This is a genomic window from Streptomyces sp. NPDC054770 (genome assembly GCF_053611985.1).
The window spans coordinates 148743-261474 of record NZ_JBSHBL010000003.1 but is presented as its reverse complement, the minus strand read 5'-3'; the positions used below and the strand labels follow the sequence as shown (position 1 = coordinate 261474).

Genomic DNA, 112732 nt, shown 5'->3' with positions numbered 1-112732 from the left:
CTCCTCACCACCCTCGGTCCGACCGTGCGAGCCATGCGCACCGAAACCGTCGCCGCGCTGGCCGACACGGCACGCCAACCCGATCAGCGAGCCCGTCTGACACGACTGTCCGCGATGCTGCCGGTCCCGGTGCTGCTCGGACTGCGCCTGATCGCCCGTCGGCCCGGCCGGGCGTTCCTGCAGGCATGCGGCATCGCAGCCACCGTCATCACCATCACGGCACTGCTCATCATCTTCGTCCAGCGCCAGGTGGGCTACGGGATCGACTCGCCCCACCTGGGCAATCTGAAGGACGCTCAGAGCCGGCACACGATAGTCGCCGTGACCGCGGCGCTGGTCGTGCTCGCCGCCGTGAACACCCTCACGGCCACCTGGACGACGGCGCTGGAGGCCCGGCACACCATGGCCGTCGCCCGCACTCTCGGCGCCACTCCCGGACAGGTGACGGCCGGGCTGTCGGCCGCACAACTCCTGCCCACCGTGCCCGGCGCCCTCGTCGGCGTCCCCCTGGGCATTGCCTTCTGCCTGCCCTTCAGCGGCGCGGGGACGGTCTACCCGCCGGCGTGGTGGCTGTTCGGCGCCGCGCTCGCGACGGTGGCGGTCACAGCCGCACTCACCGCCCTGCCCGCCCGCATCGCGGCCCGCCGATCCGTCGCCCGGACCCTGAGCGCCGAAACGACCTGAACCATGTCCACCGGGCGGGCCGGGCAGGTCACGAACCCGCGAGGAACGTCACACGTACCTTTCGCTACATATTATCCCTGTTCGTGCCTGCCGACCTCCGTTAAGAGGTCGCGCGGGTGGGCGCGGTTGGGGACACCGGCAACAGGCGGGCACAGGTCCCGGTGATCATGGAGTTGCGACGCTCTGTGATCACTGGGGAGACCTGCGCCCGCCCTTCCGTCATGGCTGACCGAACCGCTCTGGGACCAATTCGCAGCCCTGCTGCCCGAGCGGCCGGAGTACCACCCGGACCATCCACTCGGCTGCCACCGCCGACGCATCAGCGACCGGATCATCTTCGACGAGATGCTGCAACTGCTGTGCTTCGGCTGTTCTTACGAGGCGATCGCCGACACAACCTGCTCGGCCACCACGATCCGCAGCCGCCGCGACGAATGGATACGACTGGTGGTTTTCGCCCGGCTCATTCAGCTCGCACTGGAGTCCTACGACCGGATCGTCGGTCTCGTCCTCGACCGGATCGCGGTCGAGGGACCGATCACCAAGGCACCTGGAGGCGGGGAGGCCACCGGACGTTCACCGGTCGACCGCGGCAAACAGGGACTGAAGCGCTCGAGCATGGCGGATGGGTACGGCATTCCGCTGGGCCGTGTACTGGCCGGTGCCAACCGCCACGACTCTCCGCTGCTCGCCCCGGCTCTGGACCGTCTGGAGGGCCTCGGCCCGTTGCCCGACATCATCACCGTGCACCTGGACGCCGGCTACGACTCGGACACCACCCGCGCTCTGCTCAGCGAACGCGGCCTGCACGGATGCATCGCACACAAGGGGGAGAAGGCACCCATTCAGGGCAGTCGGCGTTGGCACGTGGAACGCACTCACGCGTGGCAGAACGCCTTTCCCCGTCTCGCCCGGAGCTACGAGCGTCGCGTCACTGTCATTGATGCCTTCTTCGACCTCGCCGACGCAATCATCACCGTGCGCAGCCTGATCCGGCGGTCCCGGACAACTCACCGGTGGGACGAACGCCCGAAGCGCCGACCGTGATCCTTCGGCCCCGCTTCAGTCACTTCGGCAGATCGGCGGAGAGGAAGGGAGCAAGGAGCGCGAACAACGCGTCGGGGCGGTCGAGGGGGATGAGGTGGCCGCAGTCCTGGAGATGGTGTCCGACCAGGTCATCCGCGATGGGACGGAGTTGGCGTTCGAGCCCGGCGCCGACGGGGTGAGAGCCGACGGCCATGGTGGGCATGGTCAGCCGAGCTGTCGCGACGGCGTCCTGGATCTGCTGCGCGCTGGTGGGCAGGGCCCGGTAATAGGAGAACGCGCAGCGCAGGGCTTCGCTCCCGGTGTACGCGTGGACGAAGGCCGCACGGATGTCGTCGGGTACTCCTCGCCCGAGCGTCCCCGAGTCGAGGAACCAGTCGATGTACGGGGCCTCGTTGCCGGCGAGGACGGTCTCGGCGAGGCCGGGGACGGCGTGGAAGCCGAACCACCATGGGGCGCCGCCCGCGACGACGTGCTCTGCTCCGGGCAGGCGGCCGAGCAGTGCCTCCATCACGACCAGGCGCCGGACGAGGCCGGGACGGCGCAGCGCGAGCAGGACGGCGGGGGCGGTGCCCGCGTCGATGCCGACCACCGCCGCCGAAGGCTCGCCGAGTGCGTCGAGCAGTCCTTCGGCGTCGGCGGCGAGGGTGCCTGCGTCGTAACCCTCGATGGCACGTGCACTGGCACCGAAGCCTCGAAGGTCCGGGGCGATGACCCGGTACTGCCCGGCGAGTCGGTCCATGATGCCGCTCCAGAGTTGCCAGGTGTGCGGGAAGCCGTGCAGCAGGAGAACCGCAGGTCCGTCCCCGGCGATTGCGACGTTGAGTTGGACGCCGTTCGTAGCGATACGGCGCAGGTGGTGTGCGGTGGTGACGGGCATGACGGCTTCTCCGGCTGGTTACCATTGGTGACCACAGAACGATAGGTAACTGTCCGACCGCTTCCTAGACGGCACTTTCAAGGAAGGTGGTGAGTCACAGGTGACCACCCGAGGAGCCCGGGCCGCCGGTCGCGGGGTACGCGGCGATCTGTTCGATCCCCATTGCCCGACGCGGCAGTTGCTGGACCGCATCGGTACGAAGTGGACGTCCATGGCCGTCAAGACACTCGCCGATGCCGCACCGGACGAGGTGCGCTTCGCGGAGCTGAGACGCCGGATGCCCGGCGTCTCACAGAAGATGCTGTCCGTGACGCTGCGAAGCCTGACCCGCGACGGGCTGGCGTCGCGCCGGGTCGAACCGACCGTGCCGCCGCGGGTCTTCTACCGACTCACCGGACTCGGGCTGTCCCTGGAAGTCGCACTTGCGGGGCTGCGGACCTGGGCGGAGGAGCACATGGCCGAGATCGACCGCGCCAACGAAGCCGCCGACCAGGAGGCCGATGAGGGGTAGGCAGGCCGGTTCAGCGCTCAGTACTGGTGGCTGGGGTACTCGATGTAGCCGGCGTCGCCGCCCTGACACCACGTCGCTTTGTCAGGTCGACGCCGGAGGAGGACTTCGACGCGATGGTGTTGGGCACGTCGTTCCACTTCGACGAGCAGGGCACGGCGACGGCCGCGGACGCGATGAAGCGGTACTGCGGGCTGCCGGGCGAGCAGGAGATGGAAGGGAAATCGCCGGCGCAGTGGCTGGCGACGAAGGAGCTGGTGAAGGACAGCGGGGAGATGGTGTTCGAGGGGGGCATCTCCCGGCTCTGCCCGAAGTGCACCAAGATCCCGAAGTCGGCCGTCGGGCACCTATCCGCGGTTGTTCTAAGACAACCCCGATCCCACTCCCGAGAGCCAGCGCTTCGGGGGAGCGAGGCCCGGCTTCGCTCACGGCCCTGTTCTGCCTCCTGTACGCTCGCGGCGTCCCCCGCCAGGCCGCCGTCCCCTCGTCGTCGACACCGAGTTTCTCGGACAGGTTCTGCCAGGCCATCAGGTTGATGTAGAGGTTGTCCCGGGCGATGGCGCAGCTGCCGGCGATGGGCTCTGGGTGTCGATCGGGTCATCGGCAAGGCCCCACTTACGCCGTCATGCACCGTCGTTGTCACCGCGCAGGGAACGGATCATGCTCTGCAGGATCCGGAACGCCTCCGACTGCTCGGTCTCGGCCAGGCCGGCCAGCATTCTGGCCTCGACGGACCGGACCGCTGCGCTCGCCTTCTCGAGGCTTCGTCGGCCGCGAGGCGTGAGCCGCGTGGGAAGCACCTTCCCGACCGGTGCCTCCGCGGGCCTGGTCACGTACCCGTCTCGTTCCAGGGCCTGGAGCAGCACGTTCATCGTCTGCCGGGTCACGAACGCGCCCCGCGCGAGCTCGGAGTTCGACAAGCCCGGCCGTTGCGCGAGCAGTTCGAGGCAGGAGTAGTGCGTCACGCTCATCCCGAGCGGCCGCAGCACTTCCTCCATGGCCGCGCGCAGGGCGCTCGACGCTTCTTTGAGCAGGTAGCCCAGTGACGTCTCCAGGTCGACGCCGACACCTTCTTGACTCATGTCAGCATTCTGACATAACTTTCCACATGTCAGAAAACTGACACGCACGGAAGGAGAGTCATCATGCCCGCCACCGGCCCCGACTTCATCTCGCTCCAAGTACGCGACCTCAACGCTTCACAGGCGTTCTACGAGCAGTACCTGGGCCTCGTCCGCTCGCCGGCCGGACCTGCCCACGCCGTCGTCTTCGAGACGAAGCCGATCGCGTTCGCCGTCCGCGACGTCCTTCCCGGCACCGACCTCACATCCGTCACCCAGCCCGGCATCGGTGCCGCGATCTGGCTCCACGCCACCGACGTCCAGGCCATCCACGACGCACTCGTCGCCGACGGTCACACCATCGCCTCCGCGCCGATCGACGGCCCCTTCGGCCGGACCTTCACCTTCGCCGACCCCGACGGCTACCAGATCACACTCCACGACCGCACCTGACCGGCCAAACACCACCGGACGATCACCAGCGGTTACACCCCAGGCTCGCGCGTGGCGCCACCTGCCACCCTGCCACCCTGACGACGTTCCACCGGCTGGATGACCTCGGCTTGGAATCGGTCGACCAACAGTCGCATCCCCACCACGCTGTGCGGGCTGGCGCACGTCCCGCTCGAACCGGCGGGCAACGATCCTGCACGTCCGCATCCGCCGCTACCGCTGTTCGGGCTGCGGGCAGGTCTGGCGCCAAGACACGACCGCGGCCGCCGCGCCGAGGGTGAAACTCTCGACGCAGGCGGAGATGCGGGCGTTAAAGAGTGCCGTCATCGACCGGATGTCGATCGCCCGGATCGCCGCCGGGCTCGGGGTGTCCCGGCACACCGTCAATGGCGCCGTCCTGACGACCGGCCACCAGTTACTGATCGCCGACCCGACCCGCTTCGACGGTGTCCAAGTCTCAGGCGTGGATGAGCATGCGTGGCGCCGCACCCGACGCGGGGACAAGTTCGTCACCGTCATCATTGTTGTCGCCCTGGCCGGCGATGCGCCCGACCGATACCGCCAACGCGTCCAGCAACACGCCTGCGGGCACCGCGGCCGGGTCGGTGATCCGATCAACGGCATCCGCACAGTGCTGCGCAACGGTGTCAACCTGCTCATCGACCGCCAACAGGCCCGGCTCACCAGCGTATTCACTACCGATGAGCACGCCGCGGTCGAGGCGGCCCGGGGGTGCCTACCAGCGCATCGTGTCCGCCTACCGGCAACCCGACCGCCTCACCGGCAAGACCGAACTCGCCGCCGTCATCAAGACGATCAGTCACGGCGCCCCAGCCGGACTGCCCGAACCGAGTCGACTCGACACCACACTGAAACAGCGCGCCGCTGACGTGCCGGCCTACTTCGACCGACCCGACACGTCCAACGGCCTGACCGAGGCCATCAACGGCCGACGAACACCTACACGCCATCGCCCTCGGCTTCCGCAACCTGACCGACTACACCACGCGCAGCCTGCTCGACACCGGCGGCTTCAGACCCCGACTACACCTTCTACTGCGATGAGCCGCCCACGGACGCCTCAAGAGCGCCGATTCCCGCGGCGGTGGCCACTCCGTGTGGCCCCTGGGCGTGACTACCGTCGGCCCGCGCCTTGCAGTCAAGACGCGGTGGAGCTCACGCCCCACCTCCTTGACGCGCCTTGAGCCAGGCCACGCTCTCCTCGACCAGGTCGAAGATGTCCGCCCCTTCGGCGATGCCATCCGCTTCGATGATGTGCACGCGGATCGAGTCCCGGCCTGCGTCGAGCGCGTCCGCCAGGGCCACCGAGCCCTGTCCGGCGGCGACTTGCGGTTCGCCGCGTACTGCCGGGCCGTCTTTCACGTGGACGAGTTCGACGCGTTCCCCGAGCCTGGCGACCACGTCGGCGGGGACCTGGCCCGCGGTCTGTGCCCAGTAGAGGTCGACCTCGGCGACGACCGTCGGATCCAGGGCGTCCCACAGCACGTCGTAGCCGTAGCGGCCGTCGTCGAGCGGGGTCCACTCCCAGTAGTGGTTGTGGTAGCCGACCCGTAGGCCATGGCCGGCCGCCGCCTTGGCCAGGGCGTTGAGGCGGTCGGCATACCGGCGCACTCCGTCGGCCGAGACCAGGGCGTCGCGGGTGAATCCAGGGAGTGCTTCGGGGGTCGAGGCGATGGCGACGGGCGCGCCAGCCTCGGTCATCTCCTCGAAGAACCAGCCGGGGTCCTCGGCGTCGGGGAGGCGGGCGTGGGTGGAGGAGACCGTGAGGCCGGCGGCGTCGATGTCGGCCTTCAGCGAGCGCGCCTCGGCCAGGCGCGCGGTACGGGTCAGCTCGCTGCGGCCCAGGCGGAAGGGCTCCACCGCGGTCACTCCGAGGTCGGCGATCCTGGCGAGCGTGGCGGGACGGTCCTCCAGGACGTTCATCAATGTGTAGAGCTGCAAGCCGATGTCCGGCATTGCGAGTTCCAATCTGTCGGGGTCACTGGGGCACTGGGTCACTTCACTGCGCCGGCGGTGAATCCGGTGATGAGGAAGCGCTGGAGCAGCAGGAATCCGGCCACCACCGGGACGGACACAACCAGCGAGGCGGCCATGACCTGGTTCCAGTAGACGTTCGCCTCGGTGGAGTAGGCCTGCAGACCAACGGCCAGGGTGCGGCTCTGCTCGTCGGTCAGGACCGAGGCGAAGAGCACTTCGCCCCAGGCCGTCATGAAGGCGTAGATGCACACGGCGACGATGCCCGGTGTCGCCGCGGGCACGATGATCTGCAGCAGGGTGCGCAGTGGCCCGGCGCCGTCCACCTTCGCCGCCTCGTCGAGATCGCGCGGCACCGTGTCGAAGTAGCCGACCAGCATCCACACCGCGAACGGCAGGGAGAAGGTCAGGTACGTGACGACGAGACCGGTGCGGGTGCCCACGAGGTCGGTGCCGAGATTCTGGTCGGCGTAGACGAACAGCAGGTACAGCGGCAGCAGGAACAGGATGCCGGGGAACATCTGGGTGGCGAGCACCGCCGACTTGAAGCTTCCGCTGCCGGGGAACTTCCAGCGGCTCAACGCGTAGGAGGCGAAGACCGCCACCAGCACCGACAGCACCGTGGCGGACACGGCCACGATCAGTGAGTTGACGAAATAGTGGGCCAGCGGCACGGTGTGCCAGATGTCGATGAAGGACTGGATCGTCGGCGACGACGGGATCCAGGTGAACTCGCCCTGCACATCGGGGAGCGTCTTCAGCGACGAGGCCAGCATGACGTACAGCGGAGCCAGGACGAACACCGAAAGCAGCGTCAGTGTGACGTACCGGAAGAGCCGGTAGCCCGGGGTGTCATGATTCATGGCCGGTCCTCCGGGTGAAGGCGAGATAGCAGGCGCTGACCAGCGCCAGGAACAGCAGGAGCAGCACGCTCATGGCCGAGCCGAGGCCGAAGTTCCAGGTGGCGAACGAGCTCTGGTAGATGTGCACGGAGATCAGGTCCCCGGCCGGCGGGGCCGAGCCGCCGAACAGGATGTACGGGGTGCTGAAGTCGTTGAAGGTGTGCAGGAACATCACGAGGACCAGCACCTTGTTGACCGAGGAGAGCAGCGGCAGGGTGATCATCTGCAACTGCCGCCAGGGACCCGCTCCGTCGATGCTCGACGCCTCGTAGACCTCGCCCGGGATCGCCTGCATGCCGGCCATGAGGATCAGGAAGGCGAAGGGCCACATCCGCCAGATCGCGACGACGCACTCGGCCCAGAAGGCGTTGTGGCCGATCAGCCAGAACGGGTTGGAGTCGATCAGCCCGAGCTGCCCGAGCAGGTGGTTGAGCATGCCGTTGTCGCGCTGGAAGATGAAACGCCAGGTGATGACCGCGGTGTACGCGGGCAGCGCGTACGGCACGAGGAACAGCGTCCGCAGCAGGCCCCGGCCGCGGAAGGCTCGTTGCAGCGCGAGCGCCGCCGCCATGCCGACGATCCAGGCCCCGGACAGGACGACGGCCGTGAAGCCTAGGGTGACCAGGAACGACTGGGCCAGGGCCTTGCCGGTGGGGCCGTCGAAGTCCAGGACGATCCTGAAGTTCCCGAGGCCGGTGAAGGGCGCCTCCCACCAGTGGCTGATCTGATACTGCGTCACCCGCAGCCCGCTCATGGCCACGCCGAGCACGATGGGCACGAAGTGGATGAGCAGTTCGAGGGCCAAGGCTGGGAACAGGAAGGCGTACGGGATCCAGCGGCGGCCGCGCCCCCGGAAGCGGCCGCCCAGCGCGGACCGCTTCGGCGTGTCCGGGGCCCCGGGGCTCTCACGTGTCCCGGAAGGACTGATGACTGCCATAGTCCTGCTCCTAGCTGCCCGCTTCGAGCTTCTGGTCAGCCGCGGCCATCTCGCTCTTGATCGTGGACTTGCCGGGCTGCTTCCCGGTCGCGGTCTGCGCGGCGAAGGAGCTCATCGCCTGGCCGACCAGGGTCTCGAACTGCGCTTCCTCGGCGATCTGCGGCAGCGGTACGGCCCGGGAGTCGAGAGTCTCGCGGGCCACGGCCAGCGTCGGGGTGTCGAACGCCGGGTCCTTGGCGTCGGTGACCGAGGGCAGCGTCCCGTAGGTCTTGTTGAGGTACACCTGCTCCTTGGCGCTGGTCAGGAACTTCACGAACTGGGTGGAGCCGTCGAGGTTCCCGGTGTTCTTGAAGACCGCCACGTTGATGCCGCCGACGAACGAGCCGATGTCCTTGCCACCCGCGACCGCCGGGTCCTGGGCCGGTACCGGGACGACGCCGTAGTCGGCCGTCGTCAGCTTGTACTGACCCAGGGTCTTGCCGGTCGACGACTGGGCGAGGATCATTCCGGCCTTGCCGGACGCGAAGTTCTGCAGGAGGGCGACCTTGTCGGTCATCTCGGCGTCGGACGGGTTGACGATGCCGTCCTTGCCGATCCAGGACAGCCACTGGTCGATCCCGTCGACCATCCCCGTGTCGTCGAACTTCGGGGTGTGGCCGTCGAAGACCTTGGCTCCGTGCTGGGTGCCGAGAATGAACGCGAAGTGCGCGGCGAACGAGGACGAGGCGCCCTGCAGGCCAAGACCCCACTGGTCGGTCTTGCCGTCGCCGTTGGTGTCCTTGGTGAGCTTGCGCCCGTCGGCGACGAACTCGCTCCAGGTCTTCGGCGGCGAGCTGATCTTCGCGGCCTTGAACAGCTTCTTGTTGTAGAAGAGTTCGTACGAACTGGTGTACAGCGGCAGGCTCACCGGGTCCTGGCCGACGGCGCCCGTGGACTTCAGCGCCGTGGGCAGGAAGCGGGACTCCCCGCCGACCTTGGCCATCATCGCCTTGTCCCACCCGACGAAGGCTCCGGTCGCCTGGAGTGACGCGGACCAGGTGTTGCCGATGTTCAGTACGTCCGGTCCCTTGCCGCTGGTCGTCGCGGCGAGGATGCGGTTGAGCAGGTCGGCCGAGGGGATGACTTCAAGTTTGACCTTGACGCCGGTCTGCTTGGTGAACTTGTCGATCTCCGGCTGGAGGATCTTCTTGTCCGCGTCGAGGCTGGTGCTCTGGTTGGTCGCCCAGTAGGTGATGGTCTTGTCACCGGAGGCGGAGCTGGAGCCGCCGCCGCACGCCGTGACACCGGCGCCGGCCAGCATGGCCGAAGCCGCGAGCGCGACTGCACGTGTTCTGCGCTGCATGGGGGATTCCTCTCAGGTCATGCACGATCGTTCGGAGGGTTTGCGTGATCGGTACCGGCGTGCGGGCCGGAGGGGACTCAGACGGAAACGGACTGAGGGAGGGCCGCGGCCTCGGGCCGCACGGTTTGACTGGTGATGGCCCGGGCTCCGCCGGCGAACGTCGACTGCTCGATCGCCTCCAGCACTTCGAGCACGTGCAGCGCGAACTCACCCGGGACGCGCAGCGGTGCGCCGCGCAGAGAGTCGACGAGATCGTTCACGCCGTGGCCGCGGAAAGGGCCGGCTTCCGGAGCGCGGGTGGGCGGGATGACCGAGGGGAGTTCGGACCAGTCCGCATCCGTACGGCGCTTGATGAGGACCGGGGCGTCATGGCGGTTCGGGTCGGGGATGTTCAGGGTGCCCTCGGTGCCGTACACCTCGATGTGGGGCAGAGTCATGTCCCAGATGTCGAAGCTGTACAGGGTGGAGACGATCGCCCCGGAGGCCGTGCGGAGGATGGACGCGGTGGTCGTCGGGACGGTGACCTCGACCTCGTCGACAACGCGGTCCGGGGCGGTCACGGTGATCCGGGGGCTCGGGATCGTGCTGGTGCCGACGACCTCGGCGATGGGTCCGAGCAGGTTGACCAGGGCGGCCACGTGGTAAGGGCCCCAGTCGAGCGTCGGTCCGCCACCGGGCTGGAAGAAGAACCCGGGGTTCGGATGCTTGGCCTCGACCTTGGACGAGCGGACGAAGGACGTGGCGGCGAAGGGCGTGCCGATCAGGCCGCCGTCGATGGCCGCGCGTGCCGTCTGGCCGGCCGTGCCGAGGAACGTGTCGGGGGCGCCGGCGAGGACGCGACCGGCGGCCCGTGCCTGCGCCAGATTCTCGCGGCCCAGGGCGACCGTCGCGGCGAGCGGCTTCTCGCTGTACACGTGCTTGCCGGCGGCGAGCGCGTCCCGCGTCACCTCCCAATGGGCCACGGGGGGCGTGATGTTGACGACGACGTCGACGTCCGGGTCCGCGTAGAGCTCGGCGGGCGTGCCGTACGCGGGGATGCCGTGGAGCTCGGCCTTGGCACGGGCTCTGCCGACGTCGATGTCGGCGATCCTGATGATGGGCAGGTCGCCGTACCACTTGAGGCCCCGGGCGTAGGCGTCGAAGACCATGCCTGCGCCGACGACGCCGATGTGTGCACGAGGGGTTGTTCGATTCACCGTGTCTCCCAGGTCGCGGTCGAGCGGAACGAGTCCGCCGGTGGATGAGACCGGACGTGCGAGACGCGATGGAAGTTAGTGGCGACGGTGGGAGGCGGTGAAGGCCGCCGGTCCGCTGAGCGGACCGCCCAGCTCAGGGGGTGTTGCGTGGCCCCAGGAAGCGCCCGATCCCGGTCGGCGAGAGCACATGCTCGATGCCGAGCACCATCGCCCCGATCATCGACGCGTCCCGCCCCAAGTGGCTGCGGGTGATGGACAGTTCGCGGGTGGCAAGCGGCAGGGCGTGCCGGTACACCACGCCCCGTACCGCGGAGAGCAGGTCGTCGCTGGCCTCGACGATCTCGCCGCCGATGACGACGTGACGTGGGTTCAGCATGTGGATGCACAGGGCGATGACCTCGCCCAGCGTGGCCCCGGCAGACCGCACCGCGTGCAGCGCGTCCGGCAGACCGTCGCGCAGCCGTGCCACGAAGTCCCGCATTGCGGCACCGTCTTCCGCCATGTCGAGGGAGGCTTCACCGGTCGAGGTGAGGCCCCGTGCGAGCGCCGCGGTGGACGCCACCGCCTCGACGCAGCCTGCCTTTCCGCACCGGCACACCACCTCATCGGCACCGGGGACGCGGATGTGTCCGATGTCTCCGGCCGCACCGTCGGCACCCCGGTGCAGTGTCCCGTCGGCGAGCACGAAGCCGGCGCCGATGCCGGCGCCGACGGTCACGAACAGCACGGGCAACTGCTCGGGCGGCACCGTCCGTGCCTCGCCGAGCGCCATGAGGTTGACGTCGTTGTCCACCAGGACGGGGCAGCCGAGCGCGTCCCCGAGCCACTCGGCCACCGGGAAGCCGTCCCAGCCCGGCATGATCGGCGGGCGGACGGCCATGCCGCGTGCCACGTCCACCGGGCCCGGCAGTCCGACGACCAGGACCCGGGGCCGGTCCGCCGGGACCCTCGCCTGTTCGAGCAGGTCGGCGAACCGCTCTACCAGAAGGGCCACGGTGGGCTCGGGGCCCTCGGCCAGTGGCCAGGGGAAAGCCGTGTCGGCGAGCACCCGCTGGGTCAGGTCGGTCACCACGCAGCGCGTCGAGAAAGGGGTGAGGTCGGCGATGAGCACGACGCCCGCGTCACCCGCGAGGCTGAGCCGCAACGCCGGCCGGCCTCTTCCCCCGCCGCCGGCGTCCTCCCCGTGCAACAGGCCCGCGTCCACCAGATCCTGTACGTGCGTGTGGATCGAGGACCGTGAGAGCCCGGTGAGCCGGGACAGGTCCAGGCGGTGTGACGCCTCGCCGGCCGCGATCAGCCGGGCGATCTGGCTGCGAACCGCGTCGGGGTGACGGCGCGATCCAGTGCCCGGGGCGCCCAGTCGTGCTGCCACGGTTGCTCCTTTGGTGAGGTCGACGACACCAACAGGCGATTAATATTCCAGAAACGACAATATTCAAAGGGCTTTCCTGACAGAAGTCTGGCTCTTACTGTTGCCCGTGGATGAGACCGGAACAGCGAGCTCCCGTACGGCACATGCCGAAAGGATCTTGCATGGCCGCCCCGACTGGGCACACGCACACCCCACGCGTCACCGACAATCACGTACGACGTCCACGTATCCCACGCCCACGGGTCGCCGTCCTCGGCGCCGGAATGATCGCGGGAGTCCATGTCCGCAGCGCACGAGCAGCGGGCGCCGACGTGGTCGGCATCCTGGCCTCCACACCCGAGCGAAGCCGGACGGCGGCACACGACTGGCAGATCGACGTCGCCTATCCGGACGTCGACGCCGCACTGAACGACGACCGCATCGACGTGGTCCACATCTGCACGCCCAACCACCTGCACGTCGCCCAGGCCCGCGACGCGCTGCTCGCGGGCAAGCACGTCGTCTGCGAGAAGCCGATCGCCACCTCGGCGGCCGAGGCCCAACTGCTCGCGGACACCGCCATGGCCTCGGGGCGGATCGCGACCGTGCCGTTCGTCTACCGCTATCACCCCATGGTCCGCGAACTGCGGGCCCGGGTCGCGGCCGGCGACTTCGGTCCCTGGCAGCTGCTGCACGGTTCGTATCTCCAGGACTGGCTCCTCTCCCCCGGGAGCACCAGCTGGCGCGTGGACCCCGTGACCGGCGGCCCGTCGAGGGCCTTCGCCGACATCGGCTCGCACTGGTTCGACCTGGTGGAGTGGGTGGCCGGAGTACGGATCGCCGAGGTGCTCGCCGAGACCGCCACGACGGTGGCCGAACGTCCCGACGCCGGAGGCCCGTCGTTCTCCGTGGGATCGCTCGCCGACGCCGTACGCGTCCCGGTCACCACGGAGGACGCGGTCGGGGTCCTCGGGCGGACGACGGACGGAGTCCTGGTGTCCGCGACCGTCTCGCAGGTCTCGGCCGGACGGAAGAACCGGCTGTGGCTCGAACTCGACGGCGCGGACGCCAGCGCCGTCTTCGACCAGGAGCTCCCGGAGTCCCTGTGGCTCGGCTACGGGAACCGTACCGAAACAGTGGTCCGCGATCCGACCTCCAACGCCCGTGAGGCAGCCCGGCTCTCGCTCGTACCCGCCGGGCACGCCCAGGGCTACCTGGAGTGCTTCGAGAACTTCGTCAAGGACACCTACGCCGCCCTGCGCGGCGAGGCACCGGACGGCCTGCCCACCGTGCTCGACGGCGCGCGGTCCGCCCGCCTCGTCGACGCGGTCCTGGCCTCGGCGGACCAACGTGTGTGGACCGCCGTCCCCGGCTGACACCCATCCCCTTCACCGAAGGACCCGCGCCATGAAGCTCGGATTCCTGACCGCCTGTCTCCCCTCCCTGTCGCTCGAGGAGATCGCCGACTGGGCCGCGGCCGAGGGCTACCAGAGCCTCGAAGTCGCGGTGTGGCCCAACACCGGCGGCCGCGACTTCGAGGCTTCCCATCTCCCGGTGTCGACCTTCTCGGCGGCCGACGAGGATGCCACCCGCGAACTCCTGCGCCGCACCGGACTGGAGATCAGCTCCCTGGCCTACTACGAGAACAACCTGCACCCCGACTCCGCGACCCGGGAGGCGATCCGAACCCATCTCCGGCACGTGATCGACGTGGCGGCACGGCTGGGGGTGGAGTCGGTCGGCACGTTCATCGGGCGCGACCCGACGCTCTCCGTCGTGGAGAACCTGCGCGAGGGCGAGAAGGTCCTGCCCGCGCTGGTGGACTACGCGACGGATCGCGGCATCAAGATCGTGATCGAGAACTGTGTGATGGAGGGCTGGCACCCCGACGGCTACCCGGGCAACCTCGCCTACTCCCCCGAGCTGTGGGAGTGGATGTTCGGGCTCGACTTCTACCTCAACTGGGATCCCTCGCACCTGACGTGGATCGGCATCGACCCCCTCACGACGATCGAGCCGTACATCGACCGGATCGTCCACACCCAGGCCAAGGACGTGGAACTCTTCCCCGGAAAGCGCGACCGTTCCGGCTTCTTCGGCACCGTGCACAAGGGCGACAACCCCTGGGAGATGGGGTGGTGGCGCTACCGGGTACCCGGACTGGGCGAGGTGGACTGGCGCCGCGTCATCGACCGCTTCCACGAACTCGGCTACGCCGGCACGGTCTCCGTGGAACACGAGGACCCCGTCTGGTCCGGAACCGAGGAGAGGGTGAAGCAGGGCCTGCGCATCGCCCACCAGACGCTGCGACCACTCATCGGCGAGTAGGCGCTCTGGGAACGGATCGGTCCACCGGGCCCGGCGCGCGCCAGGCGTCACATCTGTTGCAGGCGACGCGCGCTGAGTGCCAGGACCAGCAGGGCCGCGTCCCCGGGGCGTCTGGGGTCGCGGCCGGTGAGTTCGGCGAAGCGGTTGAGGCGCTGCTGGATCGTGTTGCGGTGGCAGTACAGGTCGGCAGCCGTATCGGCGACGGAGCCGCTGCCCGACAGATGCACCTGGACGGTCTCCAGCAGCCTGTCCGCCTCCGCTGCGGGAACTCCCGCGTGCAGCCCGCCGAGCACATCGGCCGCGAGATCCCGGCCGAGGTCCCCGGCCCGGTGGACCAGGACGTCGAGCCAGCTGTCCTCCAGCCGATGCGGTTCGGTGGCGTCGGGCGGCAGGACGCGGGCCGTGGCCGTGGCCAGCGCCACCGCGCGGGGCACCTCGGGCAGCCCGGTCACTTCGGAGGAGACACCGCACGGTGTCCCCTGAAGCTGTGCCAGCACCGCTTCCCGGGTGAGTCGGGGGCTCAACTGGACGACCAGGACCATGTCCGAGGCGACCGCCTGCTGTTGCAGCGGGGCACCGAGGCCGCGGAGTGCGTTCGCGACTCCGCGCAGCGACGCCTCGCCGCCTCCGGGCGTGACCGCGCACAGGAAGCGCCCGGACACCTGGAACCCGAGCGCCCGCGCGGCGTCCTGCACCACGGTGGGATTGCGGCCGTCGCTGTCCAGGAGCCGACTGAACCACAGCCGCCGCTCGTCCTCGGTCCGCCGCCCCATCTCCAGGACGGTGCGCTGATAGGCGGTCATGATGCCGGTGACATGGTGCTCGACCGCCTCCCACACGTAGTAGGCGGAGTTGACCAACTGCGCCCTGCCCTCGTCGCCCGCGCGGCGCACCAGGGCGGCCCACACGACCCGGAAGTCCACGCGGGCGGCCTGCAGCAGCGCGTCCAGCGGAACGCCCTGCCTGGCGCGCTGTTCGCCGACCCGCTCGGAGACACCGGCGATGTGTTCCGGCACGGGCAGTCGGGCGACGGTGCGCAGCAGGACCTCGAACGCCTGCCAGGCGCTGTCGCGGAAGTCCTGTGGGGAGACCAGGTCCGAGTAGGACGCACGCAGCGGGCCCACGTAGTCGGCCCACTCGTCGACCAGGGTGTCGATCTCCTCCAGGCACTGGCGTGCCAGAGCGACGACATGGGGGTCCGGCGGGGGCAGGGCCGAGGGGGAAGTCGGGGTGTGCATGTGCTCCATCCTGGCCCGTTCCTCCCCGCCCGGCAGCGACGGGCTCATCCGCGTACGCGGACGACCTTCCGGTTGACGAACTCGCTCATCCCGTAGGCGCCCAGTTCCCGGCCCACACCGGAGAGCTTGACCCCCCCGAAGGGAAGGTCCTCCTGGGTGCCGGAGGGGCCGTTGATCGAGACCATGCCGACGTCGAGGGCGTCGGCGACCGCCTTCGCCGTGTCGAGGTCGCGGCCGAACACGACGCTGCCCAGGCCGTACGGCGTGTCGTTGGCGAGGCGGATCGCCGTCGCGGTGTCGGGGACCCGGTGGACGACGGCGACCGGGCCGAAGATCTCCTCCTGGTACGCGCGCATGCCAGGGGTGACACCGGTCAGGACGGTCGGTTCGACGAAGGCGCCCTCGCGGGCGGGCCGCCTGCCTCCGGTCACCACGGTCGCGCCCTTCGCCACCGCGTCGTCCACCTGCGCGATCACCGTCCGGGCGGCCTCCTCGGAGGAGAGGGGGCCGAAGGAGACGCCGTCGTCGGTGGGGTCCCCGACGGTCAGGGCCCGCACCGCTTCGGTGAAGGCGGCCAGGAAACGGTCGTAGACGGAGTCGACCACGATGAACCGCTTCGAGGCGGTGCACGCCTGGCCCGCGTTGCCCATCCGGCCCTCGACGGCCGCGCCGACGGCAGCATCCAGGTCCGCGTCGGGCAGGACCACGAAGGGGTCGGAGCCGCCGAGTTCGAGGACGTACTTCTTGAGGTGGCGGCCCGCGACCTCGCCCACCGCCCGCCCGGCCCGCTCCGAGCCGGTGAGCGACACGCCCTGGACCCGAGGGTCCGCGACGATACGGGCGACCTGCTCGTTGGTGGCGTACACGTTGACGTACGCGCCGGCCGGCAGTCCGGCCGCCCGCATCATGTCCTCGATCGCCTGCGCCGACTCGGGGCAGTTCGGGGCGTGCTTGAGGACGACGGTGTTGCCGAGGACGAGATTCGGCGCCGCGAAACGGGCGACCTGGTAGTACGGGTAGTTCCACGGCATGACACCGAGGAGGATGCCGAGCGGATCGGACCGTACGACCACGTCGTCGCCGCCGCGGATGTCGAGCCGCTGGTCCGCGGCGAAATCGGGGCCGTGCTCCGCGTAGTACGCGAAGATCGCCGCCGACAGGTCCACCTCGCCCAGTGCCTCACGGGTGGTCTTGCCCATCTCTCGGGTGATGATCGCGGCCAGTTCCTCGCGCCGCTTCCCGAACTCCCCCGACACGGCGAGGACGAGATCGGCGCGCTCCTTGATCGGACGCCAGCGCCAGTCGGCGAACTCCTCCGCGGCGACCGCGACCGCGCGCTCGACAGTGGCGTCGTCCGACGTCGGATACCGCCGTACGAGGACGTTCGAGGCCGGGTCGACGATCTTGTAATCCGTCACGTGCTTCTTCCCTTGCTGAGGTCTGGGTCTCGGTCAGCCGAGGTGGAGGAGCGTCCGGAGGTCCTCGCCCGCCCGGATCCGCGCGAGGAGTTCCGGTTCGGCCGCGTCCGACAGTTCCGCCTGACGCACTACGGCGGTCAGCGCGGCCGGCGGCAGGGCGATCACCCCGTTGGCGTCGCCGAGGACGATGTCCCCGGGCGCGACACGGACACCTCCGATGTCCACGGGCACCTGGTGCCGCCCTCCCGCGCCGTCCAGCCGCTTGGTGGTCAGACAGCTGGTGCCCCGGGCGTGGACCGGCAGGCCGGAGTGCGGATCCGTGAGTGCGTCCACGTCGGTCACCGTTCCGTCGACGAGGATGCCCGCGGCCCCACGCGCTCGCGCCGCCGCGACCGTGACGGCGCCGATCGGCGCGTGGGTGTGGTCGCCGCGCATGTCGACGACCAGTACGTCACCGGGGCGCAGTGCGACGAGTGCGCGGTTCACCGCCGTCGCGTCCGGGGCGTCGAGGGCGAGCGTGGCGGCCGTACCGGCCATCCGGCGCGGCTGCCCCAGCCGTCGTACGGCCGGATCGATGAAGCCCTCTTCGAGCAGGTGGCCGAGGGTCGGGAGATCGACGGCCTTGAGGCGCTCCAGCAACTCTGCTTTCCCGAGGGCCACTTGATCAGGGGCTGCGGCGTTCACCGCTCCGTCTCCGTCCTGACCACCGCGACGCAGTCGATCTCCAGGGACACGCCCCACAGGCCCACGCACACCGTCGTCCGCGCCGGCCGGCGGTCGGCGAAGTACGTCTCGTAGACCTGGTTGTAGGGCGCGAGCTGGTCCGGTGAACTGAGATAGGTGTTGACCTTGACGACGTGGTCGAGGTCGGAGCCCGCCGCGTGGAGCACGGCTTCGAGGTTGCGCAGGGTCGCGTGCACGTCGTCCTCGAAGGTGCCGGTCGATCGGCCGGGGGCGGCGGGTATCTGGCCGGTGGTGAAGACGAAGCCTCCGGCGGACGTCGCCTGGACATAGGGGCCTACGGCGGCGGGGACGCCCGGCGGCGAGTCGATCCGCCTGATCCCGTTGACGCTCGTGTTCATGCGACGGCCCCGATCGGGCGCCCGGCCGACCGGGACGCCGCGCCCGGCTCGTCGATGTTCCCGAACCGGGTCTCGGCGAGCAGGAACAGTGCCAGCAGGGACAAGGCCGCCGCGCCGAGCACGTACCAGGCGATCGAGGAACTGTTTCCGGTGGCCGTCAGCAGCCACGCGGTGATCGCCGGAGTCGCCGCGGACCCCAGCAGGCCCGACAGCATGTAGGCGACCGAGAGGCCCGAGTACCGCACCCGGGTGCCGAAGAGCTCGGCGAGGAAGGTCGCGATCGGACCGTAGTTGGCGGAGAACGCGAGCATCATCAGCGCGTAGGCCACGAAGACCGACGGTGCCGATCCGGTGTCCAGCAGCCAGAAGAACGGGAAGGCGAGGACGGCCTCCGCCGCGATGCCCGCGTAGATGACGGGCTTGCGGCCGACCCGGTCGGACAGCCGGCCGAAGTACGGGATCGCCAGGAACGCGATGCCGCACGACACCATGACCGCCCACAGCATCAGGTTCTTCGAGTGCCCGAGGTCGTTGGTCCCGTAGCTCACGCCGGAGGCCACCATCAGGGTGAAGGTCGATCCCGTGGACAGCGTCGCGACACCGCCCAGCAGCACCTGGCGCCAGTACCGGCGCATCAGGGCGACGAACGGGATCTTCGCCTTGGCGCCCTCGTCCCGGACCGCCTGGAAGGACGGCGTCTCCTCGATGTGGAGCCGGATGTACAGGCCGATGCCGACCAGGAGGGCCGAGGCCAGGAAGGGGATCCGCCAGCCCCACGAGTACAGCGCGTCAGTGCTCGTGGTGGAGGCCACCAGCAGGAACGCCCCGTTGGCGAGCAGCGTCCCGATCGGCACGCCGATCTGGACCATGGAACCGAAGAACCCGCGCCGGTGGTCCGGTGCGTGTTCGACAGTCATCAGTACGGCGCCGCCCCACTCACCGCCGAGCGCGAGGCCCTGCACCACTCGGAGGCCGAGCAGGATGAGGGGAGCGGCCACGCCGACCGTGCCGTAGCCGGGGACGAGGCCGATGGCGAAGGTGGCCACGCCCATCGCCGTCAGGGAGATCAGCAGCATGGACTTGCGGCCGAGCCGGTCTCCGAAGTGGCCGAAGAGCACGGCGCCCACCATGCGCGCCAGATACGCGGAGGCGAACGTCAGGAACGACAGGATCGTGCCGACGGCCCCGTCGAACTCGGGGAAGAACACCTTGCCGAACACCAGCGCGGAGGCGGTGCCGAACAGGAACAGGTCGTACCACTCGACCGTGGTGCCGACCATGCTGGCGAGGGAGATCCTGCGCATCTTCGTCGCGTCGAGCCGGCTGTCGGGGGTCGGCGGGGAAGCGGGAGCGGTCATGGGGACTCCGGTCTGAGCAGAGGAAGCGTCTGGGTGCTGTGCGGGCGCCATCGGGTCGGCCCACCGTGCATCGCCCCCTTCACCGGCCACAAGAAGCAGAAGCACACCGCCACGGGCCGTCGACTGTGCAGATGACCAATGCGCCACGTCGCGCTTCGCACCCCGGATGAAAACTTCTTGTTACGGACGTGGGGTCGGACAGAAGAACAGTCAGGGGACGGACGTCGGCCTCCCGCCCGGCTCTGTTCATCTGCACATCGCCGCGCTCGCATCCGGGGGCCTTTGCCCCGTGTCTCCGGCCGCCCCGAAAGCAACACTGGCCGGGCAACCGCGGCCTCAAGAGAAGGAACAGAACCCGATGGCGAACGTCGCATCCGAGCCCCCCGAGCGCCCCCTGTCCGCCGGCCATCTGATCGTCGCGCAGCTGGAGCGCGAAGGCGTACGGCGGGTGTACGGCGTTCCCGGTGAGTCCTTCCTCGACGTTCTGGACGGCCTGCACGACTCGCCGATCTCGACGGTGGTTACCAGGCACGAGGGCGGTGCGGGGTTCATGGCGCTGGCGGAGGGCAGGCTGACGGGGCTGCCCGGAGTGGCGATGGTCACCCGGGGGCCGGGCGCCGCGAACGCCTTCATCGCCGTCCACACCGCGTACCAGGACGCGACGCCGATGCTCCTCTTCGTCGGACTCGTCCCGGTGCCCGACCGCGGCCGGGAGGCGTTCCAGGAGTTCGACCTCACCGGGTGGTTCGGCAGCACGGCGAAGAAGGTCGTCATGCTGGACGACCCCACCGCCGCCGCCCGCGTCGTGGCGGAGAGCATCCACGTGGCCCGCAGCGGCCGGCCCGGCCCGGTGGTGATCGGCCTCCCCGAGGACGTCCTCACCCTGCCCGCGGGCCCCTCTCGCGTGGTCCGGCCGCTCGCGGTGCCCCGGCCCCGCGCCGCCGAGGCCGAACTGAAGGAACTGGTACGCCGGTTCGAGCACGCGCGACGCCCGCTGCTCGTCGTGGGAGGCGAGGGCTGGACCGCGGACAGCGGCCAGGAACTCATGCGCTGGGCGACCCGGCACTCGATCCCCGTCCTCGCCGACTTCCGCGCCTACGACGCGGTCCCCCACGACCTCGAAGGCACCGGCGCCTACGCAGGCTCGCTCGGCTACGGCCGCGGCGACCACGCGGCCCGGCTGCTGGACGAGGCGGACCTCACGGTCTTCCTCGGCACCCCTCGCGGCGACGTGCTCAGCGACGGATACACCCTGGGCCTCGACTCGGAGACGGTGCTCGTCCTCCCCGGCGACGCACAGGGCCACAGCGGCCGCATCGACCAGTTCGTCTCGGCCCACGCGCCGGCCTTCGTCCTCGACCTCGTCACCACGCCCGCGTCACCGGACACCGACCTCGCGTGGTTCAGGGCCGCCGGGGAGGCCCACGCCCGGTTCTCGACTCCCGCCCCAGCACCGACCACGGAAGACGACACCCACGTCGACCTCACAGCGGTCATGAGCGTGCTGCGGGAGGAACTCGCCCCCGACGCGATCATCACCTACGGCGCCGGAAACCACGCCCTCTGGCCGGCCCGGCACCTTCCGCACCGGACACCCGCCTCACTCCTCGCACCCCGCAACGGCGCCATGGGCATGGGCATACCGGCCGCCGTCGCCGCCTCCCTGGTCTTCCCCGGGCGCGAGGTCGTGTCCGTCGCGGGCGACGGCTGCTTCCTGATGAACGGCCAGGAACTGGCCACCGCGGTGGGACACGGCGCCGTCTTCGTCGCCCTGGTCGTCGACAACGGCTGCTACGCGACGATCCGCGAGCACCAGGAGGGCGCCTACCCGGGCCGCCCGTCGGGCACCCGGCTGACCAACCCGGACTTCGCGGCATGGGCCCGCTCGTACGGCGCGTACGGAGAGACGGTGACCTCGCACCACGACTTCCGCGAGGCGTTCCGCCGCGCCCGCGCGAGCGGACTTCCGGCCGTACTGCACCTGATCCAGGACCCGGCGGTCCGCGCACCGGCGACGGCCGCCTGAGACGCGAGACCAGTGCCTCCCCCTTCTTGTATGCCACATTCCGACTCCGACAGGACGTGACCATGAGCACCCCGGACATCCCCTCCGCCAACACGCTGCTGGAGGACTTCGCCACCCTCTCCTCGTTCGGCGCCACCCCCGCCGGCGGAGTCGACCGCCAGGCCGCCACCCCCGCCGACGGAGAACAGCGCGCCTGGCTCCACCGGTGGCTCACCGCCCGTGGCGCCGAGGTGCGCTACGACGGCGTCGGCAACCAGTTCGGTCTCTTCACCGTCACACCCGGGGCCCCGTACGTCCTCACCGGCTCCCACCTGGACAGCCAGCCGCTCGGCGGCCGCTACGACGGGGCGTACGGCGTCCTGGCCTCGGCGCACGCAGCGCACCGGGCCGTGCGGCGGTACGGCGACTCGGACGCCGTACCGAAGTACAACGTGGCGGTGGTCAACTGGTTCAACGAGGAAGGCTGCCGCTTCAAGCCGAGCATGATGGGCAGCTCGGTGTTCACGGGGAAGCTGCCGGCCCGCACCGCCCTCACGACGACCGATCCGGCGGGCACCACGGTCGAAGCCGCCCTCCGTGAGATCGGCACGATCGGCGACTACCCCGGACCGGACGTGGCGGCGTACGCCGAGATCCACATCGAACAGGGCCGCGACCTGGAGAACAAGGGGATCACCATCGGCCTGGTGGACGCCACCTGGGCGGCACGCAAGTACCAGGTCGTGGTCCGCGGCGAGCAGTCGCACACCGGATCGACGATCATGGCGGACCGCCGCGACGCCCTGTTCGGCGCCTCGCTCCTCGTCGTGGCGGTGCGCGAACTGGCCGAGCAGAGCACGGACGTGCCGTTGCACACTTCGGTGAGCGAGATGACCATCGAGCCCAACTCTCCCGTGGTGGTCGCGCGCGAGGTGCGCATGCACGTAGATCTGCGTTCGCCCGACGAGGCACTTCTCGACGCGGCGGCCAAGAAACTGGCCGAGTCGATCCCCGGCATCGAGGAGCGCGCGTCGGTCACCATCGAGCAGGTACAGACGCACGGTTGGGGCGTGGCGCCGTTCCCGGCGGCCGGCGTCGAGCTCGCCACCCGCGCCGCCGACGAGCTGGGCCTCAGCCACCAGACCATGATGACCATCGCCGGCCACGACTCGGTCAACATGAAGGACGTCGCGCCCTCGATCATGCTGTTCGTGCCCAGCATCGAGGGAATCTCCCACAACGAGGGCGAGTTCACGAACGACCGCGACATCAGCGCGGGCACCGATCTGCTGACCGAGGTGGTCCGCCGGCTCATGTCGGGTGCCCTGGACGACACACGATGATCCTCGGGACAGAAGCAGATTGGTCCTCTCCCTGAGGCGGGGAGAGCGATCAAGCGGCTTGGCCGGCGGCCGCAACAGGGATGACCTGCTCGGCCCAGATGGTTTTGCCGGTTCGGTTGTAGCGCGTTCCCCATCGCTCGGTGAGCTGCGCCACCAGGAACAGTCCACGGCCGCCTTCGTCGAAGACACGGGCGCGGCGCAGGTGTGGAGCGGTGCTGCTGCTGTCCGAGACCTCGCAGATGAGGTTGCTGTCATGAATCAGCCGGAGTTGGATGGGCGGTCGCCCGTAGCGCATGGCGTTGGTGACGAGTTCACTGACAACCAGTTCCGTGGTGAACGCTTCCTCCTCCAGGCTCCACATGGCGAGCTGGTCGTGGACCCGCTTGCGTGTCTCGGCAACGGTGGCTGGATCGCTGGGCAGGTCCCAGGAGGCGACATGGCGCCGGTCGAAGACTCGTGTGCGGGCGAGCAGCAAGGTGATGTCGTCGCCATGAGTTCCGGGACACAACGTTTCCAGCATGTCGTCGGCCAGCGTGTCGAGTGACGAGGCCGGCTGCTCAAGGGCATGACGAAGGCCGCGGAGTCCTTCGTCGATGTCGTGCACGCGGGTCTCAAGGAGCCCATCGGTGAAGAGGGCGAGCAGGCTCCCCTCGGCCAGGGTGAGCTCGGTCGCCTCGAAGGGCAGCCTGCCCAGACCAAGTGGCGGGCCGACGGGGAGGTCTACGACACTGCTGGCGCCGTCCCGGGAGAGCAGTACCGGAGCCGGATGGCCGGCCGTAGCCATGGAACAGGTGCTGGAGACCGGGTCGTAAACGGCGTACAGGCAAGTGGCACCGATGTCGCCGGGGATCTCTTCGGTGACGTCGGGGTCCTGGTCGTCCGCCGCATGGGTCACGATGTCGTCGAGATGCGTGAGGAGTTCGTCGGGCGGCAGGTCGATGTCGGCGAGGGTACGCACCGCCGTGCGGAGTCGGCCCATGGTCGCCGACGCGTTGATGCCGTGACCGACGACATCACCGACGACGAGGCCTACACGCGCACCGGGCAGCGGAATCACGTCGAACCAGTCGCCGGCCGCCTGATTGCCTCCCCCTGCTGGGAGATAGCGAGCGGCCGTCTCGACGGCCTGGTGCACGATCGGCCCTTGCGGCAGCAGGTTCCGTTGGAGGGCGAGCGCGATTCCGCGTTCGCGGGTGAACCGGCGGGCGTTGTCCAGGCAGATCGCGGCCCGCGCAACCAGATCTTCGGTGACGGCCAGATCATCGAGGCCAAAAGGCTCGCGAGAGGTGGCAGACCTGATGAACAGCACCACCCCGAGGATCGTGCTCCGGGCGCGGATCGGCACTGCGATCAGTGAGTGCGTGCCGAGTGACTCCGCGAACGCCGCCGGCAGGTGTTCCTCGGCCACCCAGGGGTCGGCCTCAAGGGGTTTGACCTCGTGCAGCACTGCACTGCCGTTGGCCAGGCATCGGGCGACCGGTGAAGACGGGGCATGACTGTGTGCTGTTCCAGGGCTCAGCTCGGTCTCGGGCGGCGACGGCGACACCGATCGATGGGCCGCACGGCGCAGCACGGTGGGGCTGAGCGGGCGGGTGGGCGCGGGCAACTCACCGCCGAAGACCGATTCCAGTAGATCGACGCTGACGTGGTCGGCGAAGCGTGGAACAGCAACCTCCGTCAGTTCCCCGGCAGTTGTCACGATGTCCAGACTGGAGCCGATACAGGTCCGAGCCTCGCTCATCAGGGCGAGTCGCTCCCGGGAGGCGTACTGCTGGGAGTAGTCGGATGCCGCCCAGCCCACTGCGCGGATCCGGCCTGCCCCGTCATCGAGTGGAAAGATATCGACGGCCCAGGCGTGCGCCTTGGACTCCCCCGGGAGCCTGACGAACGGCTCGGTGAACTCCGGCTCCCCTGTTTGGCCCACCCGGAGGATCCGCCGTTCCACGTCCTCGGCCACGCAGTCGTCGACGAGTTCGGTCGGTCGTCGGCCGCGGGCTTCGTCCTCCGACATGCCGATGGTCCGCAGCATCATCGCGTTTCCGTGCAGCACCCGTGCGTCGCGGTCGTACACGACGAGGGGGGCGGGGTGCTGTTCGAACATCCACCGCATGAGCGAGTTGTCCGAGGATGCACTCGCCGCCTGGCCGGGGCAGACCGTCACCAGGTATGCCGCCTCCCGATCGGTGTCCAGCAGGGGGTTCAGGTGCACTTGCATGTCCAGGTGCCGCCCGTCGCGGTGCAGCGTCGTGCCGTCGTCAGTGACAAGGTCGGCCACCGACCTGCCGATGATCTCTGCAGGGGTGTATCCCAGAAGGGACTCCGCCCCGCTGCTCCAATACGTCACCCGGCCGTCTCGGTCCATCACCGCGATGGCGACGGACGTGTCCACACGAGCGCCGGTGAGCGACCCGATCTTCCGGCCGGACCCGTTCATGGCGTTTCTGACCCTTCTACCGCATACGCGGGCAATACCCACCATGGGCTTGGGGCCATCGGATGGCAAGGCGGCCCCGGCCCAGGCACCAGCAGCGGGCGTACGGCGACTGCGCTGCGCCACTCGCTGGTGAGCATCGCGCTGTCACGAGGCCTAGTGTCCGACAGACGGCCGGAGAACCGAAAAGCACCCCTGACCAGCAAGAATGGGGAGTACTTAGGTCTTTGTTCCTGCCATGACCGGAGCCGCTTCCCAGGCGAAGAAGCACATCGGGCCGCGATCCCCGGGTGCAGGGCGATGGCGGCCGCGCCGACAAGACTGCGGACGTCGAGGAACTGGTTGCTGACGGTGTTGCGGGGAACGCGTTCGGTTGCACGGACGACCAGCAGGCGGGTGGCGCCGCGGTATGCCGCCCGCCACGAGCGGGGCGTCGACCGAGCCCGTCCGCAGGGTCTCGGCCGCGTCGGCCAGCGAGAGGCGGCGTACGCCGGGATGGGTGACGGGCGACAGACCCGCGGCTCGCGGGTGCGAGCGAGGGAACAGCCTCCCGTCCGGCGACGGAAGCCTCACCCCTATTCCAGGGAAATGATCACTGCCGCCGCGTCGTAGGGCCGCTGCACATCGAGACCCGTGTACCTCTCGAAAGCGTTGAGCCGGTTCAGCACGGTGTTGCGGTGGCAGTTCAGAGCACGGCCGGTGTCACCCAGGCTGCCGGTTTCAAGATATTTTCGGACGGTTTCCAGGATCTTCGCCCTTTCCAGCTCCGTGCATTTGTCCAGGTACGGAAAGACGATCTGCCCGAGTTCACAACCGACGGCAGCCAGCAGATGCCGCGTGACGGATCTCCAGCGGTCGGAGAGCGTCGCGACACCCGTGCTGTCCATCGGCAGATCGGTCATGATCTCCCGGGCCGCCGCGGCCGCCTCCCGGACCCGGACGAGTCCGCGTGCCACCGGTGCGACGGCGACCGCCATGTCGGTGAACAACTCCTTGGCCGTAGGCGGGAGTCCGGCCAGAGCGGTCTGCGCGGTCGGCCAGATGAAGAGCGTGTGGTGTCCCATGTCGTAGGTGAGGAAGCTGTCGTCCCGGCGGGTGAGGGTCCGCAGTCTCCTTCGGACCGTGACTCCGTCGTCCCTGGACGTGGCCGCCACACAGAAACGTCCCGTCTTGGGGATCCGGAGCGCGCCGGCGATGCGGTCCAGCGCGGCCGCGGTCGGCCGGGTCGGTCCGAACAGCTGGGACAGATACTGCCGTTGGAGGTCTGCGTCGGCCTGTTCGATCGCCACCTGTTCCGCGAGGTAGTGCTCCTGCACATGAGCCGCGAAGGCGTCCACCGTGGCCCACACACGTCCGGCGTTGCGCACCAGGAGGGCGGGGTCGGCGCCGCCGGAGGGGTCCGCCAGGTGGTCCCACAGCACGGTGAAGTCGAGCCGGACGGCACGCAGCAGACTGTCCAGGGGTACGGCCTGCCGGGCGCGCCGGGTGCCGATCGACTCGGCGATGGAGATCAGCACGTCCGCGGTCCCGTCGGAGCGCAGGCTGTCGAGGATGGCCGTGAAGGACTGGACGCTGGTCCCGCGCAGATCCTCCGCCGTCAGGGTGGAGTCGGCGTACGCGGGGTCCGCCATGGTCCGGGCCAGGAACTGCTCGACCATCGCGTCCAGTCGACCGCGCGTCCGCTCGATGACGTCGTCCCATCGCTCCGTGTCGTGGTCGAACACGCGCGTCTCCTTTCCACCGGTGCGACATGCCACGCGGTTCCGTGATGTTACGTAGCGGTGGCCCCCGACGGAAATCGCCCGACGCGCATTGTGCAGAGGCCAAATTTTTGGCGCCGCACACGGTGCAGATTTTCATTGTCCGCCCCGACGGCCGCTGACACCCTTCCGGTGCGCACCCTTCGGTGCAGGGAAAAGGAGGAGCTCGTGGCTGTCGAAACGGACCCACAGTCAACCCGTCCCGCTGCCTCCAGCGGCGACTCGTCGGGCTACCAGCAGCAGCTTTCCAACCGGCAGATCCAGATGATCGGCATCGGCGGGGCAATCGGCACCGGTCTCTTTCTGGGTGCCGGCGGCCGACTGGCATCGGCCGGTCCGGCGCTGGCGATCGTCTATGCTTTCTGCGGTATCTTCGCGTTCTTCATTCTGCGCGCGCTCGGCGAACTGGTGCTGCACCGCCCTAACTCGGGGTCTTTCGTCTCGTACGCCCGTGAGTTCTTCGGGGAAAAGGCCGCCTTCGTGTCCGGCTGGGTCTATTCGATTTCGTGGGCTCTCACCGCGATCGTCGACATCACCGCGGTCGCCACGTACTTCCATTACTGGCCGGCACTGCGCAGTGTCCCCCAGTGGCTCCTGGCGCTCACCGCGCTGCTGGTCGTGACCTGCGCGAACCTCGTGTCCGTCCGCTTCTTCGGCGAGCTCGAGTTCTGGTTCGCCCTCGTCAAGGTCGCCGCGATCGTGGTCTTCCTCGTGACCGGAGCCGTGTTCCTCGCCGCCGGGTTCCCGGTCGACGGGCATGCCGCCGGGCTCTCCACGGTGACCGACAACGGAGGGATCCTGCCGAACGGGATCCTGCCCGCGGTGATCATCGTGCAGGGCGTCGTGTTCGCCTATGCCAGCATCGACCTGATCGGCGTCGCGGCCGGTGAGGCCGAGAACCCCGCCAAGGTGATGCCGCGGGCGGTCAACGCCGTCATCTGGCGCATCGCCGTGTTCTACGTCGGATCCACGACCTTGCTGGCCCTGCTGCTGCCGTACGACTCCTACCGGGCCGGGGAATCGCCGTTCGTGACCTTCTTCAACAGCATCGGCCTGCCCGGCGCGGGCGGTGTGATGAACCTGGTGGTGCTCACGGCGGCGCTGTCCAGCCTCAACGCCGGCCTGTACTCGACCGGCCGCATCTACCGCTCGATGTCCCGCTCCGGAACCGCTCCCCGGTTCATGGGCCGGCTCAGCCGTCAGGGCGTGCCCTACGGAGGCGTGCTGTTCACCGCCGTCCTGGCCCTGCTCGGCGTCGGCCTCAACGCCCTCGTCCCGGCGCGGGCGTTCGAGATCGCCATCAACGCGACCGCCCTGGCGATCCTCTGCACGTGGGCGACCATCGTGCTCTGCCAGCTGCGGCTGTACCGCTGGTCGCAGCAGGGCCGGGTGAGCCGCCCCGTGTTCCGCCTCTTCGGCACCCCCTGGACCTCGTACCTGACGCTGTTGTTCCTGTTCGGGGTCCTCGTCCTGATGCTGTTCGACTACCCCGTGGGGACGTTCACGGTCGGAACGCTCCTCGTCATCGTCCCCGCGCTCGTCGTCGGGTGGTTCGGGGTGCGCGGCCGGGTCCTCGCCCTCGCGGCCGACCGTCGCCCCGCCGGGTCCGAGACCGGCCCGGCTCCGCAGTGACACCACCCGTTCCGTCCACCGTCCCGTCCCGAGGAGAACTCCCCCATGACCACTGAGCGAACCGACGCCCGCACCACGGTGGGCGGCGCCACCGACTCCGAACTGTTCCTGCGCGACTTCCGCTCGCTGAGCCGGATCGGCGAGACCCCGGGCGGCGGAGTCGACCGCCAGGCCGCGACCACCGCCGACGCCCAGTCCCGGGCATGGTTCACGGCCCTGCTCAGCCAGTACGGGTTCACCGTCGAGACCGACGCGATCGGCAACGTCTTCGGGCTGCTGGATTGGAACCCGGGAGCGCCCTACGTCCTGGTCGGCTCCCACCTGGACAGCCAGCCCCTGGCCGGCAAGTTCGACGGGGCCTACGGCGTCGCGGCGGCGCTGCACGCCGGGCGGCGGCTGGCCTCGGGCCACGCCCCCGGACACCTGCCGAAGTACAACCTGGCGGTGGTGGACTGGTTCAACGAGGAAGGGTCGCGGTTCGCCCCGTCCATGATGGGCAGCTCCGTCTACACCGGGAAGATGACCGCCGCGGATGCCCTGGCCATCCGGGACACGGGCGGGGTGACGGTCGCGCAGGCCCTCTCCGCCATCGGGCACACCGGTACCGGAACCGGGCCGGTGCCCGCCGCGTGCGCCGAGATCCACATCGAGCAGGGCCGTTCCCTGGAGGACTCCGGCACCACGATCGGGCTCGTCCACTCCTGCTGGGCGGCGGAGAAGTTCACGGTCACCGTGTACGGCGAGCAGGCGCACACCGGGTCCACCGTCATCGCCGACCGCCGTGACGCCGTGCTCGGCGCCTCCCGTCTGGTGGTGCTGCTGCGCGAGCTGGCCGACCGCTACCCGGCCGGCGTCCTGCACACCTCCGTGGGCCAGTTCACGGTGCTGCCGAACTCCCCGGTCGTCGTCGCGCGCCGGGTCGACCTGACCATGGACCTGCGCTCGGCCGACGAGGAGGTCCTCGCAGAGGCCAAGCAGCTCCTGGAGAACGGCATCAAGCTGATCGAGGACGAGGTCGACGTCCGTATCGAGGTGCACGGTTCGCACGCCTGGGGAGTGCGGCCGTACCCGGCCGCCGGTGTCGACCTGGCGCGCGAGTGCGCCGACGGCCTCGGGCTCACCAGCAGGCCCGTCCACACGCTGGCCGGGCACGACTCCATCAACATGAACGACGTCGTCCCGACCGTGATGCTGTTCGTCCCGAGCGTCGAGGGCGTCAGCCACAACGAGGGCGAGTACACGAACGACGCCGACCTGTGCGCCGGGGTCGACGTGCTCACTGAGGTCGTACGACGGCTGTGCGAAGGCGCCCTCGATGACACCCGCTGAGCCCGCGCGCCTGCGGGTGGGGGTCCTGCAGGCCACCGGCGTCGGCGGCGACCCGCGGCACAACCTCGCGGCTCTGGAGAAGGCGGCGCTCACCGCCCGGTCGCGGGACGTCCAACTCCTGGTGACCCCGGAGCTGTTCGTCAGCGGCTACGACCCGACCGCCGTCGCCGACGACGACGGCCACGAGCAGCGGCGGTCGATCGCGGGCATCGCGCGGTCGGCCGGGCTGGCCCTGGTCGCCTCGACCGTCGACCACCGGCACGGCGAGCGCTTCGTCAGCGCGTCACTGTTCGACGGCGACGGGCTGGAACTCACCAGATACCACAAGACGCACCTGTTCGGCCCGGCGGAGAACTCGGTGTTCACGCCCGGCAGGGAGCGGCCCCGGGTCGTCCCCCTGCACGGCGTGAACGTCGCGCTCGGCATCTGCTTCGACGTCGAGTTCCCCGAGTTCACCCGCGCGGTCGCGCGATCCGGCGCCGAGCTGCTGTGCGTGCCCACCGCCGTGCCGCTGCGTCCGTCCGCCGACGGGCGGCCGACGCCGTTCGACACACGCCTCGTGCCCGGCATGGTCGTCCCCACCCGGGCGTTGGAGAGCCAGCTCTTCATCGCCTACGCCAACCACGCCGGGCCCGGCTTCGCGGGACTGAGCTGCCTCAGCGACCCCTACGGACGACGCGTCGCCGCCGGGGAGAGCGACGAGGAGCTGGTGGTGGCCGACGTGGACCTCCGCACCCTGCTCGACGCCCGCCGCGACACCGACTACCTCTCCTCCTCGCTCATATGACCCGCGCCGGATCCCGACCCGGCACGAGCCCTTCAGGACATCACGTGAACACGCCTTCGCACGGGGTCAGCATGCTGGTCCCCGACTTCCCCTTCCCCTACGACGAGTACCTGGCCCACCCCGACGGCCTGGGCTCGGTCCCGGCCGAGCAGCACGGGACGGAGGTCGCCGTCGTCGGCGCCGGCATGTCCGGTCTGGTCGCCGCGTACGAACTGATGAAGCTGGGCCTGAAGCCGGTCGTGTACGAGTCCGCCCAGCTCGGCGGCAGGCTGCGCGGCGCCCGCCAGCCCGGCACCGACCACCCCGTCGCCGACCTCGGCGGGATGCGGTTCCCCCGCTCGGCGCGGGCGTTCTTCCACTACGTCGACCTGCTCGGCCTCGACACCAAGCCGTTCCCCAACCCGCTCACCGCGGCATCCGACAGCACCGTGATCGAGATAGCGGGCCGACGGCACTACGCGGAGTCCCCGGCCGACCTTCCGCAGATGTTCCACGACGTGGCCGCCGCATGGCGGGACTGCCTGGAGGAACGCGCCCACTTCGGCGCCATGCAGCAGGCCATCGCGGACCGCGACTACACCACGGTCAAGAAGCTCTGGAACGAACTGGTCCCGCTCCTCGACGACGTGTCCTTCTCTCACTACCTCGCCACGTCGAAGGCCTTCTCGTCGCTGCCGTTCGAGTACCGGGAGGCCTTCGGGCTCGTCGGGTTCGGCACGGGCGGCTGGGACACCAACTTCCCCGACTCGATGCTGGAGATCCTGCGGGTGGTGTACGTCAACGCCGAGGACGACCAGCAGCGCATCCTCGGCGGCGCGCAGCTCCTGCCCCAGCGGCTGTGGCAGCACGCACCCGAGCAGCTCGCGCACTGGCCGGCCGGCACCAGCCTGGCCTCCCTGCATGGGGGCGCGCCCCGGGGAGCGGTCAAGCGGATCCGTCGCGCCGAAGGCCCCGGCAACCGCATCGAGGTCACCGACCGATGGGGCCGCACCTCGGCCTACCCGGCGGTCATCGCCACCTGCCAGTCCTGGCTGCTGTCCGCCCGGATCGACACCGACGAATCGCTGTTCAGCCACCCGTTGTGGACGGCGATCGAGCGCACCCACTACATGCAGTCCTCGAAGACGTTCGTGGTGGTCGACCGCCCCTTCTGGAAGGACGTCGACCCCGAGACCGGGCAGCACGTGATGAGCACGACGCTGACGGACCGGCTGACCCGCGGCACGTACCTGCTGGACAACGGCCCGGACCAGCCCGCGCTGATCTGTCTGTCCTACACGTGGAACGACGACGCGCTGAAATGGCTGCCGCTGGACGTCGAGGAGCGCGTGCGGCTGATGCTGCACTCCCTCAAGCAGATCTACCCGAACGTCGACATCGCCTCGCACATCATCGGCGACCCCGTCACCATCTCGTGGGAGGACGACCCGAACTTCATGGGCGCCTTCAGCGACAACCTGCCCGGCCACTACCGCTACCAGGAACGCCTCTACACCCACTTCATGCAGGACGGCTTCGACCCGGCCCACCGAGGCATCTACCTCGCCGGCGACGACGTGTCATGGACGGGCGGCTGGGCCGAAGGCGCCGTCACCACGGGTCTCAACGCGGTGTGGGGCGTGCTGACCCAGCTGGGCGGGAAGACCACGGCCGGCAATCCCGGACCGGGCGACCGCTTCGAGGAACTCAGGCCGATCAGGCTGCCGTAGGCCGAGTATCCATCGGGTGCCGGGGGCCTCCGGATGGGAGGCCCCCGGGCAGAGGGAGGTCACGGAGCGGAGATTCTCTCCTCAGGCTGCCTCGCTCTCCTCACGGTCCAGCTGCTTGAGCTGCTGGATGCGGAACCGGCGGGCGCGCATACGCAGCGCCCACGAGGACAGCGCCACCGCGAGGATCAGTGCCGCGCCGTTGACCAGCGGCGATGCCCACAACGGTGCACCCAGCAGCACCAGGCCCGAGGAGACGAAGGCCAGGAACAGCACGGCCACGAACAGACCGGGCACGTTCTGCCTGCCGGGTGTGAACGCCGTGGAGCCCAGGAACACCGCGGCGAAGATCGGCAGGAGCAGGCTGTTCGCCGCCCCGGAGGCCGTCGCCGAGCCGAGCTGGCCGGTGAGTACGACACCTGCGACGCCGGCCAGGGTGCCCCCGAAGGTGAAGGCAGCCACCCGATACAGGCCCGGTCGGATGCCGGTGAGTGCCGCAGCCCGTGGGTTGGCACCGACCGCGCGGAGCTTCCGTCCTACGGGCAGATAACGGAGGACCAGCGCCGTGACGAGCATGCAGACGATGCCGTAGTAGACCGAGAGCGGCAGTCCGAGCATCTCGGTACGGGCCATCGACGTGACGGCCTGCGGGACGGTCAGGATGTCCGCGCTGTTGCTGTAGGCCAGGCCGACCCCGCTCAGCAGGGTCGCCATGCCGAGCGTGGCGACGAACGAGGTCACCTGCAGTCGCTCGACGATCAGGCCGTTGACCAGGCCGACGACGGTGCTGGCCAGGACCGCGGCCACGACCGCGAGCGGGGTCGACAGTCCTTCGTTGGTGGTGAGGCCGGCCACCAGGATGTTCGCCACCGAGATGTTGGCCGCGACCGAGAGATCGATGGAGTCGGTCAGCAGCGGGATCATCACGGCGAGACCACCGATGATCACGGGCGTCTGCTGGTCGAGGGTGGACTTCACGTTGTCCCAGGTCGCGAACTCCTCGGGCCGGGCCAGGCTGAAGGCGACCAGCGTCAGCACGAGCAGCAGGAGCAGGCCGTACCTGCCGAGGCGGTGAGACAGGACGCCGACGCCCTCGGAGCCGGGCTGGTGACGTCGCGGAGCGGCGCTCGGCGCGCTCGCTCGGATCGGGGCGGTCATACCGTACCTCCGTATGCCATCTCGGTCAGCAGGTCGGCGTGGAGGCGGGACTCGTCGAGTTCACCGACGACCTGCCCCCGCCGCATGATCAGGGCGCGGTCGCACAGGTCGACCATTTCCTGGAAGTCGGTCGTGATGACCAGGGCCGCGGTGCCCTTGGTCTCGCACTCCGAGCGGATCTCCTCGTGGATGTCGGCCTTGGCGCCGACGTCGACGCCCGCTGACGGTTCGTTCAGGATGATCAGACGGCGGTCGAAGCCCAGCCATTTGGCCAGCAGGATCTTCTGTTGGTTTCCGCCGCTGAAGGTGGACACGTCGCGGTCGGCGAGGGGCGGCGACACCCGGAACGTTTCGAGCAGCCGACGGCAGGTCGATTCATCGGCTTTGCCGCGCAGTGGGCGCCACCACGGTCCGGGCGGGCTCATCAGCATGTTCTCGGCGGCGGTGAGGGAGGCGGCAAGGCCGTCCGCCGCCCGGTCCGCGGGGACGAATCCGATCCCGGCCGCCAGTGCGGCACGCACACCGCTCGGCCGGTAGGGGCGCCCGTCGAGAGTGAGGGTGCCTCCTACGAGGGGCATGTCTCCGACGAGGGTCCGGCCGACCGCGAACTGGCCCGCGTCGGCCAGTCCGCACAGACCGAGGACCTCTCCTTCGTGGAGGGTTAGCGAGACCGGTCCGAAGCCCCGGCCGCGCAGCTCCTCGACGGCCAGCCTGACGGATCGGGCCGAGCGCGCCCCTGCCCGTCGCACCGCCCGTGCCGAGGCATCGCCTCGGCCGGTGATCAGGCGGATGAGCTCCGTCTCGGACAGTTCCTCCGCGGTGCGCACCGCGACGGTTCGTCCGTCGCGGAGGACCGTCACCCGGTCGCAGACGCGGAGGACATCCTCGCTGCGGTGGGTGATGAGGACGCAGGCCACCCCGTCGGCGCGCAGTCCGGCAAGGAGGTCGAACAGCTTCCTGGCCTGCCGGGCTTCGAGGTAGGCCGTCGGTTCGTCGAGCACGATGAGCCGGGCACCGTGGGCCAGCGCCCGGCACACCGCGACCAGGGTCTGATCGGCAAGCGGCAGTTCGCCCACGGGCCTGGTCACGTCGCATGCGAAGCCGAGGCGGTCGACCACGGCCTGAGCCGCCGCCACCGAGGCCGACTCGTCGATCAGCCCGGCTCGCCGGACGTACCCACTGGACAGAGCGATCGTGTCCGCGACCGAGAACTCCGGGAAGAGTCCAAGATCCTGGTGGATGAAGGCCAGACCCGCTCCCCGGCGTTCGCCGGGGCCGCCTGAGGCGGGCTCCCCGAAGAAGCGCAGCTCTCCGTCGTCGGGTCGTTCGACGCCGGCCAGGAGCCGTACCAGCGTCGACTTGCCGGCGCCGTTCTCGCCCAGCAGGCCGTGGATCTCACCGGCGCGGACCTGGAAGTCCACTCCGGCGAGAGCCGTCGTCGGGCCGTACACCTTGCGCAGGCCCACCGCGTCGACCGCCGGTTCGGCGGCGAGAATGCCGCTGGGCGAAGCGTCGTTGAGCGGGTTCTCACTGGTCATGTCAGTTCCTGACCCCGAGGACCGTGTCCTTGAGCGAGACGTTCCAGGCCTTCTCGTACGGAGAGAGCCAGTCGTTCGCCTTCAGCTCGGCCGCCGTGATCGACGCGTAGTCCGGAGCCGAGGAGTCTTCCTTCGTCCAGTACGTGACCGGCAGCCGCAGCGCGTCCTGCGCCAAGGGCTTCTCCCCCTGGGCGAGCCGGCTGACCTGGTCGATCGCGGCAAGGGCCAACATCGCCTCGGGATGGTGCACGACCACGGGCACCTTGCCGTCCTTGAGGAGCTGGATACTGCCCGGCCCTGCGGTGTTGACGATGAGCTTGGCGTCCCGGTCCCGGGAGGCGCTGATGCCGTTCAGCGCACCCGGCAGCGGCGCGGACCCGTTCGGCCACAGCACGTAGTCGACGTCGGGGTCCGCGGCCAGAGCCGCGGCGACACTGCTCTGCGTCTTCGTCGGGTCGATGAAGACGTCAGGGTTGAACTGGATGCTCTTCGTCGAACAGCCCGAGCACGCCTTGAGGTACTTCTCGGCCGCCGGGACATTGGCGTCGCTGAAACCGGGTGCGCTGACCACCAGGGTCTTCGCCTTGCCGTTGCTCTGCGCGACCGCCCAGGCCGCGAGGAGCGCCTTCTGGACTCCTTCGGCAGCGGGAACGTACGCGTCGTAGCCGCCACCGCCCGTCGTGTCCTGGTGGATGCCGACGGTGTGGATGCCCTGGGCACGGGCCTTGGTCAGCGCGGGGGCGATCCAGGTGGCCGGGACGACGGAAGCGACGATGGCGGTGGGCTTGTAGAGGATCGCCTGCTGCATCGCCGCCAGCGCGCCCTGCTGGGTGGGCGTCGCGGCCTGGAAGACCTTCACGTCCCAGCCGAGCTTCGGGCCGATCTTCTCGATCAGATGCGTTTGGTACACCGGGCTACCCACGGGGAACGCGTACACCACCGCCACCTTGATCTTCTTGCCGGTGGGCAGCGCGCTGGGGGTGGGCATGTCCTGCGGCTTCCACGCCACGAGCTTGGTGGCGGCGACCGTCCCGAACGAGGGACCTGTCACCGCGCCCTTGGCCGCCTTGTCCAGCAGCGCCCGCGACTGCGACACATAGTCGGCGCCCCCACCGGTCGAGCCGGTCGAGCCGGCGGCAGCGGTATCGGCCCCGCCGGACGAACATGCGGCCAGCGTGGCCAGCGCCAGCGCGCCGACCAGTGACCTTGTCAGAGTGATACAGCGAGACGCCCGTCCATTGCGGGCCAGTGGCTGCACAGCGACCTTCATGTACTTCTCCTGCCTCGTCGCAGGTGGAATGAGCCTGACTGAGCCGGTTCGACGAGTCCTGAAAGCCCTCGCCCGCACACAGCTCCTGACCATCTCCATGGAGGCCACGTGACGTCGGTGGGGGACCACGTGACGCCGATGACGATAAGGGCAACCCACCCAAAGAACAACACTTTCTCGTCTCAATAGAGTTTTTTGTTTTAGATGTGACGCACCTTCGGCGATCTCCCGGCACGGGGCGAACAAGACGGTGAATCCGGCGCGACAACGACTCACGGGGCGCCCCGAGATCGAAACAATTACCTGCACACGACAGGGAATGGAGAAGTAGATCACCTCGTGACACACCGCCGAGGGGACCGAGAACAACAGCACTCGAAGCGTGCGGCGCCAAAGGATCGGAAATGATCAATAACAACTTTGCGGCAGCCGTTCGGAAAAACACAGCAGATCACAGTCGCCCTGTGCCATTCCGCGGCGAGGGCGCGGGCGCTGACCTTGTCGTCCTCGCCCCGCAGCAGGCGCGTCGGCGTTCCGATCCACGACAGAACGCCCGGCAGTTCCGGGTGGAACGGGCCGGGCATGAAGCCGGAGCGCCCTCCGCTCGCGCACACCGAACGCTGCCGCCAGGACGAGCGGCCGCCGGCCATCCCGCGATGAAATGCCCGACGAGTGAAGGGGCGAGTTCCGTGGTGCCGTACGCCGGCACGAGCGGGGCCACCACCCGGAAGCGGTCGGCCGGAGCGGTCAGGAATCCTCATGCCCATGGACGTCACGGAAGCGACGGTGGTGGATCGCGCCGCAGGGGGATGGCGACCGACGCCAAGAAGACGTCGGTATCCGGCACTGCGGCAACGCTGGTCACCCACACCGTGATCCGGCGGCCGGCGTCCACGGTGAAAGCCGAGAGTCTCGGCATCAGGCGCGGTCGGGAGCGAGCGGTACGGCCGCCGGCCGCCGGATGAATCCAGCCGGTCCGAGCCTGTCGGATCGCGCTCGGTGAGAAGCGCCGCGCTCCCTGCCGGGTGTCCTCCCGGCCAGCTTCGTCCTTCTGGTCACCCCGCCCTCGGCTCAGCCGTGCGGGCCACCGGCGACGTACAGGACCTGTCCGGACACGTAGCCTGCGGCCTCGCCGACGAAGAAGGACACCGCGTGGGCGATGTCCGCCGGTGTGCCACCGCGGGACACCGGGATCGTGCTGATCACGGCCTTCTTGAAGTCATTGAACGGAACGCCCAGCCGTGCCGCGGTCGCCACCGTCATCTCGGTCTCGACGAATCCCGGGGCGATGGCGTTCGCGGTGACGCCGAACTTGCCCAGTTCGATCGCGAGGGTCTTGGTGAACCCCTGGAGGCCGGCCTTGGCCGCGGAGTAGTTCACCTGGCCCCGGCTGCCCAGGGCCGAGACGCTGGAGATGTTGACGATCCGGCCCCACCCGGCCTCGGTCATGAACCGCTGGGTCGCACGGGTCATCAGGAACGAGCCGCGCAGATGGACGTCCATCACCGCGTCCCAGTCCTGTGCACTCATCTTGAACAGCAGGTTGTCCCTGGTGACACCGGCGTTGTTGACCAGCACGGTCGGCGCGCCCAACCGCTCGGCCACCCGCTCCACACCCGCCTGCACCGCCTGCTCGTCGGCGACGTCGACCCCCACCGCGAGGGCCCGGCCGCCTGACTGCTCGACCTCGGTCACCACCTGCTTGCAGGCGGCCTCGTCGAGGTCCAGTACGGCGACCGCGCAACCGTCCTGTGCCAGCCGCCGGGCCACGGCGGCGCCGATTCCGCGGGCCGCGCCGGTCACGATGGCGACGCGTTCGTTGTGGGTGCTCATGTCGGCTCTCCTGCCGGATCGGAAATCAGGTGGACGCCGGGCTCAGAGTCCCGAGCCCGGCGCTTCGGTCGGGTTCAGTCCCCCATCCGCGCGACCAGACGCGCGTCCAGTCCGCCCTTCGCCAGACGGGAGAGGCCTGTGGCGATGTCCTCGAAGGCGATCGTCTCGGTGGCCGGGCTCAGCTCGCCGGTGGCCATCAGCTCGTACACACCACGCTGCGCGTCCGGGGAGGCACCCAGCGCGCCGACCAGGGTGACCTGCTTCATGATCAGCGACTTGGTACTGATCGTGGTCTCCAGCGCCGCCATACCCGGGAGGACGACCCGCCCGCCACGCCGGACCGCGTCCACGGCGGCCCCTGTCGTCGTACCGGCGCCTGCGAAGTCCACGACCACGTCCAGTTGCTCGTCCGCCAACTCCCGGATGTCGCTGACGATCCGCTTGGCGCCGACCTCCCTCGCGAGCGGCCAGACGTTCTGGTTGCGGGTGGCGACGTAGACCTCGTAGCCCTTGAGGACCGCGATCCGCGTGGCGATCTGCCCCAGACCGCCGAAGCCGATGATGCCCACCTTGTCACCGGGCTTGGCCTGACCCACGCCGACCAGGGCGTGGTAGGAGCAGGCGCCGGCGTCCGCGCCCACGGCGGCGTGCTCCCAGGGGACGCCGGCGGGAATGCGGATCAGATCCTGGGCCCGGGCCAGCATCTTGGGGGCGTAACCGCCGTCCCGTTCGTGGCCGGGCATGGAGTCGTAGGTGAGGAAGACGCTGACCGAGTCACCGGTCTTCCACTCGGTGACGCCTTCGCCCACCTCGCCTATCACACCGGCGATCTCATGTCCGAGGGTGATGGGGTTCTTGCTCCCGTGCCGGGGCCAGTTCTCGTCCTCCAGCATGCCGATGTCGGAGTGACACAGACCGGCGGCCTTGACATCGATCACGACTTCGCCGGGGACGGCGACGGGTTCCGCCACCTCGTTCAGGACGAGGGGCTCATGGACCGCGGTGAACTGCCATGCCTTCATGCGCGCAGCGCTCCTTGTACGAGTACGAACGATTACGAACAGTGACGAATAAGGGCAAACGAATACGCGTGATGCAGATGACGTGAGCAGTGGGTGTACCTTCGCCGAGCTGTGCGGTCAGCGCGGCAGCCCCATCCCCCGGGCGACCAGGTTGCGTTGGATGTCACCGGTGCCGCCGGCGATCACGCCCATGATCGAGGCACGGAGACCTTCCTCGAAGTACCCGTCGCCGACCGCGCCCTCGGCCCCGTGGTGGTAGAGAGCGTCCGGGCCGAGCAGTGCGACGGCGGTGGCGTTCAGGTTCTCGGCCAGCTCGGTCGCCGAGATCTTGGCCATCGGCGCCTCCTTCCGCGCACCGTCGCCGGAGGCCATCGCCTCGACCGCGGCATTGACCAGGGCGCGCGCCGCCTGCAACCGAACGGCCAGGCGGCCGATCTCCGGCCGCAGGTCCGCCCTGCGCTTCGGCGGCACCAGCTCCGGGTGCTCGGACACCAGCCGCACGAGCCGGTCGAAGGCCCGGTGGGCCTTCATGACGCTGGCGCCGATCAGGACCCGCTCGGCCGCGAGCGCGACGCTCAGGGCCGCCCACCCCTGGTTCTCCTCGCCGATGAGCCGGTCCTCGGGGATGAAGACGTCGTCCCAGAAGGTCGTCGCCGAGACGTCACCACCGAGAGACCGGTGTCGCTGGACGGTGATGCCCGGCGAGTCCAGGTCGACCAGGAACAGGCTGATCCCGGCGTGCGGCGGGGTGGCCTGCGGCGCGGTCCGGGCGGCGAGCACGATCATCCGGGAGTCGGGCACGCAAGTGCCCCACAGCTTCTGGCCGTTGACCCGCCAGCCGCCCGGCACCCGCTCCGCGCGCGTCCGCAGGGAGGCCAGGTCGGAGCCCGCGCCGGGCTCGGAGTAGCCGAGTGCGACGGACAGGTCGCCGCGCCGGATCTCCGCCAGCAGCAGGTCCCGCAGCCCGGGCGGTCCGGCCTTGATCAGCATCGGCGCGATGGAGTTGATGCCCATCCAGATATTGCCGACCGGAGGGTCGCTGTAGGCGATCGCCTCGGAGAAGGCTGCCGCCTCGGCCGTGCGGAATCCACCGCCGCCCACTTCGCGGGGCCAGCCGACACCTATCCAGCCACGGTCCCGCAGTACGGCGCGCGCCGTGTCGTCCCACCAACTCAGGCCGGCCGGAGGCCCGCCCGTCCACGGCTCGAAGGCATCGAGGACCTCCCGGCGTATCCGCTCCGCCTCAGGGCCCAGGTCGAAGTCCGGCAGCCGCGCGCCCTCGTCGAGGAGCCGGTCGCCCACACCCGTCGGACTGGCGGCCGCCGACAGTACGGACAGGTCGGCATGGGCCCGGCGGAACAGCCAGGGCGCCTCGTGTTCCTCGAAGTAGCCCACTGCCGCCAGGGTGTGGTGCCCGTCGAACTGGAGTTCGGCAAGGGTTCCGGTGACGAACTCCAGGTGGATCTCCGCCGCCGTCCGCCACTGCTCATCACCCTTGCCGAGGAGGGCCATGGCGTGGTCCAGGAGCTGCCCAGCCGCGGTCAGCGCGGTCTCGACATCGACGAGCCGGTGGGACACCGCCTGGAAGGAACCGACCGGCTTGCCGAACTGCTCGCGCTGACAGGCGTGTTCGACCGCGAGCTCGTGGGTTCGCCGCACCGCGGCGAGGGCTCGGGCGGCCAGGCCGGTACGCCGCAGCAGGAGCAGGTCCGGATGGTCCTCCAGTTTGGCGGTCCACTCCGGCGGCCCGGACAGACGCACCTCGGACCAGGCTGGAACGGCCAACCCGGGCAGTGGCGTGACGACGGCACCCTCCAGGGCGTGCCAGGCCAACAGGCCCGCTTCCTGGTCGACGGCCAGGACGTGCGTGGCGTCGGTCCCGACCTCAAGGTGCCGTACGACGACGGTGTCGCCGCTCACCCGGCCGCGCGCCACATGGGCCAGCACCGGGCGGAGGGAGCCCTGGGCGATCTCGCGGACGGCGGAGCCGTGGCCCCGGTCCTCCAGTACGCCCGCCGCCAACGCGGTGTCGACGACGGGCAACGGACAGGCGACCCGGCCCAGTTCCTCCTGCACCGCGATCGCGGCGGGGGTGAGTTCCCGGCCGGCGAGGTCCGTCCAGCCCTGTCGGGCGGCCACCGCCCACAGTCCGGTCAGGTCGCCCCCCTCGGCGGTGGTGGCCGTCGGCCAGTGGCGGGAGCACTCGCCGCGTACGGACTCGCGCAGGGCGTCCAGGTCCGCAGCGTCCATGCCGCCCCAGGACGCGCCGGACGTGTGCGCCGGCGGCTTCCCGTCCGGTCGTTGTCGGTTCATGCTTCTCCTCGTTCCGGTGCGGGTCGGGCCGACCGGATGTCGAGCCGTCCGGCCTCGCGGTCGGACCTCAGCTGTGTCTTGAGCACCTTTCCGCTCGGATTGCGCGGCAGGAGCGGCACCACCGCGATGTGGCGCGGGTGCTTGTAACGGGCGAGGCGCTCCGCGCACCACTGCACGAGTTCGGCGGGCGTGGGCGGGTCGTCCTCGGCGTCGGCGACGACCACCGCGAGCGGAGTCTCGCCCCACTTCTCGTCGGGTACCGCGATCAGCGCGACCTCGCGGACCTTCGGGTGGGCGGCGAGCACGTTCTCCACCTCCGCGCAGTAGATGTTCTCGCCGCCGGAGATGATCATGTCCTTCTTGCGGTCGACCACGTAGAAGTAGCCGTCCTCGTCCTGCCGCCCCAGGTCACCGGAGTGGAGCCAGCCGCCCCGGAACGCCTCCGCCGTCTCGGCCGGCTTGTTCCAGTACCCCTTCATGACCGCCGGGCCCCGGTAGACGATCTCGCCGATCTCACCGCGCGGCACGTCGTTCATGTCGTCGTCGACGACGCGGACTTCGACGTTGGCCAGCGGGGTGCCCACCGAGCCGATCCTGCTCAGGGCCTCGTCGCCGCGGAGCATGGTGACGATGGCGCTGGACTCGGTCTGCCCGAACGCCGTCTCCACCGAGGCCCCGGGAAACGCGCCGATGAGTCTGCGCAGGAACGTGGTCGTCGCGGGAGCCGCGCCCCAGGCGACGCGCCGCAGCGCCGACAGATCACGTCCGGCGATGCCGGGTACGGCGCAGATCAGCTCCCACTGGGCGGGGACGAAGAAGCAGGACGACACGCGTTCCCGCTCCAGCAGATCGACCACGCCGGCCGGGTCGAACCCGCCGGACGGGAGGACGACGATGCGCCCGCCGCGCATGAGCGTGGGCAGCATCCCGGACAGCCCGGCGATGTGGAACAACGGCGTCGCGGCCAGCCACACCTTGTCGTCCGGAGGGAGGCCGAGGTGCGTCATGACACTGAACGCGTGCATCAGCAGGTTGTGGTGCGTGAGCACGGCGCCCTTGGGACGCCCGGTCGTACCCGAGGTGTACATGATGAAGGCGGGGGCCTGCTCGTCGACCGGCGCACCCTCGTAGCGCGGCGACGCCGTGCGCAGCGCCTCCTCGTAGTCCTCACCGGAACCGTCGTGCTCGGCTCCGAACACCAGGCAGGGACCTGTGTGCCCAGCCTCCTTGCGGGCCTCGGCCATCGTCTGGGCCAGCGCGTCCTGTACGACGACGGCGGCGGCCCCGCTGTCCTCCAGCACGTAGGCGATCTCGTGGGCGACGAGCCGGAAGTTCACCGGGACGCAGATCGCGCCGAGCCGGCAGCTGGCGAGGTAGGCCTCCAGAACCTCAAGAGTGTTGAACCCGAGCACGACCACGCGGTCGCCGGGGCCCACCCCACGGTCGCGCAGAGCGCTCGCGAGGCGGTTGACCCGCTCGTCGATCTCGCCGTACGTCCGCTGTGTCCCCGCGCAGCAGAAGGCGACCTCGTCGCCGACCGTGCGGGCGTGCCGGGCCAGCTGGTCGGCCAGGGTCATGCCGCGGCCCGGCAGCGGTGGTGCCGAGCCGGTCGTGCTGTCGGACATCGTCGTGCTCTCCCTGTCGGACATCGTCGTCCCTTCCGGAGCGTGAGCGCCGGAGCCGGTCACAGAGCGGTCATGCCGCCGTCGATGAGAAGGTCCACACCCGTGAGATAGCCCGCCTCGTCGGAGGCCGCGAACACGGCCAGCGACGCCACGTCCTCGGGGGTGCCCATCCGGTTCGCGATCAGCGACCGGTCGATCAGCTCCTGCTCCGCGCCGGGGTGCTTGGAGAGGTAGTTCCGGTCGACGACGGGGGTCTTGATGGCGCCGGGGCTGATCGTGAGGGCGCGGATCCCGTGGGGCGCGCCGTCGGACGCAACCTGGCGGGTGAAGGCCAGCACCCCGCCCTTGGCCGCGCAGTGGGCGGCGAATCCCTGACCGGGGGTGGCGACGTACGCCGACGTCGACGCGGTGTTGATGACGACTCCGCCGCGTTCGGCGAGGTAAGGCCAGGCGAACTTCGTCACGTAGAAGACGAGGTCGAGCTCGTTGCGCATGGCGTACCGCCAGTCCTCCACCGAGAGGTCCGGCAGGGGCGCGAAGCGGGGTGAGGAGGCGTTGTTGAAGACCACGTCGATGCGTCCGTGGACGGCGGCCGACTCCTCGACCCAGGTACGCGCGGCCTCCGGGTCACCGAGGTCCACCGGCGCCATGCCGGTCATCCTGGCCCCGGTCGCCGCCACCAGCTCGACCGTCTCGCGGTTGCCCTCGTCGGAGAGGTCGCAGCCGATGACCAGGGCGCCCTCCTGGGCGAACCGGACGGCGGCCGCCCGGCCCATGCCGCTCGCGGTTCCGGTGATGAGGGCGACCTTTCCCGCAAGGCGTCCGGTCATCGGTCGGCCTCCTGACTCGTGTCGGCCACGGCGGCCGGGAGGAGCTCCGGGTCCTCGCGGAAGAGCAGGTGTCCGCGTCCCGGGAAGGTGCGCAGTTCGGCGTGCGGCAGCGCCTTCTGCCATGCGGCGGCGTGGGGCAGCGGGCTGACCCTGTCCTCCTCGCCCCACAGCAGCAGTGCCGGCGTGGTGATCCGGGCGAGGGTGTCCGCCAGCTCCGGGTCATGGGGACCGGGCATGATCCGGGTGCGTGACACGTGCTCGCGCTCGCGGATCGCCCGGAACTCCGGGTCCGGCCCGCTGGGGAAGCGGCCCTCGAAGATCCGCGGGTCGGTGGTCATCAGGGCGAGGCGTTCGGCGGGGGTCATCGAGGCCAGGTCCGGCACGGTGCACTCGGGGACGTTCATGCCCCAGGGCGCCCCCAGGACCAGTCGGCTCACCCGCTCCGGGTACCGGGCCGCGAAGTGTGCCGCCCGCCATCCGCCCAGCGAGTGGCCCACCAGGACCGTCCGCTCGATGCCGAGTGCGTCGAGCACGTCCCGCGTGTGCCGCGCCACGTCCTCCCGGCTGCTCACGGGAGGGTCGAGTTCGGTGGATCCGTATCCCGGCAGGAGGGGTGCCACGACCCGGAAGCGGCCGGAAAGGGCCGTCAGGAAGTCGAGGCCCTCCACGATGCCGCCGCCGTGCAGGTAGACGAGCGGCTCGCCGGTGCCGTCCACGCGTACCTCCGTGGATCGCCCCCGTACGTCGATGGTGGTGCCGGCGAGGGTCATTCGTCCACCGCCTCGCGGACCGCCGGGATGACGTGCTCGGCGAAAGCGTCCAGCGTGCGGGTGCCCTCCTCGGTCGTCATGTCGCCGAACGGGATCATGAGGACGAAGTAGTTCGCGTGCCCGCGCCGCGCCTGCTCGACGTAGTAGTCGCGCACCTGCTCGACGGTGCCGGCGATCGCCATGCCGGATTCCAGGGGGTCCTGGTTGAGCACCGCCTGGGCGACCGGGTTGTCCATGGCGGGCAGCTCGGTCTGCAGGTGCGGCGGAACGTTGCCGCGGGCCCGCGTGATGGACTCCTGGTAGTAGGACCACGCGCGGCGCAGGATCGCCTTGGCCTCCGCCTCGGTCGGGGCGATGACGACCGACTGGGTCTGGCCGATCAGCGGGTCCTTGACGTGCGGGTTCTGGTGACCGGGCACTTCCCGGCTGGCCGCGCGCAGCTCGTCGTAGCGGGCCCGCGCCGCGGCCGTGACGGGGCCGGTGGTCACGAAGTTGTGCCCGCCGCGTCCGGCGACCTCCACGTTGCCGGCCGTCCACAGCGGCGGGTACGGGTGCTGGACGGGTTCGAACGGGAGCTTCAGCTCCATGAAGTCGTAGAAGGTGGAGTCCTCGCTGGAGATGATGCCCGTCTCCCATGCCTGGAGCAGCATGGCGGAGATCTCCTTGGCGCGTGCCGAGGCCTCCTCCGGGTCGTGTCCGAACTGCAGGTGCTCGAACTTGGTGATGCCCTTGCCGAGCCCGAGTTCGAGCCGGCCGTGGGACAGCACGTCGAGCATCGCCAGGTCCTCGTAGACGCGGACCGGGTGGTGCAGCGGAAGGCAGACGACCGTGGGGATGAGCTTCAGGCGTGTGGTCTCACGGGCGAGTGCGGCCAGGAACACCGAGGCGGACGGGGAGGCCGAGAGCCGGTGGCCGTGGTGCTCGGCGAGGTGGAATCCGTAGAAGCCTGCCTGCTCGGCCCGCTTGAGGAAGGCGATGCGCTCCTCGTAGAGGGCCTGGACGCCCTGGTCACCGCTCATCTCGATGTGATCGAAGATCCCGAACTGAATGGGCACGGGTTGCTCCTTGGTCAACCCCACCGGGAGAGCGGTGGGAGGGGGTGCGAGGGGAGGCGGCGGGTACCGGCGTACGACGTGGTACCCGCCGTGCGGCCGGGGCCGAACCGGAGGCTCAGCCCCGGCCGTTCACTGGCGGAAGGACTTGGGCCAGATCCCCTGCTTGCCGGGGGACAGGATCCCGTTCGGGTCGACGGCGTCCTTGATCCTCTCCACGAACCGGAGATAGGCGTTGTCGCCGAAGCTGTACTGCGCCTGCGCCAGATCCATGTTGGCCAGGTGGGCGCGGTACTCGCCGAAGCCCTCGCGTCCCGCGTCCTCCACCACGCGTCGGCACACCTCGTAGCCGCGCTCGGTGTCGGACGCGTTGAGGACGTCGAAGATCACTCCGAACACGTGGATGTAGCTGCGGGAGTTGATCAGGATGGGATTGGCGAAGTAGTCCAGTCCCATCTCCCGCTCGATGAAGTTCTTCAGGAGGGTGTGCAGCCGGAAGGCCTCGTTGCCCTCCAGCGGCGAGACCAGACCGGTACCGGTGTGGGCACCGGCGTCGGTCCCGTACCAGCGCAGGAAGCTGAGCCACTCCAGGCTCGGTGCGCCGCCGAGCACCCGGTCCGGGAAGCTTTCCAGGCCGGCGATGTCCTCCGGCGCGTGCTTGGTGAAGAGCACCCGCCCGCCCTCGATCTGCCCGATGGCGGCGGTGATCTTCTCGATCTTGTGGTCGGTGACCGCGTTGTCGTCCCACAGCGCGCCGTGCACGGTCCACCGGCCGATCCCCAGGTCGCCCGCGATCTGGTCCACGACGTGGTCCGGGGTCGGCCCGTCACCCTCGTACCAGCGCGACCGCTCTCCGGTGATCGACGCGAGGGTGAGCGTGTTGTACATGACGGGGACGCCCTCGATCGTCCGGTCCATGCGCAGCCGGCGCATGGTGTCCATCAGCGGAACCAGATCCGTCTCGCGCGGGACGTGCATCCAGAACGGGGCGTACACCTCCGGCTTCGGCATGAGCCATACGCCCATCTTCACCACGACGCCGAAGTTGGACTGCATGAACAGCGGGTCGAGGGTCGGGCCGAGGCCGCGCCGGTAGAGGTGCCAGGCCTTGCTGCCCGGCAGGGCTCCCATGCCTGTGCGCAGCACCTCGCCGTTGGCGAGGACCACCTCCATGCCGCAGGGGGCCTGGAAGTCGGCGCCGTAGGGGAGGTAGGTCGTACCGTGCTCCAGCGAATTGCCGATCACGCTCCCCCAGCCCAGGTCCGTGGTCGACACCATCAGTTTGTGTCCGCCGGCCTCGATGGCCTCGTACAGCTGGGACCAGGTCACGCCCGGTTCGACGACGGCATATCCCATCTCCTCGTTGATCTCCAGGACCCTGTTCATCCGGCGCAGGTTCACCACCACGGAGCCCTGCACCCGGGGCGAGCTGCCGCCGAGGCCGTTGTTACGTCCGGTGGAGGTGGTCCAGATCGGTACGCGCTGCTCGTTGGCGATGCGCAGGATCGCCTGGATCTCCTCGACGGACGCCGGCTGGACGACCCCCGAGGCCTCGAACTGGGGCCAGTCCCGGTGCCAGAACGGGTCACGGAACTCGAGTGCGTCCTCACCGGTGAGCACATGCGCGTCACCCACCACGGCTCGGAATGCGTCAAGGGCCTTCTCGAGCTCTGCGCTCGACAGACCTGCGGGGACTACGGTGGTGTTCAACTTGCCTCCGTCCCGCGCGTCACCGGCTCTGTCACAAAGGTGCGACATCAGCCAGGCGGCTCTGCGCGTACACGTCGTTGTGATGGAAAAGGCCCCTGAACAGGACCGTAACTTCTTAGAATGACAATGTCACGACCGTCGTCGCAGATTTGTTTAGCTTTTCTGCGAGTCCGGACCCGGCGCGCGGACCACGTGGGCGCGCAGCCTCGTGCCGGTGTCGTCGACCCAGCCCTTGGACACGGCGAACGCCACCATCGCGTCGAATTCCCGCGCCCAGGCCTGGTCGCCCTCTCGGGCACAGGCGGCGCGCAGCTCCTGCGCGGACACCCATGCGTGCGTGGGCGACTGCATCCGCACCAGCGGTGCCGCGATCCGGTCGATCTCCTCGTCGGGAGCCTCACCGGCCACCTCGACGCTCAGTCGTCTGAGGTCGTCGGCATCGCGCACCTCGCAGCGCCGGCGGCCGACATCCACATGGACAATCATGCGACTCTCCTTGCCGTGCGGGCGATCGGAGTTTTCCCGTCGCCTCTCGGCCTTCTCCGGCTCATCCGGCCCCGGTCAGCGTCACACCGCCGTCGACGACCAGTTGCTGTCCGGTCAGCCAGCCGGCGTCCTCGGACAGCAGAAACGCGACGACACTGCCGACGTCCTCGGGGACACCGAGTCGCTTGAGCGGGTAGGCCGCGGCCACCTCCTCCTCGCGCCCCTCGTACAAGGGAGCCGCGAACCGGGTCTTCACCACGGCCGGGGCCACCTCGTTGACACGGACGGACGGGCCGAGCTCCACCGCGAGCTGCTGCGTGAGATAGGTGAGCAGCGCCTTGCTCGAACCGTAGACGCCCATCCCGGGCGCCGGGCGCAGTGACGTACCGGACCCCACGTTCACGACGGCGCCGCCGTGCTCGCCCATCCAGGCCTGGTGCGCCTGCTGCACCCAGGACAGGGCGGCGACGCAGTTGACCTCGATGATCTTCCGTACAGCGGCGAGGTCCACCTCGACCAGCGGTCCGTAGATCGGGTTGATGCCCGCGTTGTTGACCAGGAAGTCCAGGCTTCCGAACGTCTCGACCGCCCGCTTCACGGTCTCCGCCTGATGGTCCGGGTCGTCGGCCTTCCCCGCGACGCCGAGAGCGTGATCGGGACCGCCGAGCGACGCGACGGCCTCGTCCAGCGCCTCCTGCTTCCTGGCGGTGACGACGACCTTGGCGCCCTCGTCCACCAGACGCTGGGCGATGCCCAGACCGATCCCGCGGCTCGCTCCGGTGACGACGGCCGTCCTGCCCGTGAAGCGTCCTGTCATGTCTTCCTCCTCGTTTCCCTTCCCGTCTCGTCCCGCAGGTCCGCAGGGGTCCTAGCTCAGCCGCTCGACGATCATCGCCATGCCCTGCCCGCCGCCGACGCACATGGTCTCCAGCCCCACCTGCTTGTCGTGGTGCCGCAGCGAGTTGATCAGCGTGCTGGTGATGCGGGCGCCGGTCATGCCGAAGGGATGCCCGACCGCGATGGCGCCGCCGTTGATGTTGACCGTGTCCTCGTCGATGCCGAGTTCACGGACCGAGGGGATGACCTGTGCCGCGAAGGCCTCGTTGATCTCGACGAGGTCGATGTCGCCGATGCCCATACCCGCGTGGACCAGTGCCTGGCGGGTGGCCTCCACCGGCCCGAGGCCCATGATTTCCGGCGACAGGCCGGTCAGTCCGGTACTGACGATGCGGGCGAGCGGGGTGATGCCGAGTTGCCGCGCCTTCGTGTCGGACATGATCACGACCGCGGCCGCTCCGTCGTTGAGGGGGCAGCAGTTCCCCGCGGTCACGGTGCCGTCCGGCCGGAAGACGGGCTTCAGCTCACTGACCGCTTCAACGGTGACCCCGGGGCGGGGGCCGTCGTCCCGGCTCACCACCGTGCCGTCGGGGAGGGTGACCGGCGTGATGTCCTCGGCCCAGAAGCCGTCCGCGATCGCCTTCTCGGTGCGGTTCTGGCTGCGCACCGCGAACGCGTCCTGCTCCTCGCGTCCGACTCCGTGCAGCGCCGCGACGTTCTCGGCGGTGTGTCCCATCGCGATGTACACGTCCGGCAGGGCCCCCTCGTCCCGCGGATCCGTCCAGGCCCGGCCGGCCGAAGCGATCTCCTCCGTCCGCGCGCTCGCGTCGGCGAATGCCGGGTTGAGGACATCGGGACGCAGGTCGGAGTTCTCGGGGCCGCCGTACCGGCTCACGGTCTCCACCCCCGCGGAGATGAAGACGTCACCTTCGCCCGCCCTGATCGCGTGCAGCGCCATCCGGGTGGTCTGGAGACTGGAAGAACAGAAGCGGTTGACGGTGGTGCCGGGTACCTGGTCGAGGCCGGCGAGCACCCCCACGATCCGGGCCATGTTGAACCCCGAGACACCGGACTGCTGACCGCACCCCAGCATGAGGTCGTCGATGTCGACCGGGTTCAGCTGCGGAACCTGGGACAGGGCCGCGCGCACCATCTGCACGGTCAGGTCGTCGGGGCGTATGTCCCTGAGCGACCCCTTGAAGGCTCGGCCGATGGGGGAACGGGCGGTGGCGACGATCACGGCTTCGGTCACGGGGACTCCTAGAGTGGCGAAACGCTGCGGCTGGAGACCCGGCACAGGAGGCCGCTCCAGATCCGAGGCACGGCCGGCAACCGCGACCGCGCTGTGCATCCGGTGAGCACCATACCCTTCACGAAACACTTTTGGAACGCCATGCGCGATTTCGTTAAACATAGATCCTCTACGCCCACGATTCCCCAAGTCCAGCCCCGCCACCACCTCCATCACGGCACCTCAGATCCAACGGATCCTCGAAAGCACTGACGGTGATCTGTTACACGTTCCAGGCATCCCCCTAAGATGGGACTCATGGTGGACACCGAGAACTCACCCAAGCCGACATCCCTGGCCATGGACCTGCTGGGCGACTTCGACCGCACAGGCGGGCGGGAGATCCGGCTGAAGGCTCTCGTCGCCCTGGGCGAGGAGCTCGACATCTCCGGCCCGGTGATGCGGGTCACCCTGGCCAGGCTGCGCGAGCGTGGCTGGTTCGACGTGCGCCGCGAGGGCCGCGAATCGATCTACCGCTTCACGCCGACCGCCCTCCAGGCACTCGACGAGGGACGCCGGAAGATCTTCCGCGATCCGGCCACCCCCTGGAACGGAGAGTGGTCGATGGTCATCTACACGGTGCCGGAGAACGATCGCCAGACACGCGACGACTTGCGCAAGAAGCTGGCCTGGCTCGGCTTCGGCTCGCTCGCCGCCGCCACCTGGGTCTGCCCCCACCCCCGCCTGGACGCGGTCGCCAATGCCGCGGCACTGCTGCCCGCCGCCCGGCTGACCCTGCTCACGACCCGCACCACAGGCCTGCCGGCCGACCGCGCCATGGCCGCCCAGTGCTGGGAACTGGACGAGATCGCCGCCGACTACGCCGAGTTCGTACGACGGCTCCGCACCGGCCACGGGGACTACCGGGCCCGCACCCTCGATCCCGGCGCGGCACTCGCCGAGCGCGTCCGGCTCGTCAACGCGTACCGGCACGTCGTACAGCGGGACCCGCAGCTCCCGGCCGAGCTCCAGCCGCCCGGCTGGACCGGCGACGAGGCACACCGGCTCTTCATGCAGGCCCACGAGGCACTCGCCGCCACCTCGACCGATCTCTACGCGAAGGCCTCCGCCCAGTAATAAATAACATCCCCATGGCGGCAATCGTTTTGCTGTTATACATTGCTTCTCGAAGCCTAGTGGTCGAGGAGCTACGACATGCCCCACTACGAGTGCATCTCTGTTGAGACCGAAGATCGCGTCACCACGGTGACCCTCAACAGGCCGCACAAGCGCAACGCGATGAGTCCGCAGCTCAATGACGAGATGCTGGACGCTCTGACCCGCCTGTCCACGGACGGCGGGACGGACGTCCTGGTCCTCACCGGCGCGGGGGAGTCCTTCAGTGCCGGAATGGACCTCAAGGAGTACTTCCGGGAGACCGATCACGACCCGGTCCTCGCCGACAAGGCGAGGTGGACCATGCGGGAGTGGTCCTACAACCGGCTGCGTTTCTTTCCCCGGGTGACCATTGCCGCCGTCAACGGCTGGTGCTTCGGCGGAGCCTTCATGCCCCTCGTGTCGTGCGACCTCGCGATCGCCGCGGACGAGGCCCGGTTCGGGCTGTCCGAGGTGAACTGGGGCATCCTGCCGGGCGGCCTGGTCACCAGGGACATCGCGATGGCACTGGGCTACCGCGACGCGCTCTACTACGCCCTCACCGGCGACACCTTCGACGGCCGGCGCGCTCAGGAGATCGGGCTCGTCAACAGCTCGGTACCGAGGGAGCAGTTGGGCGAGGCGGTTCGCGAGCTCACCGCCAAGCTCCGCAAACTCAACCCCGAGGTGCTCCGCTCCACGAAGGAGACGTTCCGGCACGCGGCGACGATGAACTACGAGCAGGCCACCGACTACATGGCGGCCAAGTCGGCCCAGCTGCTGACCCGCGACCACGAGGACGGCCGGCAGAAGGGCCTCTCACAGTTCCTGGACACGAAGGAGATCAAGCCGGGGCTGGCCCCTTACCAGCGAACGGAATCCGACGCCTGAGGCGAGAAGACCGGCGGGGTACCCGCACCACCCGCCGGCGCGCGTCCAGTCCTGGAAGAGCGCCCCGCGAAATCAGTGCGGGGGAGACTGAAGGGAAACGCGACCAAGAGAGCAAACGTCAGACTGTTGCATATCTGGACGTCGCCCCGCCCAGGCATGGCTCCCCCGCGGGCGGTCGTTCGCGGTACGCAATCTCATGGTGCGCGCCACGAAGTCCGAGTTAATACCGGGAGGTGGACAGCCGCTCCGGTCCTGGTGAGGGTGGCACCGCGTACCAGGAGCTGTGAAGGAGCGATTGCCTCATGTGTGAATCTTCGACCGAGTGCACAGGCGTGTCACCGTCTCGCAGAACCCTGCTCGGCGCGGTGGCCGCGTCCGCAGCCGCCGTCGCCGTACCGATGCTGGGCGGGGAGGCGGCCGCGACCTCGGCCGCCTCCTCCGACACGGGTCTGTCCCTCACCCTCCTCGGCACCAACTCCGGGCCACCGCCGCTCTCGGCCCGGTACGGAATCTCCCAGGCGCTGGTGGTCAACGGCCGGACGTACGTGGTCGACTGCGGCCGGGGCGCGGTGAGTCAGTACATGCGCGCCGGACTGTCGATGCCCTCGCTGACGAGCATCTTCCTCACTCATCTCCACGCCGACCACATCGTCGACTACTACGCCTTCCCCATGCTCGCGGCCGGCGCCTCGGGCGCACAGGGCTTCCAGAGTCCCGTCGACGTGTACGGCCCCGGCCCGGCAGGCATCACTTCCACCGTCGCCGGAGCCCCCGGCCCCGTTCCCGGCACCGTCGAGATGACCAGGCTGGCAGGACAGGCGTACGCCGCAGCGCCCACCTTCTTCATGACCGAACACATCGGCATCGACCCGGCCACCCTGCTACGGGTCCACGACGTGCTTCCGCCGACGGGCACCGGCGCCTCCGCCACGAACACCGCCCCCGCCATGGCACCGTTCACGGTCATGGAGAACGACGACGTGAAGGTCACCGCCGTGCTCGTCCCGCACGGCGCGGTCTACCCCGCCTACGCCTACCGTTTCGACACCGACCACGGCAGCGTCGTCTTCTCCGGCGACACGACCCCGACCCCGAACGTGATCAGGCTCGCCCGGCACGCCGACGTCCTGGTGCACGAGGCCCTCGATCCCGACGGGCTGGCAGCCCTCGGCCTGCCGCAGTCCCTCATCGACCACATCCTGGCCACGCACACCAACGTGTCCGAACTCGGGTGGATCGCGGCCGAGGCCGGGGTGAGGACGCTGGTCGCCACCCACCTCAGCCCCGGAAACCCGGCCGCCACCACGGACGCCACCTGGCGCCGGCTCCTGCGTGGCAGCGCGCGCCGTGCCGACTTCGGCGGTCGGATGGTTCTGGGCGAGGATCTGATGCGCGTACCGGTGGGCCGAAAGAGCGCCGGCAGCCGTTGAGCGGGCCGGCGCCGCGGTCTTCAACAGCGCGTGTGTCCACGCCGACTCGGCCCGCCCGCACTGCTCAGGTGGACGGTGTGTGCCCGAACGTCGAATCGTAGTCGCGCCGGAATTCGGCCGGCAGGAACTCCCCCTCCAGCTGCCGCACCCTCTCGGTACCGGTGAGGGACGGGAGCGGAGCCGGCCCCCAGGGGCTCTCGGCAACCTTCTGCGCCCAGTCGTCGAGGGCGGGGGTTCCCTGCTGCCGGAAGGCATGCAGCAGATCCCACGCGGCCTGGAGACCGGACTTCGAGGCCAGTACCGGGAAGAGCGCGATCCGCAGGCCCAGCCGCTCGTATTCGTCGAGGGTGGGCCCCGGGCCCTCGCCTCCCCATACGGTCATCACCGGGGCCGGAATGCGCTCGCACGCCTCCTCGATCTGCTCCCGCGACTGGAGCGAGTTCAGCCAGACGAAGTCGACTCCCCCGTCCTCCACGTAGCGGATACAGCGCCGGACGGCCTCCTCGAAGCCGCCGTCCTCGGCGCCGATGGCGTCGCACCGCGCGCAGATCGTGAAGAGCGGATCCAGTTCGTCGCGGGCGCGTACGGCGGCTCGGTATTTGCCGACGGCCTCGTCCACCGAGACGAGTCGGCGTCCCGCGTCGGTGCCTGACTTCTTCGGTGCCTCCTGGTCCTCGATCTGGACCGCGGCCGCGCCCGACCGGACCAGCTGCTGCACCGCGAAATACACGTTCACCGCGTTGCCGTAGCCGGTGTCCCCGTCCACGAGGACGGGGATGTCGGCGTGACCGGCGACTCGACCGGCGTGGCCGGCCATGTCGTTGAGGCCGAGGACTCCGACGTCCGGTGCGCCGTACAGGAACGCCGCCGCCTGGGAGCCGGCCAGGAAGAACGCGTCGTACCCCGCGCGTTCGGTCATGGCGGCGTCCATCGGGCTGAATCCGCCGGGTACCACGGTCAGGCCCTCGCGGGCCAGCACGGACCGGAACAGTTCACGCTTCTGCGTAGCCGATCGCACCGTCGGCTCCTTTCGTCCGGGCAGAGCCTCAGGCTTCAGATCGGGTAGGTGGGAGCCGTCGGGCTCGCCGTCACCCACTGCCAGTGGGTGAACTCGTCGAGGTTCCAGTGGCCGCCGTGCCGGCCGCCGTTGCCCGAGCCGCCCAGGCCGCCCATGGGTATGTGTGCGGCGTCGTTGATCGTCTGTCCGTTGACGTGGACCATTCCGGCCCTGATCCGGCCCGCCACGACGAGGCCACGGGCGAAGTCCCTGGTGTGCACGGCGGCGGAGAGGCCGTACTCGCTGGAATTGGCGAGCGCCACCGCGTGGTCGTCGTCCGTGAAGGGGGTGACCGCGATCACGGGGCCGAAGATCTCCTCGGTGAACGCGGGGGAGGTGGGATCCACGTCGGCCAGCACGGTGGGGGTGAAGAACGTTCCGGTCCGGATGCCGCCCGAGACCAGCCGCGCGCCTGCCGACACCGCCTCGTTCACGATCTTCTCGACGCGGCCGGCCTGGTCCTCGTTGATGAGCGGACCGATGTTCACGGTCGGATCCGCCGGATCTCCGATGCGCAGGGCCTCGGCCTTGGCGGTGATCTTCTCGACGTAGGCGTCGGCGAGGCTCTCGTGGACGAGGTGACGGCCGGTGGCCATGCAGATCTGGCCCTGGTGGAGGAAGGATCCCCACGCGGCGTTGTTGACGGCGGCGTCGAGGTCGGCGTCGTCGAGCACCAACACCGGGTTGTTCCCGCCGAGTTCGAGTACCGCGCGCTTGATGAGCGCCCCGGCCGCGGCGCCGACGCGGCGCCCGGCGGCCGACGAGCCGGTGAAGGAGATCACCGGCACACGGGGGTCCGCGACCAGCGCCTCGCCGGTCTCCGGCCCGCCCGGAACGATGTGCAGCACCCCTGACGGCAGTCCCGCCCGTTCGAAAATCCTGGCGATCACCCAGCCACCGGAGAGCGCCGCCTTCGGGTCGGGCTTGAGCACCACGGCGTTGCCGAGGGCCAGAGCGGGTGCGACGGAGCGCATCGCGAGCAGCAGGGGGGCGTTCCAGGGAGCGATCACGCCCACGACGCCGACCGGGATGCGACGCGCCATGCTGAGCGTTCCCGGCGTGTCGTGCGGGAGCAACTCCCCTGTGGGGTGCTCTGTCAGCGCCGCGGCCGTGGAGAGTTCGTCGAGCGACTTCGTGATCTCCTGCTCGGCCTTCCCCCTGGTACTGCCCGTCTCCGCGATCAGGGTCGACACCACCTCGGCGCGGGCCTCGGCGAGGGCCGCGGCGGCGGTCAAGAGCACCTGCTTGCGGTGGCTGGCAGGGCCGAGGCCCCACCCCGGCTGAGCGCTCGCGGCCATGGCGCACGCGCGGTCGACGTCGGCGGGGTCGCCCACGCCGATCCGGCCGACAAGAGCCCCGTCCGCCGGGTTGCGCACCTCTCGCTCGCCGCCGGACGGGACACGCCATCCGTCGGAGAAGATCAACCCCTGGGTCGACGTCAGGTTCAGGGCGGACATGCGGACTCCCCTCTCGGTGGAACAGCCCCACGTTAAGATCCGCCACACCCCCGACGCCTTGAACCCGGTGCGCCAACCTGCGTCCCCTGTTTCCTACACGGTGTCGGATGCGATCATGGGACTGGGCGCGTGTCCGAGCGTCGGACGGGCGGGCCGTCCGCGTCCGGGCCCGGCAAGGAGGCCACTCATGGACATCGACGCGGTGGTGGAGCACCTCGCCGCACTGCTCGAACGGCCCTTGGTGCTGTACGACGTCGATCTGAACGTGGCCGCCTACAGCGCCCATGACGCGGACGTCGACGAGGCCCGTCGGCTGACGATCCTCTCGCGGCGCGGCAGCGCCACGGTCCGGGACATGCTGCGCGCCTCCGGGGCGGCCACCGCGCCCGCACCGGTGCGACTGCCGGCGGCGGACGGGGTGCCCGAGCGGATCGCGGTCGCGGTGCGCCACGACGGTCAGCTGATGGGCTACCTGGTCTGGGTCGAACCCGGCGCCCGGCAGGACGTCCCCGACACGGTGCGCGAGCTCGTCGACCGGTACGGACCGGACCTCGGCCGCCTGCTCGCGGTACGGGCGCTGGACAGCCAGGAGACGCGGTTGCGCATGCGCATGCTCGTGTCGGACCTGGTGTCCGACGACGCGGCACGGCGCGTCGAGGCCGCCCGCGCCCTGGTGGCCGACGGCGCGCTGCCGGACGCGGCCGAGTACACCGGACTCGTGATCGTCGCTCCCGGCGGGAGCGGCTCGTCGGCCGCGCAGCGGCGTACCGCCCTGGAGGGCGCGCTCGGGGGCCTGGCCCGGTCGATGCGGGAAACGGTGGCGGGTGCGGTGATCGGTGACCGGGCCGTGGCCGTCCTCGCCCACGGGTCGGGTCTGCCCCGGACGTCCGGGGGCCCACCCGCCCGTGACGGGGTGCTGGTCGGCATGGGTGCCCCGGTGCACGAGCTGTCCGACGCCGTTTCGTCGGTACGGCAGGCCCGTCTGGCCGTACGCGGAGGAGAGCTGGACCCGGTCCGTTACGGTCCGGTCGTCTCGTGGGACGACCTGGGCCTGGACCGGCTCCTGCTGCAACTGCCGTTGGAACGGCTGACGGTGGAGGACCTCCCCGCCTCGGTCGCCCGGCTGGTCGACCCGGCGTGCGGACCGGATCTCGCCAACACTCTGGACGTCTACCTGGACTGCGGCGCGGACGGCCAGGAGACCGCCCGGCGCCTGATGATCCACCGCAGCACCCTGTACTACCGGCTCGAACGCGCCCGCAAGGTCACGGGAGTGGACCTGCGTGACGGCGCGGCCCGCAGGGAGCTGCACACCGGGCTGCGTGTCGCACGGCTGGCGGGGATCCTGCCGCCTTCGCCTTCCGCCACGATCTGAAGGAGGCGGCCGAACAGAGGCACTTCCCGCGCTCTCCGACACCGTGTCGGAATTCCGGCTCCTCATGTGGTCCACCACATCCGATGTGCCTGCCTCCGAGCCTGGCGTTGACTCCGGGAGACACAGATCTCGCAGGGTCCAGGTCCGTAGGAGCACCCATGACCACCTCAGTACCGGCCGACACGCCCGATGCCCTCGCCTCGGCGAGCGGCGCCGTCGCCGACATCGGCGGCGCCACCGGCATCCTGACCGGAGACCAGTACCGCAAGAGCCTCGACGACGGCCGCGAGGTGTGGCTGTCGGGCGAGCGCGTGGACAACGTGGCCACACATCCGGCCTTCCGCGGTGTCGTCGACGAGTTCGCGAGACTGCTGGACCTGCGCCACTCCCCCGAGCACGTCGACCTGTCCACGTTCGTGTCGCCGGAGACGGGCAACCGCGTCAGCCAGGCGTACTCGATGCCGTCCACGCCCGAGGAGCTGCGCGCCAAGTTCGCGGCCAGCGAGTGGTGGATGCGCGAGAGCCTCGGCCAGCTCGGGCGCTCCCCCGACTTCATGTCGAACGTCGTCGTCGGCCTGCGCGACTACGCGCCCGAACTCGACGCCGCCCGGGAGGGGTTCGGGCAGCACGCCGTCGACTACCACCGTTACGCCAGCGAGCACGACCTCGTGCTCACCCACGCCCTGGGCGACCCCCAGATCGATCGCAGCGCGGACCCGCTGGTGGACGACACCCTGGCACTGCACGTCGTCGAGGAGAACGCGGACGGCGTGGTCGTGCGCGGCGCCAAGCAGCTCGCCACGCTGGCCCCCTTCTCGCACGAGGTCCTCGTCTACCTCAACGGCGTGACCGCCGCACGCGGAGCCGAGAAGTTCGTGCTGTGGTTCGCGCTGCCGATGAACGCCCCGGGCCTGAGGATCCTGTGCCGGGAGCCGTACAGCCTGGACACCGAGGGCCACACGCACCCGCTCGGACGTCGCTTCGACGAACAGGACGCGATGCTGTTCTTCGACGACGTGCTCATCCCCTGGGACCGGCTGTTCCTGCGCGGCGACAGCGTCACCGCGATCAAGGGGCTGGTCCGCATCAACGCGTGGAGCCTGCAGAGCACCCACATCCGGTTCCTGCAGCGGCTGCGGGTGTTCGTCTCCGTCGCGAAGATGGTGGCCCACTCGATCGGTGTGGACACCTTCCGCGGCATCCAGGAGCAGCTCGGCGAGCTGATCTCGTACGCCGAGACCCTGGAGCTGGGCATCATCGGCGCCGAGGCGGCGGCCGAGCGCACGCCCGGCGGGCTGCTGGCCCCGCGCGTCAGCTACGGCCTCGGTTTCTGGTCCGCGGGCGTGTCGGGGCGGGTGCCCGAGATCCTGCGCCAGATCGGCTCCTCGGGGCTGATCATGCAGCCCAGCGAGGCCGACCTCGCCTCCGAGCTGCGTCCCACGCTGGAGACGTACATGCGCGGCCACGACATCGGCGTGGACGAGAAGGCGCGGCTGTTCCGCATCGCCTGGGATCTGGTGGGCTCCGGATTCGGCTCGCGGCAGGAGCTGTACGAGTACCTGCACCGCGGCGAGCCGGGCGCCGGCCGCACCCGGCTGTGGCGCTCCTACGACAGCTCTGCCGTCGACGCGCAGATCCGTGACCTGATCTCCCGCCCCTGAACTCCCGAGAGGAGCCCCCGTTGATCATCGACGTCCACGGGCACGTGACCGCGCCCGACTCGCTCTACGTGTGGAAGTCCGGTCTGCTGTCCCACCGCGGTTCGCACGGCGTACGGCCGCCTGCCGTCAGCGACGACCAGCTCCGCGAGGCGTGGAACGCCCCGAACCCGAGCTTCGGCCACGTCTCCCACCTCGACCACCTCGACGAGGCCGGGATCGACGTCCAGCTGATCTCGCCGCGGCCGTACCAGATGATGCACAGCGAGCAGCCCGCCCGGATCGTCACGGCGTTCACCGAGGCGGTCAACGACGCGATCCACCAGTCCGTCCGGCTGTTCCCCGACCGGCTGCGCGGCATCGCGGGCCTGCCGCAGACCCCGGAGACTGACGTGGCCGCGTGGACGAAGGAGCTGCGCCGGACCGTCACGGAACTCGGTTTCGTCGGGGCATTGCTCAATCCCGACCCGTACGAGGGCACCCGGACGCCGCCCGCGCTGGGTGACCGCTACTGGTACCCGTTGTACGAGGCGCTGTGCGAACTCGACGTGCCCGCGGTCATCCACTCCGCCGGGTGCCGTCCGCCGGCCCGCGAGCCCTACAGCCTGCACTTCATCCAGGAGGAGACGGTCGCCGTCTGGAGCCTGCTCTCCTCCTCGGTGCTGACCGACTTCCCGGATCTCAAGATCGTGGTCTCGCACGGCGGCGGCGCGATCCCGTACCAGGTCGGACGCTTCCAGCCGGACGTCGTGCGCTCCGGCGGTGTGCCCTACATCGACCGGCTGCGGCGGCTCTGGTTCGACACCTGTCTCTACACGCAGGACGCCATCGAGCTGCTGATCCGCACGGTGGGCGTGGATCGCTGCCTGTTCGGCACGGAGAAGCCCGGCACCGGCTCGCAGATCAACCCCGCCACCGGCGGCTGGTTCGACGACATCCACACCCTGGTCGACGGCATCGAGTGGCTCAGCGACGGGGACCGCCAGGCGCTCTACGAGAAGAACGCCGTCTCGCTGTTCCGGATCTGACGGAGGATCACATGGCTCGCATTGTCACGGGGATCGGCTCCTCGCACGGCCCCCAGCTGAAGATGGCACCGGAATTGTGGCACGTGCGCGGCACCGCAGACCGCCGCAGCGTCTCCCTCGCGTTCCGGGGCGGAACGTACACGTTCGCCGAACTGACCGCACTGCGCGAGGACTTCACGCACCAGTGCACGGCCGAGGTCCAGGCGCGGCGCGCGGCCTCCTGCCAGAGCGCCCTGGACGGCCTGGGCCGGCATCTGGAGAAGGCCGACGTGGATGTGCTGGTCATCGTCACCAGTGACCACAAGGAGGTCTACGACGACGAGTTGCTGCCGGCCTTCGCCGTCTACTGGGGCGACGAGGTGGCCCATGTGCCGTTCACCCAGGAGCAGTTGGACGCGATGCCGCCGGGCCTGGCGGAGGCCGCCTTCGGGGATGTCCCCGACCACCTGATCACCCGGCCCACCGCCTCGGCGCTGGCCCGCCACCTCATCACGGAGACCGTCCAGGTCGGCTTCGACACGGCGGCCTCCAAGCGACTGCCCGCGGGCGATTACGCCAACCACAGCATTCCGCACGGCTTCGGCTTCATCTACCAGCGGATCCTGGGCGAGACCTCGGCAGTGCCGTTCGTGCCGGTGTTCGTGAACACCTTCTACGAGCCCAACCCGCCGACGGCCCGGCGATGTGTCGCCTTCGGCGAGGCCCTCGCCGCCGCCATCGCCTCCTTCCCCGAAGACCTGCGGGTCGGTCTTGTCGCCTCCGGCGGCCTGTCGCACTTCGTCGTGGACGAGGAGCTCGACCAGCGCTTCCTGGCGGCCCTGCGGGCCGGGGACACCGCCGCCCTGGCGGAGTTCACCGCCGAGGAGATGCGGTCGGGCAGTTCCGAGCTGCGGAACTGGATCACCGTCGCGGCCGCCGCGAACGCCACCGGGCTGGCCGTGGACTCCGTGCGCTACGAACCCTGCTACCGCACTGAGGCCGGCACCGGCAACGCGATGGGCTTCGTCACCTGGAGCCCGGCATGACGGCGAACGCGGTGAACGCCGTGGCGGACACCGCTGATCCGCTGGTGCTCAAGCAGCTGCGCGGGCTGGACGCCTGCGCCGTCTCCGACGCGCTGGACTCCCTGGGCCTGCCCGGTGCCGTCACGGGTGTCGCCCCCATGTGGGCGGCTCCGGGCGTCATGGTCGGGCGGGTCCGCACGGTCAAGGCGGTGCCGGCCGGCGCCGACGGTCCCACCACGCACATCGCGTCGCCCCTCGTGGCCGTCGCGGGAGCCGGTGACGTGGTGGTCGTCGACAACGACGGCCGGACGGACGTCTCCTGCTGGGGCGGTCTGCTGGCCGAGGCCGCGACCGTCCGCGGTGTCGCGGGCGTCGTCGTCGACGGTGCCTGCCGCGACGTCCAGGAGTGCGAGCAGCTCGGCCTGCCGCTGTTCGCTCGCGCCGCGGTGCCGGTGAGCGCGCGCGGCCGGATCGTCCAGCAGGCCATGGACGTCCCCGTGTCGGTCGGCGGTGTCACCGTCGAGCCCGGGGACTGGCTGGTCGCCGACCGCAACGGGCTCGCCTTCATCCCCCGGACCCGCCTCGACGACGTAGTCGCCGCGGGCCTGCGGATCGTGCGCCGCGAACGCCTCATGGGCGAGGCCGTCCGGGCCGGGCGCTCGGTCGTCGACGTCATGCACGACTCGCAGTTCACCGCCGCCCGCTTCCAGGAGCCGACCTCATGACCGACCTCGCCGACTGGTCCGGCCTCTCCGCGGCCACCGTCTCCGACGCCCTCGACCGGCTCTCGCTGCCCGGCTCGCTGCTCGGCCTGGCGCCCCTGGGCGCCGGGCAGCGACTGGTCGGCCGCGCCTTCACCGTGCGCTACCAGGCCGCGGGATCCCCTCCCGGCACCGTGGGCGACTACCTCGACGACGTCGGGCCCGGTCAGGTCGTCGTCCTCGACAACTCCGGCCGTACCGACGCCACCGTCTGGGGCGACATCCTCACCGCCGTCGCCCACCGGCGCGGAGTGGCCGGAACCGTCATCGACGGTGTCTGCCGCGACACCCACCGCGCACTCGGGCTCGGCTACCCCGTGTACAGCCGGGGCCGGTTCATGCGCACCGGCAAGGACCGCGTGGAGGTGGCCGAGGTCCAGGGACCGGTCACGGTCGGCGGTGTCCAGGTACGGCCGGGCGACCTGCTGATCGGCGACGAGGACGGCGTGGTCGCCGTGCCCTGGGACCGCGCGGAGGACGTCCTCGGTGCGGCACGCGAGATCGAGCAGCGGGAGGCCGGCATCCTGGCCGCCGCGCTGGAGGGCGCCACCATCGCGGAGGCGCGGGCCCGCTACGGCTACCACCTGTTGCAGCGGAGGTCACGATGAGCGCCCTCGACGCCGGTGAGCTGAAGGAACTGCTCGACCTCGGCTCGGCCACCGCCTACGAGGCGTCCGAACTGCCGTGCGCCCTCCCACCGGTGTTCCGGCCGGCCTGGGCGGGCGCACGGTGTGTGGGCACCGCCCTGCCCGTCGCCGCGGCACCGGGCGACAACCTCCCCCTGCACTGGGCTCTTGAGGCGGCGGTCCCGGGCGACGTGCTCGTCGTCGACGCCGGCGGCAGCAAGCACGGCTACTGGGGCGAGGTCCTCGCCGCGTCCGCCCTCGCCCGTGGTGTCGCCGGACTGGTCATCGACGGTGGCGTGCGCGACACCGACCGGCTGCGCGAGCTCGGCTTCCCCGCGTTCTCGACGTCGGTCTCCATCCTGGGCACCGGAAAGTCCTGGCCCGGCCGCGTCGGCAGCCCCGTTCAGCTGCGGGGCCACCGCGTGGCACGGGGCGACCTGGTCGTCGCGGACGCGGACGGCATCGCGGTACTGCCCGCCGCCGAGATCCGGCGCATACGGGACGCGGCACGGGCCCGCGCCGCCAAGGAGGACCGGTACATGGCGCGGCTGCGCGAAGGCGCCCTCACCCTCGACCTCTACGGATTCCGCGAACTGGGACAACCGGAGGACCACAGATGACCGCCACACCATCCACCGCTCCCTCACCCCCGCCGGCGCAGAGCCTGGCGGACCTGGAGGACGCCTTCCGCGGCGCCGCCGGCCGCTTCGCCTCCGGCGTGACCGTCGTGGCCCTGCGCGGGCCCAGCGGCCTGTACGGCCTCACCGCGACCTCCTTCGTCTCACTCTCGCTGCGCCCACTGCTGGTGTCGGTGTCGGTGAACACCGGCAGCGCCCTGCTGGACGAGGTGCGCGCCGCAGGCGCGTTCTCCGTGAACGTGCTGGGCCAGGACCAGCAAGCCGTGTCGAAGTACTTCGCCACGCGTGGCCGCGGGTTCAGCCAGGACGCGTTTCCCGGCATCCCGAGCCGCACCGAGGTCACCGGCGCGCCCGTACTGGACGGCAGTCTCGCCTGGTTCGACGCGACGGTGGAGGCGATCCTCCCCGCCGGCGACCACGAGACCCTGGTGGGAACCGTCAAAGCCGCGGGCCGCCGCGACGGCGAGCCCCTGGTCTACTGGTCCGGCGGCTACCGGCGTCTGGATCCGACGGATCCCGGTTCCCCGGACGACCGCATCGCTCCCCTGTCGGCCGCCCTGTCCGAGCACCTGAGCGCCTCGGGTCTGTCGCCGTCGGACCTCATCGACGCCCAACTCGCCCTGGAGCCGGTGGCCGCCGAACTCGCCGCGTTCCGCCACGACCCGGACACACTCGCCACGTTGCAGGAGACCATGCACCGCGCCCACGCGGCAGCGGGAGACCCGGAGGCGTTCACCGCCGAGGCCGTGGCGTTCCACACCGCGCTGGGCCGGGCCAGCGGCAACCCCGCCATCCGCGCGGCGCTCGACACCCTGGTCCACGCCCGGCACCGGCACTACGCGGCGGGCACCGACGAAGCGGCCACCGCCCACACCAACACCGCGCACCAGGTGATCTACGACGCGATCGCCCGGGGCGACGCCGAGGCGGCCCGCGTGGCCATGACGGACCACCTGGCCGTCGTACGCACCGGTCTGCGCCAAGCCCGGTCCGCGACCGGCGACTGACCGGATCGCACCTCCGCCACCAGGAAGCAGCAGTGAAGCAGCAGGAGGCCCTCCGTATGAGCGGAACCGACACCCCCGTCCGACTGAAGGCCGTCGAGGCGCCCGGCCAACCCGAGGTCACCCCAGGACTCCAGTCCCTGTACCGCGGATTCGAACGCGAACTCCTCGTCCCTCTGTGGACCGAGATCGGTGACCTGATGCCCGCGCACCCGCGGTCCAGGGCCGTACCGCACCTGTGGCGCTGGGACCGGCTGCGCGAACTGGCGAACCGGGCCGGGGAGTTGGTTCCGGTGGGCCGCGGGGGCGAGCGCCGGGCGATCTCCCTCGCCAACCCGGCGCTGGGCGGCCGCCCCTTCGCAACTCCCACCCTCTGGGCGGCCATCCAGTACCTGATGCCCGGCGAGGACGCCCCCGAGCACCGTCACACACAGCACGCCTTCCGCTTCGTCGTAGAGGGCGAAGGCGTGTGGACCGTGGTGGACGGCGACCCGGTGCCCATGCGACGGGGCGACTTCCTGCCCCAAGCGGGGTGGAACTGGCACGCCCACCACAATGCCACCGCCGAGCCGATGGCCTGGATCGACGGCCTGGACATCCCTTTCCAGTACGTCACGGAGGCCCAGTTCTTCGAGTTCGGCCGCGACCGGATCAGTGACGCGGAGCGGACCACTCCCGACCGCTCGCGGTCGGAACGCCTGTGGGGTCACCCCGGGCTCCGCCCCGTCTCGGCCGGTACGACGGCTCCCGGCTCGCCGCTGCTGGCGTACCGCTGGGCACACACGAACCGGGCTCTGGCCGACCAACTCGCCATCGAAACAGAGGGGTTCAACGCCACAGTCGAACCCGGCCACGCCGCCGTCCGCTTCACCGACCCGGCGACCGGAGCCGACGTGCTGCCCACCATCCGGGCCGAGATGCACCGGGTCGTGCGCGGCGCGGAGACCGCCCCGGTGCGCGAGACGGGCTCTTCGGTCTACCAGGTCTTCGACGGCTCCGGCACGGTCACCGTGGGCGAACAGACCTGGACGGTAGCGCGCGGCGACCTGTTCGTCGTCCCCTCCTGGCAACCCTTCTCGGCGCGTTCCGAGGCGGGAGCCACCGACTCCGACTCGGGCGCCCTCGACCTGTTCCGTTTCAGCGACGCGCCCGTCTTCGAGGCGCTCCACCTCAACCGCGCGCACACCCAAGGAGCCACCCGATGAAGCTCGCCACCCTCCGAACCGACGGCACGACCAGGGCCGTACGGCTCGACGGCGACGTCCTGATCGACCTCGGCGACTCCGATCTCGGCACCTTCCTGGCCCGGCCGGACTGGCACGAACGCGCCCACAGCGCCACCGCGGCCGGTACGACGACGTATCCGGTGGCCGGCGCCGACTTCGCACCCGTGGTACCCCGCCCCTCCAAGGTGGTGTGCGTAGGACTCAACTACCGCAATCACATCAAGGAGATGGGCCGCGACCTGCCCGAACACCCCACCCTTTTCGCGAAGTTCGGCGACAGCCTGATCGGAGCCGGCGACGACATCGCACGACCGGAGGAGACGACTCAGTTCGACTGGGAAGTGGAGCTCGCGGTCGTCATCGGCAAACCCGTCCGCCGGGCCACACCTGACGAGGCCGTGGAAGCGATCGCGGGGTTCACCACGTTCAACGACATCACCTGCCGTGACTGGCAGTTCCGCACCCGCGAGTGGCTCCAGGGCAAGATGTGGGACTCCTCGACGCCCGTCGGCCCCTACCTGGTGACGCCGGACGAACTGCCCGGCGGTGTCCGCCCGACACTCGACATACGGCTTGAGGTGGACGGCGAGGTCATGCAGTCCGACTCCACCGGCGACCTGCTCTTCGCCCCCGTCGCCCTCGTCGAGTACGTCTCCACGATCGTGCGGCTCAACCCCGGCGACATCATCGCCACCGGCACTCCCGGCGGAGTCGGACACGCCCGCAAGCCCCCGCGCTTCCTGCTGGGCGGCGAGACCGTCGTGGCGGAGGTCGCAGGGATCGGCCGGCTCCACAACCGCGTCGTCCAGGAGGCGCGGGCCCGATGAACCGATCCCTCGCAGACGCCCGCCGCTGGATGCGGGAAGGAACCGAACTCCTCATCCACGCCACGGCTCGACTCGACGAGGCGGCCTACGACACGCCCTCGCGCCTTCCCGGCTGGTCCCGCAAGCACGTGGTGGCACACGTCGCCGCCAACGCGGACGCCCTGGCCAACCTGGTCCACTGGGCCGCGACCGGCATGCCGACCCCGATGTACGCCTCCCCCGAGGAACGCGCGACCGGCATCAGGGAAGGCAGCAGACAGCCGGGCACACGCCTCACGGAATGGCTCCGGCTCTCCTCCCATGCCCTGGAGAAGGCGATGGACGAACTGGACCCGAGCCAGTGGGCGACGCGAGTACTCACCGCACAGGGCCGCACCGTCGCGGCCACCGAGATCCCGTGGCTGCGCTCGCGCGAGGTATGGGTGCATGCCGTCGACCTGGGCAGCGGAATCGGCTTCACCGCCCTGCCCACCGACTTCCTCACCGCGTTGTGCGACGACATCGTGACCAGACGCAGCGGCGCCCCAGGACCTGAAGTCGTCCTCCGACCGACCGACATCCCCGCCCGCTGGTATCTGCCCGGCACACCGGACGCGGCCGAGGAAGCGGTCACCGTCACGGGCCCTCTCGCCGAGGTCACCGCATACCTGGCCGGCCGACATCACGGCGCGACGACGGCCGGATCAGCGGCGGTACCGGAACTGCCTGCCTGGCTGTAGGCACCAGATGTATTGATCCGCAGGGTTGTTGACACGGCTGATCGGTGGCTGGCCGCCGAGTGCCGTGTGCCGGCGGTGGTGGTTGTAGGTGTGCAGGAAGTCTGCCTGGGCTTCAGTCCGTTCGGTGTCGCTGGCGTAGGGCCGCTGGTAGGCCCACTCGTCGAGCAGGGCGCGGTTGAAGCGTTCGACCTTGCCGATCGATGGCCGCGCTCGAGGACCTCAGTCGCTGGGCCAGTTGTAGGGCAGAAACTTCCCGTCGAAGGTGATGACGACATGCTCGGCCCCGTCGTGGGTCACGCGCCCGATGTCCAGCTTGAAGTTGATCGCGCTCATGATCCCGTCGCCGAACTGTTCGTGGATCAGCTCTTTCAGGGCCGGGCCGTAGACCTGCAGCGCCTCATAGAGGCGGTAGATCGTCGGATCGGTCGGTATCGCGGTGGGGAGGCCGCCGCGATACGGAACGGCGGCGAGCACCGGCACAGCTTCCGCAGGCAGGTCGAGCAGCTCGGCGACCTGACGTGCGCTGTCCGGTGGGAGTGGATGTTGCCCGAGCAATGCCGCGGTGGTCCACACCAGCGGCCGGCCGATTGCGTCAGCCAGCTGCTGCCACGTGATGCCCTTGGCCAGTCTGCTGGAAACGATCGCGGCCGTTGTCTCGTCGCGGGTCATGCCCGGTCGGTGGTCGCTCGGCGCCGGTTGCGCGCCGCCGTCTGCCGTGTCCTTCCGCGTGTCGTTCATCGCTGTGAGACCTTCCTGTCCAGGGGTCCGGTAGGTGTGCCGCGAACGACCGGCCGGGCTGCCGAGGGAGCTTTCTGGCCGGTCGCCGCTTGCGACTGGTGCTCAGACGAGCGCCGGTGCGGGAGCGGGCAGGTACGGGGTGATGTTGCGCCAGGCGCGCTCCATGTATTCCTCCTTCTCGCCGACCGGGGCGACATAGTGCAGCGCACCGTCGGCGGCCTCCTTGCCCTCGAGGCGGGCGATTGCCCAGGCGGCGAGGTAGTGCGAGGCCAGGCAGCCGCCGGCGGTGGCGATGTTGTCCTTGGCGTAGAAGGGCTGGTTGAGTACCTCGACGCCGGCGGCGATGACCCAGGGCTTGGTGATCAGGTCGATGCAGGCGGGGATGCCGTCGAGCAGGCCGAGCTTGGCCAGCACGAGCGCGCCGGAGCACTGCGCCGCGATGAGCTGGCGCGAAGGGTCCAGGTTGCGCAGGATGTTCATGATCTCCGGGTCTTCGACGACCTCGCGGGTGGCGATGCCACTGCCGACGATCACGGCGTCGGCGGCACACGCCTCCTCAAGAGTAGACATCTGCTCGATGACCACCCCGTTCATCGACGTCACCTTGGGGCTGGGGGTGGCGATGGTGACGCGCCAGTCGTCGGTCTTGATGCGGTTGAGCACACCGAGTGCGATCAGGGAGTCGAGCTCGTTGTAGCCCTCGAAGGTGAGGATGGCGATGTGCACGGCGGCTGTCCTTTCCGGTGGGTGGGTCTTGACGGTAGGGAGCCGCGAACAGGACAGTCAAAGAATTGTCATGCGTACAATCCGGTGCATGGCAGCCTCGCGGTACAAAACGCTGGTCGACGCGCTCGCATCCGACATCCGGACCGGGCGGCTCGCCGCGGGCGTACGGCTGCCGACACACCGCGGGCTCGCCGCCCGTGAGGGGATCGCCGTGGTGACCGCGACCCGCGTGTACGCCGAGCTGGAGACGATGGGCCTGGTGAGCCGGGAACAGGGCCGCGGTACGTTCGTACGTGACATCGCGGTTCCCGCCGGACACGGCATCGACCAGCAGGTCGTCGCCACGGACGCGGTCGATCTCAACTTCAACTATCCGTCGCTGCCCGGGCAGGCCGATCTGCTACGGCAGGCCCTGCGCGAGGTGGCCACCTCCGGTGACATCGACTCGCTGCTGCGCTACCAACCGCATCGAGGGCGCCCCCAGGACAGAGCCTCGATCGCACGGCACCTCAGGCGTCGGGGAATCACCACCGACGCGGATCGGGTCCTCATCGCCAACGGGGCGCAGCACGGCCTGGCCATCACCGTCATGGCCGCACTCAACGCCGGCGACGTCGTCGCGGTCGACGCACTCACCTACCCGGGATTCAAGGTGCTCGCGCACGCCTTCCATCTCGACCTGGAGCCCATACCCGCAACCGCCGACGGACCGAACCTCGATGCCCTCGAAAAGCTGTGCGCGACCCGCCCCGTGCGTGCGATCTACACCATGCCCACCTTGCACAACCCCCTGGGCTGGGTCATGCCGGCAACCGACCGAACCCGCCTGATCAAGATCGCGCGACAGCATGGTCCGCTCATCATCGAAGACGCCTCCTACGCCTACCTGGTTGAGGACCCTCCACCGCCACTGGCCGCAACCGCGCCGGACATCACCGTCTACGTCTCCGGACTGTCCAAGAGCGTCGCCACCGGCCTCCGGGTCGGATTCGTCGTCGCCCCGCCGTCTGTGGTGCCGTCGCTCGAACGGGCGATCCGGGCGACCACCTGGAACACCCCGGCCCTCACCACCGCGATCGCCTGCCGCTGGCTCGACGACGGCACGGCGGACCACTTGGAGGCGCAGAAACGAGACGACGCCAAGGTCCGCCAAGCACTCGCCGGACGAGAGCTGGCAGGTCTGCCGCTCATCGGCCACCCCTCGTCCTACTTCGCCTGGCTGCCGCTGCCCGACGACTCACGCGCCGATCGCCTGACCGCCACCCTCGCGCGTCAGCACATCTCGGTAACCACGGCCGAGCCGTTCAGCACCTCGATCCACACACCGCAGGCGATCCGCCTTGCCCTGGGCTCAACCGATCTGGACCGTCTCCAGTCGACGCTGCGCACAGTGCGACGAGTCGCCGTCGAGGACGCCTACGCTTGAACGCCCCTCGATCAGTCCGCCCCTGCCCGCACCGCACCGGCGTCTGTCAACCAAAGGTCATCGGCGCCGGAGGCCTGCGGGTCTGTGCACTGACTACGGTACTCAGCCGCGCAGGCGGACCGCAGGCGTGGAACTACGCATCCGCGCGACTCGCCTCACGCGAGTCTCGGCGGTGTCTGATTCAGCACGGCTGAGCAGCGCGACGGCCCACCCTTGACGGCCTGCCCAGGGCAATCAGGCGGTCTGCGTGCGCGGTGTGGGCGCGGTGGCGGCCAGTTCCTCGGGCTGTTCGCCGGTGACCTGGAAGACCACGCGGCGGGCGACGGAGACAACGTGGTCGGCGAAGCGTTCGTAGTAGCGGCCGAGCAGGGTGGCGTCGACGGCAGTCTCCACTCCTTGGTGCCGGCGCTCGTCCATGAGGTGCTGGAATATCGAGCGGTGCAGTTCGTCGATCCGGTCGTGCCCTGCTCCATCTGGAGCGCGGCGTCCAGGTCGTGGGAGACGAGGACGTCGGCGGCCTGTGCCATCAGGCGCTGGGCGAGCTGGCTCAACTCCTGGATGGTGCGGCGCAGGTCCTGCGGCACGGCCTGGACGGGATAGCGCAGCCGGGCCAGCTTGGCCACGTGCTGGGCCAGGACCGAGCAGCGTTCCAGGTCAGCGCTCAGGCGCAGGGAGGTGACCACCACCCGAAGGTCGGTGGCGACCGGCTGCTGGCGTGCCAGGACCGCGATCGCCCGGTCATCCAGGTCGCGTTGCAGGTCCTCGACCTTGCTGTGGGCAGAGATCACGCTTTCGGCGAGCTGGAGATCGGTGTCCAGCAGTGCGCTGGTGGCCCGGCCCAGGGCCGAGCCCACCCGGTTCGCCATGCTCACCAGGCCCTCGCTGATCGAGGCCAGCTCCTCGTGGTACGCCTCGCGCATACGAGCCCTATTCCCCGTTGTCTGCCCCGTCCAGGTCTCTGCCCGCATCCCACACCCAGCCTGAGCAGGGACATCAATGGCCCGAGGCAGGTGGCAGCGACGGCACGGCGGCAGGCGGGTATGCCGCGTAGGACTGCGGCGGTCCTGACCGCGACTCCCGACATCGAGGTCAGGACCGGGGAAAGAGGATCGCTGTCCAGCACCTGCCCGATCTGCGCTTCCAGGGCTCTGCGCCGTGCGTGGACGGCCGCGAGCGAACGAGCCACCGTAGAACAGGACAGCGGCAGGCACCTTCCGGTGCCCGTACCGCCGCCTGCCGCCTCCTTACGGCCGTGTCGGCGCCACCGGCACGAACCGCTACGGCCCCCGGTACCGGTGCCCGCCAGCAGCACGCCGCCGCGGACCAGATGTCCGAGCCACGACGGGCTGTCCCGCATCTCTCCGTCCGGCCGGCGCTGCCGCCGCTCGGCGACTCGTCGGCTCCAGTCGTGCGGCTAGGGGCTGTCTGGCGGATCAACTCGCAGGAAAGCGGCGGTGACCGATCGGCCGAGGTGAGCCGCCGAGATCCAGATCAAGTTGCCGCGCTCATCGGTGATCGCGAGGAGCAGCAGGCCGTGGGCCTTGTGTTTCCCGCTGCAGTTCCTCCGGTTCCGTTTCCCGGCACGGCTGCGCCGCTCGATGACGACGCAGTCGAACCCGGCTCACAGCAGTCCGATGCCGACCACGTGTGCGGCAGGGGCCCACACCGGTGATCACGACCATTCGGGCCGTTGCTGGACGGTCACGGCTGGGCAACCGTCCCCACGACGAGGGCGTTCGCACTCACCCCGGCGACCGGAACACGTTCCACCGCGGCGCATCCGGCCATCCGCAGCCACCGCTCGTACTCGGCGCCGGTGTAGTTCCTGCCACGTCGAGTCTCCACGAGCATCAGCAGGTTGAACAACGCGGCGGGCGCGGGTCCGGACTCGTCATCGTCCATCAGCAGTTCAGCGACCAGAATCCGGCCCCCGTCCGGGAGCGCCGCCGCGACCTTGTCCACGATGACCTGGTTCTCCTCGGCGCTCCAGTCGTGCAACACCGACGACAGGAGGGCTACGTCGTGCCCGTCGGGCAGCTTCTCTTCGGCGAAGAAGTCGCCGGCCACGCAGGTGATCCGGTCGCTGAGGCCCGCCTCGGCGATCCGCTCCGCCGTCTGCTCGCACACGAACGGCAGGTCATAGACCGTCGCTTCCAGGGTCGGGTAGGCCCGGCACAGCTCGATCGTGAACGCGGCACCGCCACCACCGACATCCAGCAACCGCCGCACCGATCCGAAGTCGTACGCCTCGGCGACAGCCCGGGCCGTGTACGTCGACATCGAGTGCATGCCCCGCCAGAATGTCCGCACCGTCACGGGATCGGCGTCGTCGAACAGCGAATCCCGCTGCGTCGAGTCCCATACGGTAGGTGCGTCGGTGTGCACCGCGTCGGCGAGACGCATCCAGCCCGCGTAGACCCGTTCATCCAACATGGTGACGAAATCGCCGAAGTAGTAACGGGTTCCCGGGACCAGGTACTCACGCGCCAGCGGCCCCGCCAGGAACCGGTCACCAACCTTCTCCAGCAGCCCCAGACCTGCACATCCGGTGAGCAGCATCCCCGCCGGACGTGTCCTCAACCCTCGTGCGGCGGCGAACTCTTCGACGGTGATCCCGTCGCCCGTCGCGATGCTGAACACGTCCAACTGAACGGCGACGGCGAGTGTCTTGCTCGCGAACAGCCCCGAACTGAGCTGCATCAAAGCGAAGGGTGTAACCGTCACAGCCCGTCCCCTTCCCGCCGCAGGCCGAGTCGTGGATGCTCGACCACTGCCGTGGCCTGCTCGACGATTTCGGCGATGGCATCGAAGGGCCGGTACTCGGCGCACTGACTCTGGATCTCGCTCGCGCGCTTGCGGAATCGCGGGTCGTTCAGTACGTCGTCGACGGCGGCCCGGACGGCGGCCGTCTCGGGGCGGGCCGTATGGAGGTTGACGCCGACGCCGGACCACTCGACCCGGGCGGCGACCTCGGGCTTGTCCTCCGTCTCGCCGCCGACGACGAGCGGGACGCCGTGCCGCAGCGCGGTCTGGACACCGCCGTAACCGGCGTTGGTGACAAGGACGTCGGCGAGCGGCAGCAGCTGCTCGAAGGGCACGAACCCGGCGAGGTGGACGTTGGCGGGAACCTGATCGTCCAGCGCCGCACGTACCATGTCGGGACCGTCGGGGCGTGCCGTCGCGGCCACGACGGTCACGTCCGCGTCTGCCAGCGCACGGAGCGTGGGCACGAGGAGCTGGGACAGATCGCCGTTCTCCACGGTGCCCTGCGTGACGACGACAACCGGCCTGCCGGCGGACAACTCCGCCCACCAGTCAGGGAGTTCGAATTCACTGTCAGTGGCGGCCGGGAGGGGGCCGATGAAGCGGAAGCCCTCCGGGGCGTCGCTGCGCGGGTACTCGAAGGCGGGAACGGTCAGCTGAAGCAGGTGGTCGGGGACCGTGGCCATGGCATCGAAGAGGGGAACGGACAGTGTGACGCCCATCGTGGTGAAGACGCTTTCCACGTACTGCTGCGGATCGGCGAAGAACGCCCCCATCTGGACGCGCATGTCGTCGTAACGGGCACGTTCTTCGTCCGTGGTGGGCGGGAGCAGCCCCGGCCCGAAGGGCGCTGTGTCCACGCTGCTGAAGGCGGGCGGCGCGATGCCGATGTTCACCAGGAGCGGCCGCCGGCCACGGGAAGCACGCAGGGCCGTCGGCAGCGCCCAGAAGGACATCGGCTCGCTGATCACCACGGTCGCGGGGAACTCGGCGAGCAGCTCCTGGAGGCGCTTGTCGTGGACTGGCGCCTGGTCGGCCGCGAGGTGCTTGATATCGAAGGCGATACGGTCGAGCGGGGCGAGTTTCTCGCGCTCGGTGAGCGCGGCGTCCAGGGCGCCGACAGTAACGTCGACCTCCGCGGGGTGCGGGACGAACTGCGCCCCGGTCACGCTGATCTGCTCTTCGAACTGGGCGCCCGTGTAGAAGACAACCTCGTGTCCGCGCTTCGTCAGGTCGGCCGCAATCGCCGCGAGGGGGACGACATGGCCCGGCACAGGGCCCGCCGTGACAATGATCTTTGCCATGGTCTCTTTTCCGGATGGGCAGGAACGTGGTCTTGGACAAACCGATGGGCATATGTGGCAGTTCCGGCGGAATGCATCTCGTGAATCCACCGTTCCGCCGGTACCGCGGCAGATATGTGTCTGCTCAAGCGATGCAGGAGCTTCAGGGCGTCGAATGGTTCGCGGCACTTGACGGGTCTTCGAGAGCGCACACGTGACAGTTGCCCGTTGGCGCCGGAGACGGGGTGCAGGTGCGGTCTCACCGTGCCGGATCTACTGGTGGCATGGAGCCTTGTCCTTCAAGAGCCGACGGATTCGTCGATGAGCTCTCGCGCGATGTCGGCGTGGCCGACGCGCCTATGGGGATCGGGGATCACGCGCGCGAGGACGTGGTACGGAGTGGGCTTGATCCGCTTTGGCAGACATCCGAGACCAGAGGTCGAGTCCCGGAAGGATGTCCGCCTCGGAGAGCACAGGGTAGAAGAAGCCGCGGGCTCGCCGCTCGTTCACGCCGGAGTTCAAGGCCGGGATCGTGGACGGTGACCGCTCGGCCCGGGCTGTTCAGGCCCTGTTGGCACGGGCACTGATTTCGACGGACAGATGGCGGGCCGCCATACCGCGCATCTTGGTGATCCCGAGCGCATAGCGGTCGATCGTCCCGTGGGCGGTGAAGACTGCTGATGCGCCTGCGATGTCGATGTCCGTCACGGTGAGATCGACGAGCGCCGACTTGCCCCTCACCGTGAGGGTTCCCGACACCGTGCAGCTGTCCGTCCGGCGCTGAATGCCGCTGGTCCGGAAGGAGATGGCGGGGTGGCGGCGGGCATGGAGGAACAGGGACGACCTCACCTGGGCGTCCCTGATGAAGTTCCGGGTCGAGAAGCTCGAAGCGGAGACCTCGGCGTCCACGGTGGAGTCATCGACCTGCTCGGGAACGGTGATCACACCGCGCGTCACGGCGAAGCGGCCACGAACCTTGCCCAGGCCGAACATGTGCTTGGTGGTGAATGTGACGGTTGATGTCGAGCCGTCGATGATGTAGCGCCCTGTCGGCGGCGCCTGGAGGGCGGTTGCGGAGGTCGACATGTCATCGGGGCCCTTCGTTGCGTGGTGTGTCAGGACTGCCGCGAGCAGGTGGACGGCTCTCAGTTCCGTCTGCGGCAATGACCAACCTAGCAATCAATGCCTGCGCAGGCAAGTAACGGTGTGTGCTATAACCATCACTGGATGGCGGTAAGCAAGGGAGTACCAGTTGGTCGGCCCTGTCCGCGAACTGGCTGTTCAGCGCGGTCAGATGATGCCTGCGAGTGGGAGTTGACAGCGCTCGCGAGCGGTTTGATCTGAAACGGGGTGGCGGCGGCCTGAGACAGATGGAGGCGCCGGCGACTCAATAGCTGCCTGCGCCTGCAAGTATGCTGGAGGCATGACGGACGGCCCACCCACGAACCTTCAGCCATTGGACGCTACGGAGGAGCCGGCATGGCGAGATCTCGCCCGCTTCTTCGTGCTGGCGCCGCGGTACCTCGATGAGGACTTGCAACGCGGCGCGAACATCTCACTCAGTACCTACAGCGCCCTGACGCACCTGTCTGAAGCGCCCGATCAGGTATTGCGGGTCACTGAACTCGCCAACCGCGTCTACCTGTCAGGCAGCAGGACGACGCGTCTGGTCGACGCCCTCGCTGCTGATGGCCTGGTGGTCAAGAGACGTTCCGCAGGTGACGCGCGGGGTGTCGAGGTCATCCTCACGGCGAAGGGGCTGGAGAAATTGCAGCGGGCCTACCCTGTGCACCTGCGTAGTGTGCGGGAGCGCGTTCTCGATCACGTCCCGCGCTCCACCCTGCCCGATCTCGCGGAAGCAATGCATGCCATTGCCAAGGCGCTCGGCTAGCGGCAGAGGCGGGCTGCCGTGACCCCGGAGTCCATGAAGACACCGTCACGGCGGCGCCGAGCAGCCCATGGGGTGGCTGCAGCATGGTCGCGGCGCAGCGGCCGATCCGCCAGGCCGGCTTCCCCGCAGCGCCTCGGGCTCCGTGCGGGGACGCGGTAGGCGAGTCCATCGTCGGTGCCGAGTCCCTGGTAGGGCGGTGGAAACCGGCCTAGGGGCAGGAGGCTGTCCAACGTGTGCTGCTCCTCTGGTCCGGACGCGCCGGCTCAGGCCCCGTTGAAGGGCTCGTCGACGAAACCCGGCTTGGCGACGTCGACCGCCTGCCGGTACCGCTCGGCGATGTGCTCGGGGTCGAACGGGGTGCCAGGCTCGACCGCCCCGTTGACCGTGAGGGTGAGGACCCGAATGCCGTCGTCGGCCAGCTGGGTGCCCAGCAGGTTCGCGACCCCGCGCAGCCCCAGCTTGCCCAGGGACAACGTGGCGAGGCTCGGGTGCGGCTGGTCGGCCAGACCGCCACCGGTGAACAGCAACGTGCCGCCGCCGGCGGCTCGCATGGCCGGCACCGCGACCTGGGCGGCCACCACCCCGCCGACGACGTTGACGGTGTAGGCGCCCAGCAGGTCCTCGGGCGCTGCCGACAGGAGGTCGTCGGGCGTCAGCTGGGCAACGTTGTACAGCACGACGCCGGGCGGGTTCGGGGCCGCGTAGAGCGAGCTCAACGCCTCGCGCAGCTGCCCGGGGTCGGCCGCGTCGACGCGCACGACGGCCACCTCGGCCCCGGTTGAGCGCAGGTCGGCGGCGAGCTCCTCCAGCTTGTCCCGGTGCCGGGCGGCCAGGGTCAACCGGTAGCCGTCGCGGGCGAAGCGGCGGGCGGTGGCGGCGCCGATGCCGGGACCGGCACCGATCACGAGCAGGTGGCGTGCGTCGGCGGGATGCGGCGAGGAGGACGTAACGGCGGACACAGTGGGAGGGCTCCTTCAGGGCAGGGTGCACAAGACCGATGGCCGTATCGTTTCGGGTCCCAAGAGTGGTATCAAGTCACTGCTGATGCTAGTTTCCGGACTGAGTGGGGGCTGGCCGGCCCCGGAGGTTCCTGATGGTTGTGTACACCGTGCCGCGGCCCGAGGAGCCGGTCGACCCGTCGCCCGGTTCCGGCGATGCGAGCGGTCTTGAGAGCCGTGGCGACTTGGCCGGCGCGTCTGTCCGGCGCCGGGAGCTCGCCGTCTTTCTGCGCAGTCGCCGCGAGCGCATGTCGCCGAGCGAGCTCGGTGTCGTGGCGGTCACTCGGCGGCGCACTCCCGGTCTGCGCAGGGAGGAGGTCGCTCAGCACGCCGGGATGAGCGTCACCTGGTACACGGCCCTGGAGCAGGCCCGCGACGTGCGCCCCTCGCCGCAGGTACTCAACGCGCTCGCCCGCACGCTGCGCCTGGACCACGACGAGCGCCACCACCTCTACCGGCTCGCCGGTGCCGCGGACGACGCCGTGGTCACGGAGTGCAACGCCGTGAGCGCTGAGTTGCACGCCGTGCTGGACAAGCTCGACCCTTACCCCGCCTGCGTCCAGAACGGCAAGTTCGACCTGCTCGCCTACAACAGCGCGATGCGCCTGCTGATCACCGACCTCGACGAGGTGCCGATCGCACAGCGCAACTGCGTCTGGCTCACCTTCACCGAGCCTCGCTGGCGCGAGCGCGTCGTCGACTGGGAGCAGGCCGCGGCTCGCCAGGTCGCGAACCTGCGCGTCGCCATGGCCGAGCACGTCGACGACGGCCGATGGAAGGCACTGGTTTCACGGCTGCGCGCCGAGTCGTCGGAGTTCGCCGAACTGTGGGACCGGCACTCCGTCCGGGGTGTCGACGCCGGTACGCTGCGCCAGATCGACAACCCGGCGACCGGTCGGATGACCTTCACTGTCTCCAACACCTGGGTCGCGCCCGGCTCGACGACCCGGCTGCAGGTGCTGCTCCCCGCGGACCCCGACACCGTCGAGCGGCTGACCAGGCTGGTCGCCGACGCCGGCTGAGCCAGCCCCTCGCTCAGCCGGCCCGGTCGTCGGGCCAGTCCCCCGCTGCGCAGCAGACCGGCCAGAGCGGCATCGGCCACCCTCTCGCCGTTCGCCCCTGGTCGGCGGCGCGCGCCCGACGATCAGCCGCGGCAGCGGATCAACCCGTTCTGGGCCACGCCACTCCTGCGGTCCGCGGGCGGTCACACCTCGACCGCAACCCCGGTCTCCCCCGGTCGCGTATGCAGGTGGGGCAGGGTGAGCGAGCCGGCCGCGATGGCGAGCATGATCGCGGCCTGGACCACGAGCGACACCACGAAGGCGGTGCCGACGCCGGTCTTCTCAAGCCCGACGAACAACGTGCCCAGCGTCGCCACCCCGAGCGCCAGGCCGGACTGCTGCACCGTGGTGACCACACCGCCCCCCACCCCCACCAGGTGCTCGGGGACGTCGAGCAGGATCAGCCGGAAGAGGCAGGCGAAGACGAGCGCCTGGCCAGCCCCCGCCAGCACGAGTCCAGGTGCGAACGCCCAGTAGTCGGTGTGCGGCCACGTGGTCACGGTCACCATGACGAGCACCAGGAGGCCGAGGGCGACGGCCACCGCGGCGACGGCGACGACGCGACGCGCGTCGAACCGGGCGATGGCGCGCGGCGCGGCGAGGGACCCGGCGAAGTAGGCGACCGCGAGCGGGAGGACCGCCAGACCCCCGCCGAGCACCCCGCTGTGCAGGCCCGTCTGGACGGTGAGGGCGAACACGAACATGAAGGCGCCGTAGGCGAGCATGAAGGGGAGGTGCATCGCGAAGCCGCGCCTCATCGACCGCAGCCGCAGCAGAGACGGGGGCAGCAGCGGCACCCGCCCGGCCGCCTCGGCGCGGCGTTCGATGACGACCGTCGCCACCGCGAGCACCGGCACCAGCGTCAGCACGCCCCAGCTCCACGGGGGCCAGCCGATCGTCGGTCCCTCCGCGAGCGGCACCAGCAGAGCCACCAGGGTCCCGGCGAACAGGAGCGTCCCCGACAGGTCGAGCCCGAGCGGGTGCGGTGAGCGGGTTGCCGGGACGAGGCGCCCGGCAGCGATCAGGGCCACCGCACCGATCGGCACGTTGACCAGGAAGATCGGCCGCCATCCGGTGCCCGCGACGTCGGCGGTCACCAGCAGGCCACCGACGAGCTGGCCGACCACGATCGCCGCGCCCGCGGCCGAGCTGTACAGCCCCAGGGCCCGGTGCCGCCGTTCCCCGCTCAGCGTCGCCTGGAGCGTCGCGATCACCTGGGGGACGACCAGGCCCGCCGCGGCCCCCTGCAGGATCCGCGCCGCGACCAGGACGCCGATCCCGGGAGCCATCCCGCAGACCAGCGAGGTGAGCACGAAGCCGGACATACCTGTCAGCAGCATCCGCCGACGGCCGATCATGTCGCCCAGCCGCCCGCCGAGGACCAGTGTCGCGGCATAGGCCGTCCCATAGCCGGCGACGACGAGTTCGAGCGCGCCGGCACTCGCCTCCAGCGACGACTGGATCGTGGGAAGCGCGACGTTGACGATGAAGAAATCGACCTGGGGCAGGAAGACCGCGGTGATCAGCACGGCGAGGCCGGCCCTGGTCAGGCCGGCGGACGGCTGGGCGGAATCGCCCACGGTGCGGACGACGGCCGCAGGACGGGGGGACGAGGTCATGGCCCCCATGGTCGGCACCCGCCGCGCGGGCAGCCAGCAACGCTTCATCCTAGGAGTGACAGTGACCGGCACGGAGCGGAAGCAGCGGATCGACAGAGCCGACAGGCCGCAGCCACGTGGCGCACTGCCGCCTCCCCGCCGGCCGGCCACAACGCACCGGCCCGCACGTGACCGCGCTGCCGTGCACCGCCGGCTTGATGCGATACGGCCGATCAGGCATCGGCCGTAGCCGTCACGAATAGCCGGCCGCAACCGACGGAATCGCTGGTTTACTCTCCCGCGCGCACCCTCGCCTGCGCCGTCCCCTCGCCCTGGTGGCGTACGGGGAGAGCCGGTGCGGTGACGGTGGTTGGCCGACTGAGGGTTGGGTGCTGCGCTGCTGCGGCCTCCGCCCCGCCGGATCGTTCCGTTGCGTGTGGCCTCTGAGAACGAGACCCGGATCGGGGGCGGCCCTGGTCAGGCCGACGCCCGCCCCTGCACCCGGGAGGTCGGAGCTTTCGGCGGTGCCCAACAGCTGGAGCCTGGGGCGCGGCGAGCTGTATCGGGCGACCGTGCGGCCGCGCAGATCCGGGGGACCATGGAAGCACTGCGAGGTGCAGGGGACACAGGCCACAGCCTGAAGCCGGCGCAGGGCGGCGTGTCGCGCCGGCAGGCGGAGGGAGCGCTTGGATGAGGAAAGCCGATCCCTTCGGTGCCGAGGGCGACCCGCCGGATTCCGGGCCGAGACAGCCGCGCGAGCTGCTGGATCTGCTCGGTGTCGCGGCTGTGCTGCTGGATGCCGAGGGGCGGATCGTGCTGTGGAGCCCGCAGGCCGAGGAGCTGTTCGGCTACACCCCGCCGGAGGCCCTGGGCCAGTACGCTGCGCGGCTGCTGGTCCACGAACAGCACCTGGACCTGATGATCAGGCTGTTCAGCGACGTCATGAGGACGGGACAGGGATGGGCCGGCGCCTTCCCTGTCCGGCACAAGGACGGCAGTAGCCGGCTGGTGGAGTTCCGCAACATGCGGCTGCTGGACGACCGCGGTGACTTCTATGCCCTGGGCATCGCCACCGACGAGGCGGCCCTGCGCCAGGTGGAACGGGACGTGGCCCTGTCCACGCGGCTGGTCTCGCAGTCCCCGATCGGACTGGCCGTCTTGGACACCGACCTGCGGTACGTGGCCGTCAACCCGGCGCTGGCGCAGATCAACGGCGTCCCTGCCGAAGACCACCTCGGGCGACGAGTCCGCGAGGCCCTGCCGTTCCTGGAGGTCGATGCGATCGAGGCCGCGCTGCGGCAAGTCCTCACGTCCGGAAAGCCCATGATCGACCAGCACAGCGTGGGGCGCACTCCCGCCGACCCCGACAGCGATCACGCCTGGTCAGTCTCCTACTACCGGCTCGACGGTCCCGGCGGCCGGGTACTCGGGGTAGCCATCGTGTTGGTGGATGTCACCGATCGGCACCGCGCCCGGCAGCGTCTCGCCTTGATCGCCGATGGCTCCGCCCGCATCGGCACCACCTTGGACGTGGAACAGACCGCCCGCGAGCTGGCCGACGTCGCCGTCCCCGAGGTCGCCGACGTGGCGGCGGTGGACATCCTGGATTCCATCCTGAACGACCGCCGCCCGACGGCACCCGGGGCAGGCAGAGCACTGTTCCGCGCCCTCGCCGTGAAAGCCGCGTACCCCACCGAGGCCGTCCGCGCCGCCGACCCTCCCGGCCAGCTCGCCAGCTACGGCGCGGAGCGCCTGGCCACTCAGTGCGTGCGGACCGGCCGCCCCATTCTGATACCCCACGTCGGCGAGCGGGACCTGGCCCGTATCGCCCGTGACGCCGAGGCCGCCGCCATCCTGGCCCGCGCCGGCATCCACAGCTACCTCTTGACGCCCCTGATCGCCCGTGGCGAGGTGCTCGGCACCCTGGGCCTCATCCGCGCCCGCAGCCCGCTGCCCTTCGACAACGACGACCTCCTCCTGGCCGGTGAACTGGCCGACCGAGCCGCGGTCTGCATCGACAATGCCCGTCTGTACCAAGGCGCACGCAACACCGCGGTCACCCTCCAGCGCAGCCTGCTGCCGGACATCCCACCGCAGCAGGCGGGCCTGGAGATTGCCTCCCGATATCGGCCCGCCGGGACGACCATCGAAGTCGGTGGCGACTGGTTCGATGTCCTCCCCCTCACGGAAGGCAGGACCGCGCTGGTCGTCGGCGATGTGATGGGCAGCGGCATAAGCGCCGCCACCACTATGGGACGCCTGCGCACCGCTACCTCCACCCTGGCCGACCTCGACCTCCCGCCCACCGAAGTGCTGCACCACCTCGACAAGATCACCGCTGACCTGGAGCAGTACGCCACCTGCGCCTACGCCATCTACGACCCGCACCGCGCCCTGTGCCACATCGCTGTCGCAGGACACCTGCCCCCCGTGCTGATGCGCACAGGCGAGCCCCCCGAACTGCTCGATCTGCCCACCGGCGCACCCCTCGGGGTCGGCGGGGTCGCCTTCGAAGTGACCACCATCGGCCTAGCCCCCGGCGACCAACTCGTCCTCTACACCGACGGCTTGGTCGAGACCCGTCACCACGCCATCGACGAGCGCCTCGACCTCCTCCTCCAACTGCTCCACATCCCCGACCGAACCTCGGAAGAAACCTGCGACCGGCTCCTGGAATCACTGCGCGATCCGGACGACCACGACGACGTCGCCATACTCATCGCCCGAGCCCGAGCACGGCCCTAGAGGTCCTGCGCTACGCCAAGGACGAGGTCAAGGACGCCCCCCCGGACGCCGCCTGGCAGCAGGCCAAACAGCCCGGAACCGCCGGCACCAGCACCAGCACCAGCACCAGCACCAGCACCAGCACCAGCACGGATGCCACCGGTGATGCACATCGGCACCGAACGCCAGGAGTTCGGCCGGGCCCGGCAGCGCAAGTACGTCGTCACCGAAGAGGTGCAGCAGACCGTCCCCGTCCGCCTGACCTCCTCGGCCATCGGCTCCAACACCTGCTGAAGCAGCTCGGCGTCCAGTCGCCTCGCGCGTCTGAACGGCAGCAGCGGCCATCTCCCCCAGGCAGACCTTCTACTCGTGCGACCCGCCGAAAGGCCTCCCTGTTCGCCTCCGCCAGGGACCGGATCTCGTCGTCGACCGCCATCACCAGGCGCAGCGCAGCCTCTTCCAGGAAGTGCTCAGCGCGCTCGGCGAGCACAGCCGACACCGTGTCGTCGTCCGGCGAGACACTGCCGAACCGCATCGGCAGCACCACGCCTTCAGCCCAGCATGCGACCCACACGGAGCTGCACGATGGCCGCACACGCGGCGAGCACCGACACGGAGGCGCCTGTGGCGAGCGAGCGCCTGCCGGCCTGGATCGGGGCGGGCACACCGTTGCGGGCGATCCCGTCAGTGAGCCCCAACTCGGCTGTCAACGCACGGGAATTGATGCTGTCGTAGCCCCGGTCGAGGCTGACGTTCACGGTGTCCGGCTCCATGCCGACCTGCTCCTGCGCGGCGTCCAGGGCGAGAGCGTGCAGCGCTCTGGAAATCCCCTGCCGGGACCACTCTTTGAGGCGTCGGCGGATGGTGCGGTCCGAGCATCCGGGCGTGGAGATCCGCTCGTAGCCGGAACCATGGACCAGCGCGAGCACGACGTGCTCGACGACGGTTCGGTCGGGGATCCGACGGCGGTGACAACCCAGCGGGTGGCCTACGGCGAACTCCTCCCGGACGGGGAGGATCGCGGCGAACTGGTCCTCATAGAGGTTCGAGCAGGCAAGCCGGCAGCGCGGGCACGGCCGTCCTTCGTGATCACTGGGCGTGGAGATGACGAGCATGAGGTACGCGCAGGGCGGCGGGTCGACCTGCCCTGAGCTCAGGGCAGGTTCACCACGGGAGGTTCCCGGATCGGTCGACGAACTGTCCCGTCGGCCCGTCCGGGCCGATCGTCGCGAGGGTCACGATGGACTCTGCGCCCTCGGCGACGCTGTGTCCGAGGCCGCCGGTGAAGTCGGTCGCGGTCTGCCCGGGGTCTGCGGCGTTGACCTTCACGTCCTTCAGCTCCTTGGCGTACTGCGTCGTGAGCATCGTGACCGCGGCCTTCGAGGCGCAGTAGAGGGGAAGGGCATACCGCGACTCGATCCGCGCCGGGTCCTGGGTCATGCTGAAGGAGCCCATCCCGCTGGACACGTTGACGATGACGGGGTTCGGCGACTTGCGCAGCAGCGGGAGGAAGGCGTGCGTGACGCGCACGATCCCGACGACGTTCACGTCGAGCACGGCGCTCACGTCGGCCGCGGTGTACTCCTCGACGGGGCCGACCTTGCCGAGGACGCCGGCGTTGTTGACCAGGACGTCGATCGTTCCCTCGTGCGAGGCGACATCCGCGGCCGCGGCCTGGACCGAGGCGTCGTCGGTCACGTCGATCTGAACGAACCGGGCGCCGAGCGCCTTTGCCGCAGCCCGACCGCGCTCACGGTGGCGGGCACCGAGGAGGACGGTGTGCCCCGCCTCCACGAGGCGACGAGCGGTTTCAAGACCGAGGGACTTGTTGGCCCCGGTGATGAATGTGGTGGTCATGCTGGCTCCTCCTGGTCCGGACAGCACATTCGTGCGCTGTTCACGCACTTCATGCTGGGTCCCCGGGAGGGTGGGCGGGAGCTACGAAACTTCCTGGTACGGCGCGTACCACCCAGCAGCCTGGTCCACCGGACGAGGCGGAACGCGGGCCTTCATTTCTGCGGAGACATCCTCTGGACCCCGATGGCCGCAAGGAGTTCGAGTTTGCTGCGGGCGTCGGTGCCCGGCTGCGGCGTGTACACCACGAGGCGGAGGTTCGTGTCCTGGGTGTTGAGGATGTCGGAGATCAGGGCGATGTCTCCGACATCCGGGTGCCGGACGACTTTGTGCGCACTCTGGTGGCCGCCCACCGCTCGGCGGCTCCACAACTCGCAGAACCGTGGGCTGAGGTTCAGCCTCGACACCAACGCCGCGAGGTCGGGATCGTCGGGATACCGGCTCGTCGTCGCGCGCAGGTCGGCGACGAGGGACTCCTCGAACGCCGCCCGCTCGGCCGCCGTCTGCCGGACCCGGGGCAGCTCACCCAGGAACTGCCAGACCAGGACGTTGCGGTCTCCCGCACCGCGGACCGTGGGATCGCCGAACGTGGCCGCGAACAGCGGATTCCAGTGCAGCAACTGCCAGGTGGCGTCGTAGATCGCCAACGGGTTGCCGGCGAGCTGGTCCACGATCCGGTACAGGCTCCCTGGGATCATGCGCGGGACCCGGGTCGGATCCGCCGCGTGACCGGCCATGCGCAAAAGGTGCGCATGCTCGTCGTCGGACAGGTGCAGGGCGCGAGCCAGGGCCGAGCAGACCTGCGCCGAGGGCGTCGCCACCCGTCCCTGCTCCAGCCGGACCACGTACTCGACCGAGATGCCGGCCAGCGTCGCCAGCTCCGCGCGCCGCAGACCGGGAACCCGACGGGGTGAGCCGTGTGCGAAGCCCACCGTCGCGGGGTCCAGCCGGTCCCGCCACGCCCGCAGCGCGGCACCGAGTTGATCCACGCACACCATCCTCCCGCACGCCCCGCCCCGCTGGGTGGTACGCGCTGTACCACGAAGCCCCGTAGCTCCCGCCGACGCTCCCCGGGGCTCAGTGTCGAGTCGTGAACGGCGCACAACGATGCTGTTCGGAGTCAGGAGGAGCAAGCATGACCACCACGTCGAACCACTACGTCACCGTGCTGTGGGAAGCCCGGGCCAAATCCGGGAAGGAAGCCGCGATGAAGGCGTTCATGACAGCCGCCGTCACCGCATCACGCTACGACGCGGGCAACATCGACTACGAGGCTCACCAGGTCGAGGGACAACCGGGCGCGTTCGTCATCTTCGAGCGCTGGGAGAGCCGCGAGGCCCTCGAAGGCCACCTGCGGGCACCCCGCATGCAGGACCTGGTGCCCCGACTGCTGGAACTGATGGACGGCAGCATCGAGGACGGGATCCGCTTCCTGCAGCCGTTCCGCCCGGCACGGTAGGCCGACCCGGAGCACGGCGGGCAGCAGGCGGGCTCTGGTAGTAGTCGGCCATGGCAGCAGACGTGTGGACCCCCGTGATGTCGATGGCCGGCGTGGCTGTGGGCGGTGCGCTGACCTATCTGACGCAACGCGCCACGCAGCGAACGGCCGACCGGGCTGGAGAACAGCGGCGAGCTGCGGCACTGACGGAGGAGCGACGTGCCGAACAGATCAGGACCTTGCTGGAGTTCATCCGGTGCGCGCTGGAGGCCGAAGGCGTGGCGCATGCGCGGCCGCCGCGATGGGACATCGGCGATGAGTGGTACGCGACGGCCAGGCCGGCGATGGACGGTCTCCGGATAACCGAGAAGGGCGTCGAATTGCTATGTACCCCTGGCATGCACGCGCCGACGACCGCCTACGCCCGCGCCCTCAATCAAGCGGTCTGGCAGGAACGTGACGAAGAGAGCCTGGCCGAGCGCCTGGAACCGTTCAAAGCCGAGTTTCTCGCTGCCGGCCGCCGCGATCTGACCTGACCCGGGTCGAGATCATCTCCGTCAGCCCACACAACTCGCAATGATCAATGATAGTTACGCCCGTCTCCACATCAGCCGGGGATCCGTGCCCGACCAGGAAAGCAGATCATGCTCGCCACAGTCCTGGCCGTCTTGGGGACGCTCCTCGGATCGATCGTCACCGGCACGTTCCAACACCTGGCGGCCGGCCGCGCCGAGCGCGCGGCCGCCACCGAGCAGTTGCGTCGCGACCGGCTCGATGCCGTGACCACACTTGCCTCCGCCTGCTCCGACCACCGTCGGACCCTGTGGATGCGCGGAGAGGCCCGGCTTCGCGACGCCAGCAACGAAGAGCTGGAAGAACTCATATCACCCGCTCCGCCATCACCCGCCCCCTGGTCACGCTGCGGCTCCTCGTGCCCGACCCGGCTGTCCACTCCACCGCCCAGGCGATGGTCGTCGCCACCTACAACATGGTCAATGCCGTCACAGGCATCGAGGAGCTCACCGCAGCACAGGACATAGCACGACCCGCCCATGACCGCTTTGTCGATGCAGCCGCTGCATACTTCAGCGCCAACACCTGACAGTCCCCATCAGAGCCGGTCGAATGGGTCCTGGGTCGCGACCTTCTGAGTGATGGCCTGACGGGTTCCGCCGGCGATGGAGATGTCCGGGTTCGGCCGGCCGTTGCCCCGAGACGATGGCCGACGACCTCCGCCAGGCGATGGCGCACGTCAAACAGGCGGCGGTACGGGACCGCAACAACTGCATCGACACCGAGCAGCTGCTCTGGGGCCTGACCGCCGAGGACGACAGCGTTACCCGGTTCCTGCGAGCCGTCGGTGTCTCACCCGAAGCGGTTCACCGGTCCGTCGGCAAACGGCTGAGCATGGGTGACTCCCAGGCAGCCGAGCGCATCGGCTGGACGCCCTACTCCCGCAAGGCCATCGCCATCGCCGAGATGCGGTCCGAGCACAACGCCTCCGGCCGCATCGACTGCGACGGCCTGCTGATCGGTCTTGCCCAGCTCGGCCGCGGAGTGGCCGCCAACGTCCTGACCGAGGCCGGGTTCGGTCCACCCGCCCTCGACGCCCCGCTCACGGACACCCACTCATCACTGCACGACTGACCACAACGCACTGCCCTTTTGCTCGGGGGCCGCCGACCTCGGGGTGGGCGGCCCCTCACATACTCCTATCCCCCATCCGCCTCAACACCGTTTTTTGCATGGTCAGTTGGTCGCTGGACGGCGCATGGCGCGTGCGCGGTGAGGATGCGATCGCGCCCAATGGGCTATGGGAGATCGCCAGACCTTCGCTTCCGCCGGCGCAAGTACGGCCACAGGGCGGCGGGGTGGCCGACGTCGATGACGAGGCGTGTTCGAGGCCGTCGTCTACGTTCTGGTCAACAGCTGTGCCTGCGGGGTCCGTCGCCGTGCTTCGGCGCGTCGAAGTCGACGGTGCACCGCCGGTCCTGCGTCTGACTCCGGGCCGACGTCCGGGGACGGCTGCAACGGATGGTCCTCGAGGTGTTCGCCGGCCAGTGCCTGCTCGGCCCATCCCGACGAGGACCGCCCGGATAGCCGGACGGCAGCCCTGCAGCGGCGGTGCCGACCTGTAAGACCCACCCGCGCTGTTCGCCACCAGGTGTGACCGGTGACTCCCACTGCGTCGCAGGGGGAACTCGCCCGGCCAAGGGCGCCCCAGGCCGCGGCACCTCAGAAGCAGGGACTCAACGGCCGGGGCCCCGACTGTCACGTTCGGGCAAGCCGGCTTTCCAGGCCCGCGATGAGAGTGTCCACCACCAGGCGGAACCTGCGGTCCTGGACAGGCCCTGACGGGCCCGCGTCCGTGGACTCGTCTTCGTCGGCAGCGAGACCGGGGGGCTTGAGGCTCGCCCACTGATGAAGCGAGCCGTTGAGTTCGGCGGTGAGGACACCGATGACGACGGAGACCACCAGAGCGGCGACCTCCGGGACCTCCGGCTCCGGCACTCCTGCGGCGGCCACGACCGCGGTGAGCGCGGTCCAGAACGGGTCGTCGGGCTGGATGAAGTCCGGCTGGTGGCTGAACGAGTAGGCCATCAGATTGGGATGGCGGTGCGCCAGTGTCCGGAAGTCCGTGGCGAGCAGGCGGATGCGCTCCTGCCAGGGAGCGTCCTGAAGCGTCACGGTGCGGAACTGGGCGCCGACCATTCTCGTCACGCCGCGCAGCACGGCTTCCTTGTTCGGCACGTGGTGGTACAGCGACATCGGGTTCGCATCGAGCTCGGTGGCGAGTTTGCGCATGGTGAGCGCCTCGACCCCGTCCTCGTCGATCAGCCGCAGGGCGGCGGCATAGATCCCTGCCTCGGTCAGAGGCACGTCTCTCTTCCTCGTTCCCCGCGGGGGACGCCTCACCTTCTTTTCCATACCTCGTACGGTATCAGTTTCGTACACCGTACGGAAATGGCCCTGATCACAGCATTTATCCGCATCGCCGGGGGTTGCGTCGACTTTCCATACGCCGTACGGTACTAATTCCATACGGCGTATGTTTCCGTGCGGCGCCACAGCATTGACCAGCGCACCGCGCCCTTGCCCATCCCCCTCCACACACAGGAGCAAGCGATGACCACGAACTCCGCGAACGACCTTCGCCCCATCCGGTCCCCGCGCGGGATCCCCCTGCTCGGCCACACGCCGCAGATCCCCGGCACCAACCCCGTCGAGTACTTCAACGAGCTGTCCAAGCAGTTCCCCGAGGGCATCTACGGCATGGACATCGCCGGCATCGAGCAGGTCTTCGTCTATGACCCGGACCTGGTGGCCGAGGTCTGCGACGAGACGCGGTTCTTCAAACAGATCGAGAAGACGCCGCTGAACCATGTGCGGGACTTCACGGGGGCGGGACTGTTCACGGCCCACCAGCACGAAGAGGAATGGGCCATGGCCCACCGGATCCTCCTGCCGGCCTTCAGCCAGCGGGCCATGAAGAACTACTACGGGCAGATGCTGGAGATCGCCCAGAACCTGGTCGGCAAGTGGGAGAGCCGGGAGGGGCAGCCGGTGAACATCACCGACGACTACACCCGGCTCACCCTGGACACCATCGCCCTGTCGGGTTTCGGCTACCGGTTCGGCTCCTTCGCCGAGGAGGAGCTGCACCCCTTCCTCAACGCGCTCCTCGAGGCGCTGATCGAGTCGCTGCGGCGCTCCCAGGAGCTGCCGATGATGACCAGGCTCCGGAAGGCGGACGACAGGAAGTACCGCGAGAACATCCAGCTGATGCGCGACCTGGTCGAGAGCGTGATCAAGGAGCGTCGCGAGGGGAAGGGCAGCGGCGAGGAGGATCTGCTCGGCCTCATGCTGGAGGCCACCGACCCGGAGACCGGCGAGCTGCTGGCGGACGACAACGTCCGCGACCAGGTGGTGACCTTCCTCATCGCCGGTCACGAGACCACCAGCGGCCTGCTGTCGTTCGCCACGTACTCGCTGATGCGCAACCCGCACGTCCTGGCGCAGGCGTACGCCGAGGTGGACCGCCTGCTGCCCGGAGACACGGTCCCGGACTACGACACGATCATGCAGCTCGACGTCATCCCGCGGATCCTGGAGGAGACCCTGCGCCTGTGGGCTCCCATCCCGATGATCGCCAAGGCGCCCATCGACAGCACCGTCATCGGTGATCGGTACGAGCTGAGGAAGGGGACCAGGGCCAACATCCTCATGGGCGCCCTGCACTCCCACCCCAAGGCGTGGGACCGCCCGGAGGAGTTCGACATCGACCGGTGGCTGCCGGAGAACCGCGCCGCGCAGCACCCGCACGCCTACAAGCCGTTCGGCAACGGTGTGCGTGCCTGCATCGGCCGGCAGTTCGCGCTCACCGAGGCCCGCCTGGCGCTGGCGCTGGTGCTGCAGAGGTTCAGGTTCTCCGACACCACCGACTACCAGATGGACGTCCGCGAGGCCCTGACCCGCAAGCCCGGCGACTTCCGGCTGGTCGTCCGCAAGCGTCAGGAGCACCAGCGGACCGCCTTCGGCGCCGCCGACCTCCAGACCGGCGACACGCAGGCGCAGACAGCGGTCAGCGGCGTCGGGGTGAACCTGACCGTCGCCTACGGATCCAGCCTCGGCTCCTGCGAGGACCTGGCGCGCACCCTCGCCGACCGCGGTGAGCGCTCCGGCTTCGACACCACGCTGATGAACCTGGACGATCTCGGCGACAACCTGCCCACCGAGGGTCTGCTCGTCGTCGCCGCCGCCAGCTACAACGGGAAGGCGCCCGACAACGCCCAGCGCTTCGACGACCTGCTCGCCGCCGGCCTGCCCCAGGGTTCGCTGTCCAACGTGCGGTTCGCGCTGCTGGGCGCCGGCAACACCCAGTGGGTGGCCACCTTCCAGGCATTCCCCAAGCGGATCGAGGAAGGTCTGCTGGCCGCCGGCGCCACCCCGGTCGTCGAGCGCGGCATCGCGGACGCCGCCGGTGACTTCGACGGCATGGCGAGTCGCTGGATGGACACCCTGTGGGCCACCCTGGCCGAGGAGTACGCGGCCGACACCTCCGCGGCGAGCGGTCCGCGTTACCAGATCCAGCTGCTCACCGAGTCCGACGTGCGCCCCGCCATCGTCTCCGAGCAGGCATATCCGCTCACGGTGGTGGCGAACGAGGAGCTCGTGGCCGACGCGACCGGCCTGTGGGACTTCCAGATCGAGCCGCCGCGCCCGTCCGCGAAGTCCATCACCGTCGAGCTGCCCGAGGGTGTCACCTACGACACCGGCAACCACCTGGCCGTCTTCGCCAAGAACGAACCCGCCCTGGTGGAGCGCGCACTGAGGCAGCTCGGTGTCGAGCACGGCCAGGTGCTCCGGCTCGACCAGCCCGGCGGCGGCCGCACCCACCTGCCGGTCGGCGTGCCGGTCACCGCCGGCATCCTGCTCACCGAGTTCCTGGAGCTCCAGGACGTGGCCACCCGCTCGCAGATCCAGACGCTGGCCGAGTACACCCAGTGCCCGTGGACGCGGCCGCAGCTCCAGGCGTACGCGGCCGACACGGAGGAGGCCGAGGAGCACTACCAGAAGGAGATCCTCGGCAAGCGGGTCTCGGTGCTCGGCCTGCTGGAGCGCTTCCCCGCGGTCGAGCTGCCGCTGGCGGTGTTCCTGGAGATGACGGGGCCGATCCGGCCGCGCTTCTACTCCATCTCCTCCGCCCCGTCGGCCAACCCGCGCCATGTGCGCCTGACCGTCGGCCTGCTGGAGGGCCCGGCCCTGTCCGGCGACGGCCAGTACCGCGGCACCTGCTCCGCCTACATCGCCGGCCTCGAGCCCGGGGACGTCGTGTACGGCTACGTCCGCGTGCCCTCCCCGACCTTCGCCCCGCCCGCCGACCCCGCCACTCCGCTGATCCTCATCGGTCCCGGCACCGGCATCGCACCGCTGCGCGGCTTCCTGGAGGAGCGGGCCTGGCAGCACGAGAACGGCACGCAGGTCGGCCTGTCGCAGGTCTTCGTCGGCTGCCGCCACCCTGAGCACGACTACTTCTACCGGCAGGAAATGCAGGACTGGGAGCAGGCCGGGATCGCGCAGGTCCACACCGCCTTCTCCGCGGTGACCGGCCACCCGGCCCGGTTCGTGCAGAACGCCATCGCGGGCGCCGCCGACACGGTGTGGCAGGCCATCGAGGACGGCGCGTACATCTACGTCTGCGGTGACGGCCGCCGCATGGCCCCCGCGGTCCGCGAGGCACTGGCCGCCGTCTACCGCCGGCGGACCGGATGCGACGACGAGACCGCCCAGCAGTGGCTCGCCCAGCTCGAAGCCGACGAGCGCTACCAGCAGGACGTCTTCGCCTGACCGTCGCACGCCATCAAGGGGTGTGCCCCCCAGCTGCCGGGAGGCGTGCGGCACCCCCGCCGCCGGCCGTACGCCTCCCGGCCTCCACAAGCCCCTCGGACACCACATGGCACCCGCCCGGCCCGAACCGCCGGACGGTGCCGCTCACAGAAGGCAGATCTTCATGGACACCATGCTCGCCGGACGCTTCCACCTGGACAGCAAGAAGTTCGCCGTGGAAGAGGTCCCCATCCCCGTACCGGGCCCGGGCGAGGTCCTCATCGAGGTGAAGGCCGCAGGCGTCTGTCTCTCCGACGTCCACCTCCTCGACGGCTCCCTCGTCCCGCTGTTCGCCACCTCCGACACGGTCACCGTCGGCCACGAGGTCTCCGGTGTGATCCACACCCTCGGCCCCGAGCTCAGGCGCGGCCTGACCGCCGGCACCCGCGTCACCCTGGAAGCCGGCAAGACCTGCGGCCGGTGCGGCGGCTGCGTGCGCCACCGCCCCTGCACCCAGATGCTCACCGCGGGCATCGACTACGACGGCGGCTGGGCCGAGTACGTGATCGCCCGAGAGGACACCCTCATACCCATCCCCGACACCCTCCCCTTCGACCAGGCCGCGATCATCCCCGACGCGGTCTCCACCCCCTACGCCGCCGTCGTCGCCACCGCAGGCGTCCGCCCCGCGCAGTCGGTCGGCATCTGGGGGGTGGGTGGAGTGGGCGCACACAACGTACGCCTCGCCCGCCTGGTCGGCGCCGCGCCGATCATCGCCGTCGACCCGCTGCCCAGCGCCCGGGAACGCGCCCTGGCCTTCGGCGCGGACCACGCCCTGGACCCGGCCGCCCCCGACTTCGCCGACCAGGTCCGCGCGGCCACCGACGGACGGGGCCTGGACTTCGCCTTCGACTGCGCCGGAGTGCCCGCCGTCCGCGAGCAGGCCGCCTCCGTGCTCGGCCTGGGCGGCTCCCTGATCCTGGTGGGCATCACGCCCAAGCCGCTCACCATCACCGAGGGCCTGACCTTCAACTACCTGCAGAAGCAGGTGCGCGGTCACTACGGCGGCTTCCCGGAGTCGGTCTCCGAGCTGGTGCGGCTGGCCGCGGCCGGCCGCCTCGACCTGGCCCCCTCCATCACGGACCACATCCCGCTCGTCGACGCGGCCGACGCGGTCAGCCGCCTGGAGAACAAGATCGGCGATCCGATCCGTCTCATCCTCGTCCCCTGACCCCCGTCAGCAGGACACCAAGCCACCTCGGGCAGGGGTGAGTGGGCGCCGGTGCTTGAGGGAGCACCGGCGCCCACGGTTTTCCGGCAGCAGAACCGCGCAGGGACGGAGCCATGCAGACGAACGACACCCCGGGCAGCACTCCGCGGCGCAGCAATGCTCAGCGGAACCGCAGACGAATCCTCGCGGCCGCTCGCCAGAGACTGCGGGACGACCCCGACGTGAGTCTCGACAGCATCGCTCGGACGTCCGGCGTCACTCGCCGCACCCTCTACGGACACTTCTCCACCCGGCAGGCTCTGGTCGCCGAGCTGACGCGGGAAGCAGGACGGGCGCTGCAGCAGGCGTTCGGCGCAACCCCTGCCACGGATGCCGATCCGGTCGAGGCGATGACGCGGATGGTGCTGACGGCGTGGGCGGTGGGCGACCAGTACCGCATGCTCATCTCCCTGGGGCGGCGCCAGCTGGGAGAGGAGGCGATCCGCGCCACTCTGGCACCGGCCCGTGAGGAGGCCATCGCGACCATACGACGCGGTCAGCACCAGGGCGTGTTCGCGGACCATGTCCCGGCACCCGTCCTCGCCCGGGCACTGGAAGCACTGATGCTGGCCCTCGCCGAGGAGAACGCCGCGGGCGGGTGGGCGGACCCCACGGGTGAGGCCGCCGCCACCGCGTTCCTGACCGCCGCCGGAGTGGCACCACAGGCGGCTGCGCTCCAGGTGCGGGGAGTCGTCAGGCGAGGTCCGGCAGCGGGCGTCGGGTGACCTCATAGGCGTCGTCCGGAGGGACGCCGAGCATGCGCAGGACCATCTCGGCCAGGCCGGAGGCGGCCTCGTCCCCGTCGATGTCGGGCCGGGCCAATCGCTGGCAGGCACCATCGGCATGGCCCTTGGGCCGGTCCCGCCGCTTTTCGCAGGACTGGCCGGCGTCGGGCTCCTGATGCTTCTCGCCGGTGCTGTGAGCACGCACGTGCGCAAGGGAGTCAGGTTGCCGAATCTCGTCCCCGCGGTGGTGTGCGCCGCGCTGGTCGCCTGGCATCTCGTGCTCCTTGTCGGCGGCGGAGGCCCCTGAGTCCTGTTAGCGAGCCCGCGCCGGGGCTGGCACACTGAATCTGTGGTTCCGCTGATGACCGCGGCCGAGCAGGCGGCGTCCTCATCACTCACAGGCGCCGGCGTGGTGTCGACCTGCGCACTGCTCTTCACCGTCGCGTCGTTCTGGTGGCTCAACGCGAGACAAGGGCGCCTGAAGACGTGGGAGCCTCATGCCTTCGCAGCGATTGTCCACACATCCACGGCCCGCCTGCGGCTCCCACTCGTCCTTCACAACACCGGCCCCAAGCCGATAGTCGTCCAGGACCTCATCCTGACCTTCCCTGACGAGCCCGCGTCTCACCTGCCGCTTCTGTGGGTGTCCTCACCGTCTCGCCTCCAGCCGGGGCCGGACGAGGATGCGAAGCTGCCGGCCGGCTTCGTCGTGCCCGGCAGAGAAGCACAACAACGCTTCATCGAGTTCGAGGCACCGTTCTCCGGGCTCATGCCGGAAGCCCGTGACTACAAGGTCCAGCTGCAAGCCCGAGTCGGTCACCGCAAGGGGTGGCGCCGCCTGCTGACGTTCACCCTGCGGGCCGCCAACATCATCGATCCGAGTCGCTACATCGTCTACAACAACGCGCCGGTCGAGCTGACAAAGGAAGATCAAAAGAGGGCGGATGCCGCACTCCTTGAACTGTTGAAGGAGCAAGGGGACGCCTCGGCTCCGGGCGGCAGGGCCCAGCGGAACTCCCCGGATGACGATGGGGATATCGGCACGAGCCGCTAGAGATCTTTAACGGTGCGGGTTACGTCGGGTCGTGACGGCTCCCGTGGGATGCGCGATGCCGGGAAGGCGGGGTATCCCGATGGCGGTGGGCTGACGGCCGAGGAGCGGGCTCGGCTTGAGCAAGTGCGGTTCGGAGCCGCTGATCTGATCGAGGCCGGGGCCAGTGACCGGAGGCGGCCCGGCGGTTCAGCGTGACCCGGATGTCGGCGAACCGGTGGCGGCGTGCGTTGGCTTCGGGCGGTCATCAGGCTTTGGCCTCCAAGGGTCCCGGCGGGACGCGCGGGAGGGCGACTTGGAACAGGCACTCGTCATCGGCGAGCGCGCCCTCGAAGGCAAGCGCCAGTCCGTCCCTTCGCTCATCATGACGAGCCGCGAGCTTGCAGCCGAGAAGAGGAGTTCCCACCCGCACGTGCTTCCGGGCCGACTCGGACCCAGCGTGCCCGACGGGTCGGCACGGTCCCTACGGCTCTCCCGGCTACGCTCGCGCGGGAGCGCCCCGCAGCGCGTGGCTACGGGGCGTCCAGTGGGGTTCAGTCGACCATCTGCCCGTCGTACATACCGCCCTTGCAGGTGTTGTTCGCGATGGCGACGAGTGTCGCTGCCACAGCCGGTAGTCGAGCCTCGCCGCGGCGCTCGTGCCGGGGATGTCTATAACGGGCTTCTTCACGTGCTCGCGGCATGACCGGTCCTCCACTCTGTCATCACCTGGGCATCAAACGCAGCTTGTCCGGATCACGGTGCGCGTGGGAGGGGCCGGGTGCAGCGCCCCTCCCACGGTCGGACCCTCACTGGTGACTTCGCCGCCGGGGCCACGCGGAGGCGGGGGGTGTTCATGATCTGGGCTGCACCATGAAGGTCATTCGTGCACGCTGGGGACCTCGAGGGGCGTGAGGGACGTCGGGCTCGACAGCAGCGAGTTGCCGCTTGGCCTTGTGGGCACGGTCCCCGGCCTGCTCGAACTCCCTGAACAGCTTCTCGACCGTCTCGTGGTCGCCCTTGAGCAGCACAATTGCGTCCATGGCTCCGCCTTCGCATGGTCCGGCACGTCCCGCATGAAGCGTGGTCTCCCGCCGGCGGAAATACCGAAAGCCGATCGGCTCCTCCGCACCGGCTACCCCCGACGGTGTGCCCGACCCATCTGAAGCGCACCTTCTGCCTCGTACGGTCACGCCGCGAAAGCAGCAGGCGCACTGACTGTAATCACTGCCGGTCAGGAGGTTCGTACGCACCATGTCCCGGCTGCTGGTACGTCGTGGGTTGCGAAGTGAAAGCGAACTGCTGTGCGCCGACCTCGACGCGGCGTACGCTGAATCCGCGTCCTTGACCCCGGCGCTCCCCGTCGACAGACGGCGTCGTCCTTCGGCAAGCGGATCGGCTTCCCTGTTGCGTGCTCAGGTGGTTCTCCTGTCGGCGGTAGCACCGATCCCTCGGCGAACTCGCTGCTCACCTTTCGAGCACGCCCGCACGGATGCAGCCTTCGCGGTGGCTTCGGTATGGGCGGGGAAGCCGAGGCGCTGTGCCATTTGTGCATACGATGATCCGGTACCGAGGAAATGGCCGGGCGACCGTCTTCCTGGAGGGTGAGATCGACCGGACCACCGTTCCTGCCGTAGGCGCCGCCCTGGCGGCATGTCTGGCCAACAGGATCACGGACATCGACGTCGATCTCGCCGCCGTCGGGTTCTGCGACGCCAGCGGTCTGAACGTCTTCCTCGAAGTCTCCCAGCACCTGGCCGCCTCGGAGGGCGAGCTGCGGCTGCACCATCCAGCCCTGGTGGTGAGTCGGCTCCTGGACCTCACGGGCACGGGGTTCCTCCTCGCAGAGGAGAACTCGGGCGTGGAACAGCCGCCGACCGAGACAGCTCAGCCGTCCAGCGGAGCCGCATGATCAGCGACCGGATGGCGGAGATCCTGCGGCTGCTGCAGACGGAGGAGTGGCCCGACGTGGCGGCGGATACGGCTGAGCTGCTCGCTGTGGACGGGATCGCGGTCAGCGCGGGCAACGCACCAGGAGGAACCGAGATCCTCTGGTCCTCGGACAGCCTCTCGCGTGACTTCGAGGACCTGCAGCTCACCCTCGGATACGGACCTGGGCCGGACTGCCTGGCCGACGGCATCGCGGTGCGCGTGCCCGATCTGGGCCGCGTGCGCGAGGACCGCTGGCCCGCCCTCCTCATCGAGGCGTCCGCTCTGAACGTACGGGCGGTGTTCTGCTTCCCTCTGCACATCGGTGCCATCACCCTCGGCGTACTGACCCTGGTCCGAAAGACCCCGGGACACCTGACACCCCTACAGGGCGACGATGTCAACGTACTGGCCGTCGCCCTGACCAAACGCGTCCTGGATCTCGGGAGCCCGCTGCGGTCGGCCGCGGAGAACCAGGACATGGTCGCCCCGGTACTGCACCAGGCGGTCCTCCACCAGGCGACCGGCATGGTCAGCGTCCAGCTGTCCGTAACCCTGGCAGAGGCTCTGCTGCGGCTCCGTGCCTACGCCTACGGCAACAGCCGCACCCTCACCGACACAGCCCGGGACGTCGTGGGCAGACGGCTGCGGCTCGAACCCGACCCGAACCCGACGAACGTCACCGAAGACGAAGATGAAGACGAGGACGAGGACTGATCTCGATGGCAACCCGTGAACAGCAACTCACCGAAGTCTTCGTCGAGGTGGCCGACTCCCTGATCGACGACTTCGACGTCATCGACTTCCTGCAGAAGCTGTCCGTGCACTGCATGGAACTGCTCGACGTCGCCGCCGTCGGCATCCTGCTCGCGGACGAGCACGACAACCTCCACGTCCTCGCCGCCTCCGACGAACACACCCGGCTGCTGGAACTCTTCGCCCTCCAGCACGACCAGGGCCCCTGCGTCGACTGCTACCACGACGGCCTGCCGCGGATCAACGTCAGCCTCACCGACCCCACGGCGACCACCAGGTGGCCAGAGTTCGCACGCAGCGCCCAGGACACCGGTTTCGTCTCCACCAACGCCCTGCCGCTGCGGCTGCGCGGACGGGTCATCGGCGCGCTCAGCCTGTTCACGGCCGGCCCCGAGCCGCTGGCCGAACAGGACCTCACCCTCGCCCAGGCCCTCGCCGACGTGGCGACCATCGCCATCCTGCAACAGCGCACGCTCGCCCACAGCGAGGCCGAGCGCGACCAACTCCAGTACGCCCTCAACAGCCGCATCGTCATCGAGCAGGTCAAGGGCATCCTTGCCGAGCGCTGGCAGATGTCCATCGACGAGGCGTTCGGCACCTTCCGCGCGTACGCTCGCGCCCACAACCGCAAACTCTCCGACCTCGCCCGGGCCATCGCCGACGGCACGCAGAGTACCGACACGATCCGCGCCCATCCCTCGCGAGCAACGGAAACGGACAGCTGACACCTGCCCAGTTCATCCACCGATCGTTCCCTCCGTACCGATGGGCGATCGGCGGCTTGCTCTCGCCTGGGGACGGTGGACGCCTGCCGGAGGCGCGCTCGTTTCCCCGTGGCAGGGGGATGCTGTGACGGCCAGGGTTCACCGGCTCGCCGCTCAGGAGGGCGGCCATGCGGGCGCGATGCTTGCGGTGGATGCCCGGGTGTTCGGCCCCGGGATTCACTCCGCGCAGCCATGGGTGACGCATTTGGGGTATGACACGCGCCCCGCTCGCCTCCCCACGCGATTCAGCCTCCGGAGTAGGCGTCGCCCCACCCGGTCCCGCGCGCCCGACCGGGACGCCTCAAAAAGATCCTGTTACGCGCCCGTAGGCGTGGGCGGAGAACTGGTGGGCACACGGCGGTTCGGAGGTTGACAATAATGATTCCCCTGCTTCTCGTTCTTCTGCTGGTCCTGATTCTCTTCGGCGCGGGTTTCGCGCTGAAAATTCTGTGGTGGGTCGCGATCGTCGTGCTTGTCGTCTGGCTCGTCGGCTTCGTCGCACGTCCGAAGGGTGGGAGCGGCCGCTGGTATCGCTGGTAGTCGACCAGCGAAAGCGTGTCCCGCACACGGGCCGCAGAGGATTATGAATCCGGCTTGAATACGGGGCGTGTAACCCGGGATGACGGGCACTCGCAACCAAGGCGGTCGAAGAAACCGCTGTGCACGACGTACGGAAAAAGAGGATCGACGGGAACCCCTACCGTCCTCTGTTTAACCCGAGGAGTTGTTTTCGCGTGACTGAGAATGTGTGGAGTTACAAGTCGACCGCGGGACGTCTGGCCGACGCCGACCTCACTGGGTACAAGGTCGAGGCCACGGACGGCAGTATCGGCAAGGTCGACAAGCACTCCGACGAGGTCGGTGACGCCTACCTGGTGGTCGACATCGGTGTGTGGATCTTCGGCAAGGAGGTCATGCTCCCGGCGAGCACGGTCGTGAGCATCGACCCGAACGACAGGAAGGTCTTCGTCGGCCTTGCCAAGCAACAGATCAAGGACGCACCGGAGTTCCACCGGGAGAAGCACATCGGCGACCCGGGCTACCGCGACGAACTGGGCGCCTACTACGGCACGGGTCGCGCCCCGTTCGGCCCGCAGATCTGATCCGACGCCCGCTCCGAGCACCACGGCCCCGGGACTCTTCGACGAGTCCCGGGGCTCTCGCGTGCTCGGGGGCACAAGTTCAGGCGATAAGTGGCTCATCCCAATCGAAGCTGTAGTTGCGGTCTGAACCCGCCGGTCCCAGCAGCGATCGGGCGATGTAGTTGGTCAGATTCCGGAAGCCGAGCGCCGAGCCGCGTAGGTGTTCCAGCCGTCCGTTGATCGCCTCCGTCGGGCCGTTGGACGTGCCGGGTCGGTCGAAGTGGGCGAGCACGTCGGCGGCCCGCTTCTTCAACGCCCGGCCGAGCGTGACCAGCTCGGTCAGCGCGCTAGGAACACCGCTGCTGAGCGAGGTGAAGAGTTGCTGCACAAGCTTGCGGCCGGCGCTGCGGTCGGGTTCGCGGTAGGCGGTGATCATCCGCTGGTAGATGCCCCAGGTGGCTTCGACCTGCAGATGGTCCTCGTTGGCGAACAGCTTTTCGAGGCAGGTCTTCTGTTTGTCGGTGAGCAGGTCGGCGCCGGGGCGCAGCGTGCGTCGGGACTTGTAGAGCGGATCGCTGGCTCGGCCGTGGTGTCCGCAGGTGGCGAGCCGGATCCGGCGTCGGCAGCGATCCAGTGCGTCGCCGGCGAGGCGGACGACGTGGAACGGGTCCATGACCGCGACCGCGTCTGGCAGTTCCTCGGTGGTGGCGGTCATGAAGCCGGTGAAGCCATCCATCGCGACCACCTCGACCGCGTCCCGGAACGCCGGGTCCGGTCGGCCGGCCAGGTCTTGAACGCCTGCTCGGACCGGCCGTCGATCATGTCCAACAACCGAGAAGGGCTTGTGCCGTCACGGATCGCGGTCAGGTCGATGATGACGGTCACGTACTTGTCGCCCTTGCGGGTGTGCCGCCAGACGTGCTCATCGATCCCAATGACCTTCACCGTCAAACCGGGCCGGGTCGTTGATCAGCACCCGCTTGCCCTCGGCCAACACGGCGTCGTTCGCGGTGTTCCATGCGACCGCCAGCGCCTCGGCGATCCGGGCCACGGTCAGGTGCTGCACCACGATCGCCTCCAGTGCCCACCGCAACCGCGACGGAGCAGCTTCGCCCTCGGCTCGGCCGCGCGACTGGTGTCCTGCCGCCACGCGTGCCCGCGGCCGGTGCAGCGGTAGCGGCGGATCGTGAGCAGCAGAGTCGTCGGTCGCCAACCGAACGGCTCGTGCGCAAGCCGTCGGGTCACCGAGTCACGCCGAGCGCCTTGGCAGCCGCAGCGGCGGCACCAGTCGTCCGGCAAGTCGAGGTCTTCTGGATGAGGCGTGCTGGACCTTCATCATCGGGAGGCCTCGACCTTTACCCGGCCACCGACGCGCCCCCTCTGCCGGGCCCCGCAGAACTCATGCCGGACGTCCAACGCGTCAAGCGAGCAAGGCGATGACCCGGCAGCACCTCGGGTGCATCAGCGATCCATCGAAGATCACTGACACGAGGATGGTGCACCAGTGAGCACACTGCCCACGAGGTGTCAGACGGGCTGGCCGATCGGACGGATCGTCGGCGCGTTCGCCATCACCTACGGCCCCGTCGGAACCGCCCTGCTCATCCAGTCCTGGCTGGTCGGTGTGGGCGTCGTCGTCTTCGGCGGTGCCCTGGCCGGCCGACTGCTTCACGAGGAGCTCCCACACAGATGAACAACCCCTGCCCGTGACGCCCACCACAGTGGGCGCGCAGCGCTTCCACCACCTTGCCGCATCGCCGTGACGTGGAGCAGGGACTACTGCTCTTCCTCTTCGTCCTGCTCCTCCTCTCCGGCTTGTTCGTCTTCGTCCTCCTCCTCGTCCTCCTCCTCGGGGTATTCGTCCTCGGGGTATTCCTCGCCGGTGTCATCCTCGACGTCTTCCTCTTCGCCGGCAGCCTCTTCTTCCTCGATGGCCTCTTCGTGGGTGCGGACCACTTCACCATCGCGGATTTCACCGCGCCAGCCTTCCGGTTCCTTGTTGGTCAAAGTGACGTAGCGCTGGAAGTGCTTGAAATCCAGCCGCAGGCGCCGTCCCTGAGCGCGCCAGATGTTGCCGGTCTTCTCAAAGAGGCCGGAAGGGTAGTACTCGACGACAAGGACGATGCGCGTCAGAGTGGGCGTCAGTTCGTGGAAGCTGACACAGCCGCGTGTGGTGCCCTTGGCCCCCTCCGAGGTCCACACGATGCGTTCATCCGGGATCTGTTCCTGGATTGTGGCCTTCCAGCCGCGGGTGGAGGGCCCGACCTTCACCTTCCAGTCGCTGTCGGCGTCCTTACCCTTGGAAGCGCTGCGGACGCCCTTGGTGAAGCTGCTGAACTTCTCGTACTGGGTCCAGTGGTCGTAAGCGTCGCGTATCGGTATGCCTACATCCAGCACTTCGATGATGTTCATGACCTTGGTGGTGCCGGACCCACGGCCCTTGCCACCTCCCCCGCCGCCGAACGTCTCTTTGATCTTGCCGAACACGTTGTCCTTGACGCTCTTCGCCTTCTCGCCGATCAGAGCCTTGAACGGTGAATCGCCTTGGAGCATCCGCAGCCCCGCCTTGGGGAGCACGCCGCCGTTCTCCACCACGCCCGTGAGTCCGCTGGTGATGTCACCCAGTTTGTCGCCGGCCTTGTCCGCCAGGTTCTCCACCTGGGCACCCAGGAAGCCCTTGAACGCGCCGCGCAGTTGGTCAAGTCCCGAGCCCTGCTCGCTCCCGGTGTCGCGTGCCGTGTCGGCCATGGGTCTACCTCCGCCGCCCGGGGGATGCCCTTTTCGCCGTCGTCTTCTTTGCTGCGGTCTTCTTGTGCGGAGCCGTGGACTTCCTCGCCGCTGGTGTCTTCTTCGCAGGCGCCGTCTTCTTCACGGGAGCCGACTTCTTGGCCGGTGCCTCGCGAGCAGCGGCCTTCTCGGGACGACGCTCACGTCCGCGACCACGCCGGGCGCTCCCCCTGTGGTCCGTGTCCGGCTTCCGGGCTGTGTGGCGGCGTCGGGGCGCGGGCTTTTGCGGCTCCTCTTCTTCTTCCGGCTCCTGCTCCTCCTCTTCCTCTTCCTCCAATTCCTCCTCAGGTTCTTCTTCCTCGTCCTCTTCGTACTCGTCCTCGGCTTGCTCCCCTTCTTCCTCCGGCTCCTCCTCTTCTTCCTCGTACTCGTCCTCCGGCTCTTCGTCTTCGTCCTGCGGCTCCTCCTTGCCCTTGCTGCCTATGCGCTCGGTGCGCTGGTGCAAGGAGTCGGCCAGATCGGCGAGCTTGCGGTCGGCGACCGCGCTCAGCGCTTTACGCCCTGCGTCCAGGGCCTCGCCACGGAGCTGCTCGTTGAGGTCGGCGAACTGGGGAAGCTCGCGCAACCTCTTGACTCCCTCCGTCAGCAGCTGTTGTGGTTCCAGCCCGAACCGACGGCCGGCGAGGTAGGTCGCCGCCCCGAACGCGACCCGTCCCTTCTTCGTCCGGCCCAGGACATACCCGCCGAGAACCGCGGCGGCAAGAGCGATCTTGGGTACATCAGCCATCAGATTTCCCTTTCAAAGGGCTGCCGAGCAGATGCTCCGGCTGGCGCGTGACGCCCACGCAGGGGATCCGCACCTCGCAGGCGGAGGATCCGAATGGAGCAGCAGCCCGTGGCCGCGCTCATCACTCCGCTTCTCTCAGTCTGGGCGGTGACTCCAGCAGCCGCACGCCGGGGGCACAAACTGCACGGAACCCCTCGCCGTACGCGTGCCCTGACGCCATCCGGGACTGTCGCCCACGTCACCGAACCGCTTGCCACGGGGGGGGATCGGCACAGATTTTGTCGTGCGCCGCCTCGAACTATCATACAAGGGATGAATATTGGATAAATGGGAAAGGTCGTCAGTGATGTCGCCCTCGGGCAGCGGTCCCGACAGGTGGCCGCACCGGCCGGCCGGGGATCCACCAGGTGGGCGGCAGAGTTCGCCTGGGTGGCACCGGCTCTCTGTCGGCAGGCGAGATGCCCGCCGACGCCCGCGCGGGCCAGACCGCCCGGTCCAAGCGTCCGGCCGATCCTCGGGCGATGTCCACACACGGCGAACGACAGCCATGCGCCCATGAAGCACATCGCGAAGCGGACCGAGCGGCAGGGCCCGTACGGCTCTCTGCACGGGCGTCACGACACGGTCCAGGGCCTCGGTGTTCTCCAGCCGCTCCAGCACACCTGGGCAGGACCGCAGCAGACGGGGCACGAAGGCGGCGGCGCAGGCAGTCGGTCGGTAGCAGGCGCCGCAAGACGATCGGCATGGTTACCGGTTCTCCCGGAGCCGGCAGCGCCGGAGCCCGGATGAGACGTTCGTTCGGGCCCGATCGGTGCACACGATGAGCTGCCCCCAGCACTTATACGAGGAAGCGAGACGCAGCATGGGCATCATCGCGTGGATCATCATCGGCCTGCTCGCCGGCGCCATCGCCAAGGAACTGATGCCGGGCAAGGACCCCGGCGGCATCATCGTCACCATGCTCATCGGCATCGTCGGCGGTCTGCTCGGCGGCTGGCTCGGCAAGGTGATCTTCGGCGTCGACTCCGTCGACGGGTTCTTCGACCTGTCCACCTGGATCGCCGCGATCGTCGGCTCCCTCATCCTGCTCGTCATCTACCACCTGGTCACCAAGATCCATGTTCAGGTCCGTACCGCGCAAGGCCCCTCCGTTTCGAGCACGCAAGGTACGGAGATTTGGCGGCCACACCCAGGATGATCTTGCTCAGCCCAGGAAGCTCAGTCGAACCTTACGGTTGACATTGGAGATGTTGGTGTCGACCAGGCACACCGACTGCCAGGTGCCGAGGGCCAGGCGGCCGTCGATCACCGGAAGGGTGGCGTGCGGGGGCACGAGCGCCGGGAGGACGTGGTCGCGGCCGTGACCGGGGCTGCCGTGCCGGTGCTGCCAGCGGTCGTCGGCGGGGAGCAGAGTGTGCAGGGCGGCCAGCAGGTCGTCGTCGCTGCCGGCGCCGGTCTCGATGACGGCGATGCCGGCCGTGGCGTGCGGGGTGAAGAGGTTCAGCAGGCCGTCGCGGCCGGCCGCGGCCTCGCGGAGGAAGGCCTCGCAGTCGCCGGTCAGGTCGACGACCCGCTCCCGGCTACCGGTGGCGACATCGAGCTCTCGTGTGGTGAAGGCGTCCGACATGCCTCCATCCTGGCCCATGCGCAGGACGGACGTGCACGTGGCCCGGCCGGGAAGATCCGGGGCCGTTCCCGCTGTTGGTAGAAGCGTGAACAATGCGCGTGAGGTCGAGGTAGTCGTCATCGGCGCTGGTCAGGCCGGTCTGTCCAGCGCCTATCACCTGCGGCGCGCCGGCTTCGAGCCGGACCGCGACTTCGTGGTGCTCGACCACTCCCCCGCGCCGGGCGGCGCCTGGCAGTTCAGGTGGCCGTCCCTGACGTACGGCAAGGTGCACGGGATGCACGCGCTCCCGGGCATGGAGCTGACCGGAGCCGACCCGGCCCGGCCGTCCGCCGAGGTCATCGGGGAGTACTTCGCGGACTACGAGCGCACCTTCGGCCTGCGGGTGCACCGGCCCGTCGACGTCCGCGCGGTGCGCGAGGGAGAGGGCGGCCGACTGCTGGTGGAAACCGACCACGGGAACTGGGCGACGCGCGCGCTGGTCAACGCCACCGGCACCTGGAACCGGCCGTTCTGGCCGCGCTACCCGGGCCAGGAGACCTTCCGCGGTCGGCAGTTGCACACCGCGCAGTACGCCGGTCCGGAGGAGTTCGCCGGCAAGCGGGTCGTGGTCGTCGGCGGCGGGGCGTCCGGCACCCAGCACCTGCTGGAACTCGCCCCGTACGCGGCCGCCACCACCTGGGTCACCCGGCGGCCGCCGGTCTTCCGCGAGGGGCCCTTCGACGAGGGGGCGGGGCGTGCGGCGGTGGCGCTGGTGGAGGAGCGGGTACGGCAGGGGCTGCCGCCGCGAAGCGTGGTCTCGGTCACCGGGCTGCCCCTCAACGACGCGATCCGGCAGGGGCTGAAGGACGGAGTCCTGGACCGGCAGCCGATGTTCGACCGGATCACCCCCGACGGGGTGGAGTGGAACGACGGGCGGCACGTCGAAGCCGATGTCATCCTCTGGGCCACCGGCTTCCGCGCGGCCCTGGACCATCTGACGCCGCTGCGGCTGCGCGAGCCGGGCGGCGGGATCAGGGTCGAGGGGACCCGCGCGGTCGCCGATCCGCGCGTCCACCTCGTCGGCTACGGCCCGTCCGCCAGCACCATCGGCGCCAACCGCGCGGGGCGCGAGGCCGTCCGGGACATCAGGCGGCTGCTGGCCGGGGAGCCGGTCGCCGCGTGACGCAGCGGCGGCTCACCGCGGCGACTGCGAGACCTGCGGCGACTGCCGGGCCCTGCTGTTCTGCACGGCGTTGAAGTCGGCGACGTTGCGCTGGTGTTCGGCGTAGTCGGCGGTGAACCGCGTGTCCCCCGGCTTGACCGTGACGAAGTACAGCCAGTTGCCCGGCGCCGGGTTGAGCGCCGCACGCATCGCGTCCACGCCCGGGTTGTCGATCGGCGTGGGCGGCAGGCCCATGCGCTGGTAGGAGTTGTACGGGTTCTCGATGCGGGTGTCGTTGACCGTGGTGGAGAGGGTGCTGCGGTTGAGGGCGTAGTTGAGGGTGGAGTCCATCTGGAGCGCCATGCCGTGCTGCAGCCGGTTGAAGACGACCCGTGCCACCTTCCCCATGTCGGCTTTGCCGACGGCCTCGGCCTGGACGATGCTGGCGATGGTCACCGCCTGGTAGCCGCTCATCGCGTCGCGCTGCGCGCCGGCCGCGACGGGTGCCCCGCCGAACCGCTGGTTGGCGGTGTCCACCATGAACCGCAGCACCGACTGCGGGGTCGCGTCCTTGTCCAGGGGGTAGGTGGCCGGGAAGAGGTAGCCCTCCGGGTTGCCCCCGGCGTCGCCGGGGAGTTTCAGGTTCGCCGTACCGACGGATCCCTTGGTGCTGCCGGCGGGGAGGGCGAGGGCCTTGTCGACGGCATCGTAGATCTGGGAGGCGCGCCAGCCCTCCGGGACGACCAGGGTGGCGGGCCTGGCCGTGCCGCCGACCATCGACAGCAGGGGCGCCGCCACGGCCGCGCCGACCACGACAGCGCCGACCGCGCCGAGGACGAGCCTGCCCCGGGGCGTCAGCCGGATCGCCTTCCCCCGCTTCGCCGTGCCAATGGCCGAGGCACCTCGCCTCGCATCCGCCCGTCGGCCCTGCTTCCGTGACGGAGTGTTCATCTGCATGCGGGAACGTTAGCCCGCACAACCCCATAAACCCGACATATCTTCAGCTTGTCGACTCCGATTTCCCGGCTACGGGGAGGGCGGCAGGGGTGAACGGGTCAGGGGGATCGATCGAGGTGGGCCGACCGAGGCGCACGGCCGGCGCGGACGGGCTTCGGCCGGACGGCCGGCACAGGCGGGCTTCGGTCGGACGGCCGAGGTGGACAGGGTTCGGTCGGACCGCCTGCGCGGATGGACTTCGGCCGGACGGCCGGCGCGGATGGGCTTCAGCCGGGCGGCCGGGGTGCGCGGGCTTCGGTCGGGCGGTCGAGGTGGAGCCGCTCCGGTCGGGCCGCCCCCGTCGTCGGCTTCAGCTTGTCGGTGGTGTCGCGTGCCTGCGGCCTCGGTCGCCTCGCCTTCGCAGCGGCCGCGGGGACTGCTCCCACTGGGGCTCCTCGTCGGCTACGGCCGGCTCCGGTGCCGTCTCCAGGCGGGCGTCCCGCCGTACCAGTGCCGCGTACCGGCCGTCGAGCTCCAGCAGTTCCTCGTGCGTGCCGCGTTCGGCCACTTGCCCGGAGTCGAGGACGACGATCTGGTCGGCACCCTGGATCGTGGACAGCCGGTGGGCGATGGTGACGGTCGTCCGGTTGGCCGACAGGGCGTCGATCGCGTCCTGGACCGCGTGTTCGGTGCGGGTGTCCAGGGCGCTGGTCGCCTCGTCGAGGATGAGGACCGGCGGGTCGCGCAGGATGGTGCGCGCGATGGCCAGCCGCTGCTTCTCGCCGCCCGAGAAGCGGTGACCGCGCTCGCCGACCACCGTGTCGTAGCCGTCGGGCAGCGAGGCGATGTGGTCGTGTATCTGGGCCGCGCGGGCGGCCGCGTGCAGTTCCTCGTCGGTGGCGTCCGGCTTGGCGAAGCGCAGGTTGTCGGCGACCGAGGCGTGGAAGAGGTACGTCTCCTGGGAGACGACGCCGACCGCCCGGGCGAGGGTGTCGAAGTCGAGGTCACGGACGTCGACGCCGTCCAGGGTGACCCGGCCGCCGGTGACGTCGTAGAGCCGTGGGACCAGGTAGCCGAGGGTGGACTTGCCGGCGCCGGTGGGGCCGACCACGGCCAGGCCGGTGCCGGCCGGGACGGTGATGTCGATGCCGTCGAGGACGGGGCCGCCCTTGTCGTCGTAACGGAACTCGACGTCCTCGAAGCGGAGTTCGCCCTTCACGCGGTCGAGGTGGACCGGCTCGTCCCGTTCGGTGATGTCGATGGGCAGGTCGAGGTACTCGAAGATGCGCTGGAAGAGCGCGAGCGAGGTCTGGATCTGCACGCCGGTCGCCAGCAGGCTCACGGCGGGGCGGAACAGGCCCTGCTGGAGGGAGACGAAGGCGACGATGGTGCCGAGCGAGATCTGCGGTCCGCCCATCTGGAGGGCCATGCCGGCCGTCCAGTAGATGACGGCGGGCATCGCGGCCATCACGATCGTGATCACGGCCATCCGCCAGCGGCCGGCCATGTTGGAGCGCACCTCGAGGTCGACCAGCTGCTCGGACTCCTCGGCGAAGGCGGCGGTCAGCGAGTCGGCGCGGCCCATGGTGCGGCCGAGCAGGATGCCGCTGACGGAGAGCGACTCGGTGACCGTGGCGGCCATCGCGGCCATCTGCTTCTGGCGCTGGGTGGTGATCTTCTTGCGCTCGTTGCCGACGCGGCGGCTGATCCACACGAAGAGGGGGAGCAGGACCATCGAGACGATGGTGAGCCGCCAGTCGAGGGCGATCATCGCGACGATGGTGGCGACGACACTGGTCAGGTTGGAGACCAGGGAGGTGGCCGTCGAGGTGACGGTGGCCTGCATGCCGCCGATGTCGTTGGCGATGCGGGACTGCACCTCGCCGGTGCGGGTGCGGGTGAAGAAGGCGAGCGACATCCGCTGCAACCGGCCGTAGACGGCGGTCCGCAGGTCGTGCATGACGCGCTGGCCGACGGTGGTGGATATCAGCGTCTGGAGGACACCGAAGACGCTGGTGAGGACGGCACTGAGGATCATGCCCAGCGCGAGCAGGCTGAGCAGTCCGGTGCGGCCCTGCGGGATCGCGGTGTCGAGGGTCGCCTTGAGCAGGAAGGGGGTGGCGACCGAGACCAGCGAGGCGGCGCCGACCAGCAGGCCGACGACCGCGAGCCGGCCGCGGTAGGGGCGGAAGAGCTTGAGGATGCGGCGCACCTGGCGGGGTTGTCCGGCCGAGGTGCCGTCAGGGGTCCAGTTGATCTCGTCTCGGGGCATGGCTCCTACGGATGGGTGCGGTGTGTACGGACTCACGGAGCATAGCTCACTGTTACCTACGCTCACAATGAACAAGGTCCTGTTATTATTCCCGCATGAGCACCCCCGACTCCGACGGCCCGCTCGCCGAGCAGCTGCTGCGCCTCACGCGCCGGGTGTGGCGTATTCAGAAGCGCCATCTGGAAGCGCGCGACCTGGGAATCACCCCGGCCCAGTCGAGGCTGCTGCGCACCCTCGCGCACTACGACACTCCCCCGCGCATGGCCGACCTCGCCGAGCGGCTGGAAGTGGTGCCGCGCGCGGTGACGACCCTGGTCGACGGCCTGGAGTCGAGCGGCAAGGTGTGCCGGGTGCCGGATCCGACCAACCGCCGGGTGACCCGGATCGAGATCACGGACGAGGGGCACGAGACCCTGCGCGAGCTGCGGGCCGCGCGGCGGTCCGCGGCCGAGGAGATCCTGGCTCCGCTCTCGGAGGAGCAGCGGGAGCTGCTGGGCGGGCTGCTGGACACGCTGGTCGACGGGCCGGTGGCGGCGAAGCGCTGCTGAGGCATGCCGAAGCGGCTCCCCCGACCGGCGAGGGGAGCCGCCTCTCGTCCTGCGGTCAGCTCTCGGACACGGACTCCTTGACCGGTTCCTCGACCGCCTCCTCGGCGACCTCCGCCGGCACCGTCTCGTCGGCGGCCCCCTCCGGCACCGTCTCCTCGGCGACCTCCGCCGGCACCGCCTCGGCCGCACCGCCCAGCACCGTCTTCGCCCGCTCGACGTCCAGCGCGCCCTCCCAGCGTGCGACCGCGAAGACGGCGACGCAGTTGCCGAGCAGGTTGGTGACGACACGCATCGAGTCCATGATGCGGTCGACACCGAGCAGCAGGGCGACGGCTCCGGCCGGGATCGCGCCGAGCGAGGAGGCGGTCGCGGACAGGGCGAGGAAGGCCGAACCGGGAATGCCGGCCATGCCCTTGCTGGTGAGCATCAGCACCAGGACGACGGTGATCTGCTGACCGAGGCTCAGGTCGACGCCCACCGCCTGCGCGATGAACAGGGTACCGATGGAGAGGTAGAGCGAGGCCCCGTCGAGGTTGAAGGAGTACCCGGTGGGCAGCACAAGACCGACGGCGTCATCACGCGCCCCCGCCTTGCGCAGCTTCTGCATCACGCGCGGCAGCACGGACTCCGTGGAGGCGGTGCCCAGCGCGAGCAGCAGCTCCTCGCGTATGTAGCGGACGAACTTCCAGAGGCTCAGCCCGGTGACCGCCCTGAGGGCGACCGCCAGCAGGGCGACGAAGAGCGCGGCGGCCACGTAGCACAGGACGATCAGCTTGGCGTAGGTCTCGATGACGCCGAGCCCGTACTGGCCGATCAGGACGGCCATCGCGCCGAAGACGGCGATCGGGGCGAGGCGCATCACGAAGCCGACGATCGCGAAGATGATCTCCTGGGCCTGCTCGATGGCGGGGAGCACCTGCGGCACCCTGGTGTTCCCGAGGTGGAGCAGCGCCGCGCCCACCAGGCAGGCCAGGACGAGCACCTGCAGCAGCGAGTTCTCGGCGAAGGCGCCTATGAAACTGGTGGGCAGCGCGTCGAGGACGAACTCGGTCGTCGTGGGCAGCGAGCCGCCGCCCGTCTTCGCGTCGACCGCCTTGGCGCTCAGCGTGGCCGGGTCGACATGCATCCCGGAGCCGGGCTGGACGACGTTGGCGGCGACGAGGCCGATGAGCAGTGCGAGCGTGCTCGCCACCTCGAACCAGATCAGGGCCTTGAGCCCGATCCGCCCGAAGGCCTTCAGATCACCGGCCTTGGCGATGCCGACCACGACCACGCAGAACACCAGCGGGGAGATGATCGTCTTGATGAGCCGGGTGAAACCGTCGCCGAGCGGCTGAAGGTCCGTGGCGAAGCCGGGCCACAGCTTCCCGACGACGATTCCGAGCACGAGCGCGCAGGCGACCTGCGCGAAGAGAGAGGTACGCAGTATGCGTGCGACGCGTCGCGGCAGTGACGGTACGGACTGCGGCACGGGCACTCCTAGTGGGGGGATCGACTCGCAGCAGCCGAGCGGGACTTCTGCGATACGGAAAGCAGCTTCCGTGCCGATCACTCTGGAGGCGTTCTTGATCCCCTCTGAGACCGCCGTGTCACGGCCGTGTAAATCACGGGCCGAGTGACGCATCGCACACATCGCACACCACCGGCGCTTCGTGCGCAGCCGGCCTCAGCAGCGGCTGCGGTCCACCGTCAGCACCCCCTGTTCGGTGGCCAGCGAGCGGTCGTAGCAGCCGTCCGGGCCGTACAGCCGGTAGCGCTCGCTCGACGTGCCGACCGCGTGCCGCTGGTCGCGCGGCACGTCGAGGGTGTAGGCCGCGTCACCGTGGTAGGTGTCGTCGAGCCGCGACCAGCCGCCACGGGGCCGGGTGACGGCCGCCCGGTCGCCGAGGGTGAGTTCGGTGCGCAGCCGGTCGTCGGCGCCGATGGTGATGGCGCCGTTCACGGTGTACGTCCGGTCGGTGCGGGTCGTCCGGGGCGCCCCGCCCGCCCTGACGGTGACGCTCTGGTCGTCCGTCCAGGTGGCGTCGAGCGCGTCCGTGGTCTCACCGTCGTTCCAGCGGTGCACGGAGGTGTTGGCCAGCGTGCGGCTGACGGTGGTGGTCACCCGGCCGTGCGAGGTGTCGACGTATCCGGAGACGGTGAGCCGGTGCCCCGCGTCGGTGTCGACCCGGTACTCGCCGGAACCGGGCGTGTAGACGGAGGAGTTCGCCGGTTCGGAGGCCTTGATCCCGGTGACCCTCCCGGTCACCTGGGCCCGGTGGGCGTCCTGCCACACCAGGACGTTCACCGGGGCGCTCCAGCCGGACTGCCCCTCGGGCACTCCGACGACCGAGACCTCGACGCTGTGCGGGCGGCCGTCGTCGAGGAGTCCGGCGAACGGCGTCAGGTCGTATTCGATCGGCTTGACGTCGAAGGCGCGCGGGGCCGGAACGACGTACCAGAGGAACGGGTTGGACCAGCCGCCGGTCCACACGTTCGGGAACGGCGCGGCGATTCCGGCCAGTTGGCCGTCGACCTTGATCTGCACCTCCCGGTAGGGCCCCTTGTCCGCCTTGCAGGAGTACGACGCCGGGTCGGCCACCGTCAGATACCAGAACTCCTCGCAGCCGCCGCCGGATCCGGTGGCGTACACCTCGGCGACGATGCGCTCGCTGTTGCGCGGGGTGGTGAGGGTGGTGCCGTCGGCCAGGGTGAGCACCTTGTCGGGGACCGAGGCCTCGGGGCGCCCCGCGTAGAAGGTGAGGGTGGCCTTGACGTCGATGACGCCGGTGTAGGTGTCGTCGACAACGTTGCCGATGAGCATCTCGACGTCCTGCGTGGAGCGGAAGGTGTCGCTGTAGCCGGTGACGTCCTTCTCCACGTGCCACTCGATGCCGTCCGGCGAGGGCTCCGGGGTGGAGGTGCGCAGCACCACCACCCCGCCCACCTGCAGATATCCCAGTCGGTCGTACAGTAGGCCCTTCACCTTTCCGTACAGGCGCAGGACGTCCGTGCTCCAGTGGTCGCCGCA

General features: G+C 69.6%; 97 protein-coding genes and 10 pseudogenes (1 of these 107 running past the window's edge). 50 read left to right on the top strand and 57 right to left on the bottom strand.

Annotated elements, in window-relative coordinates:
• Both ACWGKQ_RS05245 and ACWGKQ_RS05240 read left to right on the top strand, forming a co-directional pair.
• Nucleotides 1–684, top strand: the final stretch of a protein-coding gene (locus ACWGKQ_RS05245; protein ID WP_453290497.1) for an ABC transporter permease. 1098 nt of this gene lie to the left of the window's left edge; the window shows 684 of its 1782 coding nt (coding positions 1099–1782); its start codon lies off the left edge, out of view; the stop codon is at nucleotides 682–684.
• Between the two features lie 192 nt (nucleotides 685–876).
• Nucleotides 877–1731 (top strand): IS5 family transposase, encoded by an 855-nt coding sequence (locus ACWGKQ_RS05240; protein WP_453290528.1) that lies wholly within the window; start codon nucleotides 877–879, stop codon nucleotides 1729–1731.
• A 19-nt stretch (nucleotides 1732–1750) separates the two neighbouring features.
• On the opposite strand, the gene ACWGKQ_RS05235 is transcribed toward ACWGKQ_RS05240, so the two are convergent.
• Complete coding sequence (locus ACWGKQ_RS05235; protein ID WP_453290496.1) at nucleotides 1751–2608, bottom strand: alpha/beta fold hydrolase; 858 nt, start codon at nucleotides 2606–2608, stop codon at nucleotides 1751–1753.
• A 100-nt stretch (nucleotides 2609–2708) separates the two neighbouring features.
• On the opposite strand from ACWGKQ_RS05235, the gene ACWGKQ_RS05230 reads away from it, so the two are divergent.
• Nucleotides 2709–3119: a winged helix-turn-helix transcriptional regulator gene (locus ACWGKQ_RS05230; protein ID WP_453290495.1), complete on the top strand. Its 411-nt coding sequence runs from the start codon at nucleotides 2709–2711 to the stop codon at nucleotides 3117–3119.
• A 10-nt stretch (nucleotides 3120–3129) separates the two neighbouring features.
• Here the strand turns inward: ACWGKQ_RS05230 and ACWGKQ_RS05225 are convergent, their stop codons facing one another.
• A complete protein-coding gene (locus tag ACWGKQ_RS05225) occupies nucleotides 3130–3435 on the bottom strand; it encodes a hypothetical protein (protein ID WP_453290494.1) in 306 nt (101 codons plus the stop codon).
• A 304-nt stretch (nucleotides 3436–3739) separates the two neighbouring features.
• Entirely contained in the window at nucleotides 3740–4198 is a 459-nt protein-coding gene (locus ACWGKQ_RS05220; protein ID WP_453290493.1) for a MarR family winged helix-turn-helix transcriptional regulator, read from the bottom strand.
• 63 nt (nucleotides 4199–4261) lie between these two features.
• Between ACWGKQ_RS05220 and ACWGKQ_RS05215 the strand changes: the two genes are divergently transcribed.
• Together ACWGKQ_RS05215 and ACWGKQ_RS05210 are read left to right on the top strand one after the other, a co-directional pair.
• Nucleotides 4262–4630: a VOC family protein gene (locus ACWGKQ_RS05215; protein ID WP_453290492.1), complete on the top strand. Its 369-nt coding sequence runs from the start codon at nucleotides 4262–4264 to the stop codon at nucleotides 4628–4630.
• Between the two features lie 77 nt (nucleotides 4631–4707).
• Nucleotides 4708–5695 (top strand): annotated as a pseudogene (locus ACWGKQ_RS05210) (transposase).
• Between the two features lie 111 nt (nucleotides 5696–5806).
• On the opposite strand, the gene ACWGKQ_RS05205 reads toward ACWGKQ_RS05210, so the two are convergent.
• The 6 genes from ACWGKQ_RS05205 to ACWGKQ_RS05180 form a co-directional block, all read right to left on the bottom strand.
• Entirely contained in the window at nucleotides 5807–6607 is an 801-nt protein-coding gene (locus ACWGKQ_RS05205) for a sugar phosphate isomerase/epimerase family protein (protein WP_453290491.1), read from the bottom strand.
• A gap of 38 nt (nucleotides 6608–6645) precedes the next feature.
• Nucleotides 6646–7488 carry a carbohydrate ABC transporter permease gene (locus ACWGKQ_RS05200; RefSeq protein ID WP_453029345.1) on the bottom strand — a complete coding sequence of 281 codons (843 nt, stop codon included), beginning with the start codon at nucleotides 7486–7488 and terminating at the stop codon, nucleotides 6646–6648.
• Nucleotides 7478–8464, bottom strand: coding sequence for a carbohydrate ABC transporter permease (locus ACWGKQ_RS05195; RefSeq protein ID WP_453290490.1), 987 nt, complete (start codon nucleotides 8462–8464; stop codon nucleotides 7478–7480). Before ACWGKQ_RS05195 ends, ACWGKQ_RS05200 begins: the two co-directional genes overlap by 11 nt.
• 10 nt (nucleotides 8465–8474) lie before the next feature.
• A complete protein-coding gene (locus ACWGKQ_RS05190; RefSeq protein ID WP_453290489.1) occupies nucleotides 8475–9806 on the bottom strand; it encodes an ABC transporter substrate-binding protein in 1332 nt (443 codons plus the stop codon).
• Between the two features lie 77 nt (nucleotides 9807–9883).
• The gene (locus ACWGKQ_RS05185; RefSeq protein WP_453290488.1) at nucleotides 9884–11002 is read right to left on the bottom strand and encodes a Gfo/Idh/MocA family protein; all 1119 of its coding nucleotides are present in this window, start codon (nucleotides 11000–11002) and stop codon (nucleotides 9884–9886) included.
• A gap of 133 nt (nucleotides 11003–11135) precedes the next feature.
• Nucleotides 11136–12374 carry an ROK family protein gene (locus ACWGKQ_RS05180; RefSeq protein WP_453290487.1) on the bottom strand — a complete coding sequence of 413 codons (1239 nt, stop codon included), beginning with the start codon at nucleotides 12372–12374 and terminating at the stop codon, nucleotides 11136–11138.
• 161 nt (nucleotides 12375–12535) lie between these two features.
• Here ACWGKQ_RS05180 and ACWGKQ_RS05175 point away from each other — a divergent pair, with 161 nt between their 5' ends.
• A complete protein-coding gene (locus tag ACWGKQ_RS05175) occupies nucleotides 12536–13729 on the top strand; it encodes a Gfo/Idh/MocA family protein (protein WP_453290486.1) in 1194 nt (397 codons plus the stop codon).
• A gap of 31 nt (nucleotides 13730–13760) precedes the next feature.
• Nucleotides 13761–14681: a sugar phosphate isomerase/epimerase family protein gene (locus ACWGKQ_RS05170; protein ID WP_453290485.1), complete on the top strand. Its 921-nt coding sequence runs from the start codon at nucleotides 13761–13763 to the stop codon at nucleotides 14679–14681.
• 47 nt (nucleotides 14682–14728) lie between these two features.
• On the opposite strand, the gene ACWGKQ_RS05165 is transcribed toward ACWGKQ_RS05170, so the two are convergent.
• The 5 genes from ACWGKQ_RS05165 to ACWGKQ_RS05145 are packed head-to-tail and all read right to left on the bottom strand — an operon-like array spanning nucleotide 14729 to nucleotide 19777.
• The gene (locus ACWGKQ_RS05165; RefSeq protein ID WP_453290484.1) at nucleotides 14729–15919 is read right to left on the bottom strand and encodes a PucR family transcriptional regulator; all 1191 of its coding nucleotides are present in this window, start codon (nucleotides 15917–15919) and stop codon (nucleotides 14729–14731) included.
• A 44-nt stretch (nucleotides 15920–15963) separates the two neighbouring features.
• Nucleotides 15964–17337 (bottom strand): NAD-dependent succinate-semialdehyde dehydrogenase, encoded by a 1374-nt coding sequence (locus ACWGKQ_RS05160; RefSeq protein WP_453290483.1) that lies wholly within the window; start codon nucleotides 17335–17337, stop codon nucleotides 15964–15966.
• A gap of 33 nt (nucleotides 17338–17370) precedes the next feature.
• The gene (locus tag ACWGKQ_RS05155; RefSeq protein ID WP_453290482.1) at nucleotides 17371–18021 is read right to left on the bottom strand and encodes an RraA family protein; all 651 of its coding nucleotides are present in this window, start codon (nucleotides 18019–18021) and stop codon (nucleotides 17371–17373) included.
• Nucleotides 18018–18419, bottom strand: coding sequence for a RidA family protein (locus ACWGKQ_RS05150; RefSeq protein ID WP_453290481.1), 402 nt, complete (start codon nucleotides 18417–18419; stop codon nucleotides 18018–18020). The genes ACWGKQ_RS05155 and ACWGKQ_RS05150 overlap by 4 nt, the downstream gene beginning before the upstream one ends.
• Nucleotides 18416–19777, bottom strand: coding sequence for an MFS transporter (locus ACWGKQ_RS05145; protein WP_453290480.1), 1362 nt, complete (start codon nucleotides 19775–19777; stop codon nucleotides 18416–18418). Before ACWGKQ_RS05145 ends, ACWGKQ_RS05150 begins: the two co-directional genes overlap by 4 nt.
• A gap of 358 nt (nucleotides 19778–20135) precedes the next feature.
• Here ACWGKQ_RS05145 and ACWGKQ_RS05140 point away from each other — a divergent pair, with 358 nt between their 5' ends.
• Together ACWGKQ_RS05140 and ACWGKQ_RS05135 are read left to right on the top strand one after the other, a co-directional pair.
• The gene (locus tag ACWGKQ_RS05140; protein ID WP_453290479.1) at nucleotides 20136–21803 is read left to right on the top strand and encodes a thiamine pyrophosphate-dependent enzyme; all 1668 of its coding nucleotides are present in this window, start codon (nucleotides 20136–20138) and stop codon (nucleotides 21801–21803) included.
• A gap of 62 nt (nucleotides 21804–21865) precedes the next feature.
• Entirely contained in the window at nucleotides 21866–23125 is a 1260-nt protein-coding gene (locus tag ACWGKQ_RS05135) for a M20 family metallo-hydrolase (RefSeq protein ID WP_453290478.1), read from the top strand.
• 49 nt (nucleotides 23126–23174) lie between these two features.
• On the opposite strand, the gene ACWGKQ_RS05130 is transcribed toward ACWGKQ_RS05135, so the two are convergent.
• Nucleotides 23175–25559, bottom strand: coding sequence for a SpoIIE family protein phosphatase (locus tag ACWGKQ_RS05130; RefSeq protein ID WP_453290477.1), 2385 nt, complete (start codon nucleotides 25557–25559; stop codon nucleotides 23175–23177).
• Between the two features lie 572 nt (nucleotides 25560–26131).
• On the bottom strand, nucleotides 26132–27280 hold the full coding sequence (locus ACWGKQ_RS05125; protein WP_453290476.1) for a helix-turn-helix domain-containing protein: 1149 nt from the start codon (nucleotides 27278–27280) through the stop codon (nucleotides 26132–26134).
• 204 nt (nucleotides 27281–27484) lie between these two features.
• Between ACWGKQ_RS05125 and ACWGKQ_RS05120 the strand changes: the two genes are divergently transcribed.
• The 4 genes from ACWGKQ_RS05120 (at nucleotide 27485) to ACWGKQ_RS05105 (ending at nucleotide 32773) form a co-directional block, all read left to right on the top strand.
• Nucleotides 27485–28948, top strand: coding sequence for an amino acid permease (locus ACWGKQ_RS05120; RefSeq protein WP_453290475.1), 1464 nt, complete (start codon nucleotides 27485–27487; stop codon nucleotides 28946–28948).
• Nucleotides 28949–28993: 45 nt separating this feature from the next.
• Nucleotides 28994–30277 carry a M20 family metallo-hydrolase gene (locus ACWGKQ_RS05115; protein ID WP_453290474.1) on the top strand — a complete coding sequence of 428 codons (1284 nt, stop codon included), beginning with the start codon at nucleotides 28994–28996 and terminating at the stop codon, nucleotides 30275–30277.
• Complete coding sequence (locus tag ACWGKQ_RS05110; protein ID WP_453290473.1) at nucleotides 30264–31064, top strand: nitrilase-related carbon-nitrogen hydrolase; 801 nt, start codon at nucleotides 30264–30266, stop codon at nucleotides 31062–31064. Before ACWGKQ_RS05115 ends, ACWGKQ_RS05110 begins: the two co-directional genes overlap by 14 nt.
• A 71-nt stretch (nucleotides 31065–31135) precedes the next feature.
• A complete protein-coding gene (locus ACWGKQ_RS05105) occupies nucleotides 31136–32773 on the top strand; it encodes a flavin monoamine oxidase family protein (RefSeq protein WP_453290527.1) in 1638 nt (545 codons plus the stop codon).
• 81 nt (nucleotides 32774–32854) lie between these two features.
• On the opposite strand, the gene ACWGKQ_RS05100 is transcribed toward ACWGKQ_RS05105, so the two are convergent.
• The 14 genes from ACWGKQ_RS05100 to ACWGKQ_RS05035 form a co-directional block, all read right to left on the bottom strand.
• On the bottom strand, nucleotides 32855–33928 hold the full coding sequence (locus ACWGKQ_RS05100) for an ABC transporter permease (RefSeq protein WP_453290472.1): 1074 nt from the start codon (nucleotides 33926–33928) through the stop codon (nucleotides 32855–32857).
• Nucleotides 33925–35466, bottom strand: a complete 1542-nt coding sequence (locus ACWGKQ_RS05095) for a sugar ABC transporter ATP-binding protein (protein ID WP_453290471.1) — start codon at nucleotides 35464–35466, stop codon at nucleotides 33925–33927. The genes ACWGKQ_RS05100 and ACWGKQ_RS05095 overlap by 4 nt, the downstream gene beginning before the upstream one ends.
• A gap of 1 nt (nucleotide 35467) precedes the next feature.
• Entirely contained in the window at nucleotides 35468–36736 is a 1269-nt protein-coding gene (locus ACWGKQ_RS05090) for a sugar ABC transporter substrate-binding protein (protein ID WP_453290470.1), read from the bottom strand.
• 1071 nt (nucleotides 36737–37807) lie between these two features.
• A complete protein-coding gene (fabG, locus tag ACWGKQ_RS05085; RefSeq protein ID WP_453290469.1) occupies nucleotides 37808–38569 on the bottom strand; it encodes a 3-oxoacyl-ACP reductase FabG in 762 nt (253 codons plus the stop codon).
• 74 nt (nucleotides 38570–38643) lie between these two features.
• A complete protein-coding gene (locus ACWGKQ_RS05080; RefSeq protein ID WP_453290468.1) occupies nucleotides 38644–39591 on the bottom strand; it encodes a zinc-binding dehydrogenase in 948 nt (315 codons plus the stop codon).
• A gap of 117 nt (nucleotides 39592–39708) precedes the next feature.
• Complete coding sequence (locus ACWGKQ_RS05075; protein WP_453290467.1) at nucleotides 39709–41904, bottom strand: acyl-CoA dehydrogenase family protein; 2196 nt, start codon at nucleotides 41902–41904, stop codon at nucleotides 39709–39711.
• Nucleotides 41901–43529, bottom strand: a complete 1629-nt coding sequence (locus tag ACWGKQ_RS05070) for a long-chain-fatty-acid--CoA ligase (protein WP_453290466.1) — start codon at nucleotides 43527–43529, stop codon at nucleotides 41901–41903. The genes ACWGKQ_RS05075 and ACWGKQ_RS05070 overlap by 4 nt, the downstream gene beginning before the upstream one ends.
• 59 nt (nucleotides 43530–43588) lie before the next feature.
• Nucleotides 43589–44359 (bottom strand): SDR family NAD(P)-dependent oxidoreductase, encoded by a 771-nt coding sequence (locus ACWGKQ_RS05065; protein ID WP_453290465.1) that lies wholly within the window; start codon nucleotides 44357–44359, stop codon nucleotides 43589–43591.
• Complete coding sequence (locus ACWGKQ_RS05060; protein ID WP_453290464.1) at nucleotides 44356–45129, bottom strand: alpha/beta fold hydrolase; 774 nt, start codon at nucleotides 45127–45129, stop codon at nucleotides 44356–44358. The genes ACWGKQ_RS05065 and ACWGKQ_RS05060 overlap by 4 nt, the downstream gene beginning before the upstream one ends.
• Entirely contained in the window at nucleotides 45126–46184 is a 1059-nt protein-coding gene (locus ACWGKQ_RS05055) for an LLM class flavin-dependent oxidoreductase (protein WP_453290463.1), read from the bottom strand. The genes ACWGKQ_RS05060 and ACWGKQ_RS05055 overlap by 4 nt, the downstream gene beginning before the upstream one ends.
• Nucleotides 46185–46313: 129 nt before the next feature.
• Entirely contained in the window at nucleotides 46314–47891 is a 1578-nt protein-coding gene (locus ACWGKQ_RS05050; protein WP_453290462.1) for an FAD-binding oxidoreductase, read from the bottom strand.
• Between the two features lie 153 nt (nucleotides 47892–48044).
• The gene (locus ACWGKQ_RS05045; RefSeq protein ID WP_453290461.1) at nucleotides 48045–48377 is read right to left on the bottom strand and encodes a hypothetical protein; all 333 of its coding nucleotides are present in this window, start codon (nucleotides 48375–48377) and stop codon (nucleotides 48045–48047) included.
• Nucleotides 48378–48438: 61 nt separating this feature from the next.
• Nucleotides 48439–49194 carry an SDR family oxidoreductase gene (locus ACWGKQ_RS05040; RefSeq protein WP_453290460.1) on the bottom strand — a complete coding sequence of 252 codons (756 nt, stop codon included), beginning with the start codon at nucleotides 49192–49194 and terminating at the stop codon, nucleotides 48439–48441.
• A 51-nt stretch (nucleotides 49195–49245) separates the two neighbouring features.
• Nucleotides 49246–50466, bottom strand: a complete 1221-nt coding sequence (locus tag ACWGKQ_RS05035; RefSeq protein WP_453290459.1) for an acetyl-CoA C-acetyltransferase — start codon at nucleotides 50464–50466, stop codon at nucleotides 49246–49248.
• 297 nt (nucleotides 50467–50763) lie between these two features.
• Between ACWGKQ_RS05035 and ACWGKQ_RS05030 the strand changes: the two genes are divergently transcribed.
• The 3 genes from ACWGKQ_RS05030 (at nucleotide 50764) to ACWGKQ_RS05020 (ending at nucleotide 53921) form a co-directional block, all read left to right on the top strand.
• Nucleotides 50764–51582: a PaaX family transcriptional regulator gene (locus ACWGKQ_RS05030; protein ID WP_453290458.1), complete on the top strand. Its 819-nt coding sequence runs from the start codon at nucleotides 50764–50766 to the stop codon at nucleotides 51580–51582.
• A gap of 78 nt (nucleotides 51583–51660) precedes the next feature.
• A complete protein-coding gene (locus ACWGKQ_RS05025; RefSeq protein ID WP_453290457.1) occupies nucleotides 51661–52491 on the top strand; it encodes a p-hydroxycinnamoyl CoA hydratase/lyase in 831 nt (276 codons plus the stop codon).
• Between the two features lie 302 nt (nucleotides 52492–52793).
• The gene (locus ACWGKQ_RS05020; protein ID WP_453290456.1) at nucleotides 52794–53921 is read left to right on the top strand and encodes an MBL fold metallo-hydrolase; all 1128 of its coding nucleotides are present in this window, start codon (nucleotides 52794–52796) and stop codon (nucleotides 53919–53921) included.
• Between the two features lie 64 nt (nucleotides 53922–53985).
• Here ACWGKQ_RS05020 and ACWGKQ_RS05015 read toward each other — a convergent pair whose 3' ends face one another.
• Together ACWGKQ_RS05015 and ACWGKQ_RS05010 are read right to left on the bottom strand one after the other, a co-directional pair.
• The gene (locus ACWGKQ_RS05015) at nucleotides 53986–54939 is read right to left on the bottom strand and encodes an isocitrate lyase/PEP mutase family protein (RefSeq protein ID WP_453290455.1); all 954 of its coding nucleotides are present in this window, start codon (nucleotides 54937–54939) and stop codon (nucleotides 53986–53988) included.
• A gap of 35 nt (nucleotides 54940–54974) precedes the next feature.
• Nucleotides 54975–56435, bottom strand: a complete 1461-nt coding sequence (locus ACWGKQ_RS05010; protein WP_453290454.1) for an aldehyde dehydrogenase family protein — start codon at nucleotides 56433–56435, stop codon at nucleotides 54975–54977.
• 187 nt (nucleotides 56436–56622) lie between these two features.
• Here ACWGKQ_RS05010 and ACWGKQ_RS05005 point away from each other — a divergent pair, with 187 nt between their 5' ends.
• From ACWGKQ_RS05005 to ACWGKQ_RS04955, 11 genes are all read left to right on the top strand, one after another.
• The gene (locus tag ACWGKQ_RS05005; protein WP_453290453.1) at nucleotides 56623–57810 is read left to right on the top strand and encodes a PucR family transcriptional regulator; all 1188 of its coding nucleotides are present in this window, start codon (nucleotides 56623–56625) and stop codon (nucleotides 57808–57810) included.
• A gap of 158 nt (nucleotides 57811–57968) precedes the next feature.
• Nucleotides 57969–59471 carry a 4-hydroxyphenylacetate 3-hydroxylase family protein gene (locus tag ACWGKQ_RS05000; protein WP_453290452.1) on the top strand — a complete coding sequence of 501 codons (1503 nt, stop codon included), beginning with the start codon at nucleotides 57969–57971 and terminating at the stop codon, nucleotides 59469–59471.
• Between the two features lie 20 nt (nucleotides 59472–59491).
• Entirely contained in the window at nucleotides 59492–60496 is a 1005-nt protein-coding gene (locus ACWGKQ_RS04995) for an amidohydrolase family protein (protein WP_453290451.1), read from the top strand.
• 11 nt (nucleotides 60497–60507) lie between these two features.
• Entirely contained in the window at nucleotides 60508–61521 is a 1014-nt protein-coding gene (locus ACWGKQ_RS04990) for a DODA-type extradiol aromatic ring-opening family dioxygenase (protein ID WP_453290450.1), read from the top strand.
• Nucleotides 61518–62225, top strand: coding sequence for an RraA family protein (locus ACWGKQ_RS04985; protein ID WP_453290449.1), 708 nt, complete (start codon nucleotides 61518–61520; stop codon nucleotides 62223–62225). The genes ACWGKQ_RS04990 and ACWGKQ_RS04985 overlap by 4 nt, the downstream gene beginning before the upstream one ends.
• A complete protein-coding gene (locus ACWGKQ_RS04980; RefSeq protein WP_453290448.1) occupies nucleotides 62222–62869 on the top strand; it encodes an RraA family protein in 648 nt (215 codons plus the stop codon). Before ACWGKQ_RS04985 ends, ACWGKQ_RS04980 begins: the two co-directional genes overlap by 4 nt.
• Complete coding sequence (locus ACWGKQ_RS04975) at nucleotides 62866–63507, top strand: 4-carboxy-4-hydroxy-2-oxoadipate aldolase/oxaloacetate decarboxylase (protein WP_453290447.1); 642 nt, start codon at nucleotides 62866–62868, stop codon at nucleotides 63505–63507. Before ACWGKQ_RS04980 ends, ACWGKQ_RS04975 begins: the two co-directional genes overlap by 4 nt.
• A complete protein-coding gene (locus ACWGKQ_RS04970; RefSeq protein WP_453290446.1) occupies nucleotides 63504–64532 on the top strand; it encodes a flavin reductase in 1029 nt (342 codons plus the stop codon). The genes ACWGKQ_RS04975 and ACWGKQ_RS04970 overlap by 4 nt, the downstream gene beginning before the upstream one ends.
• 56 nt (nucleotides 64533–64588) lie before the next feature.
• Complete coding sequence (locus ACWGKQ_RS04965; RefSeq protein ID WP_453290445.1) at nucleotides 64589–65734, top strand: cupin domain-containing protein; 1146 nt, start codon at nucleotides 64589–64591, stop codon at nucleotides 65732–65734.
• On the top strand, nucleotides 65731–66582 hold the full coding sequence (locus tag ACWGKQ_RS04960) for a fumarylacetoacetate hydrolase family protein (RefSeq protein WP_453290444.1): 852 nt from the start codon (nucleotides 65731–65733) through the stop codon (nucleotides 66580–66582). The genes ACWGKQ_RS04965 and ACWGKQ_RS04960 overlap by 4 nt, the downstream gene beginning before the upstream one ends.
• Nucleotides 66579–67301: a maleylpyruvate isomerase family mycothiol-dependent enzyme gene (locus tag ACWGKQ_RS04955; protein ID WP_453290443.1), complete on the top strand. Its 723-nt coding sequence runs from the start codon at nucleotides 66579–66581 to the stop codon at nucleotides 67299–67301. Before ACWGKQ_RS04960 ends, ACWGKQ_RS04955 begins: the two co-directional genes overlap by 4 nt.
• Here ACWGKQ_RS04955 and ACWGKQ_RS04950 read toward each other — a convergent pair.
• From ACWGKQ_RS04950 to ACWGKQ_RS04940, 3 genes and pseudogenes are all read right to left on the bottom strand, one after another.
• Nucleotides 67266–67496, bottom strand: a pseudogene (locus ACWGKQ_RS04950) (integrase core domain-containing protein); the annotation flags it as partial. The gene ACWGKQ_RS04955 and the pseudogene ACWGKQ_RS04950 overlap by 36 nt on opposite strands.
• Before the next feature lie 24 nt (nucleotides 67497–67520).
• Nucleotides 67521–67970 carry a cyanase gene (gene cynS / locus ACWGKQ_RS04945; protein WP_453290526.1) on the bottom strand — a complete coding sequence of 150 codons (450 nt, stop codon included), beginning with the start codon at nucleotides 67968–67970 and terminating at the stop codon, nucleotides 67521–67523.
• 171 nt (nucleotides 67971–68141) lie between these two features.
• A complete protein-coding gene (locus tag ACWGKQ_RS04940) occupies nucleotides 68142–68765 on the bottom strand; it encodes a DJ-1/PfpI family protein (RefSeq protein ID WP_453290442.1) in 624 nt (207 codons plus the stop codon).
• Nucleotides 68766–68853: 88 nt separating this feature from the next.
• Between ACWGKQ_RS04940 and ACWGKQ_RS04935 the strand changes: the two genes are divergently transcribed.
• Nucleotides 68854–70191: an aminotransferase-like domain-containing protein gene (locus ACWGKQ_RS04935; protein ID WP_453290441.1), complete on the top strand. Its 1338-nt coding sequence runs from the start codon at nucleotides 68854–68856 to the stop codon at nucleotides 70189–70191.
• 234 nt (nucleotides 70192–70425) lie between these two features.
• Here ACWGKQ_RS04935 and phoU read toward each other — a convergent pair.
• The 5 genes and pseudogenes from phoU to ACWGKQ_RS04910 form a co-directional block, all read right to left on the bottom strand.
• Nucleotides 70426–71111: pseudogene (phoU, locus tag ACWGKQ_RS04930) on the bottom strand (phosphate signaling complex protein PhoU).
• A gap of 128 nt (nucleotides 71112–71239) precedes the next feature.
• Nucleotides 71240–71419, bottom strand: a pseudogene (locus tag ACWGKQ_RS04925) (IS110 family transposase); the annotation flags it as partial.
• A 473-nt stretch (nucleotides 71420–71892) separates the two neighbouring features.
• Nucleotides 71893–72891 carry a methyltransferase gene (locus ACWGKQ_RS04920; protein ID WP_453290440.1) on the bottom strand — a complete coding sequence of 333 codons (999 nt, stop codon included), beginning with the start codon at nucleotides 72889–72891 and terminating at the stop codon, nucleotides 71893–71895.
• Between the two features lie 20 nt (nucleotides 72892–72911).
• Nucleotides 72912–74258, bottom strand: coding sequence for a glycosyltransferase (locus ACWGKQ_RS04915; protein WP_453290439.1), 1347 nt, complete (start codon nucleotides 74256–74258; stop codon nucleotides 72912–72914).
• Nucleotides 74259–74798: 540 nt separating this feature from the next.
• Entirely contained in the window at nucleotides 74799–75401 is a 603-nt protein-coding gene (locus tag ACWGKQ_RS04910; protein ID WP_453290438.1) for a YceI family protein, read from the bottom strand.
• A gap of 259 nt (nucleotides 75402–75660) precedes the next feature.
• Between ACWGKQ_RS04910 and ACWGKQ_RS04905 the strand changes: the two genes are divergently transcribed.
• The gene (locus tag ACWGKQ_RS04905) at nucleotides 75661–76128 is read left to right on the top strand and encodes a MarR family winged helix-turn-helix transcriptional regulator (RefSeq protein ID WP_453290437.1); all 468 of its coding nucleotides are present in this window, start codon (nucleotides 75661–75663) and stop codon (nucleotides 76126–76128) included.
• Between the two features lie 263 nt (nucleotides 76129–76391).
• Here the strand turns inward: ACWGKQ_RS04905 and ACWGKQ_RS04900 are convergent, their stop codons facing one another.
• Nucleotides 76392–77087 (bottom strand): SDR family NAD(P)-dependent oxidoreductase, encoded by a 696-nt coding sequence (locus tag ACWGKQ_RS04900; protein ID WP_453290436.1) that lies wholly within the window; start codon nucleotides 77085–77087, stop codon nucleotides 76392–76394.
• Between the two features lie 134 nt (nucleotides 77088–77221).
• Between ACWGKQ_RS04900 and ACWGKQ_RS04895 the strand changes: the two genes are divergently transcribed.
• The gene (locus ACWGKQ_RS04895) at nucleotides 77222–78148 is read left to right on the top strand and encodes a helix-turn-helix transcriptional regulator (protein WP_453290435.1); all 927 of its coding nucleotides are present in this window, start codon (nucleotides 77222–77224) and stop codon (nucleotides 78146–78148) included.
• Nucleotides 78149–78330: 182 nt separating this feature from the next.
• Here the strand turns inward: ACWGKQ_RS04895 and ACWGKQ_RS04890 are convergent, their stop codons facing one another.
• Nucleotides 78331–79806 (bottom strand): MFS transporter, encoded by a 1476-nt coding sequence (locus ACWGKQ_RS04890; protein ID WP_453290434.1) that lies wholly within the window; start codon nucleotides 79804–79806, stop codon nucleotides 78331–78333.
• 669 nt (nucleotides 79807–80475) lie between these two features.
• On the opposite strand from ACWGKQ_RS04890, the gene ACWGKQ_RS04885 reads away from it, so the two are divergent.
• Nucleotides 80476–82530, top strand: coding sequence for a SpoIIE family protein phosphatase (locus ACWGKQ_RS04885; RefSeq protein ID WP_453290433.1), 2055 nt, complete (start codon nucleotides 80476–80478; stop codon nucleotides 82528–82530).
• Nucleotides 82531–82674: 144 nt separating this feature from the next.
• Nucleotides 82675–82767: pseudogene (locus ACWGKQ_RS04880) on the top strand (DUF2382 domain-containing protein); the annotation flags it as partial.
• Here ACWGKQ_RS04880 and ACWGKQ_RS04875 read toward each other — a convergent pair.
• The 4 genes and pseudogenes from ACWGKQ_RS04875 to ACWGKQ_RS04860 all read right to left on the bottom strand — a co-directional run bounded on the left by ACWGKQ_RS04875 (nucleotide 82733) and on the right by ACWGKQ_RS04860 (nucleotide 85361).
• Complete coding sequence (locus ACWGKQ_RS04875) at nucleotides 82733–83044, bottom strand: hypothetical protein (RefSeq protein ID WP_453290525.1); 312 nt, start codon at nucleotides 83042–83044, stop codon at nucleotides 82733–82735. The pseudogene ACWGKQ_RS04880 and the gene ACWGKQ_RS04875 overlap by 35 nt on opposite strands.
• A gap of 100 nt (nucleotides 83045–83144) precedes the next feature.
• Nucleotides 83145–83583 (bottom strand): annotated as a pseudogene (locus ACWGKQ_RS04870) (IS5/IS1182 family transposase); the annotation flags it as partial.
• Nucleotides 83584–83673: 90 nt separating this feature from the next.
• Nucleotides 83674–84366, bottom strand: a complete 693-nt coding sequence (locus ACWGKQ_RS04865; RefSeq protein WP_453290432.1) for an SDR family NAD(P)-dependent oxidoreductase — start codon at nucleotides 84364–84366, stop codon at nucleotides 83674–83676.
• Nucleotides 84367–84518: 152 nt separating this feature from the next.
• Nucleotides 84519–85361: a helix-turn-helix domain-containing protein gene (locus tag ACWGKQ_RS04860; protein ID WP_453290431.1), complete on the bottom strand. Its 843-nt coding sequence runs from the start codon at nucleotides 85359–85361 to the stop codon at nucleotides 84519–84521.
• A 137-nt stretch (nucleotides 85362–85498) separates the two neighbouring features.
• Here ACWGKQ_RS04860 and ACWGKQ_RS04855 point away from each other — a divergent pair, with 137 nt between their 5' ends.
• The 4 genes from ACWGKQ_RS04855 (at nucleotide 85499) to ACWGKQ_RS04840 (ending at nucleotide 87448) form a co-directional block, all read left to right on the top strand.
• Nucleotides 85499–85822, top strand: a complete 324-nt coding sequence (locus ACWGKQ_RS04855) for a putative quinol monooxygenase (protein ID WP_453290430.1) — start codon at nucleotides 85499–85501, stop codon at nucleotides 85820–85822.
• A 50-nt stretch (nucleotides 85823–85872) separates the two neighbouring features.
• Nucleotides 85873–86337 carry a hypothetical protein gene (locus ACWGKQ_RS04850; protein ID WP_453290429.1) on the top strand — a complete coding sequence of 155 codons (465 nt, stop codon included), beginning with the start codon at nucleotides 85873–85875 and terminating at the stop codon, nucleotides 86335–86337.
• Between the two features lie 395 nt (nucleotides 86338–86732).
• The gene (locus tag ACWGKQ_RS04845) at nucleotides 86733–86903 is read left to right on the top strand and encodes a hypothetical protein (protein WP_453290428.1); all 171 of its coding nucleotides are present in this window, start codon (nucleotides 86733–86735) and stop codon (nucleotides 86901–86903) included.
• A 116-nt stretch (nucleotides 86904–87019) separates the two neighbouring features.
• On the top strand, nucleotides 87020–87448 hold the full coding sequence (locus ACWGKQ_RS04840) for a Clp protease N-terminal domain-containing protein (protein WP_453290427.1): 429 nt from the start codon (nucleotides 87020–87022) through the stop codon (nucleotides 87446–87448).
• 624 nt (nucleotides 87449–88072) lie between these two features.
• Here ACWGKQ_RS04840 and ACWGKQ_RS04835 read toward each other — a convergent pair.
• The gene (locus ACWGKQ_RS04835) at nucleotides 88073–88681 is read right to left on the bottom strand and encodes a TetR/AcrR family transcriptional regulator (protein ID WP_453290426.1); all 609 of its coding nucleotides are present in this window, start codon (nucleotides 88679–88681) and stop codon (nucleotides 88073–88075) included.
• Nucleotides 88682–88927: 246 nt separating this feature from the next.
• Between ACWGKQ_RS04835 and ACWGKQ_RS04830 the strand changes: the two genes are divergently transcribed.
• From ACWGKQ_RS04830 to ACWGKQ_RS04820, 3 genes are all read left to right on the top strand, one after another.
• Nucleotides 88928–92149: a bifunctional cytochrome P450/NADPH--P450 reductase gene (locus ACWGKQ_RS04830; RefSeq protein WP_453290425.1), complete on the top strand. Its 3222-nt coding sequence runs from the start codon at nucleotides 88928–88930 to the stop codon at nucleotides 92147–92149.
• A 163-nt stretch (nucleotides 92150–92312) separates the two neighbouring features.
• Entirely contained in the window at nucleotides 92313–93359 is a 1047-nt protein-coding gene (locus ACWGKQ_RS04825) for a zinc-binding dehydrogenase (RefSeq protein WP_453290424.1), read from the top strand.
• Between the two features lie 113 nt (nucleotides 93360–93472).
• On the top strand, nucleotides 93473–94123 hold the full coding sequence (locus ACWGKQ_RS04820) for a TetR/AcrR family transcriptional regulator (RefSeq protein ID WP_453290423.1): 651 nt from the start codon (nucleotides 93473–93475) through the stop codon (nucleotides 94121–94123).
• Here ACWGKQ_RS04820 and ACWGKQ_RS04815 read toward each other — a convergent pair.
• Nucleotides 94092–94223, bottom strand: a pseudogene (locus ACWGKQ_RS04815) (TetR/AcrR family transcriptional regulator); the annotation flags it as partial. The gene ACWGKQ_RS04820 and the pseudogene ACWGKQ_RS04815 overlap by 32 nt on opposite strands.
• A gap of 261 nt (nucleotides 94224–94484) precedes the next feature.
• On the opposite strand from ACWGKQ_RS04815, the gene ACWGKQ_RS04810 reads away from it, so the two are divergent.
• Entirely contained in the window at nucleotides 94485–95177 is a 693-nt protein-coding gene (locus ACWGKQ_RS04810) for a hypothetical protein (protein ID WP_453290422.1), read from the top strand.
• A gap of 48 nt (nucleotides 95178–95225) precedes the next feature.
• A pseudogene (locus tag ACWGKQ_RS04805) lies at nucleotides 95226–95458 on the top strand (helix-turn-helix domain-containing protein); the annotation flags it as partial.
• Between the two features lie 549 nt (nucleotides 95459–96007).
• Here ACWGKQ_RS04805 and ACWGKQ_RS04800 read toward each other — a convergent pair.
• The gene (locus ACWGKQ_RS04800; protein ID WP_453290421.1) at nucleotides 96008–96196 is read right to left on the bottom strand and encodes a hypothetical protein; all 189 of its coding nucleotides are present in this window, start codon (nucleotides 96194–96196) and stop codon (nucleotides 96008–96010) included.
• Nucleotides 96197–96711: 515 nt separating this feature from the next.
• Here ACWGKQ_RS04800 and ACWGKQ_RS04795 point away from each other — a divergent pair.
• The 5 genes from ACWGKQ_RS04795 to ACWGKQ_RS04775 all read left to right on the top strand — a co-directional run bounded on the left by ACWGKQ_RS04795 (nucleotide 96712) and on the right by ACWGKQ_RS04775 (nucleotide 99705).
• The gene (locus ACWGKQ_RS04795; protein ID WP_453290420.1) at nucleotides 96712–97065 is read left to right on the top strand and encodes an STAS domain-containing protein; all 354 of its coding nucleotides are present in this window, start codon (nucleotides 96712–96714) and stop codon (nucleotides 97063–97065) included.
• A complete protein-coding gene (locus ACWGKQ_RS04790; protein ID WP_453290419.1) occupies nucleotides 97062–97799 on the top strand; it encodes a GAF and ANTAR domain-containing protein in 738 nt (245 codons plus the stop codon). The genes ACWGKQ_RS04795 and ACWGKQ_RS04790 overlap by 4 nt, the downstream gene beginning before the upstream one ends.
• Nucleotides 97800–97804: 5 nt before the next feature.
• On the top strand, nucleotides 97805–98563 hold the full coding sequence (locus ACWGKQ_RS04785; RefSeq protein WP_453290418.1) for an ANTAR domain-containing protein: 759 nt from the start codon (nucleotides 97805–97807) through the stop codon (nucleotides 98561–98563).
• A 417-nt stretch (nucleotides 98564–98980) separates the two neighbouring features.
• Nucleotides 98981–99142, top strand: a complete 162-nt coding sequence (locus ACWGKQ_RS04780; protein ID WP_453290417.1) for a hydrophobic protein — start codon at nucleotides 98981–98983, stop codon at nucleotides 99140–99142.
• A gap of 194 nt (nucleotides 99143–99336) precedes the next feature.
• Nucleotides 99337–99705, top strand: a complete 369-nt coding sequence (locus tag ACWGKQ_RS04775) for a PRC-barrel domain containing protein (RefSeq protein ID WP_453290416.1) — start codon at nucleotides 99337–99339, stop codon at nucleotides 99703–99705.
• Between the two features lie 95 nt (nucleotides 99706–99800).
• Here the strand turns inward: ACWGKQ_RS04775 and ACWGKQ_RS04770 are convergent.
• Nucleotides 99801–100977 (bottom strand): annotated as a pseudogene (locus tag ACWGKQ_RS04770) (ISL3 family transposase); the annotation flags it as partial.
• A 274-nt stretch (nucleotides 100978–101251) separates the two neighbouring features.
• On the opposite strand from ACWGKQ_RS04770, the pseudogene ACWGKQ_RS04765 reads away from it, so the two are divergent.
• Nucleotides 101252–101377 (top strand): annotated as a pseudogene (locus ACWGKQ_RS04765) (ribonuclease BN); the annotation flags it as partial.
• An 83-nt stretch (nucleotides 101378–101460) separates the two neighbouring features.
• On the opposite strand, the gene ACWGKQ_RS04760 reads toward ACWGKQ_RS04765, so the two are convergent.
• Both ACWGKQ_RS04760 and ACWGKQ_RS04755 read right to left on the bottom strand, forming a co-directional pair.
• Nucleotides 101461–102432 (bottom strand): SRPBCC family protein, encoded by a 972-nt coding sequence (locus ACWGKQ_RS04760; protein ID WP_453290415.1) that lies wholly within the window; start codon nucleotides 102430–102432, stop codon nucleotides 101461–101463.
• A 4-nt stretch (nucleotides 102433–102436) separates the two neighbouring features.
• Nucleotides 102437–103198 (bottom strand): histone protein, encoded by a 762-nt coding sequence (locus ACWGKQ_RS04755; RefSeq protein ID WP_453290414.1) that lies wholly within the window; start codon nucleotides 103196–103198, stop codon nucleotides 102437–102439.
• 862 nt (nucleotides 103199–104060) lie between these two features.
• On the opposite strand from ACWGKQ_RS04755, the gene ACWGKQ_RS04750 reads away from it, so the two are divergent.
• Nucleotides 104061–104396, top strand: a complete 336-nt coding sequence (locus ACWGKQ_RS04750) for a GlsB/YeaQ/YmgE family stress response membrane protein (RefSeq protein ID WP_453290413.1) — start codon at nucleotides 104061–104063, stop codon at nucleotides 104394–104396.
• Between the two features lie 6 nt (nucleotides 104397–104402).
• On the opposite strand, the gene ACWGKQ_RS04745 is transcribed toward ACWGKQ_RS04750, so the two are convergent.
• A complete protein-coding gene (locus ACWGKQ_RS04745; protein WP_453290412.1) occupies nucleotides 104403–104825 on the bottom strand; it encodes a secondary thiamine-phosphate synthase enzyme YjbQ in 423 nt (140 codons plus the stop codon).
• Nucleotides 104826–104910: 85 nt separating this feature from the next.
• Between ACWGKQ_RS04745 and ACWGKQ_RS04740 the strand changes: the two genes are divergently transcribed.
• Nucleotides 104911–105987, top strand: a complete 1077-nt coding sequence (locus tag ACWGKQ_RS04740) for an NAD(P)-binding domain-containing protein (RefSeq protein WP_453290411.1) — start codon at nucleotides 104911–104913, stop codon at nucleotides 105985–105987.
• 12 nt (nucleotides 105988–105999) lie between these two features.
• Here ACWGKQ_RS04740 and mltG read toward each other — a convergent pair whose 3' ends face one another.
• Both mltG and ACWGKQ_RS04730 read right to left on the bottom strand, forming a co-directional pair.
• Complete coding sequence (mltG, locus tag ACWGKQ_RS04735; RefSeq protein ID WP_453290410.1) at nucleotides 106000–106923, bottom strand: endolytic transglycosylase MltG; 924 nt, start codon at nucleotides 106921–106923, stop codon at nucleotides 106000–106002.
• A gap of 349 nt (nucleotides 106924–107272) precedes the next feature.
• On the bottom strand, nucleotides 107273–109174 hold the full coding sequence (locus ACWGKQ_RS04730; RefSeq protein ID WP_453290409.1) for an ABC transporter ATP-binding protein: 1902 nt from the start codon (nucleotides 109172–109174) through the stop codon (nucleotides 107273–107275).
• A 95-nt stretch (nucleotides 109175–109269) separates the two neighbouring features.
• Here ACWGKQ_RS04730 and ACWGKQ_RS04725 point away from each other — a divergent pair, with 95 nt between their 5' ends.
• Nucleotides 109270–109722 (top strand): MarR family winged helix-turn-helix transcriptional regulator, encoded by a 453-nt coding sequence (locus ACWGKQ_RS04725; protein ID WP_453290408.1) that lies wholly within the window; start codon nucleotides 109270–109272, stop codon nucleotides 109720–109722.
• Nucleotides 109723–109777: 55 nt separating this feature from the next.
• Here the strand turns inward: ACWGKQ_RS04725 and ACWGKQ_RS04720 are convergent, their stop codons facing one another.
• Together ACWGKQ_RS04720 and ACWGKQ_RS04715 are read right to left on the bottom strand one after the other, a co-directional pair.
• Nucleotides 109778–111193 (bottom strand): cation:dicarboxylate symporter family transporter, encoded by a 1416-nt coding sequence (locus ACWGKQ_RS04720; RefSeq protein WP_453290407.1) that lies wholly within the window; start codon nucleotides 111191–111193, stop codon nucleotides 109778–109780.
• 195 nt (nucleotides 111194–111388) lie between these two features.
• On the bottom strand, nucleotides 111389–112732 hold a 1344-nt coding region (locus ACWGKQ_RS04715), incomplete at its 5' end, for a peptide-N4-asparagine amidase (protein WP_453290406.1).

Excerpts from the sequence above, each read along its gene's own strand:
- ACWGKQ_RS05235 (WP_453290496.1), bottom strand. The coding sequence starts at position 2,608 with ATGCCCGTCACCACCGCACACCACCTGCGCCGTATCGCTACGAACGGC.
- ACWGKQ_RS05220 (WP_453290493.1), bottom strand. The coding sequence starts at position 4,198 with ATGAGTCAAGAAGGTGTCGGCGTCGACCTGGAGACGTCACTGGGCTAC.
- ACWGKQ_RS05215 (WP_453290492.1), top strand. The coding sequence starts at position 4,262 with ATGCCCGCCACCGGCCCCGACTTCATCTCGCTCCAAGTACGCGACCTC.
- ACWGKQ_RS05205 (WP_453290491.1), bottom strand. The coding sequence starts at position 6,607 with ATGCCGGACATCGGCTTGCAGCTCTACACATTGATGAACGTCCTGGAG.
- ACWGKQ_RS05200 (WP_453029345.1), bottom strand. The coding sequence starts at position 7,488 with ATGAATCATGACACCCCGGGCTACCGGCTCTTCCGGTACGTCACACTG.
- ACWGKQ_RS05195 (WP_453290490.1), bottom strand. The coding sequence starts at position 8,464 with ATGGCAGTCATCAGTCCTTCCGGGACACGTGAGAGCCCCGGGGCCCCG.
- ACWGKQ_RS05190 (WP_453290489.1), bottom strand. The coding sequence starts at position 9,806 with ATGCAGCGCAGAACACGTGCAGTCGCGCTCGCGGCTTCGGCCATGCTG.
- ACWGKQ_RS05175 (WP_453290486.1), top strand. The coding sequence starts at position 12,536 with ATGGCCGCCCCGACTGGGCACACGCACACCCCACGCGTCACCGACAAT.
- ACWGKQ_RS05170 (WP_453290485.1), top strand. The coding sequence starts at position 13,761 with ATGAAGCTCGGATTCCTGACCGCCTGTCTCCCCTCCCTGTCGCTCGAG.
- ACWGKQ_RS05165 (WP_453290484.1), bottom strand. The coding sequence starts at position 15,919 with ATGCACACCCCGACTTCCCCCTCGGCCCTGCCCCCGCCGGACCCCCAT.
- ACWGKQ_RS05150 (WP_453290481.1), bottom strand. The coding sequence starts at position 18,419 with ATGAACACGAGCGTCAACGGGATCAGGCGGATCGACTCGCCGCCGGGC.
- ACWGKQ_RS05145 (WP_453290480.1), bottom strand. The coding sequence starts at position 19,777 with ATGACCGCTCCCGCTTCCCCGCCGACCCCCGACAGCCGGCTCGACGCG.
- ACWGKQ_RS05140 (WP_453290479.1), top strand. The coding sequence starts at position 20,136 with ATGGCGAACGTCGCATCCGAGCCCCCCGAGCGCCCCCTGTCCGCCGGC.
- ACWGKQ_RS05135 (WP_453290478.1), top strand. The coding sequence starts at position 21,866 with ATGAGCACCCCGGACATCCCCTCCGCCAACACGCTGCTGGAGGACTTC.
- ACWGKQ_RS05130 (WP_453290477.1), bottom strand. The coding sequence starts at position 25,559 with ATGAACGGGTCCGGCCGGAAGATCGGGTCGCTCACCGGCGCTCGTGTG.
- ACWGKQ_RS05115 (WP_453290474.1), top strand. The coding sequence starts at position 28,994 with ATGACCACTGAGCGAACCGACGCCCGCACCACGGTGGGCGGCGCCACC.
- ACWGKQ_RS05110 (WP_453290473.1), top strand. The coding sequence starts at position 30,264 with ATGACACCCGCTGAGCCCGCGCGCCTGCGGGTGGGGGTCCTGCAGGCC.
- ACWGKQ_RS05105 (WP_453290527.1), top strand. The coding sequence starts at position 31,136 with ATGCTGGTCCCCGACTTCCCCTTCCCCTACGACGAGTACCTGGCCCAC.
- ACWGKQ_RS05100 (WP_453290472.1), bottom strand. The coding sequence starts at position 33,928 with ATGACCGCCCCGATCCGAGCGAGCGCGCCGAGCGCCGCTCCGCGACGT.
- ACWGKQ_RS05095 (WP_453290471.1), bottom strand. The coding sequence starts at position 35,466 with ATGACCAGTGAGAACCCGCTCAACGACGCTTCGCCCAGCGGCATTCTC.
- ACWGKQ_RS05090 (WP_453290470.1), bottom strand. The coding sequence starts at position 36,736 with ATGAAGGTCGCTGTGCAGCCACTGGCCCGCAATGGACGGGCGTCTCGC.
- fabG (WP_453290469.1), bottom strand. The coding sequence starts at position 38,569 with ATGAGCACCCACAACGAACGCGTCGCCATCGTGACCGGCGCGGCCCGC.
- ACWGKQ_RS05080 (WP_453290468.1), bottom strand. The coding sequence starts at position 39,591 with ATGAAGGCATGGCAGTTCACCGCGGTCCATGAGCCCCTCGTCCTGAAC.
- ACWGKQ_RS05075 (WP_453290467.1), bottom strand. The coding sequence starts at position 41,904 with ATGAACCGACAACGACCGGACGGGAAGCCGCCGGCGCACACGTCCGGC.
- ACWGKQ_RS05070 (WP_453290466.1), bottom strand. The coding sequence starts at position 43,529 with ATGTCCGACAGCACGACCGGCTCGGCACCACCGCTGCCGGGCCGCGGC.
- ACWGKQ_RS05065 (WP_453290465.1), bottom strand. The coding sequence starts at position 44,359 with ATGACCGGACGCCTTGCGGGAAAGGTCGCCCTCATCACCGGAACCGCG.
- ACWGKQ_RS05060 (WP_453290464.1), bottom strand. The coding sequence starts at position 45,129 with ATGACCCTCGCCGGCACCACCATCGACGTACGGGGGCGATCCACGGAG.
- ACWGKQ_RS05045 (WP_453290461.1), bottom strand. The coding sequence starts at position 48,377 with ATGATTGTCCATGTGGATGTCGGCCGCCGGCGCTGCGAGGTGCGCGAT.
- ACWGKQ_RS05040 (WP_453290460.1), bottom strand. The coding sequence starts at position 49,194 with ATGACAGGACGCTTCACGGGCAGGACGGCCGTCGTCACCGGAGCGAGC.
- ACWGKQ_RS05030 (WP_453290458.1), top strand. The coding sequence starts at position 50,764 with ATGGTGGACACCGAGAACTCACCCAAGCCGACATCCCTGGCCATGGAC.
- ACWGKQ_RS05025 (WP_453290457.1), top strand. The coding sequence starts at position 51,661 with ATGCCCCACTACGAGTGCATCTCTGTTGAGACCGAAGATCGCGTCACC.
- ACWGKQ_RS05020 (WP_453290456.1), top strand. The coding sequence starts at position 52,794 with ATGTGTGAATCTTCGACCGAGTGCACAGGCGTGTCACCGTCTCGCAGA.
- ACWGKQ_RS05010 (WP_453290454.1), bottom strand. The coding sequence starts at position 56,435 with ATGTCCGCCCTGAACCTGACGTCGACCCAGGGGTTGATCTTCTCCGAC.
- ACWGKQ_RS05005 (WP_453290453.1), top strand. The coding sequence starts at position 56,623 with ATGGACATCGACGCGGTGGTGGAGCACCTCGCCGCACTGCTCGAACGG.
- ACWGKQ_RS05000 (WP_453290452.1), top strand. The coding sequence starts at position 57,969 with ATGACCACCTCAGTACCGGCCGACACGCCCGATGCCCTCGCCTCGGCG.
- ACWGKQ_RS04990 (WP_453290450.1), top strand. The coding sequence starts at position 60,508 with ATGGCTCGCATTGTCACGGGGATCGGCTCCTCGCACGGCCCCCAGCTG.
- ACWGKQ_RS04985 (WP_453290449.1), top strand. The coding sequence starts at position 61,518 with ATGACGGCGAACGCGGTGAACGCCGTGGCGGACACCGCTGATCCGCTG.
- ACWGKQ_RS04980 (WP_453290448.1), top strand. The coding sequence starts at position 62,222 with ATGACCGACCTCGCCGACTGGTCCGGCCTCTCCGCGGCCACCGTCTCC.
- ACWGKQ_RS04975 (WP_453290447.1), top strand. The coding sequence starts at position 62,866 with ATGAGCGCCCTCGACGCCGGTGAGCTGAAGGAACTGCTCGACCTCGGC.
- ACWGKQ_RS04970 (WP_453290446.1), top strand. The coding sequence starts at position 63,504 with ATGACCGCCACACCATCCACCGCTCCCTCACCCCCGCCGGCGCAGAGC.
- ACWGKQ_RS04965 (WP_453290445.1), top strand. The coding sequence starts at position 64,589 with ATGAGCGGAACCGACACCCCCGTCCGACTGAAGGCCGTCGAGGCGCCC.
- ACWGKQ_RS04960 (WP_453290444.1), top strand. The coding sequence starts at position 65,731 with ATGAAGCTCGCCACCCTCCGAACCGACGGCACGACCAGGGCCGTACGG.
- ACWGKQ_RS04955 (WP_453290443.1), top strand. The coding sequence starts at position 66,579 with ATGAACCGATCCCTCGCAGACGCCCGCCGCTGGATGCGGGAAGGAACC.
- cynS (WP_453290526.1), bottom strand. The coding sequence starts at position 67,970 with ATGACCCGCGACGAGACAACGGCCGCGATCGTTTCCAGCAGACTGGCC.
- ACWGKQ_RS04935 (WP_453290441.1), top strand. The coding sequence starts at position 68,854 with ATGGCAGCCTCGCGGTACAAAACGCTGGTCGACGCGCTCGCATCCGAC.
- ACWGKQ_RS04920 (WP_453290440.1), bottom strand. The coding sequence starts at position 72,891 with ATGCAGCTCAGTTCGGGGCTGTTCGCGAGCAAGACACTCGCCGTCGCC.
- ACWGKQ_RS04915 (WP_453290439.1), bottom strand. The coding sequence starts at position 74,258 with ATGGCAAAGATCATTGTCACGGCGGGCCCTGTGCCGGGCCATGTCGTC.
- ACWGKQ_RS04905 (WP_453290437.1), top strand. The coding sequence starts at position 75,661 with ATGACGGACGGCCCACCCACGAACCTTCAGCCATTGGACGCTACGGAG.
- ACWGKQ_RS04895 (WP_453290435.1), top strand. The coding sequence starts at position 77,222 with ATGGTTGTGTACACCGTGCCGCGGCCCGAGGAGCCGGTCGACCCGTCG.
- ACWGKQ_RS04890 (WP_453290434.1), bottom strand. The coding sequence starts at position 79,806 with ATGACCTCGTCCCCCCGTCCTGCGGCCGTCGTCCGCACCGTGGGCGAT.
- ACWGKQ_RS04885 (WP_453290433.1), top strand. The coding sequence starts at position 80,476 with ATGAGGAAAGCCGATCCCTTCGGTGCCGAGGGCGACCCGCCGGATTCC.
- ACWGKQ_RS04875 (WP_453290525.1), bottom strand. The coding sequence starts at position 83,044 with ATGCGGTTCGGCAGTGTCTCGCCGGACGACGACACGGTGTCGGCTGTG.
- ACWGKQ_RS04865 (WP_453290432.1), bottom strand. The coding sequence starts at position 84,366 with ATGACCACCACATTCATCACCGGGGCCAACAAGTCCCTCGGTCTTGAA.
- ACWGKQ_RS04860 (WP_453290431.1), bottom strand. The coding sequence starts at position 85,361 with ATGGTGTGCGTGGATCAACTCGGTGCCGCGCTGCGGGCGTGGCGGGAC.
- ACWGKQ_RS04855 (WP_453290430.1), top strand. The coding sequence starts at position 85,499 with ATGACCACCACGTCGAACCACTACGTCACCGTGCTGTGGGAAGCCCGG.
- ACWGKQ_RS04850 (WP_453290429.1), top strand. The coding sequence starts at position 85,873 with ATGGCAGCAGACGTGTGGACCCCCGTGATGTCGATGGCCGGCGTGGCT.
- ACWGKQ_RS04840 (WP_453290427.1), top strand. The coding sequence starts at position 87,020 with ATGGCCGACGACCTCCGCCAGGCGATGGCGCACGTCAAACAGGCGGCG.
- ACWGKQ_RS04830 (WP_453290425.1), top strand. The coding sequence starts at position 88,928 with ATGACCACGAACTCCGCGAACGACCTTCGCCCCATCCGGTCCCCGCGC.
- ACWGKQ_RS04825 (WP_453290424.1), top strand. The coding sequence starts at position 92,313 with ATGGACACCATGCTCGCCGGACGCTTCCACCTGGACAGCAAGAAGTTC.
- ACWGKQ_RS04820 (WP_453290423.1), top strand. The coding sequence starts at position 93,473 with ATGCAGACGAACGACACCCCGGGCAGCACTCCGCGGCGCAGCAATGCT.
- ACWGKQ_RS04810 (WP_453290422.1), top strand. The coding sequence starts at position 94,485 with ATGACCGCGGCCGAGCAGGCGGCGTCCTCATCACTCACAGGCGCCGGC.
- ACWGKQ_RS04800 (WP_453290421.1), bottom strand. The coding sequence starts at position 96,196 with ATGGACGCAATTGTGCTGCTCAAGGGCGACCACGAGACGGTCGAGAAG.
- ACWGKQ_RS04795 (WP_453290420.1), top strand. The coding sequence starts at position 96,712 with ATGATCCGGTACCGAGGAAATGGCCGGGCGACCGTCTTCCTGGAGGGT.
- ACWGKQ_RS04790 (WP_453290419.1), top strand. The coding sequence starts at position 97,062 with ATGATCAGCGACCGGATGGCGGAGATCCTGCGGCTGCTGCAGACGGAG.
- ACWGKQ_RS04785 (WP_453290418.1), top strand. The coding sequence starts at position 97,805 with ATGGCAACCCGTGAACAGCAACTCACCGAAGTCTTCGTCGAGGTGGCC.
- ACWGKQ_RS04780 (WP_453290417.1), top strand. The coding sequence starts at position 98,981 with ATGATTCCCCTGCTTCTCGTTCTTCTGCTGGTCCTGATTCTCTTCGGC.
- ACWGKQ_RS04760 (WP_453290415.1), bottom strand. The coding sequence starts at position 102,432 with ATGGCCGACACGGCACGCGACACCGGGAGCGAGCAGGGCTCGGGACTT.
- ACWGKQ_RS04755 (WP_453290414.1), bottom strand. The coding sequence starts at position 103,198 with ATGGCTGATGTACCCAAGATCGCTCTTGCCGCCGCGGTTCTCGGCGGG.
- ACWGKQ_RS04750 (WP_453290413.1), top strand. The coding sequence starts at position 104,061 with ATGGGCATCATCGCGTGGATCATCATCGGCCTGCTCGCCGGCGCCATC.
- ACWGKQ_RS04745 (WP_453290412.1), bottom strand. The coding sequence starts at position 104,825 with ATGTCGGACGCCTTCACCACACGAGAGCTCGATGTCGCCACCGGTAGC.
- mltG (WP_453290410.1), bottom strand. The coding sequence starts at position 106,923 with ATGCAGATGAACACTCCGTCACGGAAGCAGGGCCGACGGGCGGATGCG.
- ACWGKQ_RS04730 (WP_453290409.1), bottom strand. The coding sequence starts at position 109,174 with ATGCCCCGAGACGAGATCAACTGGACCCCTGACGGCACCTCGGCCGGA.
- ACWGKQ_RS04725 (WP_453290408.1), top strand. The coding sequence starts at position 109,270 with ATGAGCACCCCCGACTCCGACGGCCCGCTCGCCGAGCAGCTGCTGCGC.